The organism is Mucilaginibacter sp. UR6-11, assembly GCF_020880695.1.
GTDB lineage: Bacteria > Bacteroidota > Bacteroidia > Sphingobacteriales > Sphingobacteriaceae > Mucilaginibacter.
In genome coordinates, this window is sequence record NZ_JAJIWO010000001.1 from 344,603 (window position 1) to 459,945 (window position 115,343).

Consider the following 115,343-nt stretch of genomic DNA (forward strand, 5'->3'; position numbering starts at 1 on the left):
TTGGTACGGGTGCTGCCTTGACCGGAATTACCTCCTGGATAGGGGTAGCGGGCCTTTCCTGTTTGAGTTTGTCGGCCAGATTGCCGAGCTTATTTTTGTAATTTTCCATTTGCTATCATGATAGTTTGTTAGCAATCATTGCTAGTTTGATAGTTTCCTATCATAAGTCGCTAGTTTGATAAATTGCTACGATCTTAGTTTGCGATCTTGCTAGCTTATTAGCTAAATAAAAAGCTAGCTTGCTATATTGCTATCTCAGCGCTGATGTGCTCTACGACTTCTTCCGTCAGCGCCATGATCTCTTCTTTTGCCCGCCTGTCGGTGCCATTTAAAATACCGCCGGTTATCGACGAGCGGGAGATGCTAACCCGGTCATGCACTTTGGTTTGCAATAGCGGTGTACCCATGCTTTGCAATAGGTCGGCTACGTCCTGCGTGATGCCCGATCGCGGCTTGACCATATTCAGTACAATGCCGGCTTTTAAATGCGGTGCTTTTTGCTGTGCCTCCTTGATCAGGGCCAGTGTAGAACGGATGGCCATCACGTCAAAAAAACCGGCCTTTGTCGGCACCAAAATAAAATCGGAAGAAAGGAACAATTCGGGTAAGCGGTTGGATAGATAGGGCGGCGTATCCACAATGATCAGGTCATAAGCCAATTGTTGTATGTCTTTAAGTTTATCGGCACCAATAATGGCCAGTTCCGTGAACTCCTCACGGATGTGGTATAAGCTGCCCTGTAAGTCGGTATCGACAAGCGCTACTGATAATTGATCCTGGAAACAAAGCGCCAGGTTGATCGCTAAGGTACTTTTGCCTACGCCACCTTTTTGGTGGGCTATGGTGATGATCTTTGCCATGATTTTTGCTATTTTTATAGTTTACTAGGATGATAGCAGCGCGTTTTCCCGCTGCCGTTTTCTGAGTTTCTGTTCCTGCTCATAATTGAAGATCCATTCTCCGGCCAATAGCTTCCAGTTACGGTAAGGCGTACCTTTAGGGCTGCTCCAATTAGCTTTCTCATAATGGTTATAAAATATGTCTGCCTGTGCGGCAAGCCCTTTCTGATCAAAATAAATATCAACCAGGATCTTTTGCGGCGGCATTTCCGTGCCAAACCCTTTTTGCAAAATGGGTTCGGGTTTTCTGCGCTCCGCAGCCACCCGCTTGGCTTTACGTTTGGGTGTTTGGAATAACATAGGTGTAAATTTTTGGCCGGACGCTGGCAGGCAGGCCCGGCCGGTGAAACATCAGGCGCTTTTATTCGCGGACATCATGAAGGTGATATCTTCATAATCATAATAGATAGAGCCGCCTATTTTAGTAAATGGCAATACGCCACTATCCCGCAGGGATTGCAGGAAGCCGTGCGATATACCCAATAGCTTTTTCACCTCAGCCGATTTGAGCCATTTTTTACCAGGTACACCACTGGCGCATTCTTTGATGATACGTTTAACCTCCTGGAGCATATCATTCTTGAAATCCTCCAAATCACCAAGGGTCAATATTTGGTTTCGTGTCGGAACCATTCCCATTCTTGATCGTTGTTCAGTTGCTTTGTCCATAATATGATTTTTAAGGACTTCAAAATTCGGAAGCAGAAAAATCAGAAAATGACAACTTTGGGAAGGGTGGCGTTATTTTTAGGCGGAAAAGGATTGAGATAAACTGAAATAGACCGAAAACTTTGGAAACAATTTAAATCGCTAGGTTGATAGATTGCTATAATGCTAGGTTGATAATATATGCTGTTATTTTTGGTGTAGAGGATAGTATCTATTAAATGCCTCCTGCCGGACTTTGAAGTGTTCAGCTAATTTACGGATCACTTCTTTGGACAATCCTTTTTTGTAGTTCAGGATGTCGGATATATAACCTTTGCTCACGCCGAGTATGGCTATCAGATCCGATGCTTTTAAATAATGCGCTGCCATGAAAGAGCGTAATAATGTGATCGGGTCTAATTCGACAAAAGTGTTGTTTGCTTCGTCGTAAGTATGAATCAATAGCGTTAACAGTTCCACTTCGTCTTGAACATCGGGATTGCTTTTCAAAGTCAAAAGTAATTCCAGCGCTTTGCAATAGTCGTCATACTGCACTCTGTCTTTGATGACCTTATATTTTAGCTCGGTACCCATTGGAGCAAAAATATGAAAAAGTTCACAAAATGTGAACTTTTTCATAGCATCACATTTTGTACTTAAAACTCAAAAGCGATTTGCAACTGACCGCCCAAGCCTTTTTCGATGATGGTGCGTAGGATGGAAACGGGGACATTCCCGATATCGTTTTCTGCTTTCGAAATACGAGATTTGGCAATTTCGCACTTATCGGCTAATTGCTGCTGGGTCATATTTTGCGCTGAACGAGCTTCCCGTATCATTGCGCCGATCTGATGAATCTCCTGTTGGTCTTTCATGATAATTACTTTTTTAAGCTGTTTACGATTTGGAAAAACTCGTTAATAATGTCGATGCTGATCTTTACGGCGACATCGCTTTTAATGACCCCCGAAGCCATAAGTAGTCCGGCTTCTGTAAATACCAGTGGTATTTGATTCTTACCAATTTTGAGTATGGGGTCGGCCTGTTGTTGTAAAACTTGCCATTCTTCTAAGGTTGGTAAAAACAAGAAATCGGGCGGGAACCGCTGTTTAGTTCTATCTATACGCTGTCTCAATACTTTGAGACTGACCTGAAACAGAGCCGCTACATCTTCGTCGATCATTACCTTTTGTCCCCTTAACCAGTATATTTGGTTAAGAGGTTGTTGACTTTTCTCGATCATAATAATTGTTTTTGAAGTTCTTCCTTGCTGGGTAAATACAATTTATATTCCCTGCTGAAAATTTGCTCGTTATTGAGCGGTAGTGTATATTCGACTACCGCCCGATTATCTTCTTTACAAAGGATGATACCGAGTGTGGGCTTTTCATGGGGCCGTTTGACTTTCCGATCATAATAGTTGACGTACATTTGCATCTGCCCAATGTCCTGATGTGTGAGTTTGCCGATTTTCAAATCGATCAGGACAAAACAGTCTAAGAGCCGATTGTAAAAAACTAAGTCCACCCAGAAATGGTCGCCATCTAAGGTGATACGACGCTGCCGTCCCTCAAACAAAAACCCTTTACCCAATTCCAGCATAAAATGTTCAAGCTTATTAATAATAGCGGTTTCAAGGTCGTTTTCAGAGTACCTGCTGTCTTCCTTAAGACTCAAAAACTCTAACACAAATGGCGTTTTTAACGCATCAATAACAGGCTCGGTAATCATATCTTTATCGATATCTTCTTTAACGCTTTTCTTATCCCGGCTGAGCATCAGGCGTTCAAACAGCGATGAATTGTACTGACGTTCCAATTCCCGGAATGACCAGTTTGCTGTTGCAGCTTCTAATTCGTAATAATCCCGCTCCTCAGATTGAGCGATCTTCATCAACAGCAAATAATGCGACCAACCGACCTTGAATTGATCGGCAAAGACCGTTAATATATCTGCTAAAGGAAGTTCTTGTACTTGTCTTTCAAATTGTGCAAACACTGTTTGCACAATTCGTTCCCGGTAAAATAAATAGAACTGCTTGTAATAGTCGAGGTTTCGTTTGGAAAATCCTTTGCCATAATTAGCCGTTAGGGATATGCTTAGATCTTTGACAATAGTCTCCGCGTAACCGGCCCGGTCGCTTCCTTTTTGTTCTTCCTCAACGATCATTTGGCCGATGGTGTAATTCGTATACAACATGGCGGTGTTAACGTTCCTGACAACATAGCTGCGTGCATTTTCGATCAATTCCTTTACCGATAGAAAAAGCTTATCGTTATTCATAGGTTTCATTAGCTTACTTTTTTAAGGTGAGTATTTGAATTTCCTTTTCTGTTCGCCTTACGTTTGGGAACCTCCGGTTCGAGTTTTTCCCGTAACACGTGCATATCCTCGCCGATCTTTTTGAGCAGCACCCTTGCATAAATTTGGGTGGTGGCAATTTTGGTGTGTCCCATCATTTTGCTGACGGTTTCGATAGGTACGTTGTTGGCCAGCGTGATGGTGGTAGCGAACGTATGCCGGGCCACGCCGAAAGTGAGCTTCTTTTTAATACCGACGATTTTGGCGATCTCTTTGAGATAAACGTTGACCTTTTGGTTGGTGATGGTGGGGAATATCTTATTTAAAGAAACTGACCTCGGGTTATCCTTATATTTGTTCATAATTGCCAACGCTGGCGCAAGCAACGGAAGGTTGGTCGCCTCATGACTTTTCTGCCGGAACAGTTTCAACCATTTTTCCCCGTCCTCACCGCGGACCACATTGCCCTCATGTAAATTCATCAGGTCGACAAAGGACAGACCGGTATAACAGGCGAAGAGGAAATAGTCGCGGATCGCTTCGAGTGTATCCGAAGCGATATCATAATTTTCTAACGCCTTCAATTCGTTTGTAGACAAAAATGCGGTCTCTACTTTTTTGTAGCGGAATTTGTAATTCTTGAAGGGGTCGCGGCTGATCCATTGTAACTTAAATGCCAAAGTGGTCATTTTACGCAAACGGATCAAATGTTTCATTACCCCGTTATTGTTCAACGGTTGAAAATGATCCGCCGGTTTATGATTCCGCAGATAGGTTTCAAAATCGACAATGAACTTATAGTCGATGTCCTTGATTCGATAATCCGTTGTATTATACTTTGCTTTAAGAAACTTCTCCAGGTAGCGGCGGGTAACCCCGTAATGTTTCAGGGTACTGGCAGTTAAAGCAGCTGAGGCTGTTTCCTCATGATAGTCCATGAGTTTGCTTAGCGAATAAGTTTCCTCGGTGTCTTCTCCCAGGAAACAAGCTTTAAGTAGTTGAGGGGTGATCTCTTTGCCATCCAGCTGCAATTGCTGGTAGTAGGTCGTAATGGTAAATTTGACCTGCTCTAAATAGGCATTGGTTTCTTTGGCCTCTGGGACCCTCACCTTCAGCCCGCCGTGGCCTTTGTCCCAATCCTCAACGTTAATTTGTTTTTTGGGGGCAAAAATGACCCTTTCCTTGTTAATGGTGATAGCGGCGTAAACGCTGGCAATTCCATTTTTTGCTTTTTCTTTTTTGATGGTGAAATTGACACCAAATGACTGTGATGTTCTCATCTTTTAACAGTTTTAAGTGAATAAATGATTAATTACATCCCGAAATTTTAGCTCACGGGTGGGCGTTTTGATGAAAATTGGTGCAGATTTTTGATCTTTTACAGTCTTTTTGAGTTCTTATTTTATGAACGCAAATAACTGTATTACAGTCAATTAACTCTTAAAAACACCCCGAAGCTAAAAAATAAACCCGGGTGGGCGTTTGGGTGTCAGAAATGGTGTATTTGTAAGGATTGAAAAGGATCACTAAAAAGAAAAAAACCCTCTAAATCAGCGATTTAGAGGGTTTTTGAAATGACAAAAATGTCATTTTGTGCGCCCACCTGGGCTCGAACCAGGGACCAAAAGATTATGAGTCTTCTACTCTAACCAACTGAGCTATAGGCGCGCAGAAATTTTGTTAAATTTCAGGCTGCAATGTTACAACTTTCCTGTCAATTTACAAAGTTCAATTTAATTAAAATAGTCTGTTTTTACTGACTCGCTTTAAACCAGGTGGTTGCTAACCGGGATAAACTCACAATATTCTAACAGATTAGCAAATTAAAGGCTTTACCGGTGATGTTAAAGTCGGTTATTTATCATTCTGTGGAAATACGCGGATGGTTTTAATGTATCTGCCCATATAATACTTATTAAGCGGGGTTTCTGTTACCCCGTAAGCTTTACCCGAAGTGGAATGTATAAATTTAACCTCCTGGCCCGGTGACGATATGATTATACCCATGTGCCCCACTTTTCGTATTGTACTGTCGGTGCCCGTAAAAAGTATCAGATCACCCGGCCGGGTGTCTTGGAGCTTAACCCCACGGTGTATTATGGTAAAGTCCGTCGAACTGCGTGGCACCAATATGCCAAAATGGTTAAAAACATGGGTTATAAAACCCGAGCAATCAAACCCCTGTGTTGGGTCGGTAGAGCCATATTTGTACGGAACGCCTATCAGCGATTTTGCAAAGATCACCAGATCTGCCGGATTGGTTTTCCCGGTACTTATTTTGGTTATGTAACCGGCGCTGTCTGCTTTGGGATACCCAATAATTTTATTATACGGATTACCTGCAATGCCTGCATTGCTTGAGCTTTCTCCTGATGAATTACAGGATAAAAAAGAAAGTAATACTATGTAACCGCCTATATTAAATCGCATATGTAGTACTACAAAAATGTACCGATAATGTTAGCACCGTATAAAATGCTTTTGTAATAACAATTTGCTTTTTTAGTATAATTGCAACCAGGGCTCTTAGCCTTGTATTTAATACCGCTTTATGAATACTATCAAGAACATAATATTTGATTACGGAAACGTAATATTTAATATCGATTTTAAGAAAGTTGCACAGGCCTGGAAAGACCTCGGGATAACCAACGCTGATGAGTTTTATGGGCACCGCGGACAGGATGATGTATTTAATGCTTTAGAGCGCGGGCAAATAAGCCCGGGAGAATTTAGGGACCGGATAAGGGTACTAACGCATAAACCCGAATTGACAGACCAACAAATTGATGACGCCTGGAACAATATTTTTGTAGGCATTCCCAGAGGCAACCATGAGTTGTTGCTGCAGCTAAAAAATAAATACCGAACTTTTTTATTGAGTAATATCAACGCTATCCATTACGATTTCGTACACGATTATCTAAAGCGTGAATACCATATGGATGATAATGCTGACTTGTTTGAAAAGACGTATTACTCGCACCTGTTGGGTAAACGCAAACCCGACGCTGAAATTTTTGAGCATGTGCTTTATGAAAACAACTTAGACCCGGCGGAGACATTATTTATTGACGACAGCCCGCAACACTTAGAAACGGCAAAGAAACTGGGACTCCAAACTTATTTAATGTCAGCGCCAGACACCATACAACAATACTTTACAACTAACGGACTACTATAGAAATGCAGGCCCTCTTAACAGCACAATATGATGAAGTAACCGGCGCGAGAGGAGCATTATTCTCTTTTTGCAGAAGTATGGATAACACACATCTTTTATCCAGCGTAGCTGAATTTAATAACAGCAATATCATTTCCTTATTGGTTCATAATGCTAATACCTATATCAATTGGCTGGCACCGCTTGATCAAGCTAAAGATTCACATTTTTTCAGCAGTTTAACTATCAACGGCATCGACCAAATAGAAGAGATCTATAGTCAGGTAAATGGCGTGGTGGCAGATTTTTTATTACGCCACAGTTTAGATTATACAAGCCCAATTACCCAAAGCCTTCCGCATCTTGATCACATTATTACTGTAACACCACTGCAGTTATACACACACGTTATAACGCACGAGTTTCATCATAAAGGACAGATATTAACCATGAGCAGGCTCCTGGGTTATACCCCGGCAGATACGGATGTTATAAGAACTTGAGTTTAGGTGTTCGGTTGCGCAATATTTGCAACACCTTACAAGTTCCTTCTTTTAATTTCTTTAACTATCAAGCTTAGTTCGCGGCTCATCTGCCCGGCGATGGCGGTATTTTCCTGTGCGCGGCGAAACAGGTAGGGCAATACCGCTTTTATAGGCCCGTAGGGCACGTACTTAGCCACATTGTAATCAGCATCTGCCAGGTTAAAACTCAGGTTATCACTCATGCCCAAAAGTTGCGCAAAATAAACATGTTGATTTTTATGGTCTATCTTTTTAGCGTCCAGTTGCTGGGTAAGCAGCCTGCAGCTGGCTTCGTTATGTGTACCGGCTACAAAAGCGATAGTTTCAATATTGTCTGTACAATAGCCAATTGCCAGGTTAAAATCGGTATCACTGGCTTCTTTGGTAGGTTGTATTGGCGATGGATAACCTTGTTCTTCAGCGCGTTTACGCTCTTTTTCCATATAGGCCCCGCGCACCAGTTTAGCACCCAATATAAATTTCTCTTTGATCGCCAGCTCATTATCGCTTTTTAATGATGCCAGCTTATCATGCCGGTAAAGCTGGTAGGTGTTATAAACAATTGCTTTCCCGGTATTGAACCTGCGCATCATATTCAACGCAAGCAAATCAATAGTATCTTGTATCCAGGTCTCTTCCGCATCTATCATCACCGGTATATTAACTGCGTGGGCCTTTTCACAAATAGCCAGTACCCTATCCTGTACTTTTTGCCATTCCTGCTGCTCGGTCGCGGTAAGCTCTCCTCCGGCATCCAATTTCTCTAACAAGCCAAAGCGGCCGACACCCGTTATCTTAAATACGGTAATAGGTATTGCCTTATCTTTTGCAGCGCGCTTTATGGTGCGGATGATCTCTTCGCGGGTATCGTCAAATACCTGTTCGTCATCCTCCCCTTCTATCGAATAGTCCAATATGGTACCTACGCCGCCGCTCTCCAGGCTCTTAATTGTTTTTTCGCATTCACGGATGGTCTCTCCGCCGCAGAAATGTTTAAATATGGTGGCTTTTATCAGCCCCTTAATCGGCAGGCCTATTTTAACAGCGAAATTGGTTATCGGCGGACCAATTTTTACCAGAAGATTAACATTGATTAGTTTAAAAAGCCAGTAGGCACGTTTTAAATCAGCATTTGACGAATGACGGAAGGCGATCTCCGTATTCTCAAAAGACAGGATGTGTTTTTTAGTCATAGTAAATTTTTATGATCCATGATATTGCCACCTATCCAAACCAATAAGGCAGGCAGCTATGAACCATTAGCGTGCTGCAAAATTATAAAATGAAAGTTACATAACTCATTATTCTGCGAATAGTTTATTTTTGCGCCCGATGATAGAGTTTAAAGTTACCGGCGATTATATTCCAATGATACAATTATTGAAAGCTACAAACCTGGTATCAACCGGCGGCGAGGCGCAAATAGTTGTAGATGAGGGAGAAGTAAAACATAATGGCGAGGTTGACTACCGTAAGCGCCTTAAAGTAAAAAAAGGCGACGTGGTTGAATTTAGAGGTAACCAGATAAAAGTAATATAGTTCTGATGGATACAATTTACAGCGATACCCATACTGCTGACACAATGGATACGATACAAAGCAATAATTATAACATATATTTTGAAGATAGCCTGGGACAGATACCCCGGTTTATTGAGCAGGGCAAATATTCGCGGTTTTTTATCCTTACAGATGAAAATACGTCAAAATACTGCCTGCCCTTATTACAGGCGAAGTTAAACACCGATAATTTTGACCTGATAGAGATCAATGCCGGCGAAGAAAGCAAGGATATAGATTTTTGTATAGGCGTTTGGAAAATGCTGATTGATTTTGGCGCCGACCGCCAAAGCTTATTAATAAATTTAGGTGGCGGCGTTATCAGTGACTTGGGTGGTTTTGCCGCGTCGACGTTTAAACGTGGTATTGATTTTATACATGTGCCCACTACCCTGCTTTCGCAGGTTGACGCGTCGGTTGGTGGTAAAACGGGTATTGATATTGATAGTATTAAAAATATCATTGGCACATTTACGCAGCCTAAAGCTGTTTTTATAGCATATGAATTTTTAAAGACATTGCCGGCAAGACAAATCCTGTCAGGCACGGCCGAGATGTTAAAACACGGCCTGATCTGCGATGCCGACTATTGGCAGCTGCTTAAAGAAAGCGATCTGGCCAACCCTACTGCCGAACTCGTTTATAAATCAGTTGCCATTAAAAACAAGGTAGTACTAGAAGATCCGCACGAAAAAAACATCCGTAAATCATTAAACTTCGGTCATACCATAGGCCACGCGGTTGAAACTTATTCGTTAATAAATGATACCGATTCACTTTCGCATGGTGAAGCCATTGCTATCGGTATGATCTGTGAGTCTTATTTATCCTACAAAAAAGCGGGCCTAAGCGCCGAAGAGTTAAAAGAAATAACCGAAGTATTAACCGGCCTGTACCCGAGGTATGATTTAAAAGCTGCCAGCACGGTTACGCTTTTAGAATACATGCTTAAGGACAAAAAGAACCAGAACGGTAAAATAAACTGTACGCTGTTAACCCGCATTGGTGAGTTCAATATTGATAATATTTGTACTGACGAGGAATTATTAGAAGGATTGAGTTATTACGCTAATTTGTAGGTTATTTTTGCTTAATTCCTTTACGTTTAAAATAGCGCCTAAGTGGGCCCGGCATCACTTATTACCGGCTTTAAACCAATAATTGTATAAAACTGTATTATAATTTACAGCACCTTACTCCCTTTCCTCAAACCAAACAATCTACCGGCAAAGCCGACAATGCCGCATAAAATTCGTTTTGATTAATCTTTTTTCAAAAAATAAAAATATTCTATTGACAAATCAATTTTTACTGCTACATTTACATCGTAATAAAAAACAATGAAGTTAACAAGCGCATATTTTTATGGTTACTACTTTTACTTTAACAGTAAGAGCCGGGACTAATATGCACTAACAAACATATAGAAAAACTGAAAAGTCCCGGCCCATAAGCCGGGACTTTTTGCTTTAACACGATTATGAATCCGTTGGGTGTCTCAATACATAAACAAACAGGGCACACGATAGCTTCATCACCGATGAGAATAAATTAAAAAGATGAAAAAAGAAAAACCAAGAGTTGCCATACAGGGTATCCGCGCTTCATTTCACGAAGAGGCTGCCTTTAAATATTTTGGAGAAAACATCCAGACTATTGAGTGCAACTCTTTTAAACAAACCTTTGATGCTTTAGAAGACAATAAAGCAGATTACGTGGTAATGGCTATCGAAAACAGTATTGCCGGCAGCATACTACCTAATTACTCTTTATTGCTTAATTACAACTTCCCGGTTATCGGTGAAATTTACCTGCCGATACAGCTTCATTTAATGGCTTTGCCGGGTGTTGCATTTGAACAGGTAAAATACGTAACTTCGCACCCAATCGCTATACGTCAGTGCGTAGACTTTTTTGATGAGTACCCTCATTTAAAAATAGTTGAAAGCAGTGACACCGCCGCTTGTGCAAAACGGATAGCCGAGGAAAAATTAACTGATACTGTTGCAATAGCTAACACCCTAGCTGCCAAACTTTATGGTTTGGATATCATAGAGCGCCGTATCGAATCTAATAAAAAGAATTTCACACGTTTTCTGATACTAACCACGCATGAGAGGGCAGCCAGGCAATCATCTGCCAACAAAGCATCTTTATGCTTTCAGGTAAGCAACCAGGTTGGCGCATTAGCTAAAGTGCTTAACATTTTTGCTAACCAGGGCGTTAATATGAGCAAGATCCAATCAATGCCGGTGTTAGGTAAACGCAATGAGTATAATTTTTATGTTGATATAGAATGGGAAGAAAACAAGCACTATGATAGTGCCGTAAAACAGATATTAAAATACACGCACAACTTTAATATCCTGGGCGAGTATAAACGTCATGAAGATGAAAGTAACCTGGAAAAATCGTTGAACATAGCACCGGCCAAACCAGAGCGTAAATACATCAGCATAAAAAAATTAGCAAAATAAGTCGCAAAGACAAAAGAGATAACTAAAATTTAAATAACACTATATAATAACAAACTTACGGATTTTCCGGCTTACGGACTTTCCGGCAAAAAATAACACAATGAAACTTAATTTAAACATCCAACCATTAAACACCTGGATAACAGCAACTAAAGAACCTCTGTTAATAGCCGGTCCGTGCAGCGCAGAAACTGAAGATCAGTTGGTAGCTACAGCACATTTATTAAAAGCCACCGGCCGTGTTACGGCGTTGCGCGCGGGTATCTGGAAACCACGCACCCGCCCGGGAGAGTTTGAAGGTATTGGAAGCATCGGCCTGGAGTGGTTAAAACGCGCTAAAGCAGAAACAGGCTTGCCAACCGCAGTTGAAGTAGCCACCGCAAAACATGTTGAAGAGGCTTTAAAAGCAGGCGTTGATATACTATGGGTAGGCGCGCGTTCAACCGCTAACCCTTTTACCGTACAGGAAATTGCTGACGCTTTAAAAGGCGTTGATATTCCGGTAATGGTTAAGAATCCGGTAAACCCCGATATCTCGTTATGGATAGGCGCTTTAGAGCGCATTAACAATGCCGGTATCACTAAACTGGCAGCTATTCACCGCGGGTTTTCATCATACGAAAAATCAGCTTTCCGTAACGAACCGATGTGGGATATCGCTATCCACATGAAAACGCTGGCACCACATTTACCACTGATCTGTGATCCGAGCCACATCTCAGGTAACCGTGACCTGATTGGTTATGTATCACAAAAAGCATTGGATCTGGATATGCAGGGCTTAATGATTGAGTCGCATATTGACCCGAGTGTAGCCTGGACAGATGCTAAACAACAGGTTACTCCTGCTGCCTTGTCTGAGTTAATTGATCATTTAACTTTACGTAAACCGGCAACCAGCAATGAGCAGGTTAATGATAAATTGAGCGAGTTACGCAACAACATCGACAAAATTGATGATCTGATCATCCAGAAAATGGCCGAGCGTATGAAAATCGCTGAAGAGATTGGCACTTACAAAAAAGATAATAACATTACCATTTTACAGGTTAACCGTTGGGACGAGATCTTAAACAAACGGATTAACTACGGCAAGGCCTTAAAACTAAGCCCGGACTTTACAGAGAAATTATTAGAGCTTATCCACAGCGAATCTATCCGTAAACAAACCGAGATCATGAACAAGGACTTGGTAGCCGGCCAACAGGCAGAAAAACTTACGCACGTTTAATAACATAATGAGTCATAACATCCTGCTTACTAAACAAAGCAAATCGGTAAACGGCGAGGTGCGGCTTACAGGCTCAAAAAGCGAGTGCAACCGTGCGCTGGTAATTGAGGCTTTAAGCCATGACAAGGTACGGGTTGAAAATATCTCGGACGCCGCGGATGCGGTTACCTTATCAAAAATACTGGGTCTTACTTTGCAAACAGTTGGCTACGAAGCATCGCCTATTAAGCACCAGTTAGAGCATAAAATTGTTAACATAGGCCCGGCGGGTACTGCTATGCGTTTTTTAACAGCCTATTATACCTTACAGGATGAAGAGGTTGTTTTAACCGGCAGCGAGCGCATGAAACAACGCCCGATAGGCATCCTGGTTAACGCGCTGCGTAAACTGGGTGCCGATATCAGTTATGAAGAAAACGAGGGCTTCCCTCCCATCCGCATAAAAGGTAATATCCAGCAGGCAACCAACAGCGTCAGCATAAAAGGTAATGTCAGCAGCCAGTATATTACTGCCCTGCTGTTGATTGCCGCTAAATTGCCACAAGGGCTTGAGCTGCATATTGAAGGCGACCTGACGTCGCGCCCCTATGTGGAGATGACCCTGGCTATGTTACAACAGGCAGGCATCCAACACCAGTGGACCGGCAATGTCATCACCATAGCCAACCAGGAGTTTAAAGAGACAGTTTTACCGGTTGAACCCGACTGGAGCGCTGCATCATATTGGTATGCAATTGCAGCATTGGCAGATCAGGCTGACTTGTTCTTACACGGCCTTACCCAGTACAGCTTACAGGGTGACAGCGTGATCACCGAGATCATGGCTAACTTTGGTATTACTTCGCAGTTTAGAGATGGTGGCGTACATTTGGTGAAGGAAGCAAAGCCTGTCAGTCGTAAGATCTTTGATTTGAAGGAATGCCCCGACCTGGCTCAAACCATAATAGTTGTTTGCGCGGCATTGAACCATGAAGCTACCTTTACCGGCCTGGAAACCTTAAAGATCAAAGAAACAGACCGTATCCTGGCATTGCAAAATGAGCTGGCGAAAATGGGTGTTAAGCTGATTGAAAAAGGCCAGACCTATAAGCTAGACTGCAGCGGCAAATTTACCCCGGAGCGTATGTTCATTAACACTTATGATGATCACCGCATGGCAATGGCCTTTGCGCCGCTGGCCTTAGTAATCCCGGAGCTGGAGATAGAGGATGCGCTGGTAGTAGAAAAATCATATCCGGCTTTCTGGACCGACCTGGAAAAAGTTGGATTTGAAGTAAAGGACATATAAAGGTTAAAGGTGATTTAATAGCGGGACTTAATAGCGCAACAGTCACTCATTCAATAATTCAATAATTCACTCATTATAAACATGGCAGGCAATTCATTCGGACAATTATTCAGGATAACCACATTTGGCGAGTCGCATGGCGAAGCCATAGGGGTGATCATTGACGGTTGCCCATCACAATTACCGGTGGATATGGAATACATCCAGGGCGAATTGGATAAGCGCAAGCCCGGCCAGAGCAAGATCACCACGCAACGTAAGGAAAGCGATACGGTGAGGATACTGTCAGGCGTGTTTGAAGGCAAAACAACCGGCACGCCGATTATGATGCTGATCCCCAATGAGGACCAGCGCAGTAAGGATTATAGTCATAATACCGATGTATTCCGTCCATCACATGCGGATTATACCTATCAAACCAAGTACGGCATACGCGACCACCGCGGCGGCGGCCGGTCATCGGCCCGCGAAACCGCGGCGCGCGTGGCAGCCGGCGCATTAGCTAAACTATTGTTGAAGACCCAGGGGATAGAGATCGTGGCCCATGTCAGCAGCGTAGGCAAAATAAATGCCCCCAACGTTGAAATCATCAGCGCGCAGGCATTTATAGACGAACGCGAGAAAAACATTGTACGCTGCGCGGATCCGGCGACAGCCGAAGAAATGATAACCTATATTGACTCGGTACGGCTGGATGGCGATACCGTTGGCGGTAAGGTTAGCTGCCATATCCTAAACTGCCCCGTTGGCCTGGGCGAACCCGTATTTGATAAACTGCATGCCGAATTGGGCAAAGCCATGCTAAGCATCAACGCGGTTCATGGGTTTGAATTTGGATCGGGATTTGAAGGTAGCGAAATGCGCGGATCAGAACACAACGACATCTTCGTTAAAACGCATTTAGGCGACGTTAAAACCATTACCAACTACTCGGGCGGTATACAAGGTGGCATCAGCAACGGGATGCCTATAGACTTTAAAGTGGCCTTTAAACCGGTTGCTACGATCATGCATAAGCAGGCTACGATTGATGCTGCCGGCAACGACGCCGAGATCTCGGGCAAGGGCCGTCATGATCCTTGCGTAGTGCCGCGCGCCGTACCTATTGTTGAAGCAATGGCCGCTTTGGTTATTGCCGATCATTGGTTACGCAACAGGAACACGATATTACCTCAATAACATCCCTTCTTCGATATCCGGGTGATCCACCTAAAAAAGTGAATCGCCCGGATCACGTTTTTGACTTAACTTTCTGTAAATTAATTATTTAACTTTTTGAGCGGATCACTTTGGATCAGCCTTATTCGTCAAGACTATTAAGTTCATTTGCATTTTAATTTGCTGGTAATCAAATAACTGCAAAACGGACCTTTTGCCGGCTTTTTTAAGGGATGGATCACTAAAGTGGATCATGCCTATGCATCTTAGGTATGGCATGAATGCTGATTTGTAGATAGTGCGAGACAAACATTTCGGGCCGACGGCTCCTTAATTTTTGTTTATTAATATTATTTTCATTGGGTTACCTTTCCGCAATCCAACGTATAAAGATCAGGGTGTTAGTCACAATTCGCCCTAAATTTATACTGCCATGCTTGCCTATACTATCCAATTATATAAAAACGCTTATACCGGTCTTTCTAAAAATAGCTGGTACCTGGGTGCTGTAATGCTTATAAACCGGGCCGGTACTATGGTGGTTCCGTTTTTGAGCATCTACTGCATCCAGCAATTACATTTTAGTGTTTTGCAGGCAGGTGCTATCATGACCTTGTATGGTGCAGGTGCCTTAAGCGGCTCGTTTGCTGGTGGTAAACTGGTTGACAAAATTGGCTTTTACGATTTGCAGATCGCCGCTTTAACAGGCGGCGGTTTATTATTTATGCTGATAGGCTTTCTGCACAGCTTTATCATTCTGGCTACAGGCACGTTAGTATTGAGTTTCTGTAATGAATCTGTGCGCCCGGCCAACTCAACAGCTATTGCGCACTACAGTACAGCTAGCAATACAACCCGCTCTTACTCCCTAAACCGCCTGGCTATAAACCTGGGCTGGGCCGTGGGTGGTGGCCTGGGTGGTTTCCTGGCGGCAATTAACTACCATTTATTGTTTTGGGTTGATGGTTGTACCAACGTGCTTGCGGCGGTATTGTTACTGGTGCTTATGCCACGGTCTGCAGTTACAAAAACAATTAAGAAAACAGCCGGGGCTGTTGTAAAAACATCAGCTTATAAAGACAAAGTTTACTTATGGTTTATTGGTTTGGGAACACTGTATGCCACCTGCTTTTACCAATTTATGATCATGCAGCCCGTATTCTTTAAAATAGACTGGCATTTTAGCGAACGTATTATTGGCTTATTGATGGCATTGAACGGTATTTTAATTACCGTTATTGAAATGGTTATGGTACATAAACTGGAAGGCAGGCGGGATAAAATGATTTACATATACAGTGGCATAGCGTTATGCAGTGTTGGTTTCGCATTATTAAATATTTTACCCGCCACCGTGATTTCTGCTTTAATTGTAGTTGTTTTTATAACCTTTAGCGAGATGCTGGCCATGCCCTTTATGAATACATTTTGGGTAAGCCGCACAACGGCACATAACCGCGGCGAATACGCCGCATTGTACAGCATGTCATGGTCGGCGGCACAAATCATTGCACCGTTTTTGGGCAGTACTATTATTTATTATGGAGGATTTACTGCTTTGTGGTGGTTATTGGGCGGCGTGTGTTTGGTAAGTTCGACTGGTTATTGGGTGATGTATCGGGGTACAAAGACTCTATAATGTCATTTCGAAACGAGGTACGAGTGAGAACTATCTCTTGAGCGAAGCGAAAAAAAATCTTATAAAAGCGATAATTAGCGGGGCGTATAAGATTTTTTCGCTACCGAGAGATGAGAATTATCCTCTTAACATCGTAGCCGTTACCAGCAATTGCCCTACGTGCCGCATGGTATGCTCGGCAGCATGGACATATAATCCCATTACAGTTGATGGCAATTGTGCGCGGCCCACTCCCCTTTTATCGGTCAGGATCAGTTCGTCGGTTTCACTAAGCTGTTTCATAGCCTGGTCAACCTGCCGGTTAAATATTTCCAGTAAAGTGGTGACACTGTATTCTATTTCGGGCATTTTTCCTTCTAATGATAATTTGGTTAATTGGTGCTGGGTAAGTGCCCCGCCCCTGGCGTAAGTAAACAAACGGTCAAGCACGCCTGCCAAATGCTGCAGGTGAAACCCCGGCGACGCCATCCCCACGGGTTTTATCCACAGTAATATTTCCGGGAAACCCGTCATAAGGTCATTCACTTCCTCGCGCGCCTGCAACAAAGCATGCGCTACGGGCTGCAACAAAGGCGATATCCCTTCTATGGGTCCGCGCAGCCAAACTTCGGGTTTGTGTTTATCAGCCATATAACTATCTCTAATAAATTATGTTCGGTATTAAATATCTTGTGCCTGCCTAATAATGGTATAGCTATTGCTATTAACGAATAATATTAATTTAAACTTATGCTAACTAATACTAAAAAACTATTTAAACTAACAATAATTTTATGTCTTGCGTTTACGGTTATCTTACAAAGTTGTAAAAAAAGCCGGTCTGATATGGGTAAAACTCTTTACCTGAAAACCAAAAATAAAGTTTTTAAAGATGTAACACCTGATGGGCTTGCCGAAGTATTTCAAAAAGTACTGGCCGAAGAAAAATCAAAGCTCACCTACCCGCAAACCATAAGCGCCTATTATGAGGCAAATAATTACGATCCGGTTTTTGTGATGGACCATATTTTTAACAAAGACTTAAAATCGGCAGTTATTTATTACCAAAAAGCAGGCGAACACGGGTTGGACCCCGAAATGTTTAAAGGCGATGAAATGGCCGCCCTTATCAACAAGTTCTACAATGCCAAAGAAATCAAAACGCTTGATCAGGCTTATCACGCCATTGCTCAATTAGAGCTGCTTTCGGCCAATTCGCTGATAAGATACAGCAACGCGCTGCAGTATGGCGTTGTTAGTCCTAAAAGCATTTACGCCCGCTATTTTATCACTACGCAACGTCCTGACAGTACGTCGGCACAAAAGATTTTCCAGATAGCTGATATAAAACAGTACCTGGACAGCATCCAGCCAAAAAGTCCGTCTTATATCGGTTTACAAAAGGCGTTGGCCGCCGGCGTTGCGGCACCGGGCATGTCGGCCGAGGAAACAAGGCGGGTAATTATTACCAATCTTGAGCGCCTAAGATGGAAAAACAAGCCATTGGATAAAAAATATGTGGTCGTAAATATCCCCGATTACCAGTTGGATGTTATGCAGGATGGTAAATCTGTGCTTAACATGAAGGTTTGCGTGGGCCAGGGCCGCAATCCAAACAATGCCGTTACCTTGATGAATTATGCTGATAGCAATACGATAGATCATCCTAACCCCCATTCAACACCACAGCTAAACAGCCAGATACACAGCGTTGACGTTAACCCGGTATGGAATATCCCCGAAAGCATTGCCACTAAAGAGATTATGGTGGAGGCTGCAAAAGACAAATACTACCTGGAGAACAAAGGTATTAACGTTTACAAAAACGGTAAGCTGGTAGATCCGGATGATATTGACTGGGCGACCGCATCAAAAGGAGATTATGATTTTAAACAACAACCCGGCGACAACAACTCATTAGGTAAAATTAAATTCCTGTTTAATAATCAAAGCAGCGTTTACCTGCACGATACCCCGGCTAAAGAGGCGTTTAACCGCACTATGCGCGCCATCAGCCACGGCTGCGTACGTTTAGGCGACCCGCAGGGATTGGCGCTTAATCTATTCGGCGAAGGAAAGAAATATGATCTTATAGCTGCTGATATGGCGGCTGATAAACCCGATCCAACAACAATTAACCTTACACCTAAGGTGCCTATATATATTACTTACGTAACCGGTTGGGTAGATACCACAGGTAACCTGCAGGTAAGGCCTGATATTTATGAGCTGGACGTTGTACTTTATAACGCGCTGGCGAAAGTAAAATAAGCACTGTTATTAAACAGGATATTTATCAACAAAAAAAGCCGGACAAATGTCCGGCTTTTTTTGTTGATATTATTTCGTTAAAGCTTAACCGAATCTGCCACGTCCGAATTATCAGGCGACGTAAAGCTGGCAAATACGTTCTCGTTTAAATATTTTGAAGTATAGTTAGGATTGTTACCGTTGATAAAAAACACTGACTTGCCTTTTATGGTATTAATTACCAGGTCAACCACCTGCGGTGATACGGCAGGGCAGCCAAAGCTGCGGCCTAACCGGCCCAGTTGTGCAATGGCCGACTCACTTACGTAATCCGCAGCATGTACTACGATACCACGTGCGCGTGCGCTGGTGTTAAAGCCCGCGTCTAAGCCATCTAATCTTAATGAACGGCCGTGTTTGCCTACATAGATATCATCAGCCAGGTAAAAGCCTAAACTGCTTTGATGCGACTCATTGGCGTCCGAAAAGTTAGTAGCCATATCATTGCCGCTTCCCTGTCCATGAGCAACCCACGTATTTAATAAAAGATGTTTATTTAATAAGTCTATGATCCACATCCGTTTAACACGGCTTGGCTTGGTGAAATCAACCACGGTGATAATATCACTGTTTTGCGCCAGTTTATTGGTAGACTTGATATTTAAATAACCGGTTAAGGCTTTTTGAAATACGTTAACATCTAAACCCGCTTGTTGTAAACCTGCTGTTTGATAAACTGTGTTCACATATTGTGCAAACAGTTCTTTTGCAGTAGGCGCAGCGTTAAAAGTTGTGGTATTTTTTGTAGCATTTACCGGCGTCCAGCCAATAACACTTGTAAACAGGATTACCGAAATACAGCTTATCCACCAAAAATGTTTTTTCATACTTTGTTGAGTTTAAATTCAATAAATTGGTAAAAAATCAGGTGTGCGTTGTTATAATTGTTATACAAATATACGCAAAAATTACCAATAAATAAAGTTTATTAACGATTAACTAAAACATGACAAAGCAATTATATTAAAAATTAACCCGCCATTGCTTCTACGAAAAGAAAGAAAAAAAGTTGGGTATTAACTAATCCAGCTAACCTTATCAGTTAAAGGTACCCTTCTGATGCCCTGCGGCTGCTCATCGGTGTAGCCTAAATACAACACACCCATTACTTCATCCTCGTCGCGTAAATTCAAGAACGTTTTCATGGCCGGTTTTAGTATCATCCCCCCGGTACTCCAAAAAGATGCAATTCCCAGGGCCGTTGCACCAAGCAATATATTTTGGATTGCGCAGGCTGTTGCAGCTTCCTCTTCAAACTTTGGTATTTTGGGCAGATCGCCCCGGCGCATTACTGCGATGATAACGTGCGAAACCTTGTCACCCTGGTGCAGGAAATTGTCGTATACGCCCTGGTTAAACTCTTCGGCGCTGGTATTTTCTCTATACAGCCCGGCATGTTTAGGGCAAAACTCTAACGGATCAGCATAGACTACAAAGCGCCATGGCTCAGTTAACCCGTGAGTTGGCGCCCAATCGGCAAGTTCAAATAGCGCCTGCACCTGCTCATCCGGTATTTTATGGCCATTCATCATAAACGGCTTGATGGTACGCCTGTTTTTGATAATGGTTGATAAGGTAGCGAAAGTGGTATCAGACATAAAAATAGATTTATTGTTATTGCCGGGAACAACGACGGAGTGATCAGAAGGAACAATGATCACGTTGCCGCGTTACCGCCAGCCATAACCTGTAAGGTAATTTAATAAATCGGCGGATATTTAGCCGGGTTGCTTTCGCTCATCATTGCGTAAACAGTTTCTACAATATCGTCAACCGACGGTTTGCTAAAGTAATCACCATCCGAGCCATAAGGCGGGCGGTGATCTTTGGCACTTAACGTTCTTGGCGGCGAGTCCAGCAAATAATAGCCTTTTTGTGCTTCGAGCACTTTCTGCAATATATAAGCCGATGCTGCTCCGGGAAGGTCCTCATCAACTACCAATAGCTTATTTGTTTTCTGTAAAGAGCTGCCACATACATTATCCGTATCAAAAGGATACAGCGTCTGCGGATCTACCACTTCAATATTAACGCCTAATTTCTCCAGCTCAACAGCGGCATCCATTACCACGCGCAGGGTCGACCCGTAAGAAACCACCGTCATATCGGGTCCTTCTCTTAATATCTCGGCTTTACCTAGCGGCACAGTGAACTGGCCCACGTTGGCAGGTAATTTTTCTTTTAAGCGATAGCCGTTAAGGCACTCAATCACAATAGCGGGCTCGTCGCCACGCAGCAGGGTATTATACATGCCGGCAGCCTGGGTCATGTTACGAGGTACGCAAATATGTAATCCGCGCAGCGCGTTTAATATAATCCCCAGCGGCGAGCCGGAGTGCCATATACCTTCTAACCGGTGGCCGCGGGTGCGCACAATAACGGGCGCTTTCTGGCCACCTGCTGTACGATAACTTAAGCTTGCCAGGTCATCACTTAAAACCGTGATGGCATATAACAGGTAATCGACATATTGTATTTCGGCGATAGGTTTTAAGCCACGCATGGCCAGCCCCATACCCTTACCAACGATAGAAGCTTCGCGAATACCGGTATCAGTTACCCGCAGGTTGCCAAATTTATTTTGCAGGCCGGCAAAGCCCTGGTTAACATCACCAATGGCGCCCACATCCTCACCAAAAGCCACGATAGTTTTATCGCGCTCAAAATTAGACTCAAAGCAGGCGTTCAGGATCTCACGACCATCAAGCGATGGCGCGTCTTCTGCGTAGTCGGCAGCAATTACGTTAACTTTTAACGGGGATGATGACGAACCGGTAAAGAGTTTAGAGTTAAACCGGTCCTCGTTTTTATTATTTTCCCGGTCCAGCCAATCAATCAGCGCATTTTTTTCTTCGGATGTTTCTTGGATGGTTAACCGCAGGGCCTTACGCGCGGCGGCTACCGCATCTTTACGACCCGGGTCAACACAGGTCAATACCTCTGAACAAACCTCTTCTAATTCTTTCTTTAATTCGGATACCTGGGTTAGCTGGCTTATTAAATGCACAGCCTCATCAATATCCGCCTTTATCTTATCACCCAGGTTGTTCCAGGCTTCGCGCTGGCATTCGCGCACATATTTTTTCGCTTCGTCCTCTATAAAAGAGATATCATCCTCTGTTATAATAGCCGATTCTATCATCCAGTTGCGCATTTGCAGCAGGCAGTCATAATCACTTTCCCAGGTTAAACGATCCTTGGTTTTATAACGCTCATGAGATCCCGAGGTTGAATGCCCCTGCGGCTGTGTCATTTCAGTAACGTGTATCAGCACGGGCACATGTTCTTCGCGGCAAACTGCTATAGCGCGTTCATAAGTTTCACAAAGCGCCACATAGTCCCAGCCACGCACTTTAAAGATCTCGTAGCCGTTTGTGCCAGTTTCGCGCTGAAAGCCTTTTAATATTTCGGATATATCTTCTTTGGTGGTCTGGATACTTGCGGGCACAGATATAGCGTAGGCGTCATCCCAAACAGAAATTGCCATGGGCACCTGTAATACACCCGCTGCGTTAAATACCTCGAAAAATAAACCTTCGGAGGTTGCGCCGTTGCCAATGGTACCGAAGGCTACTTCATTACCGTTAACTGAAAAAGTAGCTGATGAACTGAGTTCTTTATTTTGACGATATAATTTTGAGGCATAAGCCAAACCCAGTAAACGGGGCATATGGCCGCTGGTGGTTGACATATCTGCCGAGCAATTCATGCTTTCGGCCTGGTTTATCCAGCTGCCGTCTTCGTTTATAAAGCGGGTGGCATAATGACAATTCATTTGCCTGCCGCCTGATGCCGGATCTTCTGTTATATCCGGATTGGCATATAACTGGGCAAAAAACTCTTTAAGATTGCTCATCCCGGTAGCAAACATAAAAGTTTGGTCGCGGTAATAGCCCGCGCGCCAGTCGCCCTTGCGGAACACCTTGGCCATGGCTAGCTGCGCAACTTCTTTGCCGTCGCCAAATATGCCAAACTTAGCCTTGCCCGTAAGCACCTCGCGGCGGCCTATCAGACTGGCCTGCCTGCTTTCGTAAGCTATACGATAATCATTAACAACTACATTTTTGAAATCATCAAAACTTAGCTCAGTAAGATCTAATTTACCGGTACCAGGATTTGCAGTTTCGGGCATAAGCTTTTGTTTAGAGTGTAAAATTATAAAAATCTATTTTGTATTTGGTATAACATCTACCAAAACAAACACTTTATGTTATTAGTTTTGATTTTACATTAAACCTTTTATATTTGTAATACTCAAACATACATCATGAAAAAGCTAATTTTAATGTGCGCCGTAGTTTTAGGCTTTGTCTTAAACGCATCAGCACAAGATAATCAAAAACCTGAATTTAAATTCAACGAAGAAAAACACGACTTCGGCAAGATACCTCAGGGCACCCCGGTTACTACTGTATTTACATTTGTAAACGTTGGTGTGGACCCGCTTATTTTAACCGAAGTAAAGCCTACCTGCGGTTGTACAATTGCTGATTATACCAAAACCCCTGTTAAACAAGGTGCAACCGGTAAGATCACTATTACGTATAACGCGGCTGTGGCAGCGCCATTTAACAAAACTATTGTGGTTACCAGTAATGCTAAAACCCCACAAAAATACCTAAACATTATTGGCGAAGTTGTAGCGAAAGCGGCCGCGCCAAGCACCAGGTAGTGATTTAAGACTTAACCCTTATATCTCTGCAAAAAGATAAAGGGTCTCCAAAAAATTCAAAAGGCCCGAAAAATTTCGGGCCTTTTTGTTTATACATTATCTACTAATTACGTCGACATAATATCATCTTTTTATTATTTTTGCCAAATGCCAAATATATCGCACAAGGGGCAGCGAATGCCCGCCTCTCCTATCAGAAAACTAACACCCTTTGCCGACAAAGCCAAGCTTGATGGCAAAACTGTATATCATCTTAACATAGGCCAGCCGGATATTGAAACCCCCGTGGGGATGATAGAAGCTGTTAAAAATATTGATTTTAAAGTTTGGGCATATACACCTTCTGAAGGTACCCTATCCTATCGCAAACAACTTACCAAGTATTACAATAAAGCGGGCTACAACATTACGCCCGAAGATATAATTGTTACCACCGGCGGTTCTGAAGCTATATCGATTACGTTTATGACCTGCCTTGACGCGGGCGATGAGGTAATAGTCCCCGAGCCATTTTATGCTAACTACAACAGTTTTGCCAGCCAGAGCGACATTATAGTTAAGCCGATATTATCCCATATCAGCAATGGTTTTGCCTTGCCGCCCATCAGCGAGTTTGAAAAAACCATAACGGATAAAACCCGTGCTATTTTTATCTGCAGCCCCAATAACCCAACCGGCTACCTGTATTCGCGCGAGGAAATGGAAGCATTAAAAGCATTGGTGCTAAAGCATGACCTCTATTTGTTTGCCGATGAGGCTTACCGCGAGTTTTGCTATAACGATCAGCCTTTTGTATCGCCCATGCATTTGGATGGACTGGAGGAAAATGTCATCATTATTGACACCGTTAGCAAGCGTTATAGCGCCTGCGGCGCACGTTTGGGTTGCATTATTACCAAGAACCGCAAATTTTGGAACACTGCTATAAAATTTGCCCAGGCAAGGTTAAGCCCGGGCATGGTTGAGCAAATAGCCGGCGAAGCCGCGATAGACACGCCCGATGAATATTTTCACCGGGTAAAAGCAGAGTATACCGCCCGCAGAAACACCATAGTAACCGCACTTAATAGCATGGAAGGGGTTTATTGCCCTAACCCCGGCGGTGCTTTTTATGTCATGGCACAGCTACCTATTGATAATTCTGACAAATTTTGCCAGTGGATGCTGGAAGAGTTTAGCTATGAAAACCAAACGGTAATGATGGCCCCCGCAACCGGGTTTTACAGTACGCCGGGCGCTGGTTTAAAAGAAGTACGGCTTGCTTATGTTTTAAACAATAACGATTTGGTAAAGGCCATGAAGTGCTTAGAAGAAGCGCTTAAAGTATATCCCGGCCGAACCGTTGATAGCCCGTTATTAGCGGCAACCTTATAAATAATAGTTATAGCAACCAGAATGGCTATAATCGCTGTTCTGGATACTATAAACATTTCATATTGCCGATCTACTCTATTTTATGATTTTTGGGCGGCACAGTTTGTAAATAAGCATATATCGCGTTTACTTCTTCGTCTTTTAATAGTGCGAATTTTGGCATTGGTGCCTTGAGTTTGCCACCTTCGGGGGCAATGCCTTCTTTTATCGCCTTAGAAAACTGTTCTTCGGTATAACTGCCTATACCTGTATTTTTGTCGGGAGTAATGTTTGATGCCTTGACCTCGCCGCCATTTGGTTCTTTAAATTTAATACCGCCTGCCAGGTAGCCTTTAGTTTGATCAGGGTTAAGATAATTTAACGAGGTAAGCTTTTTCGAATGGCAATGAAAACAACCTAAATTATCAACCAGGTAATAACCTATTGCCACTTTATTATTTTTTGCTGGCATTGGCACATCCGGTTTGTAGGGGACCGGTTTTGCAGTTAAATTCATATAAGCTTTGCCAACAAATGTGAAGTGCGTTATGCCTACCGTAGTATCAGCAGCACGCAGCGGAGGATCATTTGACCGAAGGTAGGTAATAATGGCGTTTATATCTTCATCGGCCATATTGGGGCGTAACATATAGGCTAAAAACCGCCCATCCCGGGCAACTCCCGTTTTAAGCAGGTACCGTATTTCAGCATCGCTATATTTGTCAGTTATCCCGTTTGATTTTGAATGTGTAAGATTGGCAGCAAATACCTTACCCGCAATACCGGGCACATCATGAATTTGGGTGCCGATAAATTTATTAATCCGTCGATCATAATGGCAGCCCGCACAAACGCTAAACACCAGTACTTTACCTCTATCAAAATTCGCGGCTGATGATGTAGCCTTAAAGCTCGTCGTTGTGGTAGTCGTATAGCGCGTTTTACAACTAATAATAACCGCAACCATCACAGCGGCTATACAAATTACGTACTTTATTTTTTCCATATTAACTCCTCCGCTACACAAATGGTTTGAACAATTAAATAAGGCTCAACTAGTTAACCTTTAAGAGCTTTAAAAGTTTACCATAATTTTACAGGGCTGTTTAAAATTGGTATATTTGTTGTTCTATAATCTGTACTGACACAAAGTGCAACTTCATAAAAATGGGGTCGACCGGAATTGACAGGATGGAGATGAGTATGTAAGCATGCAGCGCGTTGGATGAATTAGCGCTTAAAACTGAACGTTCAAACTTTCAAATGGCGAAAATAACTACGCCTTAGCTGCTTAATTTAGAATTTAGCTAGCTTTTGTCCCGCCGGTTTTCCGTTTCATTGGATCGGCACCAGGGGCATCGAAAAATGAAAATAGCCTGCTTAACGGTGTGCATAGCAGGCGAAACAAAACACCTAAGGAAGACGGTACAGGTAAGCAGCTGACCTTCCCCTTCCCTACAATTAAACAGATGCTAAGCACGTAGAAAGCATATCTTGTACCATGTTTGGACGAGGGTTCGAATCCCTCCGGCTCCACAGATGAGAAATCATTAAAAACTCATTAGGCTGCTCCAAAAAGAGCAGCCTTTTTCTTTGAGGATCAGCCCCGAACTGGTCCGACTTATACAAAAAAAGTTTTGAATACTAACCGGCTTTATCAAATACGGTCTTCCATGAACGCCCGGTGCCAATTAAGGTTGATTTTGCGTTGGCCTGAACAGAAATAGACTTGCCATCATTGCTCAACTTCCAAACCTCTGTTACATAAACAACTGCTTGTTTTTGAACATTTACATGGTAAGGGGTGGCAACCATCAGTTGCACAGTTGAGTTAACAGTCATCGTTTGTCCATCAGGCGATAACTTTACGGTAAACTTCTTTCCTCTTCCCGGGCCATGATCAACTTCGCCTGCTTTACCGTCGAAGCCCAGTTTCTCCTGGCTGGTAACAGCAGCTGTGCCCGGAAACGAGCTTGACACCGCTACGGTTAAAAAATTTGCCCCCTCTGTTATTTTCATTGTTTTTGCCAGCATACGGTCACCCGAGTTATAGCAGCAAACAATATTTCCGTCCATAGCTATCGACTCTTTGGTTCGCCATTCGCCGGAAAAGCTCGCGCGATGAGTGCCACTTTTTTGCTGAGCCAGCACAGGAAAATAAATTAGTCCAACCATGATGATAGCCAGACCGTACAAAACATTTTTTTTATTTTTCATAGCTTATCTTATTAAAATTGATTCAGCAAATCTACCCTGACATCCTTTAGCCTGAAGAATTTGTATTGTAAATTAAAATGTAAACTTTGTAAATAAAAAATTGACACTATGCTTGATAGCCGAAATATCCTGTCGGGAAAAGGCAAGTACTTCTTTGGATCGATACTGTTTTCTTTATGATCTGAGAATAAATACAATAGCGTCGGTCGATCACATTGACTATAACTTTAGTACTATGTACAAGTCCGTGCGCTGGAATTTACTGGTACGCTGGTATAATGTAGGTCGCTAAAATATCAAAGGCACGTTTAGCAGTCCAGCTTTCATAGTTGCCCTGGGTGAATACAACTACCATGTTAATCTTCTTAATGACCATGATGTACTGGCCCCCGTTACCCGAAGCAAAGATAACGGGATAGTCTCCTTGCTTTTTCCTGACAACTTCATTATACCAGTAATAACCATAATAAGTTTGTTGTGGAACAGCAGTTTTAGACCGGCTGAATTTGATAAAAGAACAGTTATCAGGAATAGGGATAAATGCGGCAGTTGACACTTTCAGCCAGCTTTCCGATATAATCTGTCGGCCGTTGTATGATCCGTTGGCTAAAACCATTTGACCAATTTTCAACATATCGCCGGGTAAGATATAAAAAGAGCCCGCTGTCATACCTTGTCCTGCCGGGTCAACCGTCCATTGGTAGTGCGTAATACCCATAGGCTCAAATAAGTATTTAGCCGCGAAATCCACAATCGACATACCTGCCGCCTTGCGGATGATACCACCAACAATCATCGGGTCGCAGGAGGTGTAGTTCCAGACCTTTCCCGGCTTATTTTTCATGGATAATGCGAGCGCGAATTTCAACCAGTCGTTGCTTTGGGTCATGGCAGATTCGCAATCCTTGCCATCATCGGTCCATTCGTCGCAATCAAATCCCGAACGCATTTCCAGCAGATCCTTAATGGTGATCATGCGCTTGAGGGGATCATGGGTAAAGGCGGTGTCTTCCGGAAAGAAGGTGTATACTTTTTCATTGACGTCTTTGATCAGGCGCTGGTCGATGGCAATACCCAACAGCAAACTGGTCACAGATTTGAATGATGATCGGCTGTCGTGTAGCGAATCGGCGGTATAGCCATTGAAATATTGCGCATAGATTGTCTGCCCGGCTTTAGAAACCAGGATACTATGTATTCCTTTATAATTTCCATCCCGCACGGCTTTGGTCATTTCTTCCAATTGAGCGTCAGCAGTACACGTTATCATTAACAATAAAAATAATCCGATTAACTTTTTCATGTTGCAAATAACGGATTACTCGAATAATAAAACGTTCCAACTTATAAAATGTCGCTGCTTTACTACCAATCAAGCGGCAATTTCAAATTTTCCGGAGCCTACCGATTTCTTTGGTATCGCAATATATTATACTATATATTAAATAAATATAAAAATAATTTACTTTGTATAAATAAAACCAGTAACAAATTCGTATTACTTACGTAATACGATATTTATATCCGTTTCCAAAAATGTAGTCAATGCCTTTAAAACTGGTAAGCTTATTAAACAGGCAATTATTGAAGCTTATGATTACAATTTATATCTGTACCTGGCCTGTTTCTGAATGAAGATATTTTGGGGCATTTGTCCCTATGATGTATACATAATAATTAATATTTTGTGAAATAATAAACATCCGGTTCCAATTAATACCAGGCATTAATATTCATATAAACAATGAGAAACGAACTGTATATGAGATTTGCTGATTACTACGCCAAAATGAGTAATGATAGAAATTTTAAGGGACAACTGGAATGCATCTTAAATTCATATGGTCAAAACCCGAATTTGCATTTACTGGAACTATTTGCGGGGCAGGCGCTACATGGAATTGAGGCTTCACAACGGGGCAATATTGATGTGTGGGCCATTGATTCGAGTGAGGAAATGAAGCAACTGGCTTTGGATAACGGGTTTAAAAATACAGACCAATACCTTGTTGCTGACTTGCCGGAAGGATTGTTGAAATGTGAGGGCAATGTTTTGTTTGATTGTGTAATCTGTTTATATCATGGCTTAAGTAATTTAAATATCGAAGCAGTTTTTACGCTGCTTGGTCACGTTAAAAAACTTTTAAATGTCAATGGCAAGATATTTATAGAGCTTCACAACATCAATAAACTGATGAGTTACATTGAAAACCCGGAAATCCATTTCGAAGAATTGCAAACAAGTTATGATGAAAAGTTGCAGTACGCCTGGCCGGGCGGCAAAATTCAATGGTCGCCATATAGTTATGAAGCCGAAGTACCGATAAAACTCAACATCAAGTTGCAAAGTACACGCGAGACTATTGAACTAACATCCAGGGACTATATTTATAGCGCGGATGAAATCAAATTTCTGGCCCATTTGCTTGGTTATAAAACAAAAATATTAACAAACGAAAGTGAGGGAAGACCGCATTTTGGAAATTCAGTATTACTTGAGTTATCTATTTAATAAATTAATAAACCTAAACTGTAATCATCAATTAATAACCTAAACCTTAATCGTCAAATTAATAACCTAAACTGTAATCGTCACTACATATGCTGAAGCAATTCGTCACGCTTGTCACGGGCATTAATTATCGCTTGTGTTTTGTTGCTGGCAAAAAGATAAATATAAAATAAAGATCCTTTCTTTTCAACTGTATCTTTTGACGCCTTTTTGCAATCAGCAATTTCAAAAAGCAAGGTAACCTGCAGAGGCTTTAGATTTTCGCTATTAAAACAAATTAAAAAAGGTGTTTTTTGAGGATTTGAAATGAATTTTGGATTTAATTTCTTTTTAACAACATGTAACGGCTCGTTTTTGGCAAATCGCTTTTTAAATGCATTCACCTGCTCGATCGTGTCAAACACTGCCTCAATATCGTCAATATGTCCATAAAATCCATGATATACAATAAATACTGTTGTGGGGGTCATAGTAATATTAGTTAGGACTTTATTAATAAATGCTATCGTCAGTATCGGTTCGTAAACAAATCCGTGTACTGAATAGCTCAAACACTTTGTAATACCATAAAAATGTCAACATGTCTATACAATTAACTACCAATTTAAGAAAAATATCCTTTGCTTAAAACGTTTCAATGGATTAACTAAAAAAAACAATTATTAGCAGCATTAGACTAATTAAACTCGATATATGACCTTTAAAATGATTTTAGTGACATGGTATTTGAAGTTTAAGTTAAATGTTACAAATAGCCCCCCATCGCAATCGTGCTGAGGGATATTTTTGGCCACCGGCGTTGTACCATAAACGCCTTTTAAATTAAAATTATTTAGATGTATGATATAAAATAGTGTGATAGTATGGAAAATCAGCCATTTTTTGATGCGTTGCTCGGAATTCACTTTTTCACCGAGGAGGTAAAAAATTCTTTCAATAATATTGTGAAGAAAAAGACCTTTCCAACTCATCATATTCTTTTGAGGACAGGTGAAGTATGTAAAAAAATCTGGTTTATTGAAGACGGCTTTGCTATGAGCCATATAGTTAAAGTGGGGAAAAAAATTCCGGTTTTATTTTGGGAAAAAAACGATATCGTAATTCCCGTTCGAAGTTTTCTTAAACAGTTACCATCTGAGTTAAATATTGAATTGTTAGAAAAAAGCAGTCTTTCATTCATCAGCTATGATGATTTTAATAATTTAATGCAAAAATATCCCGAAACGATTAAATACTTTCAAAACAAAATAGAGGGCCTTAACTACGTTCTCGAAAAAAGAGTGGTCGACTTAATTTCAACGTCCGTCGAACAACGTTATCAGCTTATTTTAACTAATTCTCCAAACATTATCCTGAAAACGCCCGTCGAATTGGTTGCTTCCTATCTGGGTGTATCCCGAAAAACGTTAAACCGCGTTCGTACGGCCGTATTACGAAAACATTAAAAAAACATCTGAAATTCGAGACATTTGACCCTATAACGAAATTACTTAAGGCTGTAGATTAGTTAAAAAAAACATACAGCAATGAATACAGATCCGTTTATTATCCTAATTACGGCGTTACTAATCATATTATGGTTATACGCCTCTTTATCAAAACTATTTCATTTTTCAAACTTTAAAGACTCCATGTCTATCCAGGCATTTCCGGCTTGGCTAGGCAAAATATTAACTATCGTATTACCGGTAATTGAGTTGACAATAGTGGCTCTTTTGATGGTACCGGCAACCAGGTTAGCGGGAATGTGCTGCTCGTTTTTGCTAATGTGCATGTTTACATTATATATTGCAGGAGCGGTATTCAAATTATATAGGCGGATGCCGTGTGCCTGCGGTGGCCTGTTCAACAAATTAAACTGGAGGGAACATTTAAACGTAAATATCATATTGACTATCATATCCTTAGCCGGAATTTTATGTGAGCTCTATCTTGAACCCGGTATTTAATCGTTCAGTATGATATCCTTTAACCTGATATATAAATTAAACCGGTTAAAATAACGTTTTTTATTGTTGTCCGGGCCCGCTACAGGTGGTGCATATTTTATGATATCTTTAATTTCATCAATTATGTCAGGGCTGTTTACATTAATCGTTTTAAAATATTTTTCGTTATATACCTCGTCAATATTAGGTGCCCCATTATAAATGGGGATAGTGTTACACAAAGAACAGTCGAAAAACTTTTCGGTGACGTAGTTTTTCTCATTACAGTTTTCCAGGGCAATAGAATATTCATAAGGAATTAAGCCGGTGTGTTTAAATTTAATTTCTCCTTTATACCGATCATCCTGTATCGTTAAACCCCGGCCATAAATATCAATATCCAAATCAGACGTAAGTATTTTACGCAACAGCCTCAAACGCAAACCGTAGTTACCCGTTTCAAAACTTAGAGACGATACGATAATGGAAAGTTTTTTCTTTTTAGTGATCGTTTCAGTATCGTTAAAAAAAGATTTTTCGATATGATCGTGGTAAAACATATACGATGGTTCTTCTATGACTTGTCCGCTAAGCCTAATCCGGAAAGTGTTCTCGAACAAAGCCCGATCATGAATAATGATATAATTGCTGTAGGTTAAAAAAGGATTACTTCTGTTTACATCGCTCCATGTCGGTTCCTGCATAACTGTAATAATTTTTGATCCATGTTTTAACGGTTCGTTTGTTTTGTTAAAAACGACTGCAAAATCATAATCACTACCTGTGGTAAACGTCAATTCATCATCAAAGACGTCGTAATTAGCAATAAACCGGCTCAGAAGATTCACCGAGCGATCATAGTCGGAAAAAAATTTAATTTTCATACCCATAATAGTTTATAGTTTATATACCAACTATATGCCTAAGATAAATACTACCTGTGAAATCCCAGCATCATTACAGATTACGGGACATTTGACCCTGTTACATCCTAATCATTCACTTAATTTTACTTAAGCAACAAATCAAAATCTCATGAACAATATCGAGCCTTTAATCTCCTGCATTTGTGTTACAAGTAACAGGCCAGTGCTTTTGCAACGAGCCATAGCATGTTTTGAAAACCAAACCTACGCCAACAAAGAATTGGTTTTATCTTATCCACGCAATGATATTTTAACAAAAGCTGTTATCGACCAGGTTTTGAAGATCACTGATGCTAAAATGATTGTATTGGAACGAGATGAGGATGAAACGCTTGGTAACGCACGCAACCAGGCAATTGAGGCTGCCAATGGCGAATTTATTTGCATTTGGGATGATGATGACTGGTATCACAATGACAGGGTGCTGCATCAGTATGAGTCTATTAAGGATACGGCTTTTAAAGCCTCGATATTTTTAAATATACTGCTTTACGATTTTACAACTAAAGAGGCCTATCTTTCGCCCTACAGGATGTGGGAAGGAACTTTATTTTGTGAAAAAGAGTTATTCAACAATCAACTATATCTGGATAAAGAACGCGGCGAAGACACCGCCGTTGTTTTTAACTTGTATATGAATAACGTGCTATTTAATATCCTTGAATCTTCTTATATGTATGTGTACATTTATCATGGAAATAACACATGGGGTGAAAGTCATTTTAATCTCTATTTCCTAAATTCCATTCCGCTTGATGAAAAAGTTAGCAAACAGATTGCCGAACTAACCAAGTTAGATTATTATCGCCTGCAGTAGACGGAAGAGTTTAACCCCTTCTCCTTGTAGCCCAGATAGGCGAAAGCATGCCGTGTTTATTAAAATCAAGAAAATAGGTATCGTCAGGAATTACTTCAGAACCATATATTTTTCTAATAACACTAAAAACACTCTGATCGTGCCGATGATCAATAAATTGGTTATTTTGAATAGTAAGGTCCTTTGCATCTGTAAACAATGATGGTTTTTCAAGTAACGTTTGATACCATTTCTCTATCAGGAAATCAGCATGACCACATTTTTTTAAAATAACGGAGGTAGCCATCAACTGATCTGATTTTAAAATTTCATCAGAAGCATTAAAATACTCAATAACTTCCTGCTTTGTATATTCAATTTCTTTATGTGGAAGCTCAAAGCCCAGAGATCCTGTATCCGAATCACTCACAAGTTCAAGATATTGTTTAAAACGTTCTTTTCCGTGTGAGTTGATGGTACACCCGGCATCACAATAAACCAGCATATCGTCATTATGCAATACATTGAACATTTTGTGCATAAGCCAGGGCTTCCATATCCAATATCCGCCGCCCCTGGGACAATTCAAAATATCCCTGAAATGATGCTTAAATTGCGGATCTAAATCCTGTGGCGTAAATACATGTACTTCATCAAAAAACCCGGAAACCTCCGCCATTATTTTTAGAAGTTCCCGTTGATGTGTATATTGTTTATCACCATAAGTAACCAGATAAGTTTTCATTGCAGGTTAATTAAATACCTTCATTTGATATAGCAAGCACAACCTGAAGATCATTCTTTGCAAACTTCAACGCTATGCCTTCATTAAACAGAATATTATATAAACTAATAAGCCTTCCATTACCCTCGACTATTGTAAACGGGCCGGTGGCATTTTTTGCCAATAATGTAATGCCCGTTAGTTGGACAGTCCGGTGCTTTTTTCTAAGCGCATTCATAATATTAGATATCCTGGGATTTAAATCAGGATTTTGACGGATGATATGGGCCCCGTAATTGATCTTGTAGGTGTTATTGGTCACCATGGCAAGATCAGGAACCGTTAAAGTATTTAGTCGGTTAAATTCGTTTTGAGTAATATCTAATGCTGCAAGGTACCATGCGGCGTCTTCGGCAATGCAATCGATTAAACAAAGGTGCCTGTACTTTAAAGCTCTGTTGATCCCCTCTTTTTCAAGTTCGATTTTTTGCGATAACAAAAGTTTCAATGTTTTATAAAGTTCGGCCGAGTTTGATGACAGGAGATCAACATGCACTTCGCCAATGGCCCAGCGGCGCATCATTTCATGTTTGGTAATTTGTTCCAGCAGCCTCATATTGTTTAGCGGTTATATCGGTTGTTTAGCCAATTTAACAAAAATGTAAAGTCGTTTCCCCGCGTTTGCAATTTGGGGACATTTGACCTTATGATACGCACGCTGCTTTCGTGAAAAGTTATCAGGATTTCCTCAATTACTATTTGGCGAATTTTAAAAATCGCTGATTAATTGATTTTTAACGACTTGATTTCGGGTCATTTGGCCCTAGATGCCAGCAAGCCTTTTCTATAACTTTAATTAACAATAACAAAAGGGTAAGCCGAAAACCTTGCAACAGAGTAGGCCTGGAATAAAGTTTTTAATGCTTTTTGATTTATAAAAGCATCATTAATATATGGAGAACGATGAAAAAAAAAGTTGGTATGCACATATTTATGGAGACCCTTTTGATCCCAAATGCTACTACAAAACAAACAAAAAGTCAGAATTCTGTATTGGGAAACTGATAGGTTCCATCTACGCGGATGGAACGGGAGTACACCCTGATGAGTTTTCGGCCGAATTAAAAGAACTTATTGCGGATGCATTGATGTCTGGCATATCACAACCGGAAGAACGCGATAAGACTGTTGTTTTTATGAAACATTAATTATAAGGTCATGGAATTTCCTTTAGTTTCATGTATAATGCCTACGGCAAACAGGCAGAAATACATACCGCTTGCATTGAATTATTTTATGCGCCAGGATTACCCCAACACCGAACTGGTTATTATTGACGATGGGATAACATCATCAAGAGATCTGATACCGGATGACCCGAGAATCAGATATTTTTATTCGGCACCTTTAGGAACGATCGGATTAAAACGCAACTACGCCTGCGAAATTTCCAAAGGCGAAATAATTGTTCACTGGGATGATGATGACTGGTATGCAGATGATTGGGTAAGCAGACAGGTAAAAGCATTAAATGCCTCGGGAGCAGATATTACAGGACTAAATAATGTTGTATTTTATTCGCCTGCATTAAACAAGCGGTGGAGGTATGAGGATACCGAAACCGATAAACCCTGGATTTGCGGAGCTACCATGGCTTATAAAAAAAGCTTTTGGGAGCAACATCGTTTTCCGGACCTGCAAGTGGGCGAAGATTATGACTTTGTATGGAACTCTGGCGCTAAAACTTTTGCGTTAGGTTATCTGGAAGGCTTCATAGCCCTTTTGCATCAACATAATACCAGTATCAAGCCGGTAGAGAACCCAAAACATAAAAAAAACCCGGTAGGCTGGGAGGGCGCTGCCGCAGAAAATGCCGAATCATGAAAACACCATATGTATCCTGCATTATGCCTACCGCAAACAGGGATTTATACATCCCGCTGGCTGTCGATTATTTTTTAAATCAAGATTACCGTGATGCGGAGTTGATTATTATTGACGATGGAAAGGTATCTGTTAGAGACCTATTGCCAGACCATTACAGAATAAGATATTATTATACTGCCCCGCTGGGCACTATAGGAGCAAAACGCAATTACGCATGTGAGTTGGCAAAAGGGGAAATCATAATGCATTGGGATGATGATGATTACTATGCCCATGATTGGATAAGCAAACAAGTAGATGCGCTGGAGCAATCAGGCGCTGACATTTGCGGATTAGATGAAATTATCTTCTTCTCTCCTTTAAGAAAAAAGTACTGGAGTTACGCAGGTAGCGAACCCGGCCGCCCCTGGCTGGCTGGGGCCACTATGGCCTATTGGAAATTTTTTTGGGAAAAACACCCTTTTAAAGATCTGCAAATTGGCGAAGACTATGATTACGTCTGGAATTCAGGTGCCACAATCCATGCTCATGATTATAGGGATGGGTTTATCGCAACGCTGCATGCACGTAATACAACACTGAAAACCTTTGAAAATCCAATTGATAAAAAAAACGCCAGTCCGTTTATGAAAGTAACCTTTGAGGGAAATGCTGAAAACCCTGAAACAGAGTAAGCATAACTATTTAAACCTATATAACTATATGCCATGGTATAAATTTATTGACAACGATCTTGATATCTGCGATCCGGATAGTTATGAGATGTTAGAAAAGGCGCCAGACTGCGTTGACGGATGCTATTTATATGCCATTTTTGCCGACCCAATTCCTGATGATCCGCTGCTGCGGCCTGATATAGATAGTACGCCGGGATTGCTTTTTTATATTATCCGCGCTTTAGCAAAAGGCAAAGGACAACCTGTTTCGCTCTCGCCTCCTGTGCCACTGGAGGTCAGAATGTCTCCTGTCCCTACCAGGGCAGAATCCACAAAAAACCTCCCCGCTGACTATGGGACACTTGACCCTGTTACAGAGCAAAAGTAAGTGTTAATTTAGTACAGCGATTAATTGCAATTAAAAACATTTGCTTTGCGATGGCGGCCGGCGGAGGGCAGATGTTAAGCGTGTTTTGAATATTTTTATTGTCTGCAGCAGTATCGGTAATCAAAACATGTAATCAGTCTGGAGACAGGCGACAGGGGGAAACCGAAAACCCTAACCAGAGTAGGTCTTAAAATTTAAAGTTTTCTGATTCTTTTTGATTTATAAAGGAATCCAATATTATGGCAAGATCATGGTATACCTATGGTGGTGGTGACTACGACCAACCATCAAGCTACCTTTATGCAACTACTAAACCTGCGTGCAGAACCGGTTATAATTTGTGCAGTATTTATGCAGCTTATGGTGGTGTGTTCCCGGCAGTAATAAGTGATAATTTGTTAACATATATTAGTAACGGCTTGGCAAACGGCGTCCCTGAACCACAAATTCCTGCTGGAGCAAAGAAATATATTTACATGAAAACTATCGCTTAATTACCCTTTTAACAAAAAAGCTGTCCCTAAAAAGACAGCTTTTTTGTTTGTCATTTATTCTACCAAAGTTTTCAGTTTTCTTTACTATTGAGCTCTTTTTATCCAGCTTTTTATTAAGTCAGCTTTATAATTTAAAATCCGCTGTCGTCCAACGCAAAGGTATTTTTCCTGTCTTTCCATTTACCCCGGGTAAAGTCCGGGAACTCCTGCGGTGCGTTTCCTTCTTTTAATGATTTTGTTGATAACGGTGTGATCACACTCATGGTAACAGAATCATAAACATCAATAGGGGTTTGTTTCTTTTGTTTAACAGCCTCAACAAAAGCGTTAAATACAAACCAGTCCATACCTCCATGGCCAGCGCCCTCAGCAAATTTTTCATATTTTTTCCATAGCGGGTGGTCATACTTGTCAAACCAGGTTTGCGCCGGGTCCCAGGCATCATCTTCTTTTGATTTATGGTCGATATAAACACTGTTGGCAACGTCCATCCAAAGGCCCTTGGTGCCCTGTACCCTAAAACCTAGAGAGTATGGACGCGGTAAATGGGTGTCATGGCTCAGCAATACAGTCTCACCATTTGCACAGTTGATCATGGTGGTAGTTACATCGCCGTTTTTATAATTGATCCTGGCATTTTTGTTGCCCGGCGACTGTTCCTCAACGTAGGCCGCCAAACCCCTGGCCTTGGAACTAACCGACACCAGATTGGTGAAGCGGTTTCCGGCATTAATATTGGCATAATGCATACAAGGCCCGGCGCCATGGGTTGGATAAATATCTCCGTCGACATCAATATTAAATTGGGTGCGCCACTGGGCTTCGCTTAGGGCAGCGGGTCCAAATTCAACTCCACCGCCATAGTACTGTTTGCCATTGTTAAACAATACACCCCGCAGGTTATGCTGGTAACCGCCTTCCAGGTGTACAATTTCACCAAAAACATCCTGGCGTGCCATATTCAGGGCAGCCATAACATCGCGGCGATAGCATACATTTTCAAGCGTCATATAAGGCATCCCGGTTTTTTCGGATGTATTAACAATATCCCAGTGATCTTCGACCGTAAGGCCGGCAATTACTTCGCAGCCCACATATTTGCCCGCCTTCATGGCATCAATAGCCTGCGAATGGTGAAACTGCCATGGGGTAGCTATGATTACTGCATCTATATCTTTACGATCAAGCAGCTTTTTATAAGCGTCCAACCCGCCGGTATATTCTTTGATAGGCGCATGCCCTTTCCCGGCTACAAACTCCCTGAAGATCTTTAATGAGCTTTCCTGGATATCGCATACCGCTACAATTTCAACGTCATCCCGCAACAGGCCCTCGGTTACGTGGCTCATGCCGCGTGCGCCAACGCCTATATAACCTAGTTTTATTTTTTGAGTTTCGGCTGCAAAAAGGCTACCGCCCGGAAGTATGGTAAAACCCGCGGCTGCGATAGCGCTATGTTTTAAAAATGTTCTTCTTTCCATATTGATTGTATAATTGACATTTCATCCGTTTAGGCGAATGATAGTTTGGTTAATTATTTTAAGTTTATCTGGCGGTGTCTTTGTGACCCGAAACAGCGTAATAAAATATATAAGCGTAACAAGGCAGCATACTGCATAAAAATGCCAGCTGCGTTGGTAATGATCTGGCTAAAGCAGCATATACCTGCGGTAATACTGCGCCACCGGCTATCCCCATGATCAGCAGGGCCGAACCCAGTTTTGTATATTTACCCAGGCCTTTAATAGCAAGCGGAAAAATAGCGGGCCACATCAGCGAATTGGCAAAACCCAACAGGGCTATAAATACAATGCTGATATAACCATGCGTAAAGTAGGCGGCAATACTAAACAGGATACCTACAATAGCAGAGATCATTAAAGCTTTTTCCTGGCTGATATATTTGGGAATGGTTGCAATACCGATTATATAACCGATCACCATTGACGCGAGCGTATAAGAGGTAAATATCTTAGTTTGGTCAAGGCTCATCCCCAATGATTTGCCGTAGGTACCGATCACATCTCCGGCCATAACCTCAACCCCTACGTATAAGAATAAACACAGGACACCCAGATTAAGATTGCGATACTTAAATATGCTGGTTTTTGAAGCCACCACAGCTCCATCTTCGTTTACATGGTCTTTTTCGGTATTGATCTCAGGCAATGATGAGTATTTGATCAGTAACGCCAGCATAATTAGCACGATAGCTATTATAATGTAAGGCAACACTACACGCATGGCCAGCTGACTCAATAAAGCCTCTTTTTGCGCCGCATCTGTAATTGTTTTTAGCTGGTTCTCAATACCCTGCGCCCCTTTTAGCACCAGTGCGCTTAATATTAGCGGACTTAATGCGCCGGCAACTTTATTACAGATCCCCATGATGCTGATGCGTTGTGCAGCGCTTTCAATAGGGCCCACAATGGCGATATAGGGATTAGATGCTGTTTGCAGCAATGACAAACCCATACCCTGTACAAACAGACCGATAAGGAACAATGGAAACGTACGGGTATTAGCAGCCGGTATAAATATTAACGCTCCTATAGCCATAACAAACAACCCAAGCGACATTCCGTTTTTGAAGCCGGTTCTTTTAAGGATATGTGATGATGGAATAGATAAAAAGAAATACGCCATATAAAAGGCCGAAGTTACCAGCAACGCCTGTGACGTATTAAGCTGGCAGGCTAACTGCAAAAATGGAATGAGCGTACCGTTTAACCAGGTTACAAAACCAAAAACGAAGAAGAGTGCGCCGATAATGACTATGGGATTTACTGTTTTTTTAACCGGTTGCGGCGGGAGTTGAGCTGTTGTCATCTAAATATTAAGCTAGTTATCAATTAAAAGTATCCCAATATATTTAAAGTAATTTAAAATGCGGCCTGTTAAGCGTACAATAAACCCACATCAGCTCGCATTTTTTCACTGATGTGGGTTAGCGTTATGGTGTCTTATAATTTTACCTGTAAAAATCCAGACGAGGTTGAATTATTGGCAGGGATAGCACCTAGTTGCGCATAGCCGGATGTACTTTCAACAATAGCAAAATTAATGGCTCCCTTTAAACTGCCAAGTTTGTCTTTTTTGATGGAAAACTCAATTACATTTTTACCGCTGACGGTTTTTATAGCTGAATAATGCAGTACATCGGCGATGTCAAATATGGGCGAGAACGAAAAGCTTGCGGGGTCGCCGGTATGGGTGTATAAACTTCCCCAACCGCCAGCCAGGCTGCCTTCAAGCAAAAATTCCGCACCTGATCCTACCGGGTACTGGCCAGTTGTAAAACCGGTTTTAGGATTGTTATCGGCATCGATATACATATCGATGATAGCAAATTGCATAGCCGGGGTACCTTCCAGGTAAAAATTAATATCGGTTGGCGAGGCGAAGGTTTTTATCCCAAGTAATGTGCCGCCGTTTACCGCGTCAGTGTTGGTGAACGAATAATCAACGTATTGCCAATCGGTAAAATCGCCGTCGATCTTAATATTGGGGCCGATGATACTAACTGTATCGGTAAAAGTACTTATTGTAGAACCCTGTTTTGCGGTTAAGGTAACCAAAAAGTCGCCTTTACTTTTAAAGATATGCTGCGGTGATTTTTTGGTTGACTTTTCGTTGCTATTATCGCCAAAATCCCAGCTATACTCTGACGCGTTTTGCGAGAAATTGGTAAAGTTAACATTAAAGCCGTCGGCAACGTAACTAAACACAGCCTTGGTGCCGCTGCCCTGATCGTTCTTTTTACATGCGCTTATGCTCAGCATAATTAATGCCGTGCAGCATAGGTATATAATATTCTTTTTCATTGTTTTAATATTTTAAAGATTACATAATTTTTAAAGTCGATTTCAAATCATTCATCCCGCCATTATCCACAACCCAGGTATCTTTATTAGCTAGCCTTACTGCATATTCTACCCTGCCTTTTAAGCCGGGTGCCTGGTCTGCAATACGCAGATAAAGTGCGTAAGTGCCCGCTGGGATACCGTTCAGGCTTACAGACTCATCAAGCTTAACTGTAGTGGCCGGTTTTATGCCACGGATGTCATAGGTAAGTGGTGCCTCATAATAAGTACCGGTGGCTGTATTTTTTAAGATGATGCTGGTCGTTTTTTTATTGTAAAGTGGCGCATAACCTACGTTAGTGATATTTATGCCCAATTTTAAATTCCCGTTTACGGCGGCCTGAGCCGGCAATACAGCATTTACCAGTGCAAGGCGATATCCCAGGTTCCTTAAAAACTCATCAAAACATCCGGATGTTTTCCAGCCGTTAAGTGTTGGCTGGTAATAATCCATGTTCAGATAGGTCCATCTTAACAATTTCATTTGGGTCCGCCCCTGGTCGCAACTGCTTGAATAGCCACCAATCGGCGGACAGGTTTCGCCACCTACCGGCACATACAAGGCTTCATTGCTAACATATTGCTTCTCAAGCGCGACGTTTGCATAAGTTCCATAGTCGTCGGTGCTGGATAAAAAACAATCGTTGTGCTGTCCTACCCTTGCAATGTCAGTACCAGAGTAACCCTGCGCTGCGGTAATAGCCACGGCCGTACCAAATACCTGCTGTTTTTGTAAAGGCGTGCGTACCTGTACCATAATGTCGGTTGGCACCACGCTTAACAGTTTTGTAAGTATGGTCTTTTCGTTATCGGGAGTGGCCAGTCCGTTAGTGGAATCATGCCATTCGCCATAATCGCCGATAAAACCAGCCTGAACAAATGCTATCACATCTTTATTAGCCTCAAGAACGGGCTTTAGCTGGTCCATATGCTGCTGAACTATAGCAAGTGGGGCATCGGTATCGGTTTCAGTATAAGCGAAGCGTACAACGCCTTTAAGGCCGGCATTACGTATTGTATTCAGGTCGGTCTGGATAAAATTAAGATATGCCTGGTCAATTGCTTTATTCTTGAAGTCCGACAGATAGAAAACCCGTACTATAAGTGTTGTATTTAGATTTACACGAAAAGTATTTAACGACACCGGATCCAAAGGGGTATTTGTGGTATATGTTTTAGTAAATCCCCGCTCAGGATTTGGAAATATATCCGTAGACTGTTCAAACTTAATACCGTCATCCGTGGTAACAACCGGGGGAATGCTGCCGCCCCCGGCATTGCTTTTTTTACAGGCTACAAATATGCCGCAGCACAACAAAATAACTATAGCGCCCGCGCCAGCCACTTTATTAAAATTCTTCATCTTCATCATCTTATAGTTTTAAGTTCTCTAAATCTAAATATAATCACTTAAAGCAATTTTAATTATAACCCGGGTTCTGGATAAACTTACCCTTGCCCTCGGCAACACGATCTGGTGAAAAAGGATATAGTACTTTGTATTGGTTGGTTAATGTTGAATGCTTAACCTCCTGACAGCGTGATACAAACTTGCCCATGCGGATCAAATCTGCACGGTACTGGCCATTTTCGCACCAAAACTCGTGACTTCTTTCTAAAAGGATCAGGTCATTAAATTGCGATAATGAACTGTATGATGCCAGTGGCTTTGCTGCCAAACCTGCTCTGGCACGGATGGTTGTTACCAAATCCATAGCTTCCTGATTAGGGCCCGAGATATTGGCGATAGCTTCTGCTTTTGATAACAGCACGTCGGCATAGCGATACATGATAATATCAACAGTGGTTAAACCCGTGGTGCGCGCAGCATCCTGGTTTATTTTAAGTGGTATAGGCCCGTAGTTAATCAGCGTACCCGGGTTGGCCCTGTTGTACGTAATGCCGTCTGTACCGGTAAACTCAGTTATCAGCATGGTTTTGCGTTTGTCGTTACTTTCAAAGCTGTCATAAAAATACCAGGTGCTTTGGATAGTACCGAAGCCGCCTTTCGGTGCAAACACCGCCGGCAATACCATCAGCTGCCATTGGTTTTCGCTTGTGCCTGCATAATCGCAAGGGATGGCCCAGATCACTTCTCTACTGTTCTTGGCACCTTCCAAATCCCACATGCCTACGTAATTCGGATCGATCGTGTAATAGCCGTAACCTATAATGTCATTACATAAGGTTAAAACCTCGGCCCAGTTCTTTTCATGAAGATCCAACCTAATCTGGATCATCTTTGCCAAAGCTTTATTAAACCTGCCGTATTCAGCCTCTGCAGGTGCAGGCAGATCAGCTGCCGCAGCAACCAGGTCGGCTTTAATATAATCAACCATTTCCTGGTTTGATAAACGGGCAAGTGTCACCTCTTTTAACGGGTTTTGTAAAACACTAAGCGGGGCAATTACCAGCGGCCCGTATAAATCAAATAAGGTATAGGCTAAAAGTCCGCGGGCACAGCGTACCTCGGCAATAGCTTTCTTTTTCAAATCATCACTTACTGTTGATTTTTGGATCAGATTAATCGTATTGGTCATCATGCTGATCTTATTATAATAATCATCATAATAATGAGTGAAGGCAGCATCCTTCGGCAGATAGCTTTGCAGCGTAGCCGTGTTTTGGTCGCCATAAGGACCATATAATGTTTCTGTTGTAGCATCTGACAAAAACATCACACCTTTTTCTGAGGTTGAGAAAATACCATTGCTATATGAACCCCTTAATGGATAATAGGCAGCATTAACCATTGCATCTAGGTCTGCCGCTGTTTTTGGGAAAATGGCCGGGTTAATCTCCGAATAATTAATGGACACAAGGTCCTTAGTACAACTGCTTAGTAGTACTACGATCGACGCGATTATTAATTTATATCTTTTCATCTTTTATATCTTTTAGTTCCAATTAAAATGTAACGTTTATACCAGCTAAGAACGACCTGATATTAGGATAAGCTGCTGTATATGAATCTGTTTCAGGATCAACACCTTTATAAGGTGTTATCACAAAAATATTTTGACCGTCTAAATGGAAACGGATAGAAGACACCGCCCCTTTTGCCCATTTAACCGGAATATCATAACCTATAGAAACATTTTGCAACCTGATAAACCAGGCATTCTCCATAAAAAAATCACCTACCGGATATGGAGAGAACCCATAAAATGAACTTGGTTGAGAATTGGTTGGATTTGTTGGTGTCCACCTGTTTTTAACGGTTCTTAAAGCATTATAACCGTTAGAGTATATGCCATAAGCGCTAACACCGTAAGTCACATAATTAGGATCTTGCATTGACCGGCCAAACAACCCGTTAAAGTCAAAATTAAGCGAGAACCTTTTATAGGTAAAAATATTGGTGATACCCGCCATAGCACTTGGGTCTGTAGTACCAAACAACTTTTCATCTGCATTATCAATAATACCATCCGGTTTTCCTGTTCTCAAGAACCTGCCGTTGGCATCAACTACCGGGTTACCCTGGGCGTCACGTACATAGCCGTTAATGTCTTTTACTTTGATCATACCGGGTAATAATAACGGTTGCGAAACCGGCGGCGTTTCCCCAATCTGTAAAATACCATCAGACACATAATTATAGTTTGATCGGATAGGATCTTGCGCGCTTTCATAAACATTTGGTTTCCAATCGGGCGAACGTTCTTTCCAGTTGTTTTTATATTTTGAGAAAGTGTATAATGTTCTCCATTGAAAGTTTTCTGTTTTAATATTTCGAACATTGATGCTTACCTCAATCCCCTTGCCCAATGTTTTACCAACATTGTAGAGAATGGTATTGATCTCCTGGTATGAGTTGAGTTTTTTAACATCCAGAAGATCTGAAACAACATTACGGAATACTTCGACCGATCCGTCAACCCTGCCGTTAAAAAGCGAGAAGTCTAAACCTAAGTTAGCAGCCGTAGTAGTTTCCCATTTCAGGTCCGGGTCTTCAAGCCTTGACAGGGAGACACCTGTAAGCCTGGTATCTGAACCTGATAAATAAGCAGAATAAGCACTATAAGCGGCAAACGCATTACTATATTGAATATTATCGCTTACAATGGAAGCATTCCCTGTTTGGCCATAGCTAAACCTAAACTTCAATTGCGATACCGTATTTTTCATTTTAGCAAAGAATGGCTCTTCAGCTACGTTCCATGCAACGGCTGCCGAAGGGAACGTGCCCCATTTATGATTCCTGGCAAACACACTGGCTCCGTCCGTACGTACAGTGGCGGTAAACAAATAGCGGCTATTATAATTATAATTAAAACGGCCAAAATAGGATGCTATTTCATTATTAGAGCCTGCTGATGCCGGGGTTTGAATATTTGTACCTGCGCCTAAATTATTCCACAGGAAAGCATCTGTAATAAAACCTGTAGCGCCTGCACTTGAACTTTGATCAATAAATTTTTGTTTAGAAACTCCACCCAACAACTCAAAATTATGAGCGTGAGCAATTGTTTTTTTATAGTTAGCTGTTGCTTCTAATAAATAGTTATCGCTACTTGCGTTGCCAACAAATGCACGGCCGTGTTCTAAAGCACCTGCCAAGGTTGATGTTGGTATATAACTTTGACGTAATGTAGAACCTCTGTCTACACCAGCTTTAAGCCTAATAACAAGGTCTTTTATAGGTGTAATGTCTAAATATGTATTTAACAGCAAACGTTCAACGCGTCCCTTATCGGTAATAGTTAGTAATGAGTAAGGATTTGGCTGTAATGCTAATTGCGGATTAATTGGGTAATTTCCATCCTCGTCAATAGCTTGAATGTGTGGCCCCTGCTGGATAGCGGCCCTAATAACACCTGAGTTTTCGTATTGATCGCCGCCTAACTGACTGTTTAAATTGTCAATCCGGCTGGCGGTTAAATTAACACTAAGTTTCAAAATCTTGCTCAAATCCTGGTCTATATTGGTACGCAGCGAATAACGTTTTAAACCCGAGTTTTTAATAACCCCATCCTGATCATAATAATTAGCTGATACAAAATATTTGGTTGCTTTGGCACCGCCGGAAATAGACAAGTTCTGCTGCAATGTGGCTCCGTTGCGCGTAACCAATTTTATCCAATCGGTACCTCTGCCCACATTGTTGATTGCATTTTGGGTATACAGTTTACGATAAGGCCCACTTGTCGCGATAGCCTCTGCCACTGTTGTAGTCCCGTAAGGCGCAACATGGTTGTCAAAATTCCATTGCTCCTGCCCTTGTTCGTTTCTTACCTGCATCCACTCATTCAGGGGCAGCACGTCAAACGGATTTTTAAATTTCTGATAGGTATAGTTTGCCGAATAATCAACCTTCGCTTTGCCATCGGCACCATGTTTGGTGGTTATCAAAATAACCCCGCTAGCCGCACGTGAGCCATATATGGCAGTGGCACTCGCATCCTTTAACACTTCAATAGATTCGATATCATTGGGATTAAATGATGTTAAAACACTTTGGGTACCTGCATCATACTTTCCATTTGTTGACGGTTGTGTCAAATCTGAAATAGGGAACCCATCAACAACATATAGCGGCTCTGAACTGCCGTGTACGGGGCCATTACCATTGCCGTTACCGCGCACTAATATATCCAAGCCTCCCCCCGGCTGCGCGCTGTTTTGTACTATAGTTACACCAGCAATTTTACCTTTCAGCATGTTACCAATCTCGGGGCCTTGCCCAAGAACCAGGTCACTTGTTTTTACAGATGACACAGCACCGGTAAGATCCCGTTTCTTTTGGGTACCATAACCAATAACCACAACCTCATTAAGGCCGGTATTTGATTCTTCCAGCGTGACGTTTAAAGCGGTGTTGCCGGTAACGGGGATCTCTTTGGTTGTGAAACCAATTAGCTTAATCACCAATACATCACCAACGTTAGCCTCGATAGAAAAGTTTCCTTTTACATCGGTTGTGGTAGCCGCTGTACCATTTTTAACAGATACAACCACGCCGGGAAGCGGCTCCCCTTTTGCGTCGGTTACCGTCCCGCTGATGGGGGCCTGCCGGCGTTCATCAGCTATGCCCCTGGCTAAGCTTTTAGCCATTGCGGGTAAATACTGCAAGTTTAAAAGCAATATGACCGCAAAAAAGAGCTTCATTTTGTGTAAATAATTGTTATCCATACTTGGTTTTTTAGGTGGTACGTTAGTAAAAGTTAATTCATTAATTATGTGATAGTTATGTATTATTCCTGTAAAATATCTTTGTAAGCAGCTACGGTTTCTGTGATGATCTGCCGTAACTGCGGGCTTTGTTCATATAATTTTGTAAATAGGCTAAACTGTGCTTTGGCGCGTATCAGGTTATGATCAGGATACTCTATTTTAAAATAGGTATCACCTTGCAGATAATCGGTTAAAAACCGCACCCCCTGCATATAAGGCAAAAGCAACATTCCCCATGAAAGCGATTCTACTTCTTTTTCGGTAAGAAAACTACCTGCCGTTTTAAGATAGCCTTCGGTATAAGCCTTAAACAGATCTGTGTTAACCTGTATTTTTTCCAGATCAGGCTCGTCTTCGGCAGCGGTGTTGGTAATTGTCCTGATGGCATCACCAAAATCATAGGCCACGTAACCGGTCATGACCGTATCCAGGTCTATTACACAGATGGCATTGTCATCCGCGTCAAACAAAACATTGTTTAATTTGGTATCATTATGGGTAATCCGTTTAGGTAATAAACCAGCCTGCCCCCATTCATTAATAATACTCATAGCCTGTTCATGGCGGGTAATAATATCTATCTCGGCGCTCACTGCCGAAACCCGGCTTGCTTTATTAACCTGCACCGCCTCGTGAAAATCTTTAAGCCGTTTCTGGATATTATGAAAATCGACAATCGTCTCTGATAACAGCGCCGGATCCATATCCGACAGCGTCGACTGAAAACGGCCGAATGCCATACCCGCTTCATAGGCTTGTCGCGTTGTTTCTGCCACATCATAACTCCTGGAACCGGGGATAAAAAAATAAAGCCGCCAGTAGTTATTGTCACCGTCCCGGTAAAAGCATCCGCCATCTTTGGTATCAATAAGCTGTAATAATTTTTGATTGGTACCCGGGGTAAGTTTACTTTGAAGATGAGCCGTTACCCTGGCGATATTTTCCATCAAACCCAACACATCTTTAAACACCTGATGATTGATCCGTTGCAATAAATAATCGGGATCAGCCGCATTGCTGTTTTTTAATAGGAAAGTATCATTTATATGACCGGTTCCATATTTCCGCACTTCAGAGATCCCTCCTGTTATTTGGAATTTAAGCGCAATAGCAGCTATATCAAAATTAGGTGTGTCCATTAAATATCTTTTGGTTGCTTTTACTGATAAAATACAATTATGTGTTCGTACACTTAAATACTATATATCAGTTTGTTATATATTTCCTAAATATAGTGTGTTCGCACACACAAATGCAAATTTATTTTAAAAAAAAGTTAACGTTATGTAAAAATAAATCCACACATACCGTAAATAAGCTTGATTTAATATAAAATTGACTTTAACAACATGCCGTAACCGGACACATTTACAATTTTCCGGAGGTTTTTATTAGAAAAATGCAGGCAGATTTGAATAACCGATTAAATAAACTGCGATATATCTTTCCTGCTCAAAGCCAACTTACTTCAAACAAAAAAGGTTATTAAATAACTTTAACAACCTTTTTATAGATTAACATTTACCAGGCCTCAATTGCCGGGATAATTCTGAATATCGTCGATGATATTTTGAGCCAGTTCATCAGCACTTTGCATCGAATCAGATTCTGTATAGATCCTGATCACCGGTTCTGTGTTTGATTTGCGCAGATGTACCCATTTCTTTCCAAACTCTATTTTTAAACCGTCAATAGTACTGTATGGTTGCTGCTGATATTTTGCTTCTACCTTTTTCAATAAGCCATCGATATCCATCCCTTCTTTCAGCGTGATCTTATTTTTTGAGATATAATATGCCGGATAGGCTTGCCTTAAAGCGGATATCGTTTTTTTTGATTTAGCCAAATGGCTTAAAAACAACGCGATACCTACCAGCGCGTCCCGGCCATAATGCAGTTCGGGATAAATAATTCCGCCATTGCCTTCGCCACCTATTACCGCGTTAACTGCTTTCATTTTCGTTACGACGTTAACCTCGCCAACAGCCGAAGCTTCATAGGTTCCGCCGTGGTTCCCGGTAACATCACGCAGGGCGCGGGTTGACGACAGGTTAGAAACCGTGTTGCCGGGCGTATGCTGTAAAATATAATCGGCTATGGCCACCAGGGTATATTCCTCGCCAAACATACTGCCGTCTTCGTTTACAAAACACAAACGGTCAACGTCAGGATCCACTACAATTCCCAAATCAGCCTTTACTTCCAAAACCTTTGCCGAAATGGCAGTAAGGTTCTCTGGCAGCGGCTCAGGCTCATGCGGAAAATCACCGTTTGGTACGCAGTATAGTTCTTCAATCTGCGTTACGCCCAAAGCATTAAGCAACGGCGGCAAAAAAATACCACCGGTAGAATTTACACAATCAATAACTACTTTAAAATCAGCTGCTTTTATTGCGGTAATATCAATCAACGGCAGGGCCAGGATTTTATCAATATGTTTTCGCAGGTATGAATCATCATTGGTTACCTTACCTAAATTATCTACGCCGGCAAACTGCCAATTGGTATCTTCGGCAAGCTCAAGTACCCTTTTACCTTCGTCATCATTGATGAACTCGCCTTTAAAATTGAGTAGCTTAAGGGCGTTCCATTGTTTAGGATTATGGCTGGCGGTTATAATAATTCCACCACCTGCCTGCTCGTCAGGTACGGCAATCTCAACCGTCGGCGTAGTTGAAAGGCCAAGATCTGTCACGCTGATACCTAATCCCATTAAAGTGCCGGTTACCAGGTGATTTACCATTTGCCCGGAGATCCGCGCATCGCGCCCTATAACTACCTTGCGGTTACGGGTAGTTTCAATAACCCAACGACCATAAGCAGCTGTGTACTTTACAATATCGGCTGGCGTTAGCCCGTCTCCGGCGTTACCGCCAATGGTGCCTCTGATACCTGAGATTGATTTTATAAGTGTCATTATTACAGGGTGTTATTAAATTTAAATCTCACAAATGCTTCCATCGCTTCATACTCGGCAAGGCCGAGTTGATTATAAATATTTGCAGTTTCGCTGGTGCGGTCTTCTGCCCTCATCCAAAACTCTCTTGCATCATCACCCGGGAAAACCGGCCTGTCCTTTTGCGATTGGTGCTTAAAAATAGCTTCGCGCTTACGTTCTACTTCTTTCGGCGATAAAGGCACACACATTTCTATTTCATGGGTTTCAAACTCATGCCAGGCACCGCGGTACAGCCACAGCCAGCAATCTTTAACCCAATCCTCGTTTGTGCCAAGGCGCTTTAATGATTCATGCAAAATATCAAAACAGGTTTTATGGGTGCCATGCGGATCGGCAAAGTCTCCGGCCGAATAAATCTGGTGGGGTTTAACCTGCTGCAGGAGCACCATGGTTTGTAGGATATCATCCTCATATGATACTTCCTTGCTCGTTTTGCGCTTATCATAAAACGGTAGGTTTTGAAAATGAATGTGCTTATCGTCAAGGCCTACAAACCGGGCACCTGCTATGGCTTCGCCTTTGCGGATCAAACCTTTTATTATTTCAACTTCCTGCGGGTCGCGCTGGTTTGGCTGTTTTGTTTGCAGAAAGCCACGCATGTCTGCGTAAATAGCCGCCAGCTTTTTATCGTCGATATTTTGTGAGCGGGAAAAATCAATAGCAAATTCCACAAAACGCAAAGCATCGTCATCCCACACAGCGGTATTGCCAGATGTTTGGTAAGCCACATGCACGTCATGCCCCTGGTCGGCCAGGCGGATAAAAGTACCTCCCATAGAGATCACGTCATCATCAGGATGTGGCGAAAACACAATAACACGCTTACTTGCCGGTTCGGCCCTTTCGGGGCGCTGGGTATCATCAGCGTTAGGTTTGCCACCCGGCCAGCCAGTTATGGTATGCTGAAGTTTATTAAAAATATGGATGTTGATATTATAAACCGGACCCTTTTCTGTTGCCAGTTGTGCCATACCGTGATTGTTATAATCATCGTCAGTTAGCTTTAATATGGGTTTGTTAAGTGTCTTGGCGAGCCATATCACCGCTTTTTTTATTAACTGCTCATCCCATACACAATCCTTTACCAGCCACGGCGTATCAAACCGGGTAAGTGCCGAAGCGGCAGCGGTATCCAACACAAATTCTACATGATCAGAATGTTGCAGATAAGTAGCCGGTATATCAGCCGAGATCTCACCTTCCACTGCTTTTTTGATGATATCGGCCTTTTTGGCATTCCAGGCCATCAATATTATTTCGCGGGCCTTAAATATGGTACCTATACCCATGGTTATGGCTTTAGCAGGTACGTTGGCCTTGCCACCAAAGTCATGCGCCGCATCGCTGCGGGTAAGCTCATCTAATGTTACCAGGCGCGTACCTGAATTGGGAGCCGATCCCGGCTCGTTAAAGCCAATGTGCCCGGTACGGCCTATACCCAGAATTTGCAGATCCAGTCCGCCATAAGCGGTCATTTTTTGTTCATAATCCAAACAAAACGCGGCTATATCGTCCTGCGCCAAAGCGCCGTCAGGGATATGCACGTTTTCCGGATCAATATCTACATGGCTAAACAGATGCTTGTACATAAACACCTTATAGCTTTGCGGCGCTTCGGGGCTCATCGGATAATATTCATCCAGGTTAAAGGTAACCACGTTTTTAAAGCTCAACCCTTCTTCGCGGTGCAACCGGACCAATTCATTATACACCGCTATTGGTGTTACACCCGTAGCCAGGCCAAGTATTACCTTTTCACCATTTTGCAATTTTTGTTTGATAATACCTGCTATACGTTGCGCCACAGCTTTTGACGCGGTAAGCATGTCTGAATAAACCTTAACAGGCAATTTTTCGAATCGTGTTTCTTCTAAAAGATTTAAGCGTGGCATAGTTTAAATTGTGATGATAAGAAGGTGATTTATTTATATCTGTTAGCCGGCAATCATTTGGGTTCCGGTTTTTAATGTATTTTTAAGATTTAACCATTCGTTTTGTATGATACTGCTTAGCTTTTCTTTATTCATCTCTAGCATCTTAAGCAGTTGTATCTGCGCACGTGTGCGCTGCAGGTTGTGCTCCGCAAACCGGGTTTTGTAATAAACATCGCCCTCCAGGTAGTCTGTTAAAAAACGCACCGCCTGCATATAGGGCAATAACAATACGCCCATCATCAGCGACTTTAATTCAGCATCTGTTAAGAATGAAATAGTTTGGCTTAAATACCCTTTAGCAAATCCTTCAAACAACGGGATATTTAATTGTATGGCATCAAGGTTTTTTTCATCCTCGGGCGCGGTATTTATAATACTGCGAATAGCATCGCCAAAATCATAGGCCACATAACCGGGCATTACAGTATCCAGGTCAATAACGCATTGAATTTCGTCGGCCTGGTCAAGCAGGATATTGTTAAACTTCGTATCATTATGCGTAATACGAAGCGGAAGTACCCCGGCCCTACCCAACTGCAATATCTCATTCATACTATCGGCGCGGCTCAGCAAAAACCCGACTTCTTCCATTACCGACGCTGATCTTTGCACACTGTTATTTTTTATCGCTTTGTTAAAGTCATTTAGCCGTTTTTCTATATTCAAAAAATCGGGGATAGTGCTTACCAGCAAATCGGGATGCAGATCGCATAATAAATTTTGAAACCTTCCAAAAGCTACGCCACCCTGTTGGGCCTGTTTAACATTGGTAACCAGGTCATAACTCTTTGTGTTATGCAGGAAATTGGTCATGCGCCAGTAGTTTTCTTGTGCATCCTGATAATAGTATTTACCATTATTGCACTTGATAAGGGTCAGCACCTCTTTTTCGGGGTGGCCGATTTTGGCTATTTTTTCTTTAAGATGATTGGTAACATACACCATATTGTTCATCAGGCTGTCTATGTCCTTAAAAACAAAATGATTAATTTTTTGAAGAAGGAAATCCACTCCTTTTCTGGCTTTCGACCTAATAATAAATGTGTCATTGATATGCCCGGAGCCAAAGACGTTTATATCAAATTCACCTCCTCCGGTGTTAAATTCTGCAATGATGTCTGCGAAATTATAAGCTGCTGCTATGTTATCCATTACTAAAAATCCTGTAATTCAAAACTATAAAGGCGTCTTGAAGATTATAAAAAGTTTCCTGTACAAATATAACACATTTTTGCGTGTACGAGCACGCATATTTTGATAATTATTTTATTAAAAAAATTACATCATGGGTTTGGTTTGCTATAAAGATTTGGCGTTCATGACTTTCACTTCGTAAGGCGCGAGCTTTACGACAATAGCGCCCCCGGAATAAATTTTTTCCTTAGACTGTGTACGGACATTATAGAAACTATAGTTGCCGCTTAAATCTGAAGGTATTTCAAATATTTCCCTCACGTTAATGATTATGGACTGTGGTAAAGCAGTTGGGTTACGTAAAGTAAGCACGCCTTTTTTATCGGCCCAACCAGCGTAACCATAAGGCTGGCCCCTTGCAGGGTCGCCACCCACCCAATGTATGTCCGCCAATTGTTTCTTGTTGGCTTTTGACCAGTTTGCCGCGTCGCGAATACAGTTCCAATCATTACTATTTAGCTTATGTGGATTTACATAAAGCTCCTGCAAGCCCGTTCCGGTTCCAAAAAATGCCCAAATCTCGTCAGTTACATCCTTGTCGTCCATTTCAAGTTTGCCGGGCAGCCCGTTATCGGCAATACAAATACCATGGTACATGATGGAATTAAGCGGGAAAAGCGGCGCGCGTTTTACAATGTTTTTATAAGCCTGCGCGTCTTTGTAGGTTATCCATTGCTGCCTTTTAGCGCCGTCGCCGGCAAGACCCGTATCGTCACCGGCGCGCCAGATTGCATCCCCATATTTAAGCCAATAAACCGATGGCCAGGTGCCTACGGTAAGGCTCAGGTACAGGTCGGGCTTGTTGCTTCGCAGCTCGGTAATGAGCTTTAAAAATGCTTCGATATCTTTTTGATAAGTAATGCTTGCACCATTGGCGCCGTTGCCCGCTCCTACCCCGTCAAACTTAAACATGGACACGTTATAGTTTTTAATAAATGATAAGGTGACATCCCTGAAACGGTTATAATAAACCGGGCCGGTTAATGAGAAGCCATTTTCATTAGTCTCAAACGGAGGGTTTTGCTTTTTACCAAATGCCAGCCGTTGCGCCTTAGGATCATCATATCCTCCCCATGGCGAGATCCAAACGCCTAATTTTGCGTTTACGGCTTTGGTTGCTTTGCTTAAATTGGCAAATCCCCGAGGGAAACCCGGGTTGAATTGCCAAAGGCTTTTATTATCATCCCAGCCGTCATCAAACAAAAAGGCGTCCAGCTTTACGGCCCTTTTGCTGATGAGACTGTCGGTAAATACTTTTATGCGGTCCAGGCAAACGCTGTCGCTCAATTTCCGGTCGACCCACGACAGATCAAACCAGGAGTTATAGTGCAATACCTGCCGATAAGGGTGCGCACGCTCGTTTTCTACGTAGTATAAAAATCCCCTGCGCAATTGCCCGGCAGGCACAACACCGAATACAGAGGATATGCTTAGCAGGCTGCCTGAACGTAAAGCTTCCAAGCGTGGCAAATAGGCCGTTGTATATGTTTTATTTGCTAATGTCTGACTCATCGGATGCTCGACCGAAAAGAACATATTACGATATATCAACGGCGATCCGTCTACCGTACCTACTTTTTTGGCAGCCACCGAAGCAGGCAATTTTACCAGGGTGACTTTGCTAATTTTGACTGAATCTTTAGCATAAAAGGTAAATACCTGTTTTACAAAATTATCATTATTGCAAAGGGAGGCCTCCCAGTGTACCTTTAAGCCCAACCCGGCGCTTTGCAGGTCAGCAGTACAAATTTTTCTGGCTGTTTTATCATTTAAAACTGACAGGCCATTCACCCTAAAATCATTGGAATTAACAATCGACCCATCTGCCAGCGCAAGTTCAAAAACAGGCATATTCAGCGTCAGTTGCTGATGATTTTGCTTATCCTGAAAAGCAACCAGTGTCAGTTTTCCTCCTTTATTTTTAAAACAGAGACTAAGCACCCTGTTTTGCAATATTACCGTGCCGTTTTGCTTTTTAATAGTTGCATTGCCGGGAGCGATACCGGGGTAGGTTACCTGTGCACCGCTATTTTGCAAGCCTAAAAAAAAGCAGACAAAACCTGCTAAAATGGATTTTTTAAGATCGGTCATTATCGTTGTTAAAAAGGATTTTCATTTATATATTTTTCCCATGCCCAGGCAGATGCCAGCATTTCGTCAAGGCCCAATTGAGCGGTCCAGTTCAGTTTGTTTTGCGATTTGGTAACATCGCCCCAGATCTTGATAATATCTCCTTCGCGACGGTCGCCAATGCGGTAATCAAGCTTTACACCAGTTACCCGTTCAAAAGCATTTACCACTTCCAATACCGAATTACCCTTACCCGTGCCTACATTAAAAGTTTCGTAAACCGCGTCCATTTGTCCGGCTTCCATACGTTTAATGGCAGCCACATGAGCTTTAGCCAGGTCGACCACGTGAATATAATCGCGGATGCAGCTGCCATCGGAAGTGTCGTAATCATCACCGTAGACGGTTAGTTGTCCTCGTTTGCCAATAGCCGATTGGGTTATAAAAGGCACCAGGTTTTGCGGCACACCGATAGGTAATTCGCCAATTAATGCCGAAGCATGGGCACCCACCGGGTTAAAATAACGCAGGGCGATCACCTTCAACCCGTTGCCTGCATTGGCCGTTTCTCTTAATATCTCCTCACCAATTTGTTTGGTATTGCCATACGGCGATTCTGCCGTTTTTACCGGCGCCAACTCATTTACGGGCAACGCGTCCGGCTCGCCGTAAACAGTACATGATGAAGAAAATACGAAGTTAACGGGCCTGCCTTTAATGGCATTAAGCAGGTTTACCAAAGTACAGATATTGTTATCATAGTAAAGTAAAGGATCTTTAACCGATTCGCCTACAGATTTGGAAGCCGCAAAATGAATGATGCCTTCCAGATCGGGCTGCGATTTGACGAAATCAAATACGTTTGTTTTATCCCTCAGATCGAGTTTTTCAAAAGTTGGTGTAATACCCGTAATGGTTTTAATCTGATCGATAATTTTGATGTTGGAGTTAGAGAGGTTATCTATAATTACAACCTCATAACCATTTTGCTGCAGTTCAACAACCGTGTGCGCACCAATATAACCTGTGCCACCCGTAACCAATATTTTACCTTTTTTTAAAATACTCATCCTTTATTTATCTAATTGTTTAATTCACTTGTATGATCGCGTTCAGTTTATTATAGCCTGTTCCTGCTTCCCATAGATCCTGGTTGGCTAATTGGATGCTATACTCAGGCCTTGCCGAAATACGCGCGGCAGCATCGGGCATATTGAGGTAAACCTCATAACGGCCCGGCTTTAAACCGGCGGGTAAAGCCAGGTTTTGATGCAGATCTATGGTCCCGGTAAACCACCTGCGGATATCGGTTTTAAAAGTGATTGCGGTTACTTTGCCGTCGGCTTTGTTCTTCAGTACCAGTTGTACCGGCCTGGCATTATAGGGCGAAGCGTAGCCGACATTTTGAATATTTAAAGCAACCCGGATAGTGCCGCCTTTTTTTACCCTGGTTGAAATCGTTGCCGAGCGCAATACAAAGCGGTAACCCATTTTCTGTTTGATCTCATCCATACAGCCACCGGTAACCCAATCATCATTTACTGTAGTGTTATAAGCCGAATTAAGGAAACTATAGTGAAAGCCTGCAAACTCCTGCTGTGCACGTCCTGTCGGTCCGCAATCATTTTGGGGGCTAAACGTATCGTCACAGGTTTCGCCACCTACAACCGTGTACCGGCTGTCAGCCATTTCAAACTCTCTTAAAGCTGGTGTTGCATCTTTTTGTGGCGATGATGAATTGCCGTAATCATTATAAGTGCCATAGTCTGTCGGCCCTGATAAAAAGCAGTCGTTATGAAACCCTATTCGGGCCTTATCTGTACCACTGAATGCTTCTGCCTCATTAAGCGCTGCAGATTGCACGCCTGCCGAAACTCCATATACATACCGTTGTTTTAATTGTGGAACGCGCACCTGTATCATCCTGGATTTTGGTAATGCGTTTAGCAACGCTTTGAGTACCGCTGTACGGTCGCGCCAGTTGCTGTCAAGCACCCTGCCATTGCCGCTATTTGAAGCATCGCCAAAATAATCAGAGTAATAATTTTCGCCCCAGATGCCTATAAAACCCATTTGCATACAGGCGATGATATCTACATTTTGTTGCAGATAAGGCTTTAACTGTTTAATGTGATTAAGTACAACAGGCTTTGAGGCATCACCATAAGGCGGGCAAATACCATCGCCGCAATTGCCGCCATGAGCTTTATTAACATAGCAAAACCGCACAATAAGCTTTACTCCCGCTGCGCGGGCGGTGGCGCAATCCTGGTTAAAATTCTTCAAAAAGCTAGCAGATATCGGCGTTTTGATAAAACTATCCAATATATATTCTACGTAAACCAAACTGCTTGATACCGAATATAAAGCCTTATTAACTTTTTGATTGGTGCGGTAACCTATCAAAGTATTTTTATCCAGGGGCACATAATTCGACGCAAAAATATTTTGCTGCCTGTAAAATCCTCTTTCAGGATTTACGATATCCGCTGTACTTTCACTATAGTTGATAGTGGTATCGGCCCGCATGGCCGCTGCATTTTTGCTACTGCCTATAAGGCATACCAATGCTATTACTACTGAATATGACTTCATAGTTATGGATCTTTAGCCGAACGGTTTATTCCGCATGGCGATTTATATTGGATTTTGTTATATCTTAATAAAGATCTTGTTGCGGCTTAGCCAGTAACAAATGCCCCATTCGGCAAATAATGTAACTATTGCCGATGCCAGTGCAACCATTGGCCCCGCGATACCCACCAGGCCTAAACCGCCCTTCACAAACACGCCTACCGCTCCATTAAACCACTGTGCGCCAACGGTTTCAAAAAACAAGTATAGAAAAATAGCATTCATACCCACTACCGTAAAGATCCACACCCACCGGTTAACGTGTTTAATATCCACCAACCAGTATAAGAATGCCATTAATAGCAATACCCAACCGCCGGATGCCAATGCGAAAGAGCTGGTACTGATCCTTTTTATAATAGGGGTAATATTTGTCGCGTCAAGTCCGAAACCTATAACCAGACCGGTTATGCCGGCTATTATTAAATAAGATATTTTCTTTTTAGCGGTTATCGGCGATATTAATAATTTACCGGCCAGCACGCCCCAGATAGTATGTGCCGCAGTGGGTATAATATTAATGGCTACCCATCCGTCCGAATTAACTTTACCCATGAGCACAGTATCCAGGTAGGCGCCAAAATTATGGGATTCCACAAAAGGCTGATTAAAACCCGGCATAAGGACGGTGCGGTATAAAATTTCGGTTATCACCAACAATGCAACCGTAAATCCGATCTGGAACCAGAATGACCTGTTAATGATCAAATAAGCTATTATAGTGGTAAAAGAAAGCTGCGTAAGCACGTTCCACAGCTCGAACACCAATTTGCCCGCATAAATACAATGAAGGCCAGTACCTAATAAAAATAGCTTTATGGCCCGTATGGCAATGTGTTTAAAGTTTTGTTCCCAGGTTATGCCTTTTTTTAATTTTGACTGATAGGATATGTACATAGCCGAACCGGCCATTAACATAAAGGCAGGCTGCACCAGATCCCAAAGGTGCAGGCCATGCCATGGATGATGGAAAAATTGGTCTATAACCATATCTGCCCCCTTCCCCAGGTGCATATTCCTTAATGACTCCCAAACTGTGCAGCTTTCGCCGGCAAGCAGGATCATGATAAGGCCACGCATCACATCAAGTGAAACCAGGCGATTGGTTGGTATTTTAACCTCGTCCTCCATATACTAATCAATCAACAAATTGTCTTTAAAATACAGATCATTTATAAAATCTTAAAAATCAATATCGAGCATCATTTAATCGTTAAATCAAATATATATAACTTTTGCGTGTTCGCACACATTTTTAGAAAAAATATTTTCTTAATCTGGTTTTAGCAAATTCCTAAACTATAGCGTGCGAATAAATATCGCCAAATAAGCTATATGAAATTTACCGTTCCGAAGTATTCGGGCGCATGGAAGTTCGGTTCTGTACTTAAAATATTGTTCCAGCTTAAGTAATGGGGATCAGGCGTTTCATCGCCGCATTTATAAAAATTGGCTTTACATTCTGCATCCCTGAGCGAGGTGATATTGTGATAGACAAATACGCCGAAAGGTATATCAAGTGTAATTTCCCATTCGCTAATACCCTCTTTACCAACGTTATTCATTTGTGTAGAAACTTTTATCCGCTTCACCTCATCAACCGGAAGTTCTACCCGGTTAAATTTATCCGGGCCATAAGCGGCATAGGGCGTACCTATACAGTTAAACTCAAGATTATAATAATTAATGCCGTTATCAAAAGACACAAAAAATTCTACACAGCTATCTTTATATACCAGGTCATTAACTCGGGTATGCCTGGCTATTGCATATTTTTCTTTTACAAAATATTTTAAAAGGAGACTATGGTCAGTATAAGCCATACTAAATACAACTCGCGGAAAATAACCGTTGTCGCTCCACAACAGGTTGTCAATTGCTTGCTGCGGACTATTATTCAATAGCAATTCAACAGATTCTGCTAGTTTTTCAACTGGAATAAATTGACAATCAAACTGCTTGGTCATTATCTTGAATTAATCGAAAAGACGAAATACGCAATTTAATTATTGCGTGTTCGGGCACAAATTTAAACTTGTTTGGGAAACAAACAATACTATCGTATAAAAATTGTTTTTTTTAAATCTCGATGAACAGCTGGTCCTTCTCGTCCAGGAAATAATTAAGGTTTTCCTTGGTCACTACATCCAAAGGCAGGTATTTAATAATAGGAACTTCCTTTTTAAATACCAGATATTCGGCCAGTTGATAAATACCCCAATAGCCCTGCCCTTTGGGGTTTTGATTGATGAGAAAACTGATAGCCCCATTGTTCAAATAATGAAGGTTGGGCGGTATCAGGTCATAACCAATAAGTTTAATATGGTTAATATGCCGCTGCTCAAGGTATTTGGCTATATCATAAGCCTGTGATGTTGTGACAAAGATCAGTTTCAGGTCAAATGTATTTTCAATCAGCGCATCCAGGCTTTTAATAAAGTTAGACTGGCTTGAACGTGTAAGCTCAACATTCAGGATCTTATATTTATGGTCGAGGTTATTTTGAGCAAAATAGTTTCTAAAACCCTGCTCTTTTTTAACCAGATGCTGGGCATTACTTATCTTTTCGTCAATGTGGGCAATAAGCATGGAGCAAGCATCCGGATTACCATAATGAGCCAGCTTAGCCGCCAGCAACCCGCTTTGATAAGAATCCTGCCCAATATAACTCAGTGGATCAAAATCGGCGATCTGGGTATTGAATAATACGAAGGGTATATTATCGGCCTTCCATTTTTCAAAAAATGGCAATGTCTCTTTATAGTAGATCGGCGATAATAAAATGCCATCCGGTTTTCTACGGGTTAGTTCAGTAGCTTTTTTTACATAATCATCAACATCCTGCGGATTAAACACGTATTGCTCTACAAACACATTGTATTGCTTAAAATCCTGTTCGGCTTTTTCAATCCCGGATTTTGGAGCGGTCCAGAATGCGTCATAATTATGATCCGGAAATAAGGCGGCAAAATGATATTCCTTTTTCGACCCCAGCATCCGGGCCATCAGGTTAGGTTCGTAGTTTAACTCTTTGATAATCTTTAATACCCGGTTCTTTACGTCTTCTGCAACTCTGCCCCTGTTATGAATAACCCGATCAACCGTTCCTGTAGAAACCTCGGCTTTAAGCGCGATGTCTTTTATGCGGACAATAGTGTTTTTCTGCGGGCGTTCTTTTTTCATTTGTTAGTATTAAAAGTCAAAGCACTGAATAAGTTATCCATTCATCATTATAAATCAGCATTAATTTAAGACGCGGGTAAAGACACCTTAACACCTGCTAATATTTATTGCGCTAAAATCAGACAAAGTAATGAAATAAATACTGAAAGCAAGGTTGTTCACGGCTAAAAATATAGATTAACTTTTTTCTTATCAAACTTTGATTTAAAATTAACCCGATCAATCGAAACTTAAAAACGGGCGTAACATCGCCCTCCCTTTTCTACATGCCTTGCGTGGACTTTTAATTATAAAACAAATGCCTAAATAATTGCTGTTCAATTATTTAGGCATTTGTTTTATAAAAAGGATTATAGTAGGTTATCTTGCTAAGATAAAAGCAAGAAACCCCTATTTGTTAACATAATACCGAATATGGTAGGGCAGATTAATAAGATTGATTGAATCAATATTTCCCAGATCTAAAACCTGGCCATTTTTTAAGTAGATTTTGCCCTGACGATAAACTGCAGGATATGTTTTACCATCTTTAAAATAATTACCGGGCACCGGCACATCACCTGGCTGGCCTAATTTAACCGGCTCTTTAGCCTTATCAATGATCCATTCGCCGGTTGACGGACGAAACAGTGCCATTTCAGCCCTGCCATCACCATCATAATCGCCCGGCACAGGGATGTCCCCGGCAACGGCTTTTAATTGTAAAGGAATATTCCCCATACCTACCACCTGCCAAAGTGCGTTTGCTGGGTTATAAAAACCAATATCTATAATACCGTCGCCATCATAATCGGCCGGAACAGGTATCGCATTCTTTACGCCGTGCTTAACACTATCGATACCATTAATGTACCAGGTATGATTTGATGGCCTGTAAACCGCGGCATCGGCAAACCCGTCGCCGTCATAATCGCCCGGCACAGGTATATCTCCGGCTTTACCCAGCTTTATCACTTTACCATCTCGCAGATAAAAACTCCCTTCGGATGGCCTGTAAACAGCTAACTCTGTTTTACCGTCACCGTTATAGTCGGCCGGCACGGCGATGTCCCCTGCCTGACCAAAATTTATAGCGGGTTGGCCGGTTATTTTCCATACACCGTTGTTAAAAGATACAAGTTCAGTAGTTTGGTCATTATTCATATCCAGATAACGGGCAACGTTGGTTTGGTGAAACCAGGGCGTAGTGAATTCGCTGTCGGCGTCTTTTTCCTCTTCGTTGGTATAAGGAGAAAATGTACGTACACCAATCAAGTCATTGCTTTTTGAAAACTTCATTAAACGCATTAACCCATGGCCGCCCTGCGGCCTGCTTTGGTAATCAGACATAAAAGATTGGATGATATTACCTGCATAGCCGTCACGGCGGTAACCTTCGCCATTATCACCTACGTGGCCGGATAAGGTTAAGCAAACATTAGGATAGTGTTTAAGGCGATCAACAATATGACGGGCCTGTTTACTAAACGGCGGGAAACCTTTTTCATTTGTGCCCGCGGTATGGTTATAGAATAGTATGGAATGGCTTACCAGGATAGCTTTACGGTCTTTATATTTCTCTAAAAGACTGCAAGCCCAGTTGTTCAGGTTTTCGATATCCTCGTCGTATGAATCATATTCAAAATAAATAGTGATAAAGTTAACTCCGCCGGCACTAAACAAATCGTAATGGCTGTCATTATCATCACGGTAATGCCCCCCATAGTACGGTTTGTTTTTAAAATGGTCAATGCCAAAGTATTTGTTATACTGGGTGGTTTTACCACTCAGCGGATACTGACTTTTAGTTTGATCATGGTTGCCCACCGCAAGGCCATAAGGGATACCGGCCGGGTAACCGGGCATTGGTTTATCAAGCACATACATTGCCGCGGCGGCATTTTCCCATTCTATGGGGAACTTTTCGCCGTCGTCAGATATATCGCCTAGTTGTATCACGTAGACAATATTTTCTTTAGTGGCATTTTTTACTATCCAGTCCGTTTGCGCCCGGAACATTTCTTTTTTTCCGCCATTTTTTTCAGAGGTATAGTATTGGACATCGGGCAGCACCGCGATTGAAAAATCTTTTGGCGCAACAGGCGCTTTGTACTGGGCATAAGTTGCCGGTGACAGCAACAAAGCCGCTATCAATAATAGTTTATTAAGTTTCATAAAAATTAATAAATGGTGCCTTAATTATTTTAAAATCTCTTTGGCAATAGTACCGGTACCGTCATTGGGCAATCCTTTTATTGCCAATATTTTAGTCATCACATCGTACACCTCGATATTATCAAACGTAGGGATTTCCAGGTGTGGCTTAAAGGCAGGCCCCCAGGCAAAAAATGTGGCCTGGTTGTCCTTAACTTCATGACCGTCAAAACCATGTGCGCCATAGCCCGTGCTGTTTGTAAATATTTTAGGATGTTGCGCCATAAGCATAATATCGCCAATCCGGTTGTATCTATCGTCCCCGGTGCCGAAATGAAGTATTGGCGGCAAATCCTTTTTAAGCACTACATCATAACCGTCTGCATGCTCTGCTTTTAGCTTTTCATACATCGGCATAATATCTGCCGGGTTTTTCGCGTACAGACTTACATAATTGCCTTGCGATACGGTAATGAACTTATCCTTATCAATAGTTGACGGAATTTGCAGGCGATGTTCGCGGTCGAAATTGAACATGCCATGATCTGATACAAATATAAAATTAACAGGCATACCGGTTGATTTTGCTGCTTCAACCATTTTGCCTACAACGTCATCAACAAAAGCAACAGCATTTTTTACCTCGGCCGAATTAGGGCCATAAGTATGCCCGGCATGATCGGCATCCGGGATATAGCAGGCTATAAAATGCGGACGCTTCTCTTCAGGTAAACTCAACCAGTCCTTTAGCGCCCTCCCTCTTTCTTCGGCCGTGTAAACGTGGTTTTTGAGGTGCTTATACAGGTAAGTAATGTGTACACCCTTAATCGCGGGGTCGGTATCAATATAAAGGAAACTTGCGGTTAGCATTTTTTGCTTTTCCGCAGTTACCCAAATCGGCTCTTCGCCAAACCAGCTGGCATCGCGCGGTTTAAACATCTCGTTGCGCGCCGGGTCATAAAATTCATTCCCCACAATACCCGAGTGAGACGGATATAATCCGCTCACCAGGGCAAAATGATTAGCATGCGTCGACGCCGGGAACGATGGCATCATTGACGCGGCCCTTACCCCCTCTGCCGAAAACTTCAACAGGTTTTTAGCCTGATATTTCTGCGCATAATCCCAGCGAAAAGCGTCCGAACAGATCAATACCACATAGGGCTTACGCATTTGTTCGGCGCTGTTTACGCGGCCCTCAACAATATTTTGAAGGCTATCGTTTTGTGCAAAGACCGCGTTGCAGCAAAACAAAAACAAAAGCAGAAGATTTATCTTTTTCATCCTGATTAAATCATTAAAATGCATAGCCCGGATTTTGTTGCATACCTGGATTCAGGTTTTTCTCAGGCAACGGTATCGGGAACAGAAACTTATAGGCCTGGATATCAAAAGCGCTGGCTACCAAATTGGTGTACTTTGTTTTGGCTAGCGCGGCATAGGCCTGCATAATTGCCAGCCCTTTATCGCTACGTTGCAGATCGTGAAATCTTTTATTTTCAAAAGCCAACTCTACCCGCCTTTCATGCAAAATAACATCCCTTAATGCCGCCTGCCCTACTGTTGTACTGGCTGGCAAACCTGCACGCGTCCGTACGGCATTTAATGCAGTTAAAGGCGACTTACCTTGCTCGTTCTGCGCTTCTGCTAACAACAATAATGCTTCAGAATAGCGATAGATCGGCCAGTTGTCATTAGAGTTTGTCGCGGCAACATAGGGGCCATGTATATATTTTTTTATGAAAGGCGTACCAACCTTACCGGCAGCCGGCGTATAACCAACCACACTTTTAACGGCTGAGATGGTCATAACATAACTGGCATCAAATACACCTTCGGCCATGCCGATTGAGGCGTCCAGGCGCTTATCATTGGGTTCATAAGCGGCTATCAAATCAAATGATGGCGTGTTCCAGCCTGAACCCGAGGTATTACTTGGAAATGCCGTGCCTGTAATCAAAGCCGTATTGGTGGTTTTAGGCAGAAATTGAAAAATCACTGTATTAGGCTGAGTACCCACCGCGGTTCCTTCCAGGTACTGTACTTCAAATAGCGATTCTTTACCGTTTTTATTAGCCGGCAAAAAAGCATCGGCATAATTACTATTAAGGGCATATCCCATTGCCGGCAATGTATTTAACAAAGTTTCGGCCTCAGCGTATCTTTTTAGGGTGACATAGACATCGGCCAATAACATCGTAGCTGATCCCTTGGTAGCCTCACCTGTCTGGGGAAACTTTGCAGGGGGCAGCAGCTCGTTAATGGCATCTTTTGCATCTGCAATGATCTGGGCGTAAACTTCGGTCGCGGTTGAGCGGTTTTTAAAAGCATCTTCGGCTTTTGTTACCTCAGTTAGGTACAAAGGCACCCCGCCAAATAAGCGCACCAGCTTAAAATAATTCCAGGCACGCAAAAATTTTGCCTGTCCATCTGCTCTTGCTTTGCCGGCTGCGGTTGCTTTTTGGGCCAACGGGATACGGCCAATAACAATATTTGCTCTGGAGATACCGGTATAACAATGGTAATAAACCGCGTTTACATAGTCGTTATTGGCGTCGTTATTCCAGTCGGATACATTTTCACGATAAACGGTTGCTGTACCCCTGTTATTAGGATTAGGAATGTAGTGTGTGTTGTCAGACCGCATTTCTGAAGTATGATAATCATTGATCAACAAGTCGCGCAAAGGCACATAAGCAGCCGCAACAGCTTGTTCCAATTGGTCGTCAGTTTGAAAAAAGGTTTCGGGCGATAGCGAATCCTTAGGCACCAGGTCTATAAAACTTTTTTTACACGATGATACCATAACCGCTAGCAGCACCATCAATAAATATTTATTTTTCATTTCTTTTCTTTTTTAAAATGGATTATTTAAAAGTTGCAACTACACCGGCAGAATAGGTACGCGGCACAGGATAAGCGTTTTCATCAACACCAATACCGTTTAGCGCGTCAGAGCCAGAAAGACCTATCTCCGGATTGGCACCGCTGTAACCGGTTATGATGAAGGCCTGCTGCACCGAACCATAAACCCTTAAATTTTTAAGCAACAGCTTATTCAGCTTGAAATTATAACCCAGCGATATGTTTTTAGCTGTCAGGTATGAACCGTTCTCTACCCATTGGGTATTTACTGATCTGCCAATAGCAGTAGTACCTGTTTTGGTACGCGGGTAAACTCCTGAGCCGGGGTTGGCTTCCGATCTCCAATGATCCAGAGCTGCCGCAAGTGGCACCCTTGAGCCGTCAAGGTTGGTTAAATAGGCCCATTTAGCAGCCGCCAATATCTGGCCCCCAATCTGCCCAGCCATAGAGATATTCAGATCAAAGTTTTTATAAGTAAAATTATTGGTTATTCCGAATGTAAAGTCGGGTGTCGGATCGCCAATAAAAGTACGATCATTCACATCATCAATGATACCGTCATTATTCAGGTCCTTCATTTTCAGCGTACCGATATCCGAGGAACCATTATTGCTTAAACCGGTACTTTGATACTTAGCTGAGGTAGCCAGATCTGCGGCATCCTTATATAATCCCAAATTAACAAACCCATAAAACTCACCAAGGTGATGACCAACCTGGTTTCGATAATAATCAGACGTAACCGTATTGTTGCGGCGAAGGTAGCCTGGGTCGACCAGATTCTTGATCAGGTTACGCTCAAAAGCAACGTTAACACTGGTGGTCCATTTTAATTTACCGGTAGTATTTATGGTATTAACTGTAATTTCATGTCCCCAGAATTCCAGCTGGCCAATATTATACTGAATATTCGCAAAACCGGAGGCCCTTGGTATCGGCCGTGCCTGGATCAAACCATCGGATAGCTTATGATAATAATCATAATTAACCGATATGCGGTTTTTAAACAGATTTAATTCCAGGCCGATATCAAACTGCTTGTTTTTTTCCCAGGCCAATTCGGTATTACCCAGCGTACCAATTGTTTGACCCTGTATTAATACGCCATTTAACAGGTAATTGTATTTAGAAAGCGTTGGAATGGCCGTATAATTACCGAAACTGTTATTACCGGTTATACCATAGCTTACACGTACTTTAAGCAGGTCAATTTGTTTAAACTGTTCCATGAACTTTTCATCGCTGACGATCCAGCCTGCGGACACAGATGGAAAATATCCGTATTTACGCTCCTCACCAAATCTGGATGATCCGTCCTGCCGAACTGCACCCTGTAACAGATACTTACCTTTATAATCATAATTTAAACGGCCAATAGCAGACAACAAAGAGTATTGGGTAGTACTACTTGAAGCTGCAGAAATAACAGAAGCAGCGCTTAAGTAAGGTATATCATCATTTGGGAAGCCTGTACCACTGATAGAATTACTTTTTGAATCAAATTTTTGTATTGAATAGCCTGCAAGCGCTTCGATATGATGGTCTTCATGAAATCTTCTTTCGTAATTCAGATAGGATTCTGCGGTATATGAAAAATTATCAACTGAAGAACTTATCCCGGTAGATGCAGCCGGTGCCGCAGCAGAAGTGGATAAAGTAATAGAAGGTGAAAACTGGCTCCTGGTTTCAGCACCCTTGTCTACCCCAACATTTGTTTTCAAACTAAATCCCGGTAAAAACTCATAATTAATAAATCCATTAGCCAGTATGCGGGTGGTGATATAATCATCCATGGTTTCGTTAAGTAAAGCCAGTGGATTAACATAAGCGCTCATACCGGTAGAATATGCACCTACAGCATAGGTACCATCCGGATTGTAGGGTTTGTTTATAGGGCTTGCTTCAAAGATCCGTTCATAAAAACCGCCAACACCGTCAGTGTTAATTCGATTGTTATGATCCATACGATAACTTGGCGCCAAATTAAAGCCTACTTTTAACTGATTATGACTACCCAGTGTCATGTCCTGGTTTATACGCAGCGATAATAACTTGGTACCTGAATTAATTAAAACCCCATCCTGTGTTTCATAACCTAACACCACCGCTGATGATGATTTTTCGCGTGAAGACAACACGCTTAAGTTATACTTTTGAATAGGCGCGGTACGTGTGGTTAATTTAAACCAATCGGTGCCCTCGCCATATTGAGAAGGATTTTGATAAACCGGCGGCACTACCGCGTTGAAAGGCGATTCATATAATTTAGCGTCGGTGAATTTTTCATTCATAAATTCAGCCCATTGCTGGCCGTTCATAACTTTAGGGACGCTGTTTTGCGGGATCTTCTGCATACCGACATTGCTGCTGAACACAATTTTTGAATCGCCGGGCCTGGCATGTTTGGTAGTGATCAGGACGACGCCATTTGCCGCACGTGAACCATACAGGGCGGTAGCAGAAGCATCTTTTAATACGCTAAATGATTCGATCTCATCAGGATTGATATTGTTAATGCTGCCTGTTATTGGCAGGCCATCTATTACAAACAATGGCTGATAGTCAGTAGAGAATGAAGCGGCCCCGCGGATACGGAATGCAATACCCCGCCCCGGCTGACCACTGGTTTGTGATACATCCACGCCGGCTACTTTGCCCTGCAGCTGTTGGCCAAACTGCATCACCGGCATATCTTGCAACGGCCGTGCATCTACCTGTGTTATGGCGCCGGTGACTTCCCGGCCACGCTGTTTACCATAACTTACAGTTACTTCGTCAAGTGTGCTGCCTCCGGTAATTTTAATATTGAGTATATAAGGTTTATCAGAAGATATGGTTACATTCTTAAACTCAATTAGTTTTGAACCCACAAAAGTAGCTTGTATAGTATAAGTTCCTTCCGGAACTATAATGGCATAATTACCATTGACATCAGAAACACCACCCAGGGTTGTTCCGGTAACCCGGATATTGGCACCGGGTAAGGGTTCGCCTGTTTCATCAGTTACCTTTCCTGATATCTTACCCGGCTGTTGCTTACGCATCAGTAGGATATTTCCGGCTTCGTCTTTAAAAATGATGTTAGTACCTTTAAATAAAGTGCTTAATATTGTTTCAAGCGGCTGGCTGTTAAAACTGATCCTTTCAATAAATCGATCCTTTAAACCCAGGTAATCAGCGTCATAGGCAAAAGACAGATTAGTTGTTTGCTGTATCTTTTTTACAGCCTGGTAAAGACTTTGATGGTCGAAACGGATGTTAACCCGGCGGGTTAAGCTTTGCGCGTCAACATCTGCTGCATTAACATATAACAGCCCGAGTGTTAGTAAGATACTGAAGGATAAAATGGTAATTCGCATAAATTGCTTCCACAATTGTGTATAATAATTCATATTTTTGTTTTGCTTTGTGATTGTGAATAAGTTACGGGGCATTGCATGACCGGATTGCCGTCCATTGTCTGCAAAAAAAGCGGTTCTGGTCTCAGAGCCGTTTTTAGCTAATAGAGGATTATATCATTCCCCTCCTTTCTGAATTTTGTATGATGCAACTGGCTAATGATTTTAAGCAGTTGGCTGGCCGGCATTTGTCGTGAAACGCGCAGGCTAAAATGATATTTCTGGATTCGTTTGTCCCGGGTTTGAATGTTCAGGCCAAGCATATTTTTGATTACTAACGAAAGTTCGTTAAAGTTGGCCTCCTGTAAATCTGCATAACCCTGTTTCCAGCTTTGGGCGTGATCTGTCGCTACAGTTTGCTGGCTGCAGCTATTGGTTAAAGCGTCATAACTTAACTGCTGTCCCGGCAGTAACATACCGAGCGTATGGCCGTTTTGAGTGACACCAACTTTTCCGGTTGCCACTGAAACGATAACAGAAGTTAATTTTTTATAATTTCTGATATTAAATGAGGTTCCAAGCACCTGTACGTTGACATGGCCGGCATGCACAATAAAAGGATGTTGCCGATCCTTCTGTACTTCGAAGAAGCCTTCTCCTTCAATCAACTCTATTTCACGAAGCTTTCCTTCAAAGGCAACAGGCACCTGTATCCGGCTGGCTGCATTCAGCCAGGCTATGGAACCGTCTGGTAAGTTAATCTTCTTAATGCCGCCGGTACCTGTTGTAACCGTGTAATAAAGCGTTCCTCCCTTTTTTGAACCGCCGTATTTCCATACCAATAAAGAGATCGTGGTGATAATCGCCACACTGGCCGCGATACGCAAAAATGAAATGGACCGTACCTGTTTTTTAACGATGCCCGCCTCTATATTCTCACGAATAGTTTTCTCTAAAAGCCAGGCTTGCGGGTCTCTGAGTTGACGTTCATCCGCATCATAAGAGCGATACCAGGCCTCAATCAATGCGCGCTCGGTTTCATTAGCGGTGCCGTCTAAATACCGTTGTAATTTTTCTTTAAATTTATATATATCCATCAGGGTTGTTTTCAGTAGTAAGTCGCTGAAAAACCCAATAGGTACTTATAATTTATATGATCTTTATGTTAATTATTTGTGAAGTATGGCAATAATGATGGCCATGTAGGTCAGATGCTTTTCAGGATATTTGTGAGAAATGACGATGCGTAATCTGCGTGATACCTCGGCTATATAATTTTTTACTGTTTGGTCTGCCAATCCTAATTCGCCGGCAATTGCTTTTACCGAATGATTTTCGCTTCTTAGCTCATAAACTTTTTTTAACATTTCAGGCATTCCATCAATAGCTTGCTGTAATGTTCGCTCAAGTTCAAAATAATCAGAAAGAGAATGGATAGAATCTTCCAGCAAATTAATGCGTTCCAACGCATTATTCAACTGCAGCTCTGTAACCTTTTTTGATCGGTAATGACTAATTACACTTAAACGCACTGCACTTTGAAGATAATTCTCAAGAGAGGTATTAATTTTCAATGTGTCTCTACGATTCCATATTTTAATGAATATCTCCTGCACGATATCTTTAGCAGTATCTTCATCTTTTATTCTGGCTTGCGCGGTCTGATAAAGTTTTTTCCAATAACGGCCAAACATTACATCAAAAGCGACATGGTCGTTATTTTTAATTTGTTCAAGCAGTTCTAAGTCAGAAAAACGTTCCATGAGGTACCGCAAAAGTAGCGGCCCAATGTTAAATTAACTTTAACTCTGAAATACTTTCAGCTATAACTTTGCCGGCTTAAATATCCACAAGCTTTTCAGATCTTTATATTTGAAATTTGAATTCATTTGAATACCCAAAAAAAGGCTAAATAGTTGAACTATTTAGCCTTTTTTTACAGCGGAGGATTTAATCTACCTATATTTTCAATTCGGGCGGTTAACTAGCGGTGTAAATTAAATGCTACCATCGCCCTAACCGTATATCCATTTTCAGAAGCCAACGTACCAACGTCCCTAATGGCACCTGATGCAACAACAGTACTATGTGTTGCGTAAAATACCGGGCCACCGGTAACAGAAAACGAAAATCGCGAATTAACAGGCGCAACATTTATTGACGGGCCGATTAGTAGTTTAGCACCTCCTTCAGTTTCATCTGCCTCCCAGAATCCTTCCAGGTCCTGACCTACGGCTTCAACCCCCGCAAACAACGAGCCCACAATACGATGCTGATAACCCACACTGGTCACCAAATCAATTCCGTCACGTTTGGAAGAAAATGCTTTTTCAAACCTCAGGTTTCCGCCTATGCGCCAGGTAGGGGCATCAAAAGACGCTGTAACCCTGCTAAACATAGCACCGACGTTTGAAAAATCGCGGTTAGCGCCAATACCTAAGCCAAAACGGGCGCCATAAGTAGTTTTCCCGCCAACAAAATCACGGATCACTTCAAACTGTTGCGCAGAGCTTGTGCCGCCATTACGGGCAAAGCCCAAATCTGCATTGGCATACAGGGTAAACCTATTACCCAGGTAACCTTTAACGGCCACTTGTTGGTCAGCACCATCATAACCAAAAACACCGGTAGTACGTTCTGCATAATTGGAAGATACGTTTACGTTCCAGTACGATTCACTGCCTGTTAAAGTATTAACAGAGAATAAAAATGGCTGCACCGGTGTGTTTGTATTTGAAAACGAACCCTGATTAAAAGAGTTTTGTGCCTGTGCCGATAACCCTATCAGCAAAATAGCAATTGAGGTAAAAAATCTTATTTTCATGCTTGAGTGATTTTTGATTATACTTAAAGCTTATTGGTGTTTATTTTGGGATTTTGACTGGCATTAACCTGGTAGGTAGCTATTTGATCATCCTTTGTAACCTCTACTATCCGGTAACCTTTATAATCAGTCCCCCAGTTGCCGCCAAAATGCGAATCAAATAAATGGGGTAATTTCCCGGTGTACCGTATCCCGTCCAGTGTATGATCGTGCCCGTGAAATACCGCTTTTATGTTTGGATAACTATGCAGTAGTTCAACAATTTCGGGGCAATCAACAAATATAGTTTTTTCTTCAGGCATCCATTGGTGCGGCGGGATATGTAATATCACAAAAACAATATTTTTAGATTTTAACTGCTCAACCGATGCCTTTAAAAAGTTGTAATCCGGGCAAACGTAGCCCCCTTTAGTATCGGCGGTGTTAGCAAATACAAAACCGATGTCGCCCTTGTCCACCAAGTATTTGTCTTCGTAACCAAATACGCTTTTCCAGATCGCTGCGTCAGCAAAATCATGATTGCCGGGAATGGTATAGTACGGAACAGGTAATTTGTCAAGGTAAGTCTCTTTTACTTTTGGTAACAGATCAGGCCGGTTGTGAACCAGATCGCCGTTAATAATAATCAGATCAAGATGGTTTTCTTTGTGCTCCTTTTTTAACCAGCTAACCAGGTCCGCATAAAACCGGTCTGAGTCTGTTTCAGGTTGGGCATAGTGGCCGTCAGACGCTATGGCAAACCTCAGTTTAAAATCACCTGCACCTGCCGGCTTATATACATGATTTACTGCAGCAAAGGTATCCACGGTTGGTAATAAGCTGATTCCTGCTAAACCGGTAAGGCCTGATCTGATAAATTTTCGTCGTTGGTTCATTTGTTAAATTTGATTGCGCTAAAACAATTTTTATCAATCATCGTCGTCTTTCTTTTTCTTTTCAAGGATAACAAATGCGCTCCGCTTAGGCGCAGGCATGACAGCGTTTTCTCCCTTCACTGCTTTCCAGATAACTTCGTTCATGTCCCTGTCCGGCACTTTATCTTCATTCGCCAGGTTAAAAAACTCCGAGCGTTTACTGCTTTCATTGAAAGCCACGTTACGGCTGTCAATACTTACCTGTGCAGGCTTAAGCTGGTAAGGGGTAAGTACAGGCTTATTGGTAAAGCATTCATAAAATGGTAAAGCGGCAGCATCATACTGGCTCATTGGCGGCAACCCAAGTATAAGTTCAATGGTACGCAGCATGCCTGATGTTGAATACATACTATGAACAACCGCATCGCGTTTAACATAAGGCCCTATAACATACGCCGGCGACCGGTGAGCGTCAATATGATCCGGCCCTGCCTGCGCGTCGTCCTCGAGTATAAATACTACTGACTCTTTCCAGATAGGGCTTTGTGATAAATGTTCAACAATACGTCCAACAGCCAGATCATTGTCAGCAACAGAGGCGATAGGCGAATACTCTCCCCTTTTTTGACCACTGGTGTGATCTTCGCTAATACGTAAGGTGCTTAGCTGTGGTACCGCGTTAATAGTTAGCAGCGAGTCAAAGTCGTGTATCCAGGCGTTGGCACGTACCTGATCCATAATTTTTGTATTAAACCCCGGCGAATGCGGACTCATGTGGCCCTGTAATGATTTGATAGAAGCTTTATTGTAAGATCCAAACTCGCCATAGCTTCGATAGGTTACCCCCGCGCGCTTGCAATAATCCCAAATATACCCGTCATTGGCCCCGGATGCTGAACCGGAATAAGCCGGTCCGCGTGAACTGTAATTGGTTGGCCAGGTCTTTTCAATAATATCGGTTGCATAGGCCCCCATACTCCAGTTATGTCCGTCTTCACTAACTTCCGCATCCACATAAAAGTTGTCAAGCAATACAAACTCTTTGGCTAATGCATGCTGATTGGGCGTAATATTTTTCCCGAAAATGCATAAGGAAGTATCACCATCACCTTCGGGAACATCACCCATAACCTGGTCATAAGTGCGGTTCTCTTTTATAATGTAAAAAACATATTTAATAGGTGACTTCTCGCCAAGCTTACGCGGTATGGGGCTTCCGGTTTCGCCATCGGCCTGGACTGTCCTTTTAGGAGTAAAAGGGGTATTGGCATATACTTGTTTGGTATACGCTTTTTGTTGCTCAGGCTTTGGCCGATCAATAAAAGATAATGCGCCGTCAAATAGTCCGCCAATATATTGTATCCTGCTGTTAGCGGTTTGTCCTACGTGCTCGCCAATATTGTTGTCCTTTAAAAATGGCTGCGGCCCTAAAGGGTTAGCTTTTGAGGTTAACCCTTTTCCGTTTGCAACAATTATTTTATTGCCCAGCGTCTTCACGTTGGTTGGATACCAGCCTGTAGGAATAAAACCCAGGCTTTGACTATTGCCGGGTTTAGAAACATCAAATACAGCCAGGCAGTTATTATCAGCATTGGCAATGTAAAGTATTTTTTCGTCGGCAGACAGCGCGACGCCATTGGTTGTGGAGCCCGCCAGTTTGGTTGGGTATAAAACGGTCGAAATAGTTTCCGTCAGCTTATTGGTTTTAGTATCTATTATAGAAACAGTATTATCATTAGCGTTGGCTACGAACAGACGGCTGCCATTTTTATTTAACAGCAGTTCGTTTGGATGGTGGCCCGAATAAATAGTAGCAGTTATTGCGCCGGTAAGTGTGTTGTAAACCGCTACGCCGGTACCGCCCCATAAAGAGATATATAGCGTCCTTTCATCCGGCGATAAAAGGCAATCATAAGCTATGGTTGGCAACTGCAATTTACTGACAACCTTCCTGGTGGCAGGCTCAACAACATATAGGCAACTATCACCTTTAGTAACAGCATATAATCTCGAATTACTTTTATTGGTGACCAAACCTGTCGGACAGATAGCTTTCCTTGGCCAGGGTAGCCCAAGCCTGATGGTATCGGCCACACCTAACTGATTGTGCCGCACCGGAAAATCAAGCAGCCAGTTATCATAACCGCCGGATACATATAAATGGGCTTCGTCATGACTGAAAGCAAGACCGTACCATGATTTTTTCAATACTTTTTCATCAAGTATCTTTTCGCTCCCGGGATCAACAAGCTGAATGGATTGGTTACTTTGCCCGTTATTGGTAACCGCAAGCAATTTGCCGCTAAGGCTTAACTGCATATTAAGCGGCAGATCGCCTAATGGAAGTTGTCGCCCGGCAGGGCTTAGTTTCCAGCCGTTGGGTAAAAGTACCTGATTAGTATGCGCTATTTTGCCGGGCACCTGTGCATGGGCATTCCAGAAAACAAAAATTAAAGCCGCTGTACACAATAACTTCAATTTAAAAATCATTTTTTCCATATATATCTTTGATATTCTCAGCTAAACGTTACAATCATCATTAAGCTTTTTATTTTATTCTGATCAGCATAACCTACACCTTATCAAATGTAGTTATCTGTATGTGCATTTTAAAAGTTTTATAATGTATAATCTCATTGTTGGATCATACAAGGTTTACATTTAGCTAAACTGAACAAAAATTTATATGTTAATATCCAAGAGTTTACCCCGGGTTAGTATATTCCAGACAATTTTATGGGGTACCGGCAAATTTAACTGCCTAATGTTAAATTAATTTTAATTCTGGAATACCTGTGGTTTTTTATAAAACCACATCCGATCCAAAAATCTTAATTGGTTAACTACTTCGGATTTAAAACAATCACGGCATAATATTAGTAGTTAAGCACTGAGTTGCTTTGACAGTAATCATGAATATGTTAAAAACTGTTAAATAAGCTCTTTTTCATGGTAACTACAGAATGTTACTGTAAAATTGCTGTTGTAACATTTAAAATAACTAAGTTATGGATAGGAAGGATTTTCTGGCTGCAGTGGGAGTTAGCGCCGCTACATTAACGGCGATTAGCTGTGCAGGATGTAAAAAAAGCTCTTCTTCAGGTAATTCAATAACAGGCCCAACCGGAGTTAATTTTACTTTAGATTTAACTTTAGCCAGCAATGCCGCATTGTTAAACAATGGCGGCTATCTTGCAATCAATGAAGTGCTGGTTGCCCGTACTACTGCCGGGGCTTATGTCGCGGTTCAACAATCATGCACCCATGAAAGCTATCCACTGATCTACCAGGCTAATTCGCACCAGTTTTATTGCAATAACCATGGCTCGGCATTTACCGAATCTGGTGCAGTTCTTAACTCGCCGGCCAACCGCAACCTTACCGTTTATAATACGGCGTTAAACGGCACGTCTTTAAGAATTTACTCTTAAAAATTATCAGTATGAAATTATTTATTATTTCCCTCTTTATAAGTCTCATTACAAATATTACTTGGCTCGGAGACTTCAATGAGGCAACCCACGAGGCGGCAAAATCACATAAATTAATTTTGATCAACTTTTCAGGTTCGGATTGGTGCGGCCCTTGTATCAGAGAACGCAAAGAAATTTTGGAAAACGAAGTTTTTGAAAACTACGCCGCTGATCACTTAATATTGGTAAGGGCCGATTTTCCAAGACAGAAAAAAAATCAGTTAACTAAAGAACAAACCAGGCTAAACGAAGCTTTGGCAGACAAATACAACCCTGATGGAAAATTTCCTTATACCCTTTTGGTTGACGAGCATGGCAAGGTATTAAAAGACTGGGATGGTTTTCCTAATGAATCGCCGGAAAAATTTGTTGCCCAAATTGCGGCGGTTATTAATGGTACTAAGTAAAACACGATGAAAAAGATACCCCTGATAAAACTATTATTGCTTGGCATTTGTACTACCAGCGCCTTAGCGTCATGTTCAAGTGTTAAAGCTTATCAAAAAAATCGTCTTAATGATTCAGAAATGGATTTAACAGCACGAAAATCACAAAAGTTTGAGCAAAGCTTTCAATTATACCGCGAAGGCGGTTCCGGAGCAAATGGTGGAAAAAGTGGCGGTGGCTGCGGCTGTAATTAGAAACTGATAACATGAAGAAAATTTATTTATGCGTTGCTGCCTTATATTTAGGGATAGTCGCCTCGCATGCGCAAACTACACAACAAGTTGCAAAAGACAGCGCTTATCAGGCACGCAAGCTTAAAGTTGATGAGGTAAACCTGGTTTCTGCTTATTATCACCAGGACGGCAATAACTCGGCAGTTACCGGTGGTATCGGGACAGAAAAGCTAACAGACTTTGCCAATACCTTTGATCTTCAGCTCTCCAGATATAGCCTTAACGGCCATAAGCATACTTTTTTGTTTGAGCTAGGCGTAGACCATTATACATCGGCCTCGTCTGATAAAATCGATCCGCTTAGTATATCTTCAGCCTCAAGACAGGACACCCGTGTTTATCCATCTTTAAATTGGACGGTATCCAATGACAAAACAGGCAATGCTTTTGGCATAACCGGATCCTATTCACATGAATTTGATTATCAGTCATTTGGGGGTGGCATCAACTTAACCCGTCTTTCAAAAAATAAAAATACCCAATTTGATTTTAAAGCGACGGCATTTTTAGATACCTGGAAGGTGATACTGCCAGTTGAGTTACGACCACCGGGTTACGGATCCGGATCGGGAAAGGACGAAAGGAACGGTGGGTCTGTTGATTATAAACCGCGAAATTCTTTTAGCACATCGTTCTCTTTATCGCAGGTATTTACTAAGCGATTTCAGGCATTGCTAGTTGTAGAACCATCTTATCAAAAAGGCCTGCTGGCAACAAAATACCAGCGTGACTATTTTACGGACGGCACTGAAAGGGTAGAAAATCTTCCGGAAAGCCGGTATAAGTTGCCAATAGGTGTTCGTTTTAATTATTTCCTGGATGACCATTTTATAATACGCACGTTTTATCGCTATTATATGGATAATTGGGGAATAAGGGCACATACCGCCGAACTGGAAATACCTGTTAAATTAACCTCATTTGTATCGGTAAGCCCGTTTTATAGATATAATAACCAGGTTGGTACCCGATATTTTAAACCCTATGGGCAACATAGTCCAACTGATGTTTTTTATACCAGTGATTATGACTTATCTACTTTAACCAGCAATTTTGTTGGCGCCAACATCAGGTTATCACCTCCGGCAGGAATATTCGGCTGGCAACATTTCAATTCACTTGAGATAAGGGCGGGGCATTACATGCGGTCGACAGGTTTAAACTCGAATATCGTAACCCTGGCTATGAAATTTAAATAACCCTTAATTAGCTTATCTTTAATATTGGTATAGCTTTATTACAAGAACGTTTTGGTAAAAATGGCAGATCAGCAAATTTTTAAACGAAGCTGCAAGCTAATGGGCAACCGTTTTGAACTTAGCGCAATTGCCGCAGACGAAAAATGGGCCAATGACAAAATCGATGCAGGTATTGAGGAGATCAGTCGTATTGAAAAACTCTTGACCACATTTAGCGACGACAGCGAAACAAATCAAATAAATCATAACGCCGGAATAACGCCCGTAGCAGTAAGTAGGGAAACATTCGAGCTGATAAAACGCTCCATCCGAATATCTGAAGTAACCCAGGGTGCCTTTGATATCACTTATGGATCTGTTGACAAGAGCCTGTGGAACTTTGATCAAAACATGACTTCACTGCCTGATAAAGCCACGGCCAAGCAAATGGTCAGGCTGATCAATTTTAGAAATATCGTCCTTGATGATGATAAGTGCACTGTGTTTTTGCGGGAACAGGGAATGCGAATTGGTTTTGGGGGCATAGGTAAAGGTTATGCGGCCGAGCGTGCAAAACAAGTGATGAAACAGGCCGGTGTAACCAGTGGAGTTGTAAATGCATCAGGCGACCTAAGCGCATGGGGCGTGCAGCCAAATGGTAAAAAATGGACGATTGGCATCGCCAATCCCGATTCGACCCATGAAATCTTTTCATACCTGGATATTACAGACCTGGCAGTGGCAACTTCCGGTAATTATGAGAAATTTGTTATAATTGACGGTAAGAAATACTCGCATACTATTAACCCGCTAACCGGCCTCCCTGTTACAGGTATTAAAAGCGTGACAATAATAACTACAAATGCCGAAATTGCTGATGCTATGGCTACCCCGGTAATGATTATGGGCATCCATGCAGGGCTGGATATGATTAATCAAATGAAGCATATCGAAGCAATAATTATTGACGATAATAACCGCTTATACGCTTCAAAAAATATAAATATTAAATAGTACCAGGTAATTAATCAACGGCATTTAAATTATTGCGCGCCGAAGAGCCCGTATTTTAAAATGCAGTACATTGCTCTTACCCCATCTTTCCAGCCTATTTTTTTACCGTCTTCATAAGTACGCCCATAGTAGGATATCCCTACTTCATAAATCCGTATACGTGGTATCCGAGCCATCTTGATGGTCACTTCGGGCTCAAAGCCAAAGCGTCGCTCTTTAAGATTAAGAGATCTGATTATATCAGTGTTAAACAACTTATAACACGTTTCCATATCCGTAAGGTTAAGATTGGCCATCATATTACATAAAAATGTAAGCCACTTATTACCGATGGTATGCCAAAAAAACAAGATACGATGGGGATTGCTTCCCATAAACCTCGATCCGTAAACAATATCGGCGAAGCCGTTACAGACCGGCTTTAACAAATCATTATACTCTGCCGGGTCATATTCAAGATCAGCATCTTGTATAATCAAATATTCGCCGGTAGCTTTAGCGATACCGGCATGCAGGCTTGCCCCCTTACCCATGTTTACCGGTTGTTTAAAATATTTTATATCAAGTGCAGGGTGCCCATCCCGATAGCCCGCTATTGCAGACTCTGTATTATCGGTCGAACAATCATCAATAATTATAACTTCTTTATCAATAGCATTAATCAACTCAACAGCGCTAATCTTATCAAGGATAAGATGAATAGTGGCGCCCTCATTAAATACCGGAATAATTATTGATAATTTATTTATTTTCATGGGCATTTATTACAATTATATTGAAATTATTCCAAATTATAAATGCCTGTTAATTCTTTGCCGCTTCAGCAAGTACTTACTTATTAACCGGACATATTCTACATCTTTATCCTTTGTAGCTAGCTATTATTTTCTTCACGCAGGGAACGATTTTAGTTATCGACTAAATAACTCTCAGTCAATTGGTATTTATACGTAAGATGCCAAAAACAGTTGTCTTAGCAAGATGCTACAAGTCTCAGCTTAGAAAAAAACGGGACAAGGAATTGCTTCCTTTGTCCCGTCAAGTGCGGCCAGGGGAACCGCACTTTTATCAATCACAATTATTACTTATTAATCATTTTTTTATCCGATTGGTGCACCTGCCGGCATAACTTCTGCTTTTTCAGGTACAAATTTAGCGGGGTCCTTTTCAAACTCTTCAATCATCTGCAGTGCATACAAGTAATCTGCTTTAAGCAATTGGTCTGTAGCATCGGCGGCACCAGACTCGGCCCATTTTTTAAATTCGTTTACCTTTAACAATGCAATAGCGTGCACACTGCCGGCGGCACCTTCTGCTCCGGCAAGGCCAAGCAATTGTTTAAGCGCGGTATAGCGCACCACACGTTGTAATTCGCCTTTATAGCCGGTAATAGTTGGCGTTTTCCAGGTTTGCTCAATTACTTTATCGATAACCGGCACCAATCCCGGCTGGCTTTCTTCACGCGCATGATATTCTACCAGGCGCGCCGCTCTTTCAGGATCAAATATCGCCGACAAAGTCGCATCAGCAATTGATTCGGCAGCACCTACCGGATCAAACGTTACACCGGTATAGCCATCAAAGTCTTCACGAGATTTGGTATATCCTATTGGTGTTGGCGGTATCATTTTAATGATCTTCTCAGGAATAGCCAATTCTTCGGGTTTTAAAGTGCTCATTAAAGCGTCAAAGGCATTCCACTGTTGTTTAGGGTCCAGCATCCCGGTCACGGGCTGGCCATCTCCGCGTAATGCATACCTAAAGTTTTGGCCTCCAAGCAAATATGATGCAGCATCAATCTGGTAACGGTGCAGTAAATACACCGGCACCAATACATCTTCAATAGTTGACATCGGTGCACCTACTGGAATCGCTTTTTCTGAAAACGCATCCAAAGCATGTTTACGGACATCCAATAAACGGGTTAATTCAATACCGGCATCTTTACCGTTGTCCCATTGTGCAGAATTGGGGTGCACTCCCATATCAAACATAAATACCAAACCCATCTTAATAGATTCCTGCATGATCTTTTCTAAAGCTGCTTTCTCATCTGTTCCTTTAGGAAATTGAGTATATCCCCACATTACCGCGCGCTTGTCATAAGCGCCAATGCCCTTAGCATAAGCCTCTGATACGTCAAGCGTACCGTCTTTTTTTACAGTGATTTTAGGGAAGGGATAATCATCAACAGATGAACGGTCCTCGGCACTGCCCATATGGTTATGATAGAAACCAAGAGTATGACCAATTTCATGAGCTGCCAATTGCCTGATGCGGGTTAGCGCTACTTCGACAGCTTTTTTTGGTGCGTTCTTGTCACTGCCGTAAATTTGGTTAAGCCCTTGCTGGATCAGGAAATCCTGGCGATCGCGCATTGACGTGAGGGTTACCTCGCCTTTAATGATCTCACCCGTGCGTGGATCGAATATACCGGCACCATTTGAGAATCCACGCGTTGGATGATGCACCCAGTTAATAACGCTATACCTGATGTCCATAGGATCAGCGCCTTCAGGCATCTCTTTTACCTGGAAAGCATTTTTAAATCCGGCCGCTTCAAAAGCCTGGCTCCACCAACCGCCACCTTCAATCAGCGCCTTTTTAACATCGGTGGGGGCGCCCCTGTCTACGTAATAAATAATAGGTTTAACAGGTTCGCTCATTGCAGCGTTAGGGTCTTTCTTTTCTAAGCGCCAGCGTCTTATAAACTTTTTAACCAGGGGCTGATCAATAGGCGTTGCAAAATCAAAATATTCCATCGAATTGAAACCAGACCTCGGATCAAACTCACGGGGTTTATAATTATTATCCGGCAACTCTATGAATGACTGATGTGTACGCACCGTTAATGAACCTGGATCAGGTGCGCTTGGAGGCGTACCGGGCCCCCCACCGAAAAAACTACGTTCACCGCCTCCTGTGCCGACGAAGGTTAATAAAGCTTCAAATTCGCTGTTTTTGGGGAAATCTTTTGTATTATCAATAAAAATTGAAGAGCGGGTTTCATCTAAACGAAAAGCCCCACCGGCAGCTCCGGCACCGCCACGTCCACCGGCGGCTCCGGCACCAGCTCCGCCCGGGACACCGCCGCCGCGACGACCTCCCCTGCCCTCGGCATTACCCCTGCCGGCACTTTCGGCAATATGGTGGGTATCACGAAACAGGAATGGTGTCAAATCCACCAAAACCTTACCATCTTCAATTGCCAATGGTGTAAAGCCGTATATTATAGACATCGGAAAAGATTCTTCAACCGCTTTACGTTCATACGGGTTATCACTTATTGCGCGGTAATCATAATTTGGTTGTTCCAGCATAACTTTGCTGCCAACTTTAATAAATTTAACTATTCTGAAGCCCCCTATGTTCCCCCGGTTTGGACCCGATGGCAATGTGTTTACATATAAAAATTCATTGTCAAACTTATCTATCTCTAATAAAATACGGGCTGTTTTTTCATCATAATAAAAATTGAAAAAGCCTTCAAATTTTTTCATATTTTGAGTTACTGCCGAAATAGACGTTGCCGGTCCGGCGTTAAAGCCGCCTCTCTCTCCTCCGTTTCCTGCGCCACCACGACCACCTTGTGCCATGGTTAGCCCGCTACTGGCAAGTAACAGGGCCACTATTGTTGATTTTAATTTCATGGTTATCTCTATTTAATTGTGATAGTTTTATGGATTGGGTTCGCAAAGCTTATTAATACTCGTTTCGTTAACTGATATCGGCCAGATATAATTCGAAGCAGACACGGCGACAGCTGGTGCCGACGTAGTCGGCGCGGTTTTGGCAGGCAACGGCAATAATAATCGCTGCAGATCAGGCACACGGAAACCTTCGCCTAAAAATTCGATTTTTCTTTCGGTTAATATCGTGTTGATCAATGCGCCTTTGGTAGCAATATCAGCCGGTGCAAATATGAAAGTCGGATCAGACCGGTGCCTTACTGCATATAGCATGTTTAAAGCGGTAGCCAGGTCGTCTTTTTGGGCAGCGGCCTCAGCTAGATTAAGCAAAACTTCCGCATAACGTATAACCGGGATGTAATCCGGATAAGGTGAAGCAGACTTAAACTTGTTTAACCATTTATTGGTGCCGCCTGTCACCACCAATGTTTTACGGGTATCAGTTGATGCGGTGCTGTAAACCGGATTGGATATGGTACCTGCGGGATTAAGATAGTACTCGCCGTTGCCTGGTGTATAAGTATATAAATAAGTTAAGGCACTTGTTGTTCCGGGTGCGTCAGCAGTCGTGAACGGGAAAAACAACACCGCTTCAGGACCGGTGTAGCTTCCGGCAAAAACGGTTACCTGACTGGTTTCCAGCTTATTGTTTACACCTGTTGATGCCTGATAAGGAGCTGTTGGCGAAACAATTTTATTAGCTTCGGTGATAACGTTTCCATAATCGCCCATGGTTAAATAGATCCTGGTTTTTAAGGCAATAGCGGTATTTCTGTGCGCCCTGGTAGCATTTAACACGGCTGTGGCGTAGGTAAGAGGCAAACCTGCTTCCGCATCATTTAAATCACTCAGAATCTGCGTATAAACAGCGGCAACAGAACTACGTACCAAATCATTATTGGAATTTGAGCTTTCGGCTTGTAAACGCAGCGGCACACCGGGGCTTTTGCCTCCGTCGGTAGCGTAAGGCCTGGCAAAAACTTTTACCAGGTCATAATAACAGAGCGCCCTTAAAAATTTAGCCTCGGCGATGTATTGCGTATATAAAGTTGCGCTTACCTTACTTTTGTTATCTGTTAAACCTTTAATAAAAGTGTTAACCTTGTTTATCACAGCGTAAGGGTTGCTCCAGGTGGCAACAACTTCGTCTGTGCTTGAGTTTACACTTTGGCTCCAGGTATTTAAACCGGTAACGGTATTGCTTTTGGTTTGTATAAATTCATCCGCGCGGGTTTCGTTATATAAAATATAACGTCCGCCTAAAAAAGTTCCGGTTTTTGCACTGGCGTAAAGGCCGTTTACTTGTGCTAAAATCCGTTCAGGGGTATCATAAGCAACCACATCCGAAATGCTTGTTAAAGGCACCGTATCCAGAAAATTCTTTTTACAAGATGTGGAACTCAATATTAAAAAGGCCACCAAAATACCTTTGGAACCTGTTGTATTAAATAATGTGCTCAGTTTTCTCATGGTCTTTTTATTAAAATCCGATATTAACGCCGAATGTTACAGTTCTTGCTTGCGGTGCCGAGTTTTTCTCAACACCCGGGGCCGAGTTTGAATCTCCGTTTGAAGATACCTCAGGATCAGTACCGGTATACTTGGTTATGGTTAGCAAATTGCTCCCTTGTATGTAGACCCGCATGGAGGCTATACCCGCTTTGGTTACCACACTTTTCGGTAAGCGGTAGCCTAATGCTACGCTTCTTAATTTAATGAATGAACCGTCCTCAACCGACGCGGTGTTAGCCAGCGAAGAACCGCTTGAGAAGTTATCGTTAAACACCACCCTCGGTACGTCAGTAATTTGGCCGGGGTGCGTCCATCTGTTAAGGATATTTACGCTGTTGTTGTAAAAACGGCCATCCATTAAAGTTGTCTTGGTGCCATTATACAGTTTGTTACCGCCCGAGTACCCAATGTTTATAGCCATATCAAAAGCTTTGTACTGGAGGTTGTTATTGAACCCGCCATAATAAGTGGGGATGGAAGGACCTATTACACGGCCATCGGCTTTGGCGTCCATAGCCGGTGCTGCCGATCCATCAAGATAGGTCCACTTTTGTGTTGCCGCGTAGTTATACTGTACAATTTGGTTGTTACGGTTAATATACATACGCTGCCCGTTAGCCGGATTGACGCCGGTAGTTTGGACAACAAATATGGAACCCAATGAATAACCAACCCGCGTTACGTTTGACGGGTCAAGGCCGGTACCATAAATATCAACGCCGTTGGCCAACGCGGTAACCTTGTTCTGTAAAGTACTGAAGTTGAAATTAGCGGTCCATTTAACAGGGCCCTGGGTAATAATATGGGCATCAACACTAAACTCAAAACCACGGTTATACATAGAGCCTATATTTGTAGTGATAGAGTTACTCGGTATACCTTTTGACGGCGCCTGCGCGGCGTTTAATATCATACCGTCAATGTTGTTGTTATAGTAGTCAACATCTAACACAATACGGTTATCAAAAAAACCAAAGTTTAACCCAAAATCGGTTTTCTTACTGGTTTCCCAACGCAGGTCGGGATTACCAGCCTGGTTAAATCCAAGCGTTGCAATAGTACCGTATAAACTTGATGCGTATAATGAAAGCGCCGGATAGTTACCAATATTAAGGTTACCTACTTTACCGTAACTGGCCCGCAGCTTTAGAGAGTTAATGGTATTGGCAATTGACAGTTCCTTAAAGAAATCTTCCTCCGCAACGTTCCAGCCTACAGACCCACCCGCAAAGTTGCCGTATTTATTTCCCGCTGACAAACCGGAATAACCGTCTCTTCTGAATGAACCGCTTAACAGGTATTTCTTGTCATAATCATAGTTCATGCTGCTGAAATAAGAGCGAAAACGGTTATCGCCCTGCGAATTTCCCGACACGGTGATATTGGCATACCCGCCCTGAAAAGTGTTATAATAGTTATCCGTTAATTTGGTACGGGTTGCGCCCCAACCAACACTGGTAGTACTTATTTCTTCATAGCCAGCTAATACGTTAAGGTGCTGTTTTTTGCCGATGGTAGGTGTATAGTTAATGGTATTTGTCCAATCCCAGCGATAATTTTTAGTGCTAGCGTTAATTGCTGAGCCACCCGCGTCATATCCCGGGAAACCCTGTAAAGGATTGGTAAATTGAACATTCTCAACTGTTGACTGATCTAAACTATAACTTGTTTTTAGTTTTAAATTTTTGATGATCTCCAGTTCACCATAAACATTTCCTATCAGCGCATTACTTTCAGACGAATATTTATCCAGGTCAAGCAATACAACCGGATTATAATAACCACTGATGGTTGACGGATCGCCTGCGCCGTAACCAATTGAGTTCCCCACGATATTGTAAGACCCATCAGCATTATATGGTGACAGGTTTGGCGGCAATACCATAGCCTCACGGGCCAAACCTGTTAACTGTGCAGCCTGGCCAGGCAATGAACCTGTACTGGGCGACCGGTTTATGGAGTTACTGAATGAGAAATTGCTGCCGACATTTAATTTAACGGTTAATTTTTGATCAATGTTTACGCGGCCTACTTTGCGCTCAAAAGTATTTTGCACCAAAATACCTTGCTGATTGCTGTAACCTAACGATACGAAGTAAGAAGTTTTATCAGTACCGCCCGAAAAATTTAAGTTATGGTTATGTGAGATACCGGTATGATAAGCATAATCATACCAGCGCGTGTCTATTAAACTGCCGTCGGCCCTGTATTGTAGTTTATAACCGGGTGCAGAACCCGCGTTTACCAACGCCTCGTTTTTGATAGTAACGTATTGTTCTGCATTTAAAACTTTAGGTAAATTATAGGTAGATGTTGAACCCACCCAGCCGTCATAATTAGCTTTAACATTACCTTTTTTTCCTTTTTTGGTGGTAATAACAACCACACCGTTGGCTGCCCGCGACCCATAAATTGCGGTAGCCGAAGCGTCTTTAAGGATATCCAATGATTCAATATCATTGGGGTTAATGTCCGCCAGTGGATTATTTGCCGCAAATGAGCCCACGCTGCCTGTAAACAGGGCCACCCCGTCAACAATAATTAACGGATAAGAACTAAGCGATATCGAGTTAAACCCCCTGATGCGAAACACCGGGCTATTATTTAGCACGCCGCTTGGCTGTATAACGTTAACGCCTGCAGCCTGGCCGGCTAAAGCCTGTTCAAAGCTTTGCACGGGTTTATTCGCAATATCCTCGGCGCCTATGTGCGCGGCCGAACCGGTAAACTCTGCTTTGTTTTGCGAGTTATAGCCAGATACAACAACCTCACTTAACTGACTTCGGCTTTCTTCCATTGAAATGTTAAACGCCCGTTTACCATCAACCACAATCTCTTTTGTTTTATAGCTTATCATGCTAAAAACCAGGATGCTTTTTTCTGGTACTTTTAATGAAAAATTGCCGTTAAAATCGGTTTGGGTACCGATAGTGGTGCCTTTAACGATAACTGTAACGCCCGGCAGGGGTTCACCTTTTTCATCTTTGATATGCCCGGTTACATCTATCGCGACCGGGGCCAGGTAAACAGCGGCAGGCTGCTTCTTTAACTGTACAATAATGGTTTTATCAACAATACTATAAGTTAAGGGCTGATCGGCGAAAGACAGGTCAAGAACTTCTTTTAAGGCTACGTTCTTTACATTTATATCAACTTTACGCGATAATTTTATCCATTCCTGGTTATATACGAACAAGTAGCCTGTTTGCTTTTTTACTTCGGTTAAGATTTTTTCTACAGACATATTACGCTGGTTAATTGTTATGTTTTGCGCGGAGGTACTGGCATGTACCTGTATAAAACCAACAAACAACAGTGCAATAATTATCTTCATCTGTAACAGTAATTTTTTATTGACTCCAAATCCTGCTAAGGCCGTTATTAAGTATCTGACAGCCCTTTTATACCTAATAACTGGTGTTTCGGGCCTGGCGGGTGGCGTTTTATTGTCTGACGGATGGTCCCGGTTTATCCGTAATAATAAAACAGTTTTTAACCTTTTGTAATAATTTACACGGTCATTTTCGCAAGTAGCATTTAATTGCATAATTTTGCATCGTTTTAGGGTTGAATAATAGATTGCTTAAGACGAAATTTGTTTGTTTACCCTCAATCATTTGCCGGGGACGGTGGTACGTTCCCGGTTTTTTTATGAGCTTTTTCAGTTCACGGTCCCATAGGTATCTTAATTAATTATTAAACACTTTTAATATCTTTCCATTTATAGTGATTTTCACCCCGCTCATTTCCAACATCTTGATCACTTCCGGTAAATTTGAGCTTCGTGATATATAGCCCGTTATTTGATTATCGGGTGCTTTACCCTCATATACTACTCCCACATTATACCAGCGCTCCAGCTGTCTCATCACCGTACGTATATCGGCTTTATCAAAACTAAACAACCCGTTCATCCAGGCTATGGCTTCTTCTGCATTTACCTGCCTCAGGTTAATGTCGTTGGTTATTTTGGCTTCCTGCCCGGGCACCATTAATTTACTAACATTGCCCTTCTGCACATTTATCGATCCCTCTAACAGGGTAGCGTTAATTGAAGCCTCATTAGCGTAAGCCATTATGTTAAAGTGTGTACCCAAAACCTGTATTGAAGTGTTGTTAGCCATTTTAACTTTAAATGGCATGTGCTTATCCTTGGCAACCTCAAAATAGGCTTCCCCTTCCAGCTCAACTACACGCTCCCTGCCCTTAAAAGCGGTAGGGAACCTTAATGAGGTTAGGGCGTTAAGCCAAACCCTACTGCCATCAGGCAATGTTATTTGATATTTACCGCCTGCAAGCGTACTAATAGTATTGATTTGCGGCTCGGCAGCTATATCATTGTTATCACTATTATAAGTCAGCTTACCCTCCTGTGTTTTGTTGATCTGGGTATTGCCTTGTTTGGCAATTAATCCTTTACCGGCATTGTCCAATACTACTCTTGACCCATTGGCTAAAGTCAACACCGCTTTGCTGTTATTCGGCGCTTCGGTTTGGGCTTGTCTCTTATTATCCGCTATTATCCCGGTTTTGGCCTGATTTACTGCCAGGTAATAAAATGTAGCGCCCAGCGCAATTGTCAGCATGGCAGCCGCCTTATATATCACCGACTTGTTAAATAGCCGTCGTACGGGTGTCGCTTCTTTTTGCACCTCATTAATATTATAAAGCAACCGCTCTCTAAGTTGTTCTTCGTCAGCATCGCCGGCTTCCCAGTTAATATAATCCCCGGGCTTTTGGTTATACCATTCCTCCAGTTGCCCAAGCTCTTCGGCCGTAATGGTACCTTTTAACCATTTGGCTGATAATTCCTGCAGTTTCTCGGTAGACAGATGTAGCATTTGCTGTGGTATTTATATCATAGCGTATAAAACTTACCCCATACCCTTAGTCGCAATTAAAATAATTTTAATAAAAGTCGATTCTTGATAAGAAATGGCTAAGAATAAGCCAACCGAGCTAACAACCTTCTAACCAGATGGCTGATAGGTTGCAAATATTGAAATACAATTAAATAAAAAAGCTGCTGAGGCTAACACGAAGAACTTTGATAGCCTTGGTTATATGTGCCTCGACTGTTTTATGCGAAATATTAAGCGTATCTGAGATCTGCCTTGCGGTAAGGCCCTCTTCGCGGCTAAGTTTAAATACCAGCTGGCATTTATCCGGAAGGGTATGTATGGTAGTTTCTATTTGATTTTTCAGTTCGTCAAAATCAAGCCATTGCTGGGTTGAATGATCGGCAGGATTAGCAAACGTAACGTCATCAATATATAGTGGTTGCTTGTTGCGGCCTGCAATTTTTGTCATCACCTCATACTTTACTACTGATGCAATGTAGGTATGAAAGCTATATTTAAGTTCAATGGTATGTCTGCGTTTCCAAAAATTTATAAATGCGTCCTGAACAACTTCTTCGGCCAAATCATGAGACTGTAATAGTGTATAAGCCTTAACAAGCATCTTATCCCAATACCTGTTATATAATGCGCGGAATGCCTTATTATTGTTCTCCGCAATTAAAGCGACCAGTTTTTCATCAGAAAGCTTCTTGAACAATTCCATTTTTGCTTAAATTAAATAAACCAAGCGTTTTTTTAATCAATATTGTCAAACAATTGGGTTCAACGATATAAATCTAGCAAAAATTGAAGGTAACTTATACCATATTTACGATACAAAGTTATTTTTTATCAAAATTTTATTTTTAAAGATCATTTATTTTGATAAAAATAAAATATTAACAAAAACTATCTGGTTAAATGTATAATTTATAAACATAAAAAACAAAATGAACAAAAATAACAACTAAAAATTTAACATTTTTATTATTATATCTTAACACAACCGCGTTTTTACTTTTAAAATTTCGAAAAAACGCTTACAAACAATAAAGAAATCTTAAAATTCGCCCAGCAGGTGTAAAGTTTTTTCATCTGGCTGGCCATTAAAGAATTTTTGAAGCACAGATTGAAACACCGGGTAGGCATCAGGCAGCGAAGCGAATAAGGTCATAGATGATTTTAGCTTCAAATCATCAGGGCTGCCAAATATTTCGTACGCATCATCACTTTGGAGCTTAAGCAGTTCGGTACAGATCTCAATCAGCCGTTGCCCCAATACCGAATCTTTGATGTAAGCTTCGGCCTCGTCAATGTCTTTGATTGCGTAATATTTAGCCGTATCGCTATGGCCTAGCCCCTGTAGCTGTGGAAAGATGTACCACATCCAATGGCTGCGCTTGCGGCCATTTTTAATTTCATTAAGAGCGGCAGCATAGTCCGTTTCCTGCGCATTAATAAATCTTTGTAAATTACTCATACCCGTTAGCCACAATAAACCTGCCATTTCATCTTAAAAGTAATAAAAATGATGATGCAATCCTGCGTGGTATTTTGCAATGCAACACCTTTATTCGTTGTCTGCTGCCACCAATAATACAGCATCAGCGACGACGGCCCCATCAGCGCCCTGGTTGGATATTTGCACATAAGCCCTGGTACCTGCAGAAAACCGACTGATGCCCATTGATACCCACTCGCCCGATGTCTGGCCAACAACCTGTACATCATTTTTGTTAATGCTTTTATTAATCGTGTTTTGTCCGTCAAAGATCTGTACCGGCGTAATGGTGGCACTATGGGGTACTTTAGGGACATATACATATACCTGATATTTACCGGCTTTTTTTATCTGCGGCATAAATTTAATTCCGGCCGGCGTTTTTGTCGTATCCAGCAAAAACGATGGGCCGTAGCCGCCATTGGTTTCGCGTTTCCACCCGCCGGTTTTGATTATATGATCGGTATCGTCATTGTCGACCAATATCTCAGGAGTGCTGTGGTCAACCAAAGGATTATCGGTTAACCCGGCTTGCAGCTGTTTGATATCTATTTGCTGTACACCCACTTTTTTGTCAATAGCCTGGCAAGCTGCAGCTGCCGCCGACTGCGCCAATACCATAAACACAGGCTCCATCCGTATAGAACCATAAGCCATGTGGCTGGCCGATAAACAAACCGGAACTAATAAATTATTACACTCCATGCTTTTTGGCGTAATGGAGCGATATGCTATCGGATAAGGGCTAATACCGCGCAATTGCACATCACCTTCATTCTTTACCATACCGTTCAAGACTACCCGCTCGGCGTTGTGGCTATCCATGTTATAAGCGCCCATACCTACCCCGTCATCAACCACTTCTTTGCGCAGGCAGTTGGCTTCGGTCATTACATAGACGCCCAACATGCGCCTGGCTTCGCGCACATACATTTGCAGGGTAAAATTGCCGTTATTAGTGTATTCATCCTTCGGATAGCCCCATTTCAGCATCTGGTTGCGCAGGTGCTCGGGCATGCGCGGGTCGTGACCGATAAAGTAAAGGAAACCTTTGGTATAAACCTCATGCGCTTTGGTTATGGCCGCGCGGGTGGCATAATCGCCATCGGGATAGGCATAATTCATCCCGATCATATCTGTTGAAAATGGTCCGTTATTATTAATATCCGTTTTATGACCAGGCATCATATCCAGCTTTAAAAACGCACCCAAATCTTTTGCCGGTTTCTTTTCCAGGAACCTTAACAGCAATTCGTAATGGGTAGAATCATAACCCAGCGGTTTGGTGATTTCAACAAGATTAGCCGGATCATTAGTTAAACATAGCCTGAAATTATACGATTGAATTTTTTTATCACCACTGCCAATTGATGCTAGCGTTTCTTTACTAATCCCCCAAAGCAACCCGCTGCCGGGCCTGCCTGGAATTTTGTAAGGGTCTATGCCATCCGGAAACTGGTGCTGTGTTTTTAATTGCACGCCATTGACGGTTTCATTGTAAACCGAGTTTGCTTCGCGACCGGTAGTATAACTTACTCCGGCTTTAGCCATCAGATCGCCCTCGTAGGTACAATCAATAAATTGGGCCGCTTTTATAACTATGGTTTTTAAGGAAGGGTTTAAAGAATTTTCCAGTTCTATAGCTGTAATATGATTGCCGGATTTGGTTATCCTTTTGAGCCTGTTGTTATAAACAACCTTAAAATTGCCCCGCTTTACATAATCCAGAAAAATGGCTTCGGCCACTTTTGGCTCAAAGGTCCATTGTTCAAACCTTCCATAATGCTGGCCTATCCGGCGATAGAAATCACGGGCCAGGCCCGTAACCACATACTTATTGCCTATATCAGTAAAACCTAACCCGCCCGAAGACAACCCTCCCAAACGGTTACCCGGCTCAATCAACACCACACTTTTGCCTATTTTAGCAGCGGTATAGGCAGCTATTACCCCTGCTGAGGTACCGCCGTAAACGCAAACGTCAATCCCCGTTTTGGTTGGTGATTGCGCGTAGCCTACACTAAACTGTGCTATAAACGCAATATAGAAAAGGAGGGCTCTGTACATTTCTCTATTTTGAGTTTAACAGGTAATGCCGGATAATTTTATTCAATCACCCTATCCAAATGTGTATATCCGCCGTCTACATGTATCAGTTGACCGGTTGTATGGCTTGACACTTCTGAAAGTAGGAAGACTACCATGTTAGCTATCTCGGCGGCCGTAGTCATACGTTTTCCTAACGGGATATTTTTTACGATATCTTTAAGTTTCTGTTCGGGGTTTGGTAACGTTTTAATGTACATTTCATACAGGGGTGTCCAGCACTCGGCCACTATAACGGCGTTTACTCTTATCCCATAAGGCAACAATTCTACAGCCCACTCGCGTGTCAACGCGTTACGGCCACCATTTGCGGCAGCATAAGCAGATGTATTGCCCTGTCCCGTATCCGCTACTTTTGAACCAATGTTTACAATATTACCTTTTGATTTTTTTAACTCGGGCAGCGCATATTTAGCCATCAGATAATAATGTACCACGTTGCGGTGCAGGCTACGCATAAAATCATCGTAATTGCCTTTTTCAAGTCCTATACTGTCGTTAACACCGGCATTGTTTATCAGGCCCTCAATACGGCCGTATCTGGCTATAACAGCATCAACCGCTTTTTCGCAGTCATCAGGATTGGTCAATTCCGCAACTACCTGGAACACTTCAAAGCCCTGTGCTTTCAAATCATCGGCCACTTTTAAGTTATCTTCTTCTTTACGGCCAATGATTACGGGGATAGCTCCCTCTTTTGCTAATAACCTAACGATACCCTCGCCAATGCCTTTTGCACCGCCGGTTACTATTACTACTTTATTTTTTAACTGCAGATCCATCTTTGTTTATAATTTAGTTTAAAGACCATAAAATTCAATCGCATTACCACTCCAAAACTTTTCCTGTTCTGTCACCGACAGCTTATCAACATAAGCCTCGGCTATCTCCAGTGTTTGCTGGTAAGTAGCAGCTACCCGGCAAACTGGCCAGTCTGATCCGTACATTACCCTGCCGGCGCCAAAAGCTTCAAATACCACGTCTATATATGGCGTAAAATCTTCAGGTTTCCAGGCCCGCCAGTCGGCCTCGGTTACCATTCCTGATAACTTGCAGCTAACGTTTTTATTTTGCGCGATAGCTTTCATATCAATTGCCCATTTCGTGATCCCGCCATCCTTTATTTCCGGTTTAGCCAAATGATCTATTACAAAAGGCTGGTCGGGGAACGCTGCTGCAAATTCAGCAGCATACGCCAGTTGATCCGTATAAATTAAAATATCATAAGTATAGCCAAACTGTTTTAGTTTACTTATCCCTCTTTTAAAATCAGCATTGAGCATATACGCCCTGTCCGGTTCGCCCTGCAAAACATGACGAAACCCTTTTAACTTTTTAAATTGCTGATAATAAGCCAATCTTTCCGCAACGTTTGCTGCCTTCAGATCAACCCAACCAACTACTCCTTTTATAAAATCATGTTTCGCGGCATGATCCAGCAATATCTTGTTTTCTTCTTCAGTTTGATCTGCCTGAACAGAAACACATCCGTTAAAGCCATATTCTTTTAATATCGGTTCCAGGTCACTGGGTAAAAAATTCTTCCTGATGATTTCCATATCCTCATTGATCCAGGAATATTTTACCGGGTCGTAGTTCCAAAAATGTTGATGTGAATCAATCCTTTGCATAGGCTTTTAATACTTGCTTTGATTCGCCCAACCCATCAATACCCAGTTCCATTATGTCGCCTTCTTTTAAATAGACAGGTGGATTAAAGCCCAAACCAACGCCTGCGGGTGTACCTGTTGATATAATATCGCCCGGTAGCAGCGTCATGAATTTGCTTACATAAGCAATTACAAAGGGCACGCTAAATATAAAGTTTGAGGTATTGCCATCCTGCATGGTTTTGCCGTTCACCTTTAGCCAAAGCCGTAGATTATTGATATCACCCAACTCATCAGGTGTTGCCATAAAAGGGCCAACCGGCGCAAAAGTATCGCAACCCTTACCTTTGTCCCAGGTACCTCCGCGCTCTATCTGGAACTCGCGCTCAGATACGTCATTATGCAAGGCGTAGCCTGCAATGTAATCCAACGCGTCCGCTTCAGCTACATAACTTGCTTTTTTGCCGATGATCACAGCCAGCTCCACTTCCCAGTCGGTTTTAACTGAGTCTTTTGGAATAACCACATCATCATTAGGGCCAACCAACGCGGTAGTTGATTTCATAAACAATACCGGCTCGGCAGGTGGCGTAGCACCGGTTTCTTTGGCATGATCAGCGTAATTTAAACCAATACAAAGAATCTTTGACGGACGTGCAACAGGGCTGCCTAATCGTTCGCCATCAGCAACTTTGGGTAATTTACCATCATTATCGGCCAGAAATTTTTTAAGCCTTGCTAATCCATCCGTCTCAAAAAAGCTCTCGTTATAATCTTCGCCGAAAGCTGATGTATCGTATTTGGTATCGTTAATTATTACACCTGTTTTTTCTTTACCCGGGTTTCCCCATCTTATTAATTTCATTGTAGTATGTTTAGCCCCCTCTGCTTTTAAAAAAAGAGCGGTTTCGATGCAAGGTTAATGTTTATTTAAGTTTATTTATTTCGTTTGTTAAGCCTGGCTTTGATAGGCTAATTATTCAATTTAACAAATCCGCCATCAAGCAAATAATCGCAACCGGTTACAAATCCGGCTTCGTCGCTGCATAAATAAAGCGCTAGCGAGGCTACTTCGACCGGTTTGCCCATCCGACCGATGGGCTGGCTTTTTGATAATTTTTCAAATACCTCGGCTTCCTGCCCGGCATAATTTTTAGCGATAAAGCCATCAACAAACGGCGTATGCACCCGTGCCGGGGAGATGCTGTTACAACGGATATTGTCAGCCATATAATCGCGTGCCACAGATAGGGTCATGGCAGATACCGCGCCTTTGCTCATTGAATAGGCAAACCTGCTGGTAATACCTACTATCGCTGCTATAGACGCCATGTTTAAAATAACACCACCGCCCTTACTTTTCATTAATGGTATAGCAGCAAATAATGAATTATAAACGCCTTTTACATTTACGTTAAAGATTCGCGCAAAGTCTTCTTCACTGGTGGTAGTAGCCTCGCCGATATGCGCTATGCCGGCGTTGTTAACCAGGATATCGATCACTCCTATTTTGTTATAGATCGCAACTATTTGCTGCTGATCACTTACGTTGCACCCATGTGCCACGGCCGATCCGCCTTCGTTCAGTATCTCTTCAACGGTATCTTTGGCGGCATGGGCATTTAATTCAATAATATGAACATTTGCACCCTGCTTTGCAAAAAGCACAGCTATTGCCTTGCCTATGCCACTGCCGCCACCTGTTATTACCGCTGATTTTCCTTTTAAACTGAACATTATACTATTTTACAGACTAAAAATTTTATTCATTAATACCCATTTCTCGCCAGGTTTGGCGCCTGGCAGGGCCTGCTGGTATTTCCACATCAGGTCTTCCCACTCCTGCACGTTTGGATTAGCTGCGTCGGCAACTCCTTTTTTATCAAAGCTAAAACTGCTGTCGGTCTCCATTATCATAAACAGCCGGTTGAAGCATCTGTATATTTCCAAGCCGGTAATACCGCTGCCGGTAATGCTATCGTGGATCTCGGGCCATATCGACTCGTGATACTTCTCGTATTCCGCTATCAGTTGCTGGTCGTCTTTCAGATCAAGCGCTAAACAATACCTGGCCATTTTTATATTACGTGTTTAACTATTTTATGTCCTTTTAAACCAAAATACAGAATAAACAAAAAGCATATTAAAGGTATAATGTACGCTAACTGGATACTCCCCGTCCTGTCAGAGATCTGTCCCATGAACCATGGCGCCACACCACCGCCAATAATTGACATTACCAGGAAAGATGAGGCAATTTTGGTTTCTTCGCCCAGGCCTTTTATACCTAGCGCAAATATAGTTGGGAACATAATAGACATAAAAAAAGGCACGCCCATTAAGGCATATAAAGCAACATGGCCGGTTGTTATTAACGCTACCCCTAACAGCAATATATTTATAGCTGCGTAAAGGCTTAATAGCTTGGCGGGCTCAACATATTTCATGATAAACGTGCCCGCGAAACGGCCCACCATGAAGCCACCCATGGCAATAAAACCAAATAAAAACGCGGCATCTTTCTCGCCAATTTGAGCTACAAATTTAGCATAGCGGATAAAGAAACTACCTACGCACACTTGCGCGCCAACATAGCAAAACTCGGCTATAACGGCCCATTTTAAGTGTCTGTTTTTAAATACTTTGATGGAAAAATCAACTCCCGGCGAATGGCTTTCAACTGCATCGTCGTCCTCTTTAACCGCTGGGATACGGGTAAAAATAAAAAGCAGGATCAATACAATAACTACAATTCCAATAACCATATAAGGTAATTTTACCGTGTCACCTTCTGATTGCAGGTAGGCCGCCAATTGTGCCGCTGACATACTTTTTAATTCGGCGGGTGTATGCTCAATTCCCGACAGGATCAATTGCCCGCCGATAACGGGGGCTAACAATGCGCCCAAGCCATTAAAAGACTGTGCAAAATTTAACCGCTGGGTAGCAGTTTCCTTATCGCCCAAAATGGATACATATGGATTAGCAACTGTTTCTAAAAATGTAGCCCCGCTGGCGCTTATAAATATCGCAACTAAAAAGAAAGTATAGCTCTGCGCGTTGGCAGCAGGAATAAACAGGAACGCACCCGTAGCAAAAAGAATCAAACCTAATATAATGCCCTTTTTATAGCTGTATTTATGCACAAATAAACCTGCAGGTATAGCTATTACAAAATAGGCGGTATAAACAGCCACATCAATATAGGATGATTGTGTATCGGTTAACTCCAGCGCTTTTTTTAAATGCGGTATAAGGACAGAATTAATGTTATGCAAAAACGCCCACAGAAAAAATAACGAAGTAACCAAAATTAATGGAAACAGGTATTTATTTTTCGACATAATTTAGTATAGTTGGTTTATAATTGGTTAAAGCAAAGAAAGCATATTACGGTATATAAAATGGTATTTTATGGTTAAAATATTATACGATTTTGGCATATTTAGGGGCATCACTTGTCCTAACATGCCAATTCACGATTAAAACTCAACTATGGTTGCCGATTTTAACTTTAAAATTGAAGTATTTTTGAATAAATCTTATTATTGCCCTACCGCTATAAAAAAGCAGTTTTTTTGATTAATTTTAATTTCCTTTTTAATCTAAATGTATAAACCAGCTACCATAAAAGATATTGCACTTGCGCTAAATCTTTCGCCGTCCACTGTATCAAGAGCGTTGCGCGATGGCTACGAAATTAGTGAGGAAACAAAAAAGATAGTTGTGGCTTATGCCAAAAAGATTAACTACCGATCAAATCCCATAGCATTAAGCCTTAAAAATAAGCGCAGCTACTCAATAGGGATTGTTGTGCCGAAATTAGCCAACAGTTTTTTTTCGCAGGCGATAGCCGGTATAGAATCCATTGCTTATGAGAGGGGTTATCATACCATTATCACGCAAACGCATGATTTATCAGAACGAGAGCTAATCAATGTCAACCACCTGGCGCAACGTTCGGTTGATGGCCTGTTGATCTCGATGTCCGCCGGGACCTCTGATTACAGCTTTTTAAAAACACTGCATGAAGATGGATTGCCTATTGTTTTTTTTGATCGTATAATTAATGAGATAGAAACCTTTAAAGTAACATCTGATAATTTTACCGGGGCATATAATGCTACCGAATCATTGATTAAAGCAGGCCGTAAAAAAATAGCGCTCTTAGCAAACGCGGCACAGTTGTCCATCACTAATGAACGGTTAGCGGGTTACATGAAGGCCCTGGCTGACTATCATATCCCTTTCAGGACCGAACTGATACGCAATTGTAATAAAGGAGGTAACGATTACCAGGAAGTGGAAGATGCGGTTAAAGAACTACTGGCGATGCCCAATAAACCTGATGCGATCTTTATCAGCAGCGACCGCATCAGTATCTCATGTGTCAGGGCACTGAAAAACCTCAATTTCGACCCTGCAGAAATAGCAATAGCGGGTTTCTCCAACTCGGACGTAGTTGATCTTTTACAGCCCCCGATATCCTATGTTAAACAAAAATCTTTTGAAATGGGACAGATAGCCGTTGAGATGCTGTTAAGGCTGATAGAAAGTAAGTATCCAATTACCGAGTTTGAAACAAAGGTATTAGATACAGAACTTTACCTGATCAAGTGACCATTTTCGTAAGCGTTATTTTTTGCTGTGCGTTAGTTAATTAGTGGTTATGACCAATGTTTTTCCTTTTTTCAGATCGGCATCTTCAACAAAATAATCATTGATCTTTTTATCATCAATTGTAATGCTGGTTATTTTCTTGCCATGGTTTTTCCGGAGGATAGTCGCGGTCCGGTCGCCCAGGTTCAGAGTTATTTTAGCAAATAGCGGTACAGAGACGATATATTTAGGGTCAGCCGGCGAGAAGGTATAAATACCCATCGCGTTAAATACAAACCACGACGACATTTCACCAGCGTCATCCATGCCTGCGTAGGCCAGCTTATCCTTGCCCATGTCGTAATAATGGTTCATGATGCTGTCCAATATTACCTGCGCCTTTTGCTGTTTGCCAACAAAATAGTAGTAATATGGCGTGCTATGGTCAGGTTGGTTTCCCTGGCAATACTGGCCAATAAAGCCCGACATATTATCGGCCTCTAAACCGTTGTAAGGCGTACCAAACATATCGTCCAATTTCTTCTCGGCAGCTGCCTTATTGGGGAACAACGAGATCAATCCCTGAGGATCCTGCGGAGCGAAAAAAGTTGACTGCCATGCGTTTGCTTCGCGATACATGTATTCGTAATAAACATAGTTGGGATCAAAGTTCTTCACCCAGCTGCCATCAGCAAGCCTGCCCTCCATAAATCCCGTTTGCGGATTAAACACATTTTTATAATTGCCGGTTCGTTTCATCAGCATGGTATAATTCTGGGTATCGCCCAGTTTTTTAGCCAGTTGCGCAACCGCATAATCGTCATATGCATACTCTAAAGTTTTGGTAACTGCTGCTTTCCTGACCGTATTAACAACGGGATGCTCCACTTCGGCCTCAGCTATATAACCTTTGGTATTATACTCATCAACATATTTACGGGTGCCCTCAACGGTTGCATTTTTTAACATTAAGGCATAAGCGCCTTTCACATCGTAGTCTTTTAGCCCGCGCAGGTATGATCCGGTTACGATGGCTGAGGCATGGTCGCCGTGAAAAAAGGTCGGCATAAAGCCTGCTATTTTACCTTTATCCACCAATGACTGGATTACATCATTCATTACTTTAGGCGACAATAACCCTAAAAGCACATCTTTATTACGATAGTCGTCCCATATGGATGGCTCGGTATAATAGTTAAACCCTTTGTTAACTACGTTGCCGGCCATATCAGTAAAATCACCGTTGACGTCGCTGCGCAGCGCCGGCCATAAAAACGAGCGGTATAAGCAAGAGTAGAACAAACCTTTCTGACGATCTGTACCGCCTGTAACCTGAATTTTACCCAGCAGATTGTTCCAGGTTTGAGTTGCTTCCTGCCTTACCTGCGCGAAACTTTTGCCCAGCATTTCTTTCTCTAAATTCTCTTTGGCGTTTTTTACACTTACGTAGGAAAACCCTATCCGCAATTCAAGCGGACCGGGACCATCAGCAAAGCTTACTACCGGTGTTTTTTTGGGCCCCGGAGGGGCCAGGTTTTTTGCACGTGCGCCGGCCGGCCGGCCCATAGGATTGGTTGCAGAATTTAAAGTATCAATCCTCAAAATCTTATGACTGGTTACCGCGTAGAAATACATCTTTTCGCCACCTTGCTGAAAACCCGTTAACACGTTATCACCTGTTTTCTCAATATCCCAGGACCGTATTCTTTCATTAGCCATTGACAGATCAGCAATTAATTTTTTATCGGCGCCCGGCTTAAAAGTGTATTTATGAAAAGCGCAACGCAGTGTTGACGTTAGTTCGGCGTTAACGCCGTATCGCGGCAAATAAACCTGGTAATATCCCGGATGCGCCGTTTCATTTTTATGGCTGAAAGCCGATTTATAATCGTCTGCAGTAAAATTACTGCCGGTTGCAGGCATTAACGGAATGTTGGCCAGGTTCCAGTGACCTTTGCTCGTATGAGCAAAACCATAGATAACGGTATCCTCATACTGGTAACCAGAGCCGCTGTGAAACTGGCTTACCGGCGTTAACTGCACCATAGCATTTGGCAGCGACGACCCTGGAAACACTTCGGCGCCCCAGCTTCGGTGTGTTGGCACAAAGCCCAGGTCCTTAGGATCCCACAGGGTAGCGGTGCCTAACAACGGGTTAACATAGGCTGTTGGTGATTTTTGCGTAGCCGTGATTTGGGCCTGTACATAGCTTCCAACAATCAGCAGCATGGCGGCTAAAGCAATTAGTTTTTTCATAGCGTTATTTATTTTGGTGTCTGATTTTCTATTTATTTTACCATTCAAAGCTTACCTTAACCCCCTCAGGGTTATTATCAAAGCTTAGCAGGCTGGTTTTGCCAATATTGTCCCATGACTTTTTAAAGTCTGTTATAGCCCTACCGCTGGCATTAGTAATGGTAATTTTCCGGGGTTCGGCCGGTGTTAAAACGCGCATTACGTTAACCGTATTGAGCGGGCTCTTTGCGATAAATGAATAGCGTCTTTTGCCTGCCCGTTCATCATATACACGGGCAGCGGTTGCCAATACCTGGGGCATTTGTGGGTTTGCTACCCGGTTAATATTATAAAAATATCCCTGCTCTCCCGGCTTGATCTGTTTCGCGGTTAATATGGGCAATGTAGGGTCGTACAGATCAATCAGCTTACCTTTGATGGTGTACGGTTCGGCAGTTACACCTTCGTCCAGCACCGATACAATATCATACGGGCCACGCGCCAGGTAAAAACTGTTTTTGTATTCTACTTTTTGACCTGTTGCTTGTTGGTATAAAGCCTCAACCTTATAACGCAGCTCGTCGTCCCTGTCGCTTTCCAGCACAAATTCTTTGGGGTCTCTGCGGATGATACATATTTTACCTTTGTCAACAGTATAGGTTCCGGCTTTGGGATTTTGGCCTATGGCTAATTTATCAAACAGGTCATCAGCCGGACATTTGTATTTTTTGCCGCCCTTGTTCCACCATTCCTGTACCGATTGAAACGGGTCGTCATCACGGCCCGAATAAACAATTACACCGCCATTGCGCACCCATTTTGCCAGCTGTTCATGTGCTTCTTCGGCGGGCGGTTTCATGTTTGCGTATGACATCAGCAATACCCTGGTATCCTTTAAGGCCTTCTCAAAACCCAGGTTCTCTATATGGACGATATCTACCGGAACGCCCCTTTTCAGGAACGGGAGGGCCTCGCCGTAAAAGTTTGACAACTGCGGGTCCATCAGTTTATTGTTTGACGGCACGCGGTTAAACATGCCCGATGTTTCGTAAAAATCCGAGAAATAAGGATCGGCCCATGCCTTGCCATCATCGTGCGTAGGCAGGCGCTGAAACATCAGCGAGTTACCCATCATTATACTGATACCCTGCGTACCCGATGTTTTATTGGTTGATGCTTTAATGTCATTTAGTGAATTGATCATCACCAGCAATTGCGTAGAATAGCTTTTAGGCATCCCCGCCCGCTCATTGCTGGTTTTGCTCACAAAATACTTGCCGTCAAAAATGCGGTCGGGCCACGGCATTACCTCATAATTATCAATATCCGGAAAGAACAGCCCGGCAGTAAAAGTAGTCTGGTAATTTTTTTTATAATCGCTCCAGTCGCGGCGCGTATCCTCAACCGGGTCATTTTCAAAGAACAGTTTGCGGTTGGTCGGCGCGGTCATTGACCTCATGCAGCTGTACTCCAAAAACGCGGTTTCAAATGAACGCTCCCGGGCGATGCCGTTAAAATAATTGGGCTCGCGCGCAGTACCGGTCCATGATTGTACAATATAACCATCAACACAATCCAAAGAGGCCAAACTGGCTTCGGGGCTTACTATCTGCCATAACGAATAATTTAAAAGTGAGTGGGTAGGCACATAGCAACGCACGTTTATGCCTTTGCTTTTACCATATTCTTTGGCATAGGTAAATGATTCTTTTAGCGCGCGGTAGTACAGATAATATTTAAGCTTGTTTGACAGGTAAGTATTTTCTGCCGATTCATGCTGTGGCCGCCAATCGAAACCATAATAATCTTTCCATTCGCGTTTAAAAGCTTCGCTATAGCCTGATTTTGCCCAATACTCGGGTTCTTCTAAATAGATGGCGTCAATGCTGTTATCAATAACTTTCTTTATTACCTGCTCTTTAAAATACTTCAGGAAATTCATGGTAGGGACAATGTAGGGCATGTTTTTTCCGTGCCATACGGTATCTCCGTTCATTTGTACCTGGCCCTCATCAAAATGACGCTTGCTATCCCACTTACCTAAAAAATAATCCTGGTAGCCACCCCACGCCATGCCGGTCATGAAAGCAGTTTTATAGCCATGGTCGCGCCATGATTGTACACGCTGCGCAAAGGTCATCCCCGGCCTGTCGCCATGACCATAAATTATAGCTACATCTGAGCGGGTATCTGTAGACGGTTTCCAGGCACCTGATGTTTGAAAGGTGGTCTTCTCCTGATTAACGGTATTAATTCCGTTTTTTGAAGCGGTTTGCGCCCATCCGGCTGTAGTTATTAATGCTAAAAGTACAACGCCGCTACCGGCAATTATTCTTTTACCATGAGTTTTTGCCTTTGCTGACATAAATGGTTACGGTTATAATTGGATAGCCCTAAATTAGGTTTTATTGGTATTCAACTCTGTATCAATTTTGTTTCGTTTTAACGATCAGTTAATGCAAATAACGTTTAATCAAATTTGAGATCGGCCCATTACCTGTTTTATTGAACCACATTTGCTGCTAAGGCCAACTGCCCAATCAATTCTATTATAGTTTGTCGTGCAGAGGTTTATACCGGCATAGTAACGTAACAGTTTTACTACAGGTTATGACGTTACGCATAAATTTATAAATTTGACATAACCATTAAACCCAATTTAATAACAGTTATGAAGAATAATCAATTATCCAGACGCCGGTTTATTGGCACCGGCGCCCTGGCCGCTACAGGAATGATGTTCCTGTCGAAAGCATCTTTTGCTCATCATATATCAGGCATCGCCGATAAACCAAATTCGGTTATTGAGGGGGTGCAGATAGGCGTTATAACCTATTCATTCAGAAGCATGCCCGGCAGTGTCGAAGATGTGTTGAAATACTGCGTGGACAGCAATATCAATGCAATGGAGTTGATGGGTGACGCTGCCGAAGCTTATGCAGGTATACCCACGCATGTATCGGGCCAATCCCGCGATGATTATAACAAAGCGGTGGCCCAATGGCGCGCCACTGTACCTATGGATAAATTTGTTGAGCTGCGTAAAATGTACAAAGATGCAGGTGTAACTATTTACGCATGGAAACCAAGTGCATTAGAGCCACATAATACCGATGAGGAAATTATTTATGCTTTTAACGCCGGTAAAGCTCTTGGCGCAAGCCATGTTACCGTGGAGCTTGGTAATGAAGCACAAACCAAACGTTTAGGCGATTTGGCAACCATACACAAAATGAAAGTAGGCTATCACGCCCATACACAAGCGACCCCTACTTTATGGGATACAGCTTTAAGCCAGTCAAAATACAATTGCATTAACCTGGATATCGGTCACTACACTTCCGGAACAAGCAGCAGCCCGATTCCGTTTATTGAAAAAAATCACGAACGTATAGTTAGTATGCACCTAAAAGACCGTAAATATCATGACGGACCAAATATGCCCTGGGGCGAGGGTGATACACCGATAAAAGAGGTGCTACAACTCATCAAAAAAAATAAGTATAAGTTCCCGGCTACAATCGAGTTAGAGTATAATATCCCAAAAGGATCAGACGCTGTCGCCGAGGTGAAAAAATGCCGCGAATATGCTGTACAGGCTTTAAAAGCTTAATATAACGGCCGGCTAATTATTGCACCGCAATATTGCGGTGCAATAATTTTAAAATTCAACTATAAATCCTTCTTTTATTATCACATTATTTACACCTGCGTTAGGTAACCGGGTGCCCGCATTGCTCATGTGTCTTATCCCGAAACGTGTGTCGGCATATAATCCTTTGTACAATTTAATGTTAAGGCCCGCAAAAAGATTGTTTGAAAACAAAAAACCGCTCATTTGCCGGTGTGGCACACCTGAAGCATAATGCGGACCGGTGCTTAAAGATAAATAATAACTAAACTGGGAGCCCGAAATACTTTTTCTGTATAAAAATCCCACATTCAATCCAAATTCATAGCCATCCAGAAACTCGGTCGACTCGGGGTATAAGCCATATTTATTAACGTTATATTGCGGCTGCATCAGCAAGTCAAGCTCAGACAATCTGTTTCTTTTTATCGTGCGATAATACTGCAACTCATAAAACCTTACGTGATAGTAGTAGTTAGTGGCCACTGCAAAACCTTTGTTGCCTATCCCCGCCAGCTGGCCCAGGTATTGTGTGCCGATGCCGGTTACAAAGCCCAGGCTGTTTTTCCTGTTGACAGATAAGGTGTCCTGCGCAAACAGCGTTTTAACAGAACAAAAAACATTCAGACCAATCATTACTATTAGTGTTTTGTTGTTCACGTAAATCCGTTTTAATTAACGCAGTAGTTACGGCCAACAGGACAGCTTAGTTGCCTTAGTACAGGAGCTGTTTACCCATAAAAAAAGCGGATAATTAATTATCCGCTTTTTAATTTATTGTTTGCCTTTTATCTGGTAATCGGCAGGAGGTTCTGCACCCAGTAGGTTTTTTACAAAATAATCCCAGCGCCGGCGCATCATATAGTAGGAATATTGACCATACCCATGCGGGCTGTTAGGGAATATAACCAGATCGTAGTTTTTATTAGCCTTTTCAAGCGCCTCTACAACCAATAATGTGTTTTGCGGCGGTACGTTATCGTCCATTAAGCCATGGGCCAGCATTAGCTTACCCTTAAGGTTTTTTGCCAGGCTTTGGTTAGCCTGTGCGGCGTAGTCAGCGTTTTCAACCAAGCCATTATAACGCTCACCCCAATTATCCTCATAATTAAGGTTTTCATGATTACCTGATTCTGATATCCCCACTTTAAAAAAGTCGGGATAACGAAACATGGCCCCGGCGGTTGCAAAACCACCGCCCGAGTGTCCCCATATACCTACCCTGTCCAGATCCAGGTACGGATATTTGGACGCCAACTGTTTAATGCCGGTAACCTGGTCGGCCAGTGTATTGTCGGCCATGTTGCCGTAAGCCATATCATGGAAACTTTTTGAGCGAAGCGGATTGCTGGTGCCCTCAATTTCAACAACAATAAATCCCAGTTCGGCCAGCGCCCCGTTATCACCCCTGGCACTTGCAAACGACCAGCTACCCACACTACCACCCTGCGGACCGGGATAGATATAATCAATAACCGGGTATTTTTTATTAGGATCAAGTTTGGATGGAACCCACATTAAACCATAAATATCGGTTTTACCGTCATGCGCCTTTACAGAAAATGGTATGGTGGCTTTCCAGCCTTTGGCTATAAGTTTGGTTATATCGGTTTTTTCCAGTTCAACAATTTGTTTGCCCTGCAGGTTGCGCAGAACCGTAACAGCCGGTACGTCGGGCTTAGAGTAAGTGTCAACGATATAATTACCCAGTGGCGAGAAATTAGCCGTATGGTTACCGGCTCCCGGTGTAAGCACGGTAAAACCTTTACCGTCAAATCCAATTTTACACAACTGGCTAAAATAAGGATTCTCTTCCTCCAGGCCGTCGGCAGTAAAGTAGATAACGCGTTTTTTTTCATCCACCTTAACCACATTGGTTACCACCCAGTTGCCTTTGGTTACCTGGTTCTTTAACTTGCCGGTTGCAGCGTCATATAAATAAAGATGGCCCCAGTTATCCCGTTCAGAGAACCAAAGGATCTCGTTGGTTTTACTCAGGTAGCGCCAGTTAACCGCATCCCAGCCCGATTCGAACTGGGTCGGTACTGTTTCTTCAAACACCTCGCGCACAATGCCGGTTCCGGCATCTGCCATGCGTACTTTAGCCTGTTTATGATCGCGGTTGGTTGATACAAATACCAGCTTGGCGGCGTCATCGCTCCAATACACATCTGCCCATTTATTGCCGTCTTTAATATCATCACTTAAAGTTGACCGGTGCGGATCAGGAGCAATATTTAACCTGATCACTCTTGGATTATCAACATCGATAATAACCCTGGTAAGCATGGGGATCTCTTTATCGCCGGGCAGCGGATATTTCCAGGCTTTTAAAGTGGGCGCACCAACCTTGGTAGGCACCAGGTACATATCATTTACCTTGCGCTCGTCCTGCTGAAAGGTGGCGATCTTCTTTGAATCGGGCGACCAAATTAATATCGGCCGCTCGCCCTGTGCCCAACCCGCATTGTCCGTAGCGTAGCCATCATCTTTTACCCCGTCGGTAGTTAACTGGGTTTGCTGATTGGTTTTAACATCGCGCACCCATAAATTAAAATCTTTAATAAATGCGGCACGCTTTCCGTTTGGCGATAGAACTTCATTGGGATTACCACCCGCATTGGCCGCACCACGGCGACCGCGCGTGCCGGCCATAGTTACGGCCCTTATGGTACTTGTATCCGGAGTAACCCGGTTATTTTCAAATCTCCATTGCTTGTCATCGGCCACGAAAATAACGCCTTTACCATCCGCAGAAAAACTGATGGACTGGAAAGGCAGTTCGGCAGCTGTATATTGCCTACCGGTTGCGGTTGACAATGCGGCCGCTAATTTTTGATGATCAAAAGCTGCGGTTTTGGTGCCTTTTGCGGGATTAAATAAAATAAATTGATTGCCCTCTGTAGCCGGAGTGCGATAGTAAAACCTGTCGTCGGGCAGCCAGTTGGGGTGTATGCGGGTATGCTCTATCAGCGGCTCGGTGTTATAGCTAAGCATGCTCTCGGCATGCTCATAATCTTTAGCGGTTAAAACAGGGCGTTGCTGGGCATGCACGGTCAATGCCATAGCCAACGGAACGGCAGTTAGAAAAAACTTATTCATAGCGTATAATAAGACAGTTAAATTTAGGCAACCAATATACGGCTATTAATAAATTTTTCAAGTACCGGTTAAAAGTATCAATCAAGGTTGATCCATCAATTAGCAGAACCGGCAACCAAAGAAAAGAAATTTCTGTTTAATCGTTGACTTCAATTAACCAACCCTGGCAAATCCTCTTAGCGTTTAAAACAGGTTACTTTTGCGTATCCAGCAGGATAGATAATTCGCCGGCGACTTTATGTGCAAGCGCGCTAAAACCGCTTGGTATAGGGTGCGTACCGTCACCGCCCTGATAATACTCCGGATGTTCGATGGCCAGTGTCCACAGGTCATCTACTTTAATATCTTTTTGCGTAGCGATATAATCCAAAGCAATTTTATTGCGCTCTTTTACACGCCCGGTTTTAGGATCCAATATATTGGCGTCAGCTGCGGAGCGCATTGGCGTAGTTGTTGCCCAAATTAATCTGGCTTTAGGCGCGCCCTTACGTATGGCTTTTACAAAACCGGGAAAAGCTTTTTTATATTCCTCTTCAGTATAACCAAAACCATGCAGGCCATTGTTAAAATGAACGATATCAAATTTATAATAGCTCATAATAAGCGCTATTTCTTTATTTAAAGCAGGATCACAAATACTTTTCGACGTAGATAAGCGGGCAACATAGGCTTTTCCATCCAGCAGCTTTACTACTTCGGGATAGTAGCCACGGGATATAGAGTTACCTATCAGCAATATCCGCGGTAAGCTATGGTTATTGGTATTGGGCATGTATGCGTCAATCCATTCAATATCTTCTCTTACAGGGTCTTTGTCCTGAGCCATTAACGGCATCGCGACCGCAAATAACAAAACAGCTGTTAATGTTATACTTATAAACTTCATATATCTGTTTTAACGGGCTTATCTTCTTTTGATTCTTCGTCGGGGCCATGACGTTCAACAATGACGGTACATTCGCCAATCAAGGCGGCTATAGCGCCTACCGCTGCAAGCATCGGCATTAAAAAAACGCCAACCACGCCCAACGTCAGCGGGAAATTTGCTATTTCTTTACCTGCCTTATCCGCAATGGTTATACGGGTTATATTACCTTCGGCTATAAGTTCTTTTACTTTTTTGAGTAAGCTTTCGCCGTTTATCGAGAAAAATTCTTTGTCAGCCATGATATTCGGTTTTAATTCAATGAAGGTACTGATTTTATAAATAAATAAACCTCCTAAAAACTATTGCAACAATAGTTGGTTTACACTTTTATGGAAACCAACAGACTATCACCAGCGCTGGCACAGGCGCTAAATGACCAAATGACCAACGAGGCGCATAACGCGCAGATATACCTGGCTTATGCCTCATGGGCAAGCGATAAAGGATATGATGGTATTGCAAACTTCCTCTTCAGGCACGCCAATGAGGAACGCAACCATATGATGAAGTTCCTGGAATATATTTTAAAACGCGGCGCAAAAGTAGTTGTTACGGCTATACCCGCGCCGGGGGCCCGACCCGATAACCGTAAATGACTGTTTTGAAAAAGTATTCCAGTCGGAAGTTGAAAACACCAGCAGGATCTATCGCATTGTTGAAATGAGTATGGCCGAAAAAGACTGGGCCACCTGGAATTTTATGCAATGGTTTGTTAAAGAACAAACAGAAGAAGAAACATTAGCCATGGACCTGCTAAATAAAATAAAAGTTGCCGGCGGCGCCAATGCCAAAGACGAGGCACTTTATGCATTGGATAAAGACTTGGCAACCACGCCGGATGATGCTGCGCTGGCACAGGACGCCACTGTCGAAAATCCATAACGGCTGCTACGTTTACCTATAATAACATGGAAAGGCGAACAATTAATTGTTCGCCTTTTTTTATTCAGATTCAGGTGATTATTTGTTGCTCAGGTTTGCAACAAAACGCGCCGTTGACAGTTTTACTTACAAACAAAATACCCAGCTATGGAAAAATTTGAAATATCAGTAACAGTTGACAACGAGAATCAGCATTTCGAAATACGCGACTATATGCATCACGAGGGAGAACAATGCAAATATGAAGTATTTAAAGACAACCTGTTTATTGGCAGCTTTGAACCCGACAATCATAAAATTTTGCATGTCTGCAAAAATCCCGGGATAGTACCCGAGGATGTTTTACACCAGATAGCAGAACAGCTGGAAGGATATAATATTTAACAGCAATAATTTTTAGGCTACATTTAGGATATGAAAAAATATTATATCCTGATCTTTTTGTTCTTTGCCGGTTTAATAAGTTCGGCAATCAATCCCCACGATTATTTTACCTGGATACTGGAAGTTTTCCCGGCAATTATTGGTTTTGCGGTACTGGCCTTTACATTTAAACGGTTTAAGTTTACTACCCTAACTTACGCAGCAATATTATTTCATTGCTACGTGTTATTTGTAGGCGGGCATTATACCTATGCACAGGTACCGCTGTTTAATTGGGTTCGCGACGTTTTCCACCAATCGCGTAATAATTATGACAAGCTCGGTCATTTTATACAAGGGTTTGTGCCGGCAATGATAACCCGCGAAATATTTATCCGCCAAAACGTAATACAAAAGAAAAACTGGGTGCCTGTTTTAACAGTAACCGTTTGCATGGGCATCAGTATGCTTTATGAATTTCTGGAATGGTTTGTAGCAATAACCTCGGGCCAGTCAGGCGATTCGTTTTTAGGAACCCAGGGCGATATCTGGGATACCCAATCTGATATGCTTTTTGCTACCGTCGGTGCCATAGCCATGGTTACACTGCTATCTAAAATACAGGACAAAGCTATTACTGAAAATTAAAAACACTTAAAGACACTCATTATCAATATTTTACTATTGACATTTATAAAATTTTAATTTATATTAGGCATGTTTAACACTAACCTTCACAGTCATGCCCAATCATCTTTCACTACTCGGAATTTTCCATACCGCCATCAGCATATTTGCGCTTTTTGCCGGCGCTTTTTGTTTATATAAAGACGGAAAAATTGTCCCTGAAAACAATAACGGCAAACTATATATATTATTAACTGCCATAACGTGTTTAACGGCATTCCCTATCATGAAAACAGGGCATTTTACCGTTGCGCATGGCGTCGGGGTAGTCATCCTGATATTATTGCCAATGGGGATATATGCAAAGTCCGTCCGTTTTTTGGGGAAATTTAAGCCGCAGGTACAAATAATAATTATGTCGGCAACGTTATATCTTTCATTTATACCTGCTATTGTTGAAACACTCACCAGGGTGCCTATATCACATCCCATTGCAACGGGTCCTAATGACCCCATAATTCAAACCGGGTTGGGCATACTAACCATCGTCTTTCTTGGCGGCGTGGTTTACCAGTTAATTAAATTAAGATCACGAAAAAAATCAGCTCAATCTCCTGATGGGGAAATCATGCTCAATCAATAACAGGATATGTCTCTAATTAGCCCTTTATATGTCTCAATTACACCCGCTGTATCAAAAAACAAGGCGGTACATTTGTTGATATACTAAAGCAAGAAACACATGAGCAAGATAACCCCGTTTTTATGGTTCGACGATAACCTGGACGAAGCCATAAAATTTTATACTTCGGTTTTTAAAAATTCAAAACTGCTTTTCGAGGTAAAATATGGCGATGCCGGCCCCGGACCAAAAGGGACCACCATGACTGCAACTTTTGAGTTAGAGGGACAAAAGCTGATGGCCCTAAATGGCGGCCCCATGTTTAAATTTACCGAAGCGATTTCGCTGTTTGTAAACTGCGATAACCAGGAAGAGATAGATTACTATTGGGAAAGCCTGTCCGCCGGTGGCAGTAAAAGCCAGTGCGGCTGGCTCAAAGACAAATTTGGTTTATCCTGGCAAATTGTGCCTGCAAACTTAATCCAGTTACTCCATAATAACGATCCGCAAAAAGCCAATAATGTTATGCTAGCTATGCTTAAAATGAGTAAACTTGATATTGCTGTATTGGAACAAGCCGGGAAATAGCTCCGAAAAGACCGCGCGCCTAGCTTAAAAGAAAAAATAAGATCATCCGGCCCTCTCCTATGACGGAGGGGGTTGGGTGAGATAATAAATTCCCTACCTTTACTGCATGGCAGTATCAGCTACAGATCAGATCAAACAAATAAGGCTATCGTTATTTATAAACCTGGCAATGACGGTATACGCAGTTTGCACCCTGGTAGACGCCCTGCAAACCGGCGTGGTATGGCGCATCATTTGTTCGGGCGTCGGATCAGTGTTTTTCCTGTCCATTTTTATTATGCTTGTTTTAAGGCTCATCAAATTAAGCAAGGCCGGTTAGCCTGTAATTTTTAGTTTTATGAGCAGCTGAATATCGGCGTATGATAATTATTCGTATTTTTTTTGGAACTTTATCGCCGTAACTCAAACTCCCGAAATTAGACGCGATGAAGAAAATAACCGAACAAAACGCCGCAAAATATACACTGGTATTAATTATTGTTACGTTTTTTGTTCGCCTGCTGATTGCTGCCTATACTGGTTTAGGTAACGGCGAGTCGTATTATTTTCGAGGCGCTATTCACCTGGACTGGAGCTATTTCGACCAACCGCCACTGTTTTTTTGGCTGGGCGGGTTAAGCATCCGGATATTAGGTTTAACTAACCTGGGCCTGCGTTTCCCTGATGTGTTAATGTTTGCGGGTACCAGCTGGCTGCTGTTTATTTTATCGCGTAAGTTGTTTAATGCTGCTGCCGGTTTTTGGGCCGTAACTATCATGAATTTAAGCGCGCTGTTTACCGTAGGCGTGGCCTGCTGGTACCAACCCGATGCGCCGCTGATGTTTTTCTGGCTGTTAAGTACCTGGTATATTGTAAAAGTATTGGGCATCGGTGATAAACCCATCGACCCTAAAACCAACCGCGGCAAAATATACTGGCTGTGGATAGTAATAGGCATCTGTATGGGCCTTGCAACTTTAAGCAAGTACCATGTGCTGTTTTTATTTGCAGGGGTGTTTATGTTTATGCTCACCAATAAAAAACACCGCCATTGGTTAGCGCATCCGGGACCATACCTGGCTATCATAATAACCATTTTGATGGCTACGCCAGTGATATGGTGGAACTATAAAAACAACTGGGTATCATTTGTTTGGCAGGGATCAAGGGCCGGCACACGCGATGCACCTTTTCAGATCCATTTTGACTGGTTCCTTCGCAGTATTTTAGGGCAGGCGGTTTGGCTGTTGCCATGGATCTGGTGGCCAACTATTAAAGAACTTTTTGTATCATGGAAAGAGCGGGCGAAGGCCGAATATGGCTTTAACTTCTGGATGTCTGTATTACCCATCGTATTCTTTACGGTGCTTACTTTATGGGCTGATCTGCAATATCATTTCCACTGGCAGGCGCCCGGCTATATGATGCTGTTTATGCCGCTGGGATATGCTATTGATAAAAAATTAAATAGCGCAGATAATAAACAGATCAGATCAACCAAAAGATGGCTCAATTTTTCTGTTTACTTTACGGTGATTACGATAACCGTACTGGGTTTTCACCTGGTTACGGGGTTTTGGCAAAGTTATGGCCCAAAATGGATAGTGAGCCTGGGCGGTGGTAAAATTGACCCAACTATTCAGGGTGTTGATTATGATGACATCATGACCCGCTTTGAAAAGGAGGGCTGGATCAATAACAAAAATGTTTTTGCAGGCAGTACCCGCTGGTGGCTTGCCGGCAAGGTAGACTGGGCGCTGAAAGGTAAAAAGGACATCATCTGCTTTAACCGCGATCCGCGCAACCTGGCCTTCCTGGTTGATCCCAAGACATTAATAGGTAAGGATGCCGTTATCATCGGCGAAGCACACGCTTATGACGAAACCATTAATGACGATGGCAAGCCTTTTTTTGACAGCATTACCAAACTAGCCGATATCCCCATCATCCGCGGCGGAATTGTAGAGGAACACTTACAGGTTTATTACTGTAAAAACTTTCACCAGTCGGCCATCAAGTTACCTGATTATCCGCTGTACCGGCAGTTGATGGGATTGCCACCGTTTGGGAAATAGATCAAGAACGCAAAACAGTAAATATCTATATGTCAATAGCTTACTTGGCATTCCACCTAAACTTTTGAATGCCAATGCCGGCGAACACAATGATATAACCTACACAAACCAAAACCGCCAGGGTAGTATCATTATTCCATTGAGCCGGTTCCATACTGGCGGCCAGCATCATTTTAACAGAGCCATAAGGTGAATATCTTATAATTTGCTTTATACGGGGGCTGAATGAGCTCAAGTCGCCAACCATACCCACCATGATAAATAAGAAATAGGTAATGCGCGTGGTTGCATTTATAGTTTCAAAGTTTTTAATTAAACCCACTATCAACTGGCCAAGGCTCAGGTAAACC

The 115,343-nt window shown here is 42.3% G+C and carries 104 protein-coding genes, 1 tRNA gene and 1 other RNA gene (2 of these 106 running past the window's edge); 37 read left to right on the plus strand and 69 right to left on the minus strand.

What is annotated here, in order from left to right:
- The 11 genes from LJ658_RS01645 to LJ658_RS01695 form a co-directional block, all read right to left on the minus strand.
- Positions 1 to 109, minus strand: the 5' end (the start) of a protein-coding gene (locus tag LJ658_RS01645) for a hypothetical protein (protein WP_230544713.1). 161 nt of this gene lie to the left of the window's left edge; only the first 109 of its 270 coding nucleotides appear in the window; it begins with the start codon at positions 107 to 109; its stop codon lies beyond the left edge, outside the window.
- A 133-nt stretch (positions 110 to 242) separates the two neighbouring features.
- Entirely contained in the window at positions 243 to 860 is a 618-nt protein-coding gene (locus LJ658_RS01650; protein ID WP_230544714.1) for a ParA family protein, read from the minus strand.
- Positions 861 to 884: 24 nt separating this feature from the next.
- Complete coding sequence (locus LJ658_RS01655) at positions 885 to 1,199, minus strand: hypothetical protein (RefSeq protein WP_230544715.1); 315 nt, start codon at positions 1,197 to 1,199, stop codon at positions 885 to 887.
- Positions 1,200 to 1,250: 51 nt separating this feature from the next.
- Entirely contained in the window at positions 1,251 to 1,568 is a 318-nt protein-coding gene (locus LJ658_RS01660) for a helix-turn-helix domain-containing protein (protein WP_230544716.1), read from the minus strand.
- 186 nt (positions 1,569 to 1,754) lie between these two features.
- Positions 1,755 to 2,186 (minus strand): type II toxin-antitoxin system HigA family antitoxin, encoded by a 432-nt coding sequence (locus LJ658_RS01665; protein ID WP_230544717.1) that lies wholly within the window; start codon positions 2,184 to 2,186, stop codon positions 1,755 to 1,757.
- A gap of 17 nt (positions 2,187 to 2,203) precedes the next feature.
- Complete coding sequence (locus LJ658_RS01670) at positions 2,204 to 2,422, minus strand: helix-turn-helix domain-containing protein (RefSeq protein ID WP_230544718.1); 219 nt, start codon at positions 2,420 to 2,422, stop codon at positions 2,204 to 2,206.
- Positions 2,423 to 2,427: 5 nt separating this feature from the next.
- A complete protein-coding gene (locus tag LJ658_RS01675; RefSeq protein ID WP_230544719.1) occupies positions 2,428 to 2,790 on the minus strand; it encodes an ORF6N domain-containing protein in 363 nt (120 codons plus the stop codon).
- Positions 2,787 to 3,839 carry a YhcG family protein gene (locus tag LJ658_RS01680; RefSeq protein ID WP_230544720.1) on the minus strand — a complete coding sequence of 351 codons (1,053 nt, stop codon included), beginning with the start codon at positions 3,837 to 3,839 and terminating at the stop codon, positions 2,787 to 2,789. The genes LJ658_RS01675 and LJ658_RS01680 overlap by 4 nt, the downstream gene beginning before the upstream one ends.
- Positions 3,839 to 5,128 carry a site-specific integrase gene (locus LJ658_RS01685; protein ID WP_230544721.1) on the minus strand — a complete coding sequence of 430 codons (1,290 nt, stop codon included), beginning with the start codon at positions 5,126 to 5,128 and terminating at the stop codon, positions 3,839 to 3,841. Before LJ658_RS01685 ends, LJ658_RS01680 begins: the two co-directional genes overlap by 1 nt.
- 314 nt (positions 5,129 to 5,442) lie before the next feature.
- Positions 5,443 to 5,516: transfer RNA gene (locus LJ658_RS01690), tRNA-Ile, on the minus strand.
- A 186-nt stretch (positions 5,517 to 5,702) separates the two neighbouring features.
- Positions 5,703 to 6,278, minus strand: a complete 576-nt coding sequence (locus tag LJ658_RS01695) for a C40 family peptidase (RefSeq protein ID WP_230544722.1) — start codon at positions 6,276 to 6,278, stop codon at positions 5,703 to 5,705.
- A gap of 121 nt (positions 6,279 to 6,399) precedes the next feature.
- Here LJ658_RS01695 and LJ658_RS01700 point away from each other — a divergent pair, with 121 nt between their 5' ends.
- Positions 6,400 to 7,032 (plus strand): HAD family phosphatase, encoded by a 633-nt coding sequence (locus LJ658_RS01700; protein WP_230544723.1) that lies wholly within the window; start codon positions 6,400 to 6,402, stop codon positions 7,030 to 7,032.
- Between the two features lie 2 nt (positions 7,033 to 7,034).
- A complete protein-coding gene (locus LJ658_RS01705) occupies positions 7,035 to 7,514 on the plus strand; it encodes a DinB family protein (RefSeq protein WP_230544724.1) in 480 nt (159 codons plus the stop codon).
- 35 nt (positions 7,515 to 7,549) lie between these two features.
- Here LJ658_RS01705 and LJ658_RS01710 read toward each other — a convergent pair whose 3' ends face one another.
- Positions 7,550 to 8,728: a proline dehydrogenase family protein gene (locus LJ658_RS01710; RefSeq protein ID WP_230544725.1), complete on the minus strand. Its 1,179-nt coding sequence runs from the start codon at positions 8,726 to 8,728 to the stop codon at positions 7,550 to 7,552.
- A 139-nt stretch (positions 8,729 to 8,867) separates the two neighbouring features.
- Here LJ658_RS01710 and LJ658_RS01715 point away from each other — a divergent pair, with 139 nt between their 5' ends.
- From LJ658_RS01715 to LJ658_RS01745, 7 genes are all read left to right on the plus strand, one after another.
- Complete coding sequence (locus LJ658_RS01715) at positions 8,868 to 9,074, plus strand: RNA-binding S4 domain-containing protein (protein ID WP_230544726.1); 207 nt, start codon at positions 8,868 to 8,870, stop codon at positions 9,072 to 9,074.
- 5 nt (positions 9,075 to 9,079) lie between these two features.
- Positions 9,080 to 10,174, plus strand: a complete 1,095-nt coding sequence (gene aroB / locus LJ658_RS01720) for a 3-dehydroquinate synthase (protein WP_370632928.1) — start codon at positions 9,080 to 9,082, stop codon at positions 10,172 to 10,174.
- Between the two features lie 480 nt (positions 10,175 to 10,654).
- Complete coding sequence (locus LJ658_RS01725) at positions 10,655 to 11,572, plus strand: prephenate dehydratase (protein ID WP_230544727.1); 918 nt, start codon at positions 10,655 to 10,657, stop codon at positions 11,570 to 11,572.
- 100 nt (positions 11,573 to 11,672) lie between these two features.
- A complete protein-coding gene (locus tag LJ658_RS01730; protein WP_230544728.1) occupies positions 11,673 to 12,803 on the plus strand; it encodes a bifunctional 3-deoxy-7-phosphoheptulonate synthase/chorismate mutase type II in 1,131 nt (376 codons plus the stop codon).
- Between the two features lie 7 nt (positions 12,804 to 12,810).
- Positions 12,811 to 14,091 (plus strand): 3-phosphoshikimate 1-carboxyvinyltransferase, encoded by a 1,281-nt coding sequence (gene aroA, locus LJ658_RS01735; RefSeq protein WP_230544729.1) that lies wholly within the window; start codon positions 12,811 to 12,813, stop codon positions 14,089 to 14,091.
- A gap of 81 nt (positions 14,092 to 14,172) precedes the next feature.
- Positions 14,173 to 15,270, plus strand: a complete 1,098-nt coding sequence (gene aroC, locus LJ658_RS01740; protein ID WP_230544730.1) for a chorismate synthase — start codon at positions 14,173 to 14,175, stop codon at positions 15,268 to 15,270.
- 412 nt (positions 15,271 to 15,682) lie between these two features.
- Positions 15,683 to 16,888: an MFS transporter gene (locus LJ658_RS01745; RefSeq protein WP_230544731.1), complete on the plus strand. Its 1,206-nt coding sequence runs from the start codon at positions 15,683 to 15,685 to the stop codon at positions 16,886 to 16,888.
- A 117-nt stretch (positions 16,889 to 17,005) separates the two neighbouring features.
- Here the strand turns inward: LJ658_RS01745 and LJ658_RS01750 are convergent, their stop codons facing one another.
- Positions 17,006 to 17,518 (minus strand): DinB family protein, encoded by a 513-nt coding sequence (locus LJ658_RS01750; RefSeq protein ID WP_230544732.1) that lies wholly within the window; start codon positions 17,516 to 17,518, stop codon positions 17,006 to 17,008.
- Positions 17,519 to 17,713: 195 nt separating this feature from the next.
- On the opposite strand from LJ658_RS01750, the gene LJ658_RS01755 reads away from it, so the two are divergent.
- Positions 17,714 to 19,138 carry a L,D-transpeptidase family protein gene (locus LJ658_RS01755; RefSeq protein ID WP_230544733.1) on the plus strand — a complete coding sequence of 475 codons (1,425 nt, stop codon included), beginning with the start codon at positions 17,714 to 17,716 and terminating at the stop codon, positions 19,136 to 19,138.
- A 77-nt stretch (positions 19,139 to 19,215) separates the two neighbouring features.
- On the opposite strand, the gene LJ658_RS01760 is transcribed toward LJ658_RS01755, so the two are convergent.
- The 3 genes from LJ658_RS01760 to LJ658_RS01770 all read right to left on the minus strand — a co-directional run bounded on the left by LJ658_RS01760 (position 19,216) and on the right by LJ658_RS01770 (position 23,309).
- Positions 19,216 to 20,004 carry a murein L,D-transpeptidase catalytic domain family protein gene (locus tag LJ658_RS01760; RefSeq protein ID WP_230544734.1) on the minus strand — a complete coding sequence of 263 codons (789 nt, stop codon included), beginning with the start codon at positions 20,002 to 20,004 and terminating at the stop codon, positions 19,216 to 19,218.
- 189 nt (positions 20,005 to 20,193) lie between these two features.
- Positions 20,194 to 20,775, minus strand: coding sequence for a nitroreductase (locus tag LJ658_RS01765; RefSeq protein WP_230544735.1), 582 nt, complete (start codon positions 20,773 to 20,775; stop codon positions 20,194 to 20,196).
- Between the two features lie 101 nt (positions 20,776 to 20,876).
- Positions 20,877 to 23,309, minus strand: a complete 2,433-nt coding sequence (locus LJ658_RS01770) for a thiamine pyrophosphate-dependent enzyme (RefSeq protein WP_230544736.1) — start codon at positions 23,307 to 23,309, stop codon at positions 20,877 to 20,879.
- A gap of 135 nt (positions 23,310 to 23,444) precedes the next feature.
- Here LJ658_RS01770 and LJ658_RS01775 point away from each other — a divergent pair, with 135 nt between their 5' ends.
- A complete protein-coding gene (locus LJ658_RS01775; protein WP_230544737.1) occupies positions 23,445 to 23,849 on the plus strand; it encodes a DUF1573 domain-containing protein in 405 nt (134 codons plus the stop codon).
- 147 nt (positions 23,850 to 23,996) lie between these two features.
- Positions 23,997 to 25,223 carry a pyridoxal phosphate-dependent aminotransferase gene (locus LJ658_RS01780; protein WP_230544738.1) on the plus strand — a complete coding sequence of 409 codons (1,227 nt, stop codon included), beginning with the start codon at positions 23,997 to 23,999 and terminating at the stop codon, positions 25,221 to 25,223.
- A gap of 70 nt (positions 25,224 to 25,293) precedes the next feature.
- Here the strand turns inward: LJ658_RS01780 and LJ658_RS01785 are convergent, their stop codons facing one another.
- Positions 25,294 to 26,208 (minus strand): c-type cytochrome, encoded by a 915-nt coding sequence (locus tag LJ658_RS01785; protein ID WP_230544739.1) that lies wholly within the window; start codon positions 26,206 to 26,208, stop codon positions 25,294 to 25,296.
- Between the two features lie 163 nt (positions 26,209 to 26,371).
- Here LJ658_RS01785 and ssrA point away from each other — a divergent pair.
- Positions 26,372 to 26,741, plus strand: a transfer-messenger RNA (tmRNA) gene (ssrA, locus tag LJ658_RS01790).
- A gap of 105 nt (positions 26,742 to 26,846) precedes the next feature.
- Here the strand turns inward: ssrA and LJ658_RS01795 are convergent.
- Both LJ658_RS01795 and LJ658_RS01800 read right to left on the minus strand, forming a co-directional pair.
- Positions 26,847 to 27,419, minus strand: a complete 573-nt coding sequence (locus LJ658_RS01795; RefSeq protein ID WP_230544740.1) for a hypothetical protein — start codon at positions 27,417 to 27,419, stop codon at positions 26,847 to 26,849.
- Between the two features lie 259 nt (positions 27,420 to 27,678).
- Positions 27,679 to 28,722: a serine hydrolase gene (locus LJ658_RS01800; protein ID WP_230544741.1), complete on the minus strand. Its 1,044-nt coding sequence runs from the start codon at positions 28,720 to 28,722 to the stop codon at positions 27,679 to 27,681.
- A gap of 459 nt (positions 28,723 to 29,181) precedes the next feature.
- Here LJ658_RS01800 and LJ658_RS01805 point away from each other — a divergent pair, with 459 nt between their 5' ends.
- Positions 29,182 to 29,931, plus strand: coding sequence for a class I SAM-dependent methyltransferase (locus tag LJ658_RS01805; protein ID WP_230544742.1), 750 nt, complete (start codon positions 29,182 to 29,184; stop codon positions 29,929 to 29,931).
- 83 nt (positions 29,932 to 30,014) lie between these two features.
- Here LJ658_RS01805 and LJ658_RS01810 read toward each other — a convergent pair whose 3' ends face one another.
- Positions 30,015 to 30,401: a hypothetical protein gene (locus LJ658_RS01810; protein ID WP_230544743.1), complete on the minus strand. Its 387-nt coding sequence runs from the start codon at positions 30,399 to 30,401 to the stop codon at positions 30,015 to 30,017.
- A 393-nt stretch (positions 30,402 to 30,794) separates the two neighbouring features.
- On the opposite strand from LJ658_RS01810, the gene LJ658_RS01815 reads away from it, so the two are divergent.
- Entirely contained in the window at positions 30,795 to 31,376 is a 582-nt protein-coding gene (locus LJ658_RS01815) for a Crp/Fnr family transcriptional regulator (protein ID WP_230544744.1), read from the plus strand.
- Positions 31,377 to 31,457: 81 nt separating this feature from the next.
- Complete coding sequence (locus LJ658_RS20485; protein WP_370632929.1) at positions 31,458 to 31,880, plus strand: MauE/DoxX family redox-associated membrane protein; 423 nt, start codon at positions 31,458 to 31,460, stop codon at positions 31,878 to 31,880.
- Here LJ658_RS20485 and LJ658_RS01825 read toward each other — a convergent pair.
- Positions 31,877 to 32,743 (minus strand): glycosyltransferase family 10 domain-containing protein, encoded by an 867-nt coding sequence (locus LJ658_RS01825; protein WP_230544746.1) that lies wholly within the window; start codon positions 32,741 to 32,743, stop codon positions 31,877 to 31,879. The genes LJ658_RS20485 and LJ658_RS01825 overlap by 4 nt on opposite strands.
- A gap of 151 nt (positions 32,744 to 32,894) precedes the next feature.
- Between LJ658_RS01825 and LJ658_RS01830 the strand changes: the two genes are divergently transcribed.
- The gene (locus tag LJ658_RS01830; protein WP_255670390.1) at positions 32,895 to 33,602 is read left to right on the plus strand and encodes a glycosyltransferase; all 708 of its coding nucleotides are present in this window, start codon (positions 32,895 to 32,897) and stop codon (positions 33,600 to 33,602) included.
- Between the two features lie 10 nt (positions 33,603 to 33,612).
- Here the strand turns inward: LJ658_RS01830 and LJ658_RS01835 are convergent, their stop codons facing one another.
- Complete coding sequence (locus LJ658_RS01835; RefSeq protein WP_230544748.1) at positions 33,613 to 34,326, minus strand: hypothetical protein; 714 nt, start codon at positions 34,324 to 34,326, stop codon at positions 33,613 to 33,615.
- A 10-nt stretch (positions 34,327 to 34,336) separates the two neighbouring features.
- Positions 34,337 to 34,921: a hypothetical protein gene (locus LJ658_RS01840; RefSeq protein WP_230544749.1), complete on the minus strand. Its 585-nt coding sequence runs from the start codon at positions 34,919 to 34,921 to the stop codon at positions 34,337 to 34,339.
- 337 nt (positions 34,922 to 35,258) lie between these two features.
- Between LJ658_RS01840 and LJ658_RS01845 the strand changes: the two genes are divergently transcribed.
- The 5 genes from LJ658_RS01845 to LJ658_RS01865 all read left to right on the plus strand — a co-directional run bounded on the left by LJ658_RS01845 (position 35,259) and on the right by LJ658_RS01865 (position 37,730).
- A complete protein-coding gene (locus tag LJ658_RS01845) occupies positions 35,259 to 35,513 on the plus strand; it encodes a hypothetical protein (protein ID WP_230544750.1) in 255 nt (84 codons plus the stop codon).
- Between the two features lie 10 nt (positions 35,514 to 35,523).
- Positions 35,524 to 36,189, plus strand: a complete 666-nt coding sequence (locus LJ658_RS01850; protein WP_230544751.1) for a glycosyltransferase family A protein — start codon at positions 35,524 to 35,526, stop codon at positions 36,187 to 36,189.
- Positions 36,186 to 36,866, plus strand: coding sequence for a glycosyltransferase family A protein (locus LJ658_RS01855; RefSeq protein WP_230544752.1), 681 nt, complete (start codon positions 36,186 to 36,188; stop codon positions 36,864 to 36,866). Before LJ658_RS01850 ends, LJ658_RS01855 begins: the two co-directional genes overlap by 4 nt.
- Entirely contained in the window at positions 36,841 to 37,236 is a 396-nt protein-coding gene (locus tag LJ658_RS01860; RefSeq protein ID WP_230544753.1) for a hypothetical protein, read from the plus strand. Before LJ658_RS01855 ends, LJ658_RS01860 begins: the two co-directional genes overlap by 26 nt.
- 239 nt (positions 37,237 to 37,475) lie before the next feature.
- The gene (locus LJ658_RS01865) at positions 37,476 to 37,730 is read left to right on the plus strand and encodes a hypothetical protein (protein WP_230544754.1); all 255 of its coding nucleotides are present in this window, start codon (positions 37,476 to 37,478) and stop codon (positions 37,728 to 37,730) included.
- Between the two features lie 131 nt (positions 37,731 to 37,861).
- Here LJ658_RS01865 and LJ658_RS01870 read toward each other — a convergent pair whose 3' ends face one another.
- The 25 genes from LJ658_RS01870 to LJ658_RS01990 form a co-directional block, all read right to left on the minus strand.
- The gene (locus tag LJ658_RS01870; protein WP_230544755.1) at positions 37,862 to 39,211 is read right to left on the minus strand and encodes a Gfo/Idh/MocA family protein; all 1,350 of its coding nucleotides are present in this window, start codon (positions 39,209 to 39,211) and stop codon (positions 37,862 to 37,864) included.
- Between the two features lie 64 nt (positions 39,212 to 39,275).
- The gene (locus LJ658_RS01875; protein WP_230544756.1) at positions 39,276 to 40,559 is read right to left on the minus strand and encodes a sugar MFS transporter; all 1,284 of its coding nucleotides are present in this window, start codon (positions 40,557 to 40,559) and stop codon (positions 39,276 to 39,278) included.
- A gap of 134 nt (positions 40,560 to 40,693) precedes the next feature.
- Positions 40,694 to 41,554: a PKD domain-containing protein gene (locus tag LJ658_RS01880; RefSeq protein ID WP_230544757.1), complete on the minus strand. Its 861-nt coding sequence runs from the start codon at positions 41,552 to 41,554 to the stop codon at positions 40,694 to 40,696.
- A 19-nt stretch (positions 41,555 to 41,573) separates the two neighbouring features.
- Positions 41,574 to 42,965: a DUF4832 domain-containing protein gene (locus LJ658_RS01885; RefSeq protein WP_230544758.1), complete on the minus strand. Its 1,392-nt coding sequence runs from the start codon at positions 42,963 to 42,965 to the stop codon at positions 41,574 to 41,576.
- Positions 42,966 to 43,014: 49 nt separating this feature from the next.
- A complete protein-coding gene (locus LJ658_RS01890; RefSeq protein ID WP_230544759.1) occupies positions 43,015 to 44,478 on the minus strand; it encodes a RagB/SusD family nutrient uptake outer membrane protein in 1,464 nt (487 codons plus the stop codon).
- 22 nt (positions 44,479 to 44,500) lie between these two features.
- Entirely contained in the window at positions 44,501 to 47,650 is a 3,150-nt protein-coding gene (locus LJ658_RS01895) for a TonB-dependent receptor (RefSeq protein ID WP_230544760.1), read from the minus strand.
- A gap of 140 nt (positions 47,651 to 47,790) precedes the next feature.
- Positions 47,791 to 48,909, minus strand: coding sequence for a phosphotransferase enzyme family protein (locus LJ658_RS01900; RefSeq protein ID WP_230544761.1), 1,119 nt, complete (start codon positions 48,907 to 48,909; stop codon positions 47,791 to 47,793).
- Positions 48,910 to 49,301: 392 nt separating this feature from the next.
- The gene (gene glmM, locus LJ658_RS01905; RefSeq protein WP_230544762.1) at positions 49,302 to 50,687 is read right to left on the minus strand and encodes a phosphoglucosamine mutase; all 1,386 of its coding nucleotides are present in this window, start codon (positions 50,685 to 50,687) and stop codon (positions 49,302 to 49,304) included.
- Between the two features lie 2 nt (positions 50,688 to 50,689).
- Positions 50,690 to 52,621 carry a glucosamine-6-phosphate deaminase gene (gene nagB, locus LJ658_RS01910; protein WP_230544763.1) on the minus strand — a complete coding sequence of 644 codons (1,932 nt, stop codon included), beginning with the start codon at positions 52,619 to 52,621 and terminating at the stop codon, positions 50,690 to 50,692.
- A 42-nt stretch (positions 52,622 to 52,663) separates the two neighbouring features.
- Positions 52,664 to 53,815, minus strand: coding sequence for a phosphotransferase enzyme family protein (locus LJ658_RS01915; protein ID WP_230544764.1), 1,152 nt, complete (start codon positions 53,813 to 53,815; stop codon positions 52,664 to 52,666).
- Between the two features lie 147 nt (positions 53,816 to 53,962).
- The gene (locus LJ658_RS01920; RefSeq protein ID WP_230544765.1) at positions 53,963 to 55,948 is read right to left on the minus strand and encodes a hypothetical protein; all 1,986 of its coding nucleotides are present in this window, start codon (positions 55,946 to 55,948) and stop codon (positions 53,963 to 53,965) included.
- Between the two features lie 8 nt (positions 55,949 to 55,956).
- A complete protein-coding gene (gene galE, locus LJ658_RS01925; protein WP_230544766.1) occupies positions 55,957 to 56,997 on the minus strand; it encodes a UDP-glucose 4-epimerase GalE in 1,041 nt (346 codons plus the stop codon).
- A gap of 19 nt (positions 56,998 to 57,016) precedes the next feature.
- Positions 57,017 to 58,522, minus strand: a complete 1,506-nt coding sequence (locus tag LJ658_RS01930; RefSeq protein WP_230544767.1) for a DUF4832 domain-containing protein — start codon at positions 58,520 to 58,522, stop codon at positions 57,017 to 57,019.
- Between the two features lie 57 nt (positions 58,523 to 58,579).
- Positions 58,580 to 59,692, minus strand: coding sequence for an acyltransferase family protein (locus tag LJ658_RS01935; RefSeq protein ID WP_230544768.1), 1,113 nt, complete (start codon positions 59,690 to 59,692; stop codon positions 58,580 to 58,582).
- A gap of 200 nt (positions 59,693 to 59,892) precedes the next feature.
- Positions 59,893 to 60,528: a carbohydrate-binding family 9-like protein gene (locus LJ658_RS01940; RefSeq protein ID WP_230544769.1), complete on the minus strand. Its 636-nt coding sequence runs from the start codon at positions 60,526 to 60,528 to the stop codon at positions 59,893 to 59,895.
- Positions 60,529 to 60,640: 112 nt separating this feature from the next.
- Positions 60,641 to 61,744: a substrate-binding domain-containing protein gene (locus LJ658_RS01945; RefSeq protein WP_230544770.1), complete on the minus strand. Its 1,104-nt coding sequence runs from the start codon at positions 61,742 to 61,744 to the stop codon at positions 60,641 to 60,643.
- A gap of 390 nt (positions 61,745 to 62,134) precedes the next feature.
- Positions 62,135 to 63,898 (minus strand): hypothetical protein, encoded by a 1,764-nt coding sequence (locus LJ658_RS01950; protein ID WP_230544771.1) that lies wholly within the window; start codon positions 63,896 to 63,898, stop codon positions 62,135 to 62,137.
- Positions 63,899 to 63,922: 24 nt separating this feature from the next.
- A complete protein-coding gene (locus LJ658_RS01955) occupies positions 63,923 to 65,161 on the minus strand; it encodes an ectonucleotide pyrophosphatase/phosphodiesterase (RefSeq protein WP_230544772.1) in 1,239 nt (412 codons plus the stop codon).
- 13 nt (positions 65,162 to 65,174) lie between these two features.
- Positions 65,175 to 66,722 (minus strand): RagB/SusD family nutrient uptake outer membrane protein, encoded by a 1,548-nt coding sequence (locus LJ658_RS01960; RefSeq protein ID WP_230544773.1) that lies wholly within the window; start codon positions 66,720 to 66,722, stop codon positions 65,175 to 65,177.
- Positions 66,723 to 66,744: 22 nt separating this feature from the next.
- Complete coding sequence (locus LJ658_RS01965; RefSeq protein WP_230544774.1) at positions 66,745 to 70,134, minus strand: TonB-dependent receptor; 3,390 nt, start codon at positions 70,132 to 70,134, stop codon at positions 66,745 to 66,747.
- A gap of 107 nt (positions 70,135 to 70,241) precedes the next feature.
- Positions 70,242 to 71,177: a FecR family protein gene (locus LJ658_RS01970; RefSeq protein WP_230544775.1), complete on the minus strand. Its 936-nt coding sequence runs from the start codon at positions 71,175 to 71,177 to the stop codon at positions 70,242 to 70,244.
- A gap of 72 nt (positions 71,178 to 71,249) precedes the next feature.
- The gene (locus LJ658_RS01975; protein WP_230544776.1) at positions 71,250 to 71,843 is read right to left on the minus strand and encodes an RNA polymerase sigma factor; all 594 of its coding nucleotides are present in this window, start codon (positions 71,841 to 71,843) and stop codon (positions 71,250 to 71,252) included.
- Between the two features lie 221 nt (positions 71,844 to 72,064).
- Positions 72,065 to 72,904: a hypothetical protein gene (locus LJ658_RS01980; protein WP_230544777.1), complete on the minus strand. Its 840-nt coding sequence runs from the start codon at positions 72,902 to 72,904 to the stop codon at positions 72,065 to 72,067.
- A 23-nt stretch (positions 72,905 to 72,927) separates the two neighbouring features.
- Complete coding sequence (locus LJ658_RS01985; RefSeq protein WP_230544778.1) at positions 72,928 to 73,779, minus strand: metallophosphoesterase; 852 nt, start codon at positions 73,777 to 73,779, stop codon at positions 72,928 to 72,930.
- A gap of 33 nt (positions 73,780 to 73,812) precedes the next feature.
- Entirely contained in the window at positions 73,813 to 76,257 is a 2,445-nt protein-coding gene (locus LJ658_RS01990; RefSeq protein WP_230544779.1) for a bifunctional YncE family protein/alkaline phosphatase family protein, read from the minus strand.
- A gap of 509 nt (positions 76,258 to 76,766) precedes the next feature.
- Here LJ658_RS01990 and LJ658_RS01995 point away from each other — a divergent pair.
- The 5 genes from LJ658_RS01995 to LJ658_RS02015 are packed head-to-tail and all read left to right on the plus strand — an operon-like array spanning position 76,767 to position 80,103.
- Complete coding sequence (locus LJ658_RS01995; protein WP_230544780.1) at positions 76,767 to 77,189, plus strand: ubiquinol-cytochrome c reductase iron-sulfur subunit; 423 nt, start codon at positions 76,767 to 76,769, stop codon at positions 77,187 to 77,189.
- Between the two features lie 11 nt (positions 77,190 to 77,200).
- Positions 77,201 to 77,638: a thioredoxin family protein gene (locus LJ658_RS02000; RefSeq protein WP_230544781.1), complete on the plus strand. Its 438-nt coding sequence runs from the start codon at positions 77,201 to 77,203 to the stop codon at positions 77,636 to 77,638.
- 6 nt (positions 77,639 to 77,644) lie between these two features.
- A complete protein-coding gene (locus LJ658_RS02005; protein WP_230544782.1) occupies positions 77,645 to 77,872 on the plus strand; it encodes a DUF4266 domain-containing protein in 228 nt (75 codons plus the stop codon).
- 11 nt (positions 77,873 to 77,883) lie between these two features.
- Positions 77,884 to 79,110 (plus strand): DUF3570 domain-containing protein, encoded by a 1,227-nt coding sequence (locus tag LJ658_RS02010; RefSeq protein WP_230544783.1) that lies wholly within the window; start codon positions 77,884 to 77,886, stop codon positions 79,108 to 79,110.
- Positions 79,111 to 79,170: 60 nt separating this feature from the next.
- Positions 79,171 to 80,103, plus strand: coding sequence for an FAD:protein FMN transferase (locus LJ658_RS02015; RefSeq protein WP_230544784.1), 933 nt, complete (start codon positions 79,171 to 79,173; stop codon positions 80,101 to 80,103).
- A 29-nt stretch (positions 80,104 to 80,132) separates the two neighbouring features.
- On the opposite strand, the gene LJ658_RS02020 is transcribed toward LJ658_RS02015, so the two are convergent.
- The 14 genes from LJ658_RS02020 to fucP form a co-directional block, all read right to left on the minus strand.
- Positions 80,133 to 80,858 (minus strand): glycosyltransferase family 2 protein, encoded by a 726-nt coding sequence (locus tag LJ658_RS02020; RefSeq protein WP_230544785.1) that lies wholly within the window; start codon positions 80,856 to 80,858, stop codon positions 80,133 to 80,135.
- 345 nt (positions 80,859 to 81,203) lie between these two features.
- Positions 81,204 to 83,753, minus strand: coding sequence for a zinc-dependent metalloprotease (locus tag LJ658_RS02025; RefSeq protein ID WP_230544786.1), 2,550 nt, complete (start codon positions 83,751 to 83,753; stop codon positions 81,204 to 81,206).
- Positions 83,754 to 83,780: 27 nt separating this feature from the next.
- Positions 83,781 to 85,262 carry a RagB/SusD family nutrient uptake outer membrane protein gene (locus LJ658_RS02030; protein ID WP_230544787.1) on the minus strand — a complete coding sequence of 494 codons (1,482 nt, stop codon included), beginning with the start codon at positions 85,260 to 85,262 and terminating at the stop codon, positions 83,781 to 83,783.
- Between the two features lie 10 nt (positions 85,263 to 85,272).
- A complete protein-coding gene (locus LJ658_RS02035; protein WP_230544788.1) occupies positions 85,273 to 88,638 on the minus strand; it encodes a TonB-dependent receptor in 3,366 nt (1,121 codons plus the stop codon).
- Positions 88,639 to 88,993: 355 nt separating this feature from the next.
- Positions 88,994 to 90,145, minus strand: a complete 1,152-nt coding sequence (locus LJ658_RS02040) for a FecR family protein (RefSeq protein ID WP_230544789.1) — start codon at positions 90,143 to 90,145, stop codon at positions 88,994 to 88,996.
- A gap of 169 nt (positions 90,146 to 90,314) precedes the next feature.
- Positions 90,315 to 90,869 carry an RNA polymerase sigma-70 factor gene (locus LJ658_RS02045; protein ID WP_230544790.1) on the minus strand — a complete coding sequence of 185 codons (555 nt, stop codon included), beginning with the start codon at positions 90,867 to 90,869 and terminating at the stop codon, positions 90,315 to 90,317.
- Between the two features lie 336 nt (positions 90,870 to 91,205).
- Positions 91,206 to 91,652 (minus strand): DUF1810 domain-containing protein, encoded by a 447-nt coding sequence (locus LJ658_RS02050; protein WP_230544791.1) that lies wholly within the window; start codon positions 91,650 to 91,652, stop codon positions 91,206 to 91,208.
- A 63-nt stretch (positions 91,653 to 91,715) separates the two neighbouring features.
- A complete protein-coding gene (locus LJ658_RS02055; protein WP_230544792.1) occupies positions 91,716 to 93,713 on the minus strand; it encodes an FAD-dependent oxidoreductase in 1,998 nt (665 codons plus the stop codon).
- A 38-nt stretch (positions 93,714 to 93,751) separates the two neighbouring features.
- On the minus strand, positions 93,752 to 94,534 hold the full coding sequence (locus tag LJ658_RS02060; RefSeq protein ID WP_230544793.1) for an SDR family oxidoreductase: 783 nt from the start codon (positions 94,532 to 94,534) through the stop codon (positions 93,752 to 93,754).
- A gap of 18 nt (positions 94,535 to 94,552) precedes the next feature.
- A complete protein-coding gene (locus LJ658_RS02065; RefSeq protein ID WP_230544794.1) occupies positions 94,553 to 95,383 on the minus strand; it encodes an amidohydrolase in 831 nt (276 codons plus the stop codon).
- The gene (locus LJ658_RS02070; protein ID WP_230544795.1) at positions 95,370 to 96,227 is read right to left on the minus strand and encodes a fumarylacetoacetate hydrolase family protein; all 858 of its coding nucleotides are present in this window, start codon (positions 96,225 to 96,227) and stop codon (positions 95,370 to 95,372) included. The genes LJ658_RS02065 and LJ658_RS02070 overlap by 14 nt, the downstream gene beginning before the upstream one ends.
- A 107-nt stretch (positions 96,228 to 96,334) precedes the next feature.
- Positions 96,335 to 97,099, minus strand: a complete 765-nt coding sequence (locus LJ658_RS02075; protein ID WP_230544796.1) for an SDR family NAD(P)-dependent oxidoreductase — start codon at positions 97,097 to 97,099, stop codon at positions 96,335 to 96,337.
- 9 nt (positions 97,100 to 97,108) lie between these two features.
- Entirely contained in the window at positions 97,109 to 97,438 is a 330-nt protein-coding gene (locus LJ658_RS02080; protein WP_230544797.1) for an L-rhamnose mutarotase, read from the minus strand.
- A gap of 2 nt (positions 97,439 to 97,440) precedes the next feature.
- On the minus strand, positions 97,441 to 98,706 hold the full coding sequence (fucP, locus tag LJ658_RS02085; RefSeq protein ID WP_230544798.1) for an L-fucose:H+ symporter permease: 1,266 nt from the start codon (positions 98,704 to 98,706) through the stop codon (positions 97,441 to 97,443).
- Positions 98,707 to 98,971: 265 nt separating this feature from the next.
- On the opposite strand from fucP, the gene LJ658_RS02090 reads away from it, so the two are divergent.
- Positions 98,972 to 99,982 carry a LacI family DNA-binding transcriptional regulator gene (locus LJ658_RS02090; protein ID WP_230544799.1) on the plus strand — a complete coding sequence of 337 codons (1,011 nt, stop codon included), beginning with the start codon at positions 98,972 to 98,974 and terminating at the stop codon, positions 99,980 to 99,982.
- Positions 99,983 to 100,018: 36 nt separating this feature from the next.
- On the opposite strand, the gene LJ658_RS02095 is transcribed toward LJ658_RS02090, so the two are convergent.
- Together LJ658_RS02095 and LJ658_RS02100 are read right to left on the minus strand one after the other, a co-directional pair.
- Positions 100,019 to 102,217: a GH92 family glycosyl hydrolase gene (locus LJ658_RS02095; protein ID WP_230544800.1), complete on the minus strand. Its 2,199-nt coding sequence runs from the start codon at positions 102,215 to 102,217 to the stop codon at positions 100,019 to 100,021.
- A gap of 37 nt (positions 102,218 to 102,254) precedes the next feature.
- Positions 102,255 to 104,561: a hypothetical protein gene (locus LJ658_RS02100; protein WP_230544801.1), complete on the minus strand. Its 2,307-nt coding sequence runs from the start codon at positions 104,559 to 104,561 to the stop codon at positions 102,255 to 102,257.
- A 306-nt stretch (positions 104,562 to 104,867) separates the two neighbouring features.
- On the opposite strand from LJ658_RS02100, the gene LJ658_RS02105 reads away from it, so the two are divergent.
- Entirely contained in the window at positions 104,868 to 105,809 is a 942-nt protein-coding gene (locus tag LJ658_RS02105; RefSeq protein ID WP_230544802.1) for a sugar phosphate isomerase/epimerase, read from the plus strand.
- Between the two features lie 48 nt (positions 105,810 to 105,857).
- On the opposite strand, the gene LJ658_RS02110 is transcribed toward LJ658_RS02105, so the two are convergent.
- The 4 genes from LJ658_RS02110 to LJ658_RS02125 all read right to left on the minus strand — a co-directional run bounded on the left by LJ658_RS02110 (position 105,858) and on the right by LJ658_RS02125 (position 110,096).
- Positions 105,858 to 106,463 carry an acyloxyacyl hydrolase gene (locus tag LJ658_RS02110; RefSeq protein ID WP_230544803.1) on the minus strand — a complete coding sequence of 202 codons (606 nt, stop codon included), beginning with the start codon at positions 106,461 to 106,463 and terminating at the stop codon, positions 105,858 to 105,860.
- Positions 106,464 to 106,601: 138 nt separating this feature from the next.
- Positions 106,602 to 108,929 (minus strand): DPP IV N-terminal domain-containing protein, encoded by a 2,328-nt coding sequence (locus LJ658_RS02115; protein ID WP_230544804.1) that lies wholly within the window; start codon positions 108,927 to 108,929, stop codon positions 106,602 to 106,604.
- A gap of 193 nt (positions 108,930 to 109,122) precedes the next feature.
- Positions 109,123 to 109,815 (minus strand): SGNH/GDSL hydrolase family protein, encoded by a 693-nt coding sequence (locus LJ658_RS02120; protein ID WP_230544805.1) that lies wholly within the window; start codon positions 109,813 to 109,815, stop codon positions 109,123 to 109,125.
- Complete coding sequence (locus LJ658_RS02125) at positions 109,812 to 110,096, minus strand: DUF4342 domain-containing protein (protein WP_230544806.1); 285 nt, start codon at positions 110,094 to 110,096, stop codon at positions 109,812 to 109,814. The genes LJ658_RS02120 and LJ658_RS02125 overlap by 4 nt, the downstream gene beginning before the upstream one ends.
- A 90-nt stretch (positions 110,097 to 110,186) precedes the next feature.
- Between LJ658_RS02125 and LJ658_RS20410 the strand changes: the two genes are divergently transcribed.
- From LJ658_RS20410 to LJ658_RS02160, 8 genes are all read left to right on the plus strand, one after another.
- A complete protein-coding gene (locus LJ658_RS20410) occupies positions 110,187 to 110,453 on the plus strand; it encodes a ferritin (protein WP_255670392.1) in 267 nt (88 codons plus the stop codon).
- On the plus strand, positions 110,404 to 110,739 hold the full coding sequence (locus LJ658_RS02130) for a ferritin (protein WP_255670393.1): 336 nt from the start codon (positions 110,404 to 110,406) through the stop codon (positions 110,737 to 110,739). Before LJ658_RS20410 ends, LJ658_RS02130 begins: the two co-directional genes overlap by 50 nt.
- A gap of 147 nt (positions 110,740 to 110,886) precedes the next feature.
- Positions 110,887 to 111,123, plus strand: a complete 237-nt coding sequence (locus LJ658_RS02135) for a hypothetical protein (protein WP_230544807.1) — start codon at positions 110,887 to 110,889, stop codon at positions 111,121 to 111,123.
- Positions 111,124 to 111,153: 30 nt separating this feature from the next.
- Positions 111,154 to 111,750 carry a DUF2238 domain-containing protein gene (locus tag LJ658_RS02140; protein ID WP_230544808.1) on the plus strand — a complete coding sequence of 199 codons (597 nt, stop codon included), beginning with the start codon at positions 111,154 to 111,156 and terminating at the stop codon, positions 111,748 to 111,750.
- A 94-nt stretch (positions 111,751 to 111,844) separates the two neighbouring features.
- The gene (locus tag LJ658_RS02145) at positions 111,845 to 112,372 is read left to right on the plus strand and encodes a hypothetical protein (protein ID WP_230544809.1); all 528 of its coding nucleotides are present in this window, start codon (positions 111,845 to 111,847) and stop codon (positions 112,370 to 112,372) included.
- A 99-nt stretch (positions 112,373 to 112,471) separates the two neighbouring features.
- A complete protein-coding gene (locus tag LJ658_RS02150; protein ID WP_230544810.1) occupies positions 112,472 to 112,939 on the plus strand; it encodes a VOC family protein in 468 nt (155 codons plus the stop codon).
- Between the two features lie 106 nt (positions 112,940 to 113,045).
- The gene (locus LJ658_RS02155) at positions 113,046 to 113,258 is read left to right on the plus strand and encodes a hypothetical protein (RefSeq protein WP_230544811.1); all 213 of its coding nucleotides are present in this window, start codon (positions 113,046 to 113,048) and stop codon (positions 113,256 to 113,258) included.
- 106 nt (positions 113,259 to 113,364) lie between these two features.
- A complete protein-coding gene (locus LJ658_RS02160; RefSeq protein WP_230544812.1) occupies positions 113,365 to 114,993 on the plus strand; it encodes a glycosyltransferase family 39 protein in 1,629 nt (542 codons plus the stop codon).
- A 40-nt stretch (positions 114,994 to 115,033) separates the two neighbouring features.
- Here LJ658_RS02160 and LJ658_RS02165 read toward each other — a convergent pair whose 3' ends face one another.
- Positions 115,034 to 115,343 carry the 3' portion of an ABC transporter permease gene (locus tag LJ658_RS02165; protein ID WP_230544813.1) on the minus strand. Its footprint extends 443 nt past the window's final position, so the window shows 310 of its 753 coding nt (coding positions 444–753); the start codon falls outside the window, past its right edge — the gene reads right to left on this strand; the stop codon is at positions 115,034 to 115,036.

Excerpts from the sequence above, each read along its gene's own strand:
- LJ658_RS01650 (WP_230544714.1), bottom strand. The coding sequence starts at position 860 with ATGGCAAAGATCATCACCATAGCCCACCAAAAAGGTGGCGTAGGCAAA.
- LJ658_RS01680 (WP_230544720.1), bottom strand. The coding sequence starts at position 3,839 with ATGAAACCTATGAATAACGATAAGCTTTTTCTATCGGTAAAGGAATTG.
- LJ658_RS01950 (WP_230544771.1), bottom strand. The coding sequence starts at position 63,898 with ATGAAACTTAATAAACTATTATTGATAGCGGCTTTGTTGCTGTCACCG.
- LJ658_RS01845 (WP_230544750.1), top strand. The coding sequence starts at position 35,259 with ATGGAGAACGATGAAAAAAAAAGTTGGTATGCACATATTTATGGAGAC.
- LJ658_RS01890 (WP_230544759.1), bottom strand. The coding sequence starts at position 44,478 with ATGAAAAGATATAAATTAATAATCGCGTCGATCGTAGTACTACTAAGC.
- LJ658_RS01935 (WP_230544768.1), bottom strand. The coding sequence starts at position 59,692 with ATGGAGGACGAGGTTAAAATACCAACCAATCGCCTGGTTTCACTTGAT.
- LJ658_RS01855 (WP_230544752.1), top strand. The coding sequence starts at position 36,186 with ATGAAAACACCATATGTATCCTGCATTATGCCTACCGCAAACAGGGAT.
- aroC (WP_230544730.1), top strand. The coding sequence starts at position 14,173 with ATGGCAGGCAATTCATTCGGACAATTATTCAGGATAACCACATTTGGC.
- LJ658_RS02040 (WP_230544789.1), bottom strand. The coding sequence starts at position 90,145 with ATGCTACATCTGTCTACCGAGAAACTGCAGGAATTATCAGCCAAATGG.
- LJ658_RS02035 (WP_230544788.1), bottom strand. The coding sequence starts at position 88,638 with ATGAAGATAATTATTGCACTGTTGTTTGTTGGTTTTATACAGGTACAT.
- LJ658_RS02125 (WP_230544806.1), bottom strand. The coding sequence starts at position 110,096 with ATGGCTGACAAAGAATTTTTCTCGATAAACGGCGAAAGCTTACTCAAA.
- LJ658_RS01870 (WP_230544755.1), bottom strand. The coding sequence starts at position 39,211 with ATGGAAAGAAGAACATTTTTAAAACATAGCGCTATCGCAGCCGCGGGT.
- glmM (WP_230544762.1), bottom strand. The coding sequence starts at position 50,687 with ATGACACTTATAAAATCAATCTCAGGTATCAGAGGCACCATTGGCGGT.
- aroB (WP_370632928.1), top strand. The coding sequence starts at position 9,080 with ATGGATACAATTTACAGCGATACCCATACTGCTGACACAATGGATACG.
- LJ658_RS02045 (WP_230544790.1), bottom strand. The coding sequence starts at position 90,869 with ATGGAATTGTTCAAGAAGCTTTCTGATGAAAAACTGGTCGCTTTAATT.
- LJ658_RS01860 (WP_230544753.1), top strand. The coding sequence starts at position 36,841 with ATGCTGAAAACCCTGAAACAGAGTAAGCATAACTATTTAAACCTATAT.
- LJ658_RS01915 (WP_230544764.1), bottom strand. The coding sequence starts at position 53,815 with ATGGATAACATAGCAGCAGCTTATAATTTCGCAGACATCATTGCAGAA.
- LJ658_RS02140 (WP_230544808.1), top strand. The coding sequence starts at position 111,154 with ATGAAAAAATATTATATCCTGATCTTTTTGTTCTTTGCCGGTTTAATA.
- LJ658_RS01750 (WP_230544732.1), bottom strand. The coding sequence starts at position 17,518 with ATGGCTGATAAACACAAACCCGAAGTTTGGCTGCGCGGACCCATAGAA.
- LJ658_RS01805 (WP_230544742.1), top strand. The coding sequence starts at position 29,182 with ATGAGATTTGCTGATTACTACGCCAAAATGAGTAATGATAGAAATTTT.
- LJ658_RS01965 (WP_230544774.1), bottom strand. The coding sequence starts at position 70,134 with ATGAATTATTATACACAATTGTGGAAGCAATTTATGCGAATTACCATT.
- LJ658_RS01990 (WP_230544779.1), bottom strand. The coding sequence starts at position 76,257 with ATGGAAAAAATGATTTTTAAATTGAAGTTATTGTGTACAGCGGCTTTA.
- LJ658_RS20485 (WP_370632929.1), top strand. The coding sequence starts at position 31,458 with ATGAATACAGATCCGTTTATTATCCTAATTACGGCGTTACTAATCATA.
- LJ658_RS02030 (WP_230544787.1), bottom strand. The coding sequence starts at position 85,262 with ATGAGAAAACTGAGCACATTATTTAATACAACAGGTTCCAAAGGTATT.
- LJ658_RS01930 (WP_230544767.1), bottom strand. The coding sequence starts at position 58,522 with ATGAAGTCATATTCAGTAGTAATAGCATTGGTATGCCTTATAGGCAGT.
- LJ658_RS02150 (WP_230544810.1), top strand. The coding sequence starts at position 112,472 with ATGAGCAAGATAACCCCGTTTTTATGGTTCGACGATAACCTGGACGAA.
- LJ658_RS01955 (WP_230544772.1), bottom strand. The coding sequence starts at position 65,161 with ATGAAAAAGATAAATCTTCTGCTTTTGTTTTTGTTTTGCTGCAACGCG.
- LJ658_RS02090 (WP_230544799.1), top strand. The coding sequence starts at position 98,972 with ATGTATAAACCAGCTACCATAAAAGATATTGCACTTGCGCTAAATCTT.
- LJ658_RS01810 (WP_230544743.1), bottom strand. The coding sequence starts at position 30,401 with ATGACCCCCACAACAGTATTTATTGTATATCATGGATTTTATGGACAT.
- LJ658_RS01670 (WP_230544718.1), bottom strand. The coding sequence starts at position 2,422 with ATGAAAGACCAACAGGAGATTCATCAGATCGGCGCAATGATACGGGAA.
- LJ658_RS02015 (WP_230544784.1), top strand. The coding sequence starts at position 79,171 with ATGGCAGATCAGCAAATTTTTAAACGAAGCTGCAAGCTAATGGGCAAC.
- nagB (WP_230544763.1), bottom strand. The coding sequence starts at position 52,621 with ATGCCACGCTTAAATCTTTTAGAAGAAACACGATTCGAAAAATTGCCT.
- LJ658_RS01885 (WP_230544758.1), bottom strand. The coding sequence starts at position 42,965 with ATGATGAAGATGAAGAATTTTAATAAAGTGGCTGGCGCGGGCGCTATA.
- LJ658_RS01770 (WP_230544736.1), bottom strand. The coding sequence starts at position 23,309 with ATGCCCGAAACTGCAAATCCTGGTACCGGTAAATTAGATCTTACTGAG.
- LJ658_RS02095 (WP_230544800.1), bottom strand. The coding sequence starts at position 102,217 with ATGAAAAAACTAATTGCTTTAGCCGCCATGCTGCTGATTGTTGGAAGC.
- LJ658_RS02000 (WP_230544781.1), top strand. The coding sequence starts at position 77,201 with ATGAAATTATTTATTATTTCCCTCTTTATAAGTCTCATTACAAATATT.
- LJ658_RS01725 (WP_230544727.1), top strand. The coding sequence starts at position 10,655 with ATGAAAAAAGAAAAACCAAGAGTTGCCATACAGGGTATCCGCGCTTCA.
- LJ658_RS01700 (WP_230544723.1), top strand. The coding sequence starts at position 6,400 with ATGAATACTATCAAGAACATAATATTTGATTACGGAAACGTAATATTT.
- LJ658_RS01835 (WP_230544748.1), bottom strand. The coding sequence starts at position 34,326 with ATGAAAACTTATCTGGTTACTTATGGTGATAAACAATATACACATCAA.
- LJ658_RS02055 (WP_230544792.1), bottom strand. The coding sequence starts at position 93,713 with ATGTACAGAGCCCTCCTTTTCTATATTGCGTTTATAGCACAGTTTAGT.
- LJ658_RS01880 (WP_230544757.1), bottom strand. The coding sequence starts at position 41,554 with ATGAAAAAGAATATTATATACCTATGCTGCACGGCATTAATTATGCTG.
- LJ658_RS02115 (WP_230544804.1), bottom strand. The coding sequence starts at position 108,929 with ATGAATAAGTTTTTTCTAACTGCCGTTCCGTTGGCTATGGCATTGACC.
- LJ658_RS01745 (WP_230544731.1), top strand. The coding sequence starts at position 15,683 with ATGCTTGCCTATACTATCCAATTATATAAAAACGCTTATACCGGTCTT.
- LJ658_RS01840 (WP_230544749.1), bottom strand. The coding sequence starts at position 34,921 with ATGAGGCTGCTGGAACAAATTACCAAACATGAAATGATGCGCCGCTGG.
- LJ658_RS01685 (WP_230544721.1), bottom strand. The coding sequence starts at position 5,128 with ATGAGAACATCACAGTCATTTGGTGTCAATTTCACCATCAAAAAAGAA.
- LJ658_RS02005 (WP_230544782.1), top strand. The coding sequence starts at position 77,645 with ATGAAAAAGATACCCCTGATAAAACTATTATTGCTTGGCATTTGTACT.
- LJ658_RS02160 (WP_230544812.1), top strand. The coding sequence starts at position 113,365 with ATGAAGAAAATAACCGAACAAAACGCCGCAAAATATACACTGGTATTA.
- LJ658_RS02020 (WP_230544785.1), bottom strand. The coding sequence starts at position 80,858 with ATGAAAATAAATAAATTATCAATAATTATTCCGGTATTTAATGAGGGC.
- LJ658_RS01995 (WP_230544780.1), top strand. The coding sequence starts at position 76,767 with ATGGATAGGAAGGATTTTCTGGCTGCAGTGGGAGTTAGCGCCGCTACA.
- LJ658_RS01800 (WP_230544741.1), bottom strand. The coding sequence starts at position 28,722 with ATGAAAAAGTTAATCGGATTATTTTTATTGTTAATGATAACGTGTACT.
- LJ658_RS02010 (WP_230544783.1), top strand. The coding sequence starts at position 77,884 with ATGAAGAAAATTTATTTATGCGTTGCTGCCTTATATTTAGGGATAGTC.
- LJ658_RS02105 (WP_230544802.1), top strand. The coding sequence starts at position 104,868 with ATGAAGAATAATCAATTATCCAGACGCCGGTTTATTGGCACCGGCGCC.
- LJ658_RS02060 (WP_230544793.1), bottom strand. The coding sequence starts at position 94,534 with ATGGATCTGCAGTTAAAAAATAAAGTAGTAATAGTAACCGGCGGTGCA.
- LJ658_RS02075 (WP_230544796.1), bottom strand. The coding sequence starts at position 97,099 with ATGTTCAGTTTAAAAGGAAAATCAGCGGTAATAACAGGTGGCGGCAGT.
- LJ658_RS01795 (WP_230544740.1), bottom strand. The coding sequence starts at position 27,419 with ATGAAAAATAAAAAAAATGTTTTGTACGGTCTGGCTATCATCATGGTT.
- LJ658_RS20410 (WP_255670392.1), top strand. The coding sequence starts at position 110,187 with ATGGAAACCAACAGACTATCACCAGCGCTGGCACAGGCGCTAAATGAC.
- LJ658_RS01970 (WP_230544775.1), bottom strand. The coding sequence starts at position 71,177 with ATGGATATATATAAATTTAAAGAAAAATTACAACGGTATTTAGACGGC.
- LJ658_RS01765 (WP_230544735.1), bottom strand. The coding sequence starts at position 20,775 with ATGTCTGATACCACTTTCGCTACCTTATCAACCATTATCAAAAACAGG.
- LJ658_RS01715 (WP_230544726.1), top strand. The coding sequence starts at position 8,868 with ATGATAGAGTTTAAAGTTACCGGCGATTATATTCCAATGATACAATTA.
- LJ658_RS01655 (WP_230544715.1), bottom strand. The coding sequence starts at position 1,199 with ATGTTATTCCAAACACCCAAACGTAAAGCCAAGCGGGTGGCTGCGGAG.
- LJ658_RS01775 (WP_230544737.1), top strand. The coding sequence starts at position 23,445 with ATGAAAAAGCTAATTTTAATGTGCGCCGTAGTTTTAGGCTTTGTCTTA.
- LJ658_RS02050 (WP_230544791.1), bottom strand. The coding sequence starts at position 91,652 with ATGGCAGGTTTATTGTGGCTAACGGGTATGAGTAATTTACAAAGATTT.
- LJ658_RS01960 (WP_230544773.1), bottom strand. The coding sequence starts at position 66,722 with ATGAAAAATAAATATTTATTGATGGTGCTGCTAGCGGTTATGGTATCA.
- LJ658_RS02120 (WP_230544805.1), bottom strand. The coding sequence starts at position 109,815 with ATGAAGTTTATAAGTATAACATTAACAGCTGTTTTGTTATTTGCGGTC.
- LJ658_RS01850 (WP_230544751.1), top strand. The coding sequence starts at position 35,524 with ATGGAATTTCCTTTAGTTTCATGTATAATGCCTACGGCAAACAGGCAG.
- LJ658_RS01730 (WP_230544728.1), top strand. The coding sequence starts at position 11,673 with ATGAAACTTAATTTAAACATCCAACCATTAAACACCTGGATAACAGCA.
- LJ658_RS02025 (WP_230544786.1), bottom strand. The coding sequence starts at position 83,753 with ATGAAATTAAAATCAACAATAGTGGCCCTGTTACTTGCCAGTAGCGGG.
- LJ658_RS01785 (WP_230544739.1), bottom strand. The coding sequence starts at position 26,208 with ATGGAAAAAATAAAGTACGTAATTTGTATAGCCGCTGTGATGGTTGCG.
- LJ658_RS02145 (WP_230544809.1), top strand. The coding sequence starts at position 111,845 with ATGCCCAATCATCTTTCACTACTCGGAATTTTCCATACCGCCATCAGC.
- LJ658_RS01755 (WP_230544733.1), top strand. The coding sequence starts at position 17,714 with ATGGGTAAAACTCTTTACCTGAAAACCAAAAATAAAGTTTTTAAAGAT.
- LJ658_RS02155 (WP_230544811.1), top strand. The coding sequence starts at position 113,046 with ATGGCAGTATCAGCTACAGATCAGATCAAACAAATAAGGCTATCGTTA.
- LJ658_RS01865 (WP_230544754.1), top strand. The coding sequence starts at position 37,476 with ATGGCAAGATCATGGTATACCTATGGTGGTGGTGACTACGACCAACCA.
- LJ658_RS02070 (WP_230544795.1), bottom strand. The coding sequence starts at position 96,227 with ATGAAATTAATAAGATGGGGAAACCCGGGTAAAGAAAAAACAGGTGTA.
- fucP (WP_230544798.1), bottom strand. The coding sequence starts at position 98,706 with ATGTCGAAAAATAAATACCTGTTTCCATTAATTTTGGTTACTTCGTTA.
- aroA (WP_230544729.1), top strand. The coding sequence starts at position 12,811 with ATGAGTCATAACATCCTGCTTACTAAACAAAGCAAATCGGTAAACGGC.
- LJ658_RS01675 (WP_230544719.1), bottom strand. The coding sequence starts at position 2,790 with ATGATCGAGAAAAGTCAACAACCTCTTAACCAAATATACTGGTTAAGG.
- LJ658_RS01830 (WP_255670390.1), top strand. The coding sequence starts at position 32,895 with ATGAACAATATCGAGCCTTTAATCTCCTGCATTTGTGTTACAAGTAAC.
- galE (WP_230544766.1), bottom strand. The coding sequence starts at position 56,997 with ATGAGTATTTTAAAAAAAGGTAAAATATTGGTTACGGGTGGCACAGGT.
- LJ658_RS01985 (WP_230544778.1), bottom strand. The coding sequence starts at position 73,779 with ATGAACCAACGACGAAAATTTATCAGATCAGGCCTTACCGGTTTAGCA.
- LJ658_RS01705 (WP_230544724.1), top strand. The coding sequence starts at position 7,035 with ATGCAGGCCCTCTTAACAGCACAATATGATGAAGTAACCGGCGCGAGA.
- LJ658_RS01920 (WP_230544765.1), bottom strand. The coding sequence starts at position 55,948 with ATGACCGATCTTAAAAAATCCATTTTAGCAGGTTTTGTCTGCTTTTTT.
- LJ658_RS01780 (WP_230544738.1), top strand. The coding sequence starts at position 23,997 with ATGCCAAATATATCGCACAAGGGGCAGCGAATGCCCGCCTCTCCTATC.
- LJ658_RS01665 (WP_230544717.1), bottom strand. The coding sequence starts at position 2,186 with ATGAAAAAGTTCACATTTTGTGAACTTTTTCATATTTTTGCTCCAATG.
- LJ658_RS01710 (WP_230544725.1), bottom strand. The coding sequence starts at position 8,728 with ATGACTAAAAAACACATCCTGTCTTTTGAGAATACGGAGATCGCCTTC.
- LJ658_RS01825 (WP_230544746.1), bottom strand. The coding sequence starts at position 32,743 with ATGAAAATTAAATTTTTTTCCGACTATGATCGCTCGGTGAATCTTCTG.
- LJ658_RS02080 (WP_230544797.1), bottom strand. The coding sequence starts at position 97,438 with ATGGCCAGGTATTGTTTAGCGCTTGATCTGAAAGACGACCAGCAACTG.
- LJ658_RS02135 (WP_230544807.1), top strand. The coding sequence starts at position 110,887 with ATGGAAAAATTTGAAATATCAGTAACAGTTGACAACGAGAATCAGCAT.
- LJ658_RS01895 (WP_230544760.1), bottom strand. The coding sequence starts at position 47,650 with ATGGCTAAAAGCTTAGCCAGGGGCATAGCTGATGAACGCCGGCAGGCC.
- LJ658_RS01945 (WP_230544770.1), bottom strand. The coding sequence starts at position 61,744 with ATGAAAAAAGAACGCCCGCAGAAAAACACTATTGTCCGCATAAAAGAC.
- LJ658_RS02065 (WP_230544794.1), bottom strand. The coding sequence starts at position 95,383 with ATGCAAAGGATTGATTCACATCAACATTTTTGGAACTACGACCCGGTA.
- LJ658_RS01815 (WP_230544744.1), top strand. The coding sequence starts at position 30,795 with ATGGAAAATCAGCCATTTTTTGATGCGTTGCTCGGAATTCACTTTTTC.
- LJ658_RS01975 (WP_230544776.1), bottom strand. The coding sequence starts at position 71,843 with ATGGAACGTTTTTCTGACTTAGAACTGCTTGAACAAATTAAAAATAAC.
- LJ658_RS02110 (WP_230544803.1), bottom strand. The coding sequence starts at position 106,463 with ATGATTGGTCTGAATGTTTTTTGTTCTGTTAAAACGCTGTTTGCGCAG.
- LJ658_RS01900 (WP_230544761.1), bottom strand. The coding sequence starts at position 48,909 with ATGGACACACCTAATTTTGATATAGCTGCTATTGCGCTTAAATTCCAA.
- LJ658_RS01660 (WP_230544716.1), bottom strand. The coding sequence starts at position 1,568 with ATGGACAAAGCAACTGAACAACGATCAAGAATGGGAATGGTTCCGACA.
- LJ658_RS01980 (WP_230544777.1), bottom strand. The coding sequence starts at position 72,904 with ATGAAAATAAGATTTTTTACCTCAATTGCTATTTTGCTGATAGGGTTA.
- LJ658_RS01875 (WP_230544756.1), bottom strand. The coding sequence starts at position 40,559 with ATGACAACAGCTCAACTCCCGCCGCAACCGGTTAAAAAAACAGTAAAT.
- LJ658_RS01695 (WP_230544722.1), bottom strand. The coding sequence starts at position 6,278 with ATGCGATTTAATATAGGCGGTTACATAGTATTACTTTCTTTTTTATCC.
- LJ658_RS02100 (WP_230544801.1), bottom strand. The coding sequence starts at position 104,561 with ATGTCAGCAAAGGCAAAAACTCATGGTAAAAGAATAATTGCCGGTAGC.
- LJ658_RS01760 (WP_230544734.1), bottom strand. The coding sequence starts at position 20,004 with ATGAAAAAACATTTTTGGTGGATAAGCTGTATTTCGGTAATCCTGTTT.
- LJ658_RS01940 (WP_230544769.1), bottom strand. The coding sequence starts at position 60,528 with ATGACCAAGCAGTTTGATTGTCAATTTATTCCAGTTGAAAAACTAGCA.